The sequence below is a fragment of the Blastococcus sp. SYSU D01042 genome (assembly GCF_054050515.1).
The window spans coordinates 1-115,343 of record NZ_JBJGZM010000006.1; the positions used below are offsets into that span (position 1 = coordinate 1).

The 115,343-nt window shown below is 75.1% G+C and carries 97 protein-coding genes and 3 tRNA genes (1 of these 100 running past the window's edge); 41 read left to right on the top strand and 59 right to left on the bottom strand.

The window, feature by feature from the left end; all coding sequences use genetic code 11:
- Positions 1-566: 566 nt before the first annotated feature.
- Positions 567-1,385 (bottom strand): hypothetical protein, encoded by an 819-nt coding sequence (locus tag ACI79H_RS12240; RefSeq protein WP_456554670.1) that lies wholly within the window; start codon positions 1,383-1,385, stop codon positions 567-569.
- A gap of 335 nt (positions 1,386-1,720) precedes the next feature.
- On the opposite strand from ACI79H_RS12240, the gene ACI79H_RS12245 reads away from it, so the two are divergent.
- Both ACI79H_RS12245 and ACI79H_RS12250 read left to right on the top strand, forming a co-directional pair.
- The gene (locus ACI79H_RS12245; protein ID WP_456554671.1) at positions 1,721-3,106 is read left to right on the top strand and encodes an APC family permease; all 1,386 of its coding nucleotides are present in this window, start codon (positions 1,721-1,723) and stop codon (positions 3,104-3,106) included.
- Positions 3,107-3,137: 31 nt separating this feature from the next.
- The gene (locus ACI79H_RS12250; RefSeq protein WP_456554672.1) at positions 3,138-4,088 is read left to right on the top strand and encodes a nucleoside hydrolase; all 951 of its coding nucleotides are present in this window, start codon (positions 3,138-3,140) and stop codon (positions 4,086-4,088) included.
- Here ACI79H_RS12250 and ACI79H_RS12255 read toward each other — a convergent pair.
- Entirely contained in the window at positions 4,085-4,771 is a 687-nt protein-coding gene (locus tag ACI79H_RS12255) for a GAF and ANTAR domain-containing protein (RefSeq protein ID WP_456554673.1), read from the bottom strand. The genes ACI79H_RS12250 and ACI79H_RS12255 overlap by 4 nt on opposite strands.
- Before the next feature lie 126 nt (positions 4,772-4,897).
- Here ACI79H_RS12255 and ACI79H_RS12260 point away from each other — a divergent pair, with 126 nt between their 5' ends.
- Positions 4,898-5,410, top strand: coding sequence for an ATP-binding protein (locus tag ACI79H_RS12260; protein ID WP_456554674.1), 513 nt, complete (start codon positions 4,898-4,900; stop codon positions 5,408-5,410).
- A gap of 109 nt (positions 5,411-5,519) precedes the next feature.
- On the opposite strand, the gene ACI79H_RS12265 is transcribed toward ACI79H_RS12260, so the two are convergent.
- The 4 genes from ACI79H_RS12265 to ACI79H_RS12280 form a co-directional block, all read right to left on the bottom strand.
- On the bottom strand, positions 5,520-6,158 hold the full coding sequence (locus ACI79H_RS12265) for a PilZ domain-containing protein (RefSeq protein WP_456554675.1): 639 nt from the start codon (positions 6,156-6,158) through the stop codon (positions 5,520-5,522).
- A 100-nt stretch (positions 6,159-6,258) separates the two neighbouring features.
- Complete coding sequence (locus ACI79H_RS12270) at positions 6,259-6,969, bottom strand: NYN domain-containing protein (RefSeq protein WP_456554676.1); 711 nt, start codon at positions 6,967-6,969, stop codon at positions 6,259-6,261.
- Between the two features lie 110 nt (positions 6,970-7,079).
- Entirely contained in the window at positions 7,080-9,188 is a 2,109-nt protein-coding gene (locus ACI79H_RS12275) for a putative bifunctional diguanylate cyclase/phosphodiesterase (protein WP_456554677.1), read from the bottom strand.
- A gap of 124 nt (positions 9,189-9,312) precedes the next feature.
- A complete protein-coding gene (locus ACI79H_RS12280; protein WP_456554678.1) occupies positions 9,313-10,944 on the bottom strand; it encodes an acyl-CoA dehydrogenase family protein in 1,632 nt (543 codons plus the stop codon).
- 210 nt (positions 10,945-11,154) lie between these two features.
- Here ACI79H_RS12280 and ACI79H_RS12285 point away from each other — a divergent pair, with 210 nt between their 5' ends.
- The 3 genes from ACI79H_RS12285 to ACI79H_RS12295 all read left to right on the top strand — a co-directional run bounded on the left by ACI79H_RS12285 (position 11,155) and on the right by ACI79H_RS12295 (position 14,939).
- Complete coding sequence (locus ACI79H_RS12285) at positions 11,155-12,297, top strand: hypothetical protein (RefSeq protein WP_456554679.1); 1,143 nt, start codon at positions 11,155-11,157, stop codon at positions 12,295-12,297.
- Positions 12,298-12,480: 183 nt separating this feature from the next.
- A complete protein-coding gene (locus ACI79H_RS12290; RefSeq protein WP_456554680.1) occupies positions 12,481-13,881 on the top strand; it encodes a hypothetical protein in 1,401 nt (466 codons plus the stop codon).
- A 179-nt stretch (positions 13,882-14,060) separates the two neighbouring features.
- Positions 14,061-14,939: a class E sortase gene (locus ACI79H_RS12295; protein ID WP_456554681.1), complete on the top strand. Its 879-nt coding sequence runs from the start codon at positions 14,061-14,063 to the stop codon at positions 14,937-14,939.
- A 7-nt stretch (positions 14,940-14,946) separates the two neighbouring features.
- On the opposite strand, the gene ACI79H_RS12300 is transcribed toward ACI79H_RS12295, so the two are convergent.
- On the bottom strand, positions 14,947-16,230 hold the full coding sequence (locus ACI79H_RS12300) for a competence/damage-inducible protein A (protein WP_456554682.1): 1,284 nt from the start codon (positions 16,228-16,230) through the stop codon (positions 14,947-14,949).
- A gap of 118 nt (positions 16,231-16,348) precedes the next feature.
- Here ACI79H_RS12300 and ACI79H_RS12305 point away from each other — a divergent pair, with 118 nt between their 5' ends.
- Complete coding sequence (locus ACI79H_RS12305) at positions 16,349-17,074, top strand: hypothetical protein (RefSeq protein WP_456554683.1); 726 nt, start codon at positions 16,349-16,351, stop codon at positions 17,072-17,074.
- A 12-nt stretch (positions 17,075-17,086) separates the two neighbouring features.
- Here the strand turns inward: ACI79H_RS12305 and ACI79H_RS12310 are convergent, their stop codons facing one another.
- Positions 17,087-18,595, bottom strand: coding sequence for a serine/threonine-protein kinase (locus ACI79H_RS12310; RefSeq protein WP_456554684.1), 1,509 nt, complete (start codon positions 18,593-18,595; stop codon positions 17,087-17,089).
- Positions 18,596-18,659: 64 nt separating this feature from the next.
- The gene (locus ACI79H_RS12315; protein ID WP_456554685.1) at positions 18,660-20,300 is read right to left on the bottom strand and encodes a protein kinase domain-containing protein; all 1,641 of its coding nucleotides are present in this window, start codon (positions 20,298-20,300) and stop codon (positions 18,660-18,662) included.
- A 318-nt stretch (positions 20,301-20,618) separates the two neighbouring features.
- Here ACI79H_RS12315 and ACI79H_RS12320 point away from each other — a divergent pair, with 318 nt between their 5' ends.
- On the top strand, positions 20,619-21,413 hold the full coding sequence (locus ACI79H_RS12320) for an enoyl-CoA hydratase-related protein (protein ID WP_456554686.1): 795 nt from the start codon (positions 20,619-20,621) through the stop codon (positions 21,411-21,413).
- A 115-nt stretch (positions 21,414-21,528) separates the two neighbouring features.
- A complete protein-coding gene (locus ACI79H_RS12325; RefSeq protein WP_456554687.1) occupies positions 21,529-22,155 on the top strand; it encodes a hypothetical protein in 627 nt (208 codons plus the stop codon).
- On the opposite strand, the gene ACI79H_RS12330 is transcribed toward ACI79H_RS12325, so the two are convergent.
- From ACI79H_RS12330 to ACI79H_RS12340, 3 genes are all read right to left on the bottom strand, one after another.
- Positions 22,108-23,610: a dynamin family protein gene (locus ACI79H_RS12330; RefSeq protein WP_456554688.1), complete on the bottom strand. Its 1,503-nt coding sequence runs from the start codon at positions 23,608-23,610 to the stop codon at positions 22,108-22,110. The two genes, ACI79H_RS12325 and ACI79H_RS12330, sit on opposite strands and share 48 nt — an antisense overlap.
- The gene (locus ACI79H_RS12335) at positions 23,607-25,511 is read right to left on the bottom strand and encodes a dynamin family protein (protein ID WP_456554689.1); all 1,905 of its coding nucleotides are present in this window, start codon (positions 25,509-25,511) and stop codon (positions 23,607-23,609) included. The genes ACI79H_RS12330 and ACI79H_RS12335 overlap by 4 nt, the downstream gene beginning before the upstream one ends.
- A 110-nt stretch (positions 25,512-25,621) precedes the next feature.
- Entirely contained in the window at positions 25,622-27,034 is a 1,413-nt protein-coding gene (locus tag ACI79H_RS12340; RefSeq protein ID WP_456554690.1) for an IniB N-terminal domain-containing protein, read from the bottom strand.
- 291 nt (positions 27,035-27,325) lie between these two features.
- Here ACI79H_RS12340 and ACI79H_RS12345 point away from each other — a divergent pair, with 291 nt between their 5' ends.
- Together ACI79H_RS12345 and ACI79H_RS12350 are read left to right on the top strand one after the other, a co-directional pair.
- Positions 27,326-29,281, top strand: a complete 1,956-nt coding sequence (locus ACI79H_RS12345) for an Hsp70 family protein (protein WP_456554691.1) — start codon at positions 27,326-27,328, stop codon at positions 29,279-29,281.
- Complete coding sequence (locus ACI79H_RS12350) at positions 29,278-31,800, top strand: LuxR C-terminal-related transcriptional regulator (protein WP_456554692.1); 2,523 nt, start codon at positions 29,278-29,280, stop codon at positions 31,798-31,800. Before ACI79H_RS12345 ends, ACI79H_RS12350 begins: the two co-directional genes overlap by 4 nt.
- 13 nt (positions 31,801-31,813) lie before the next feature.
- On the opposite strand, the gene ACI79H_RS12355 is transcribed toward ACI79H_RS12350, so the two are convergent.
- Positions 31,814-32,029 carry a hypothetical protein gene (locus tag ACI79H_RS12355; RefSeq protein WP_456554693.1) on the bottom strand — a complete coding sequence of 72 codons (216 nt, stop codon included), beginning with the start codon at positions 32,027-32,029 and terminating at the stop codon, positions 31,814-31,816.
- A 118-nt stretch (positions 32,030-32,147) separates the two neighbouring features.
- On the opposite strand from ACI79H_RS12355, the gene ACI79H_RS12360 reads away from it, so the two are divergent.
- Positions 32,148-32,786, top strand: a complete 639-nt coding sequence (locus tag ACI79H_RS12360) for an MBL fold metallo-hydrolase (RefSeq protein ID WP_456554694.1) — start codon at positions 32,148-32,150, stop codon at positions 32,784-32,786.
- 27 nt (positions 32,787-32,813) lie between these two features.
- On the opposite strand, the gene ACI79H_RS12365 is transcribed toward ACI79H_RS12360, so the two are convergent.
- From ACI79H_RS12365 to ACI79H_RS12375, 3 genes are all read right to left on the bottom strand, one after another.
- A complete protein-coding gene (locus ACI79H_RS12365; RefSeq protein WP_456554695.1) occupies positions 32,814-33,080 on the bottom strand; it encodes a GlsB/YeaQ/YmgE family stress response membrane protein in 267 nt (88 codons plus the stop codon).
- A gap of 135 nt (positions 33,081-33,215) precedes the next feature.
- Positions 33,216-33,488, bottom strand: coding sequence for a GlsB/YeaQ/YmgE family stress response membrane protein (locus ACI79H_RS12370; RefSeq protein WP_456554696.1), 273 nt, complete (start codon positions 33,486-33,488; stop codon positions 33,216-33,218).
- A gap of 136 nt (positions 33,489-33,624) precedes the next feature.
- A complete protein-coding gene (locus ACI79H_RS12375; RefSeq protein WP_456554697.1) occupies positions 33,625-34,080 on the bottom strand; it encodes an SRPBCC family protein in 456 nt (151 codons plus the stop codon).
- 81 nt (positions 34,081-34,161) lie between these two features.
- Here ACI79H_RS12375 and ACI79H_RS12380 point away from each other — a divergent pair, with 81 nt between their 5' ends.
- Positions 34,162-34,737, top strand: a complete 576-nt coding sequence (locus ACI79H_RS12380; protein ID WP_456554698.1) for a TetR family transcriptional regulator — start codon at positions 34,162-34,164, stop codon at positions 34,735-34,737.
- A 6-nt stretch (positions 34,738-34,743) separates the two neighbouring features.
- On the opposite strand, the gene ACI79H_RS12385 is transcribed toward ACI79H_RS12380, so the two are convergent.
- The gene (locus ACI79H_RS12385) at positions 34,744-35,937 is read right to left on the bottom strand and encodes a metallophosphoesterase (protein WP_456554699.1); all 1,194 of its coding nucleotides are present in this window, start codon (positions 35,935-35,937) and stop codon (positions 34,744-34,746) included.
- A 7-nt stretch (positions 35,938-35,944) separates the two neighbouring features.
- Positions 35,945-37,543, bottom strand: a complete 1,599-nt coding sequence (locus ACI79H_RS12390; RefSeq protein ID WP_456554700.1) for a CYTH and CHAD domain-containing protein — start codon at positions 37,541-37,543, stop codon at positions 35,945-35,947.
- 144 nt (positions 37,544-37,687) lie between these two features.
- On the opposite strand from ACI79H_RS12390, the gene ACI79H_RS12395 reads away from it, so the two are divergent.
- Entirely contained in the window at positions 37,688-38,551 is an 864-nt protein-coding gene (locus ACI79H_RS12395) for a DUF2382 domain-containing protein (RefSeq protein WP_456554701.1), read from the top strand.
- Between the two features lie 3 nt (positions 38,552-38,554).
- Here ACI79H_RS12395 and nhaA read toward each other — a convergent pair whose 3' ends face one another.
- The 7 genes from nhaA to ACI79H_RS12430 are packed head-to-tail and all read right to left on the bottom strand — an operon-like array spanning position 38,555 to position 46,548.
- A complete protein-coding gene (gene nhaA, locus ACI79H_RS12400; protein ID WP_456554702.1) occupies positions 38,555-41,191 on the bottom strand; it encodes a Na+/H+ antiporter NhaA in 2,637 nt (878 codons plus the stop codon).
- A 56-nt stretch (positions 41,192-41,247) separates the two neighbouring features.
- Complete coding sequence (locus ACI79H_RS12405) at positions 41,248-42,009, bottom strand: nitrilase-related carbon-nitrogen hydrolase (RefSeq protein WP_456554703.1); 762 nt, start codon at positions 42,007-42,009, stop codon at positions 41,248-41,250.
- 10 nt (positions 42,010-42,019) lie between these two features.
- Positions 42,020-43,207 carry a pyridoxal phosphate-dependent aminotransferase gene (locus ACI79H_RS12410; protein ID WP_456554704.1) on the bottom strand — a complete coding sequence of 396 codons (1,188 nt, stop codon included), beginning with the start codon at positions 43,205-43,207 and terminating at the stop codon, positions 42,020-42,022.
- Positions 43,204-44,640: an RNB domain-containing ribonuclease gene (locus ACI79H_RS12415; protein WP_456554705.1), complete on the bottom strand. Its 1,437-nt coding sequence runs from the start codon at positions 44,638-44,640 to the stop codon at positions 43,204-43,206. Before ACI79H_RS12415 ends, ACI79H_RS12410 begins: the two co-directional genes overlap by 4 nt.
- Before the next feature lie 42 nt (positions 44,641-44,682).
- Complete coding sequence (locus tag ACI79H_RS12420; protein WP_456554706.1) at positions 44,683-44,898, bottom strand: RNA-binding S4 domain-containing protein; 216 nt, start codon at positions 44,896-44,898, stop codon at positions 44,683-44,685.
- Positions 44,899-44,903: 5 nt separating this feature from the next.
- Positions 44,904-45,629: an MOSC domain-containing protein gene (locus tag ACI79H_RS12425; protein WP_456554707.1), complete on the bottom strand. Its 726-nt coding sequence runs from the start codon at positions 45,627-45,629 to the stop codon at positions 44,904-44,906.
- A 1-nt stretch (position 45,630) separates the two neighbouring features.
- On the bottom strand, positions 45,631-46,548 hold the full coding sequence (locus tag ACI79H_RS12430) for an aldose epimerase family protein (protein WP_456554708.1): 918 nt from the start codon (positions 46,546-46,548) through the stop codon (positions 45,631-45,633).
- Positions 46,549-46,704: 156 nt separating this feature from the next.
- Here ACI79H_RS12430 and ACI79H_RS12435 point away from each other — a divergent pair, with 156 nt between their 5' ends.
- The gene (locus tag ACI79H_RS12435) at positions 46,705-48,531 is read left to right on the top strand and encodes a flavin-containing monooxygenase (protein WP_456554709.1); all 1,827 of its coding nucleotides are present in this window, start codon (positions 46,705-46,707) and stop codon (positions 48,529-48,531) included.
- Positions 48,528-49,730, top strand: coding sequence for a cytochrome P450 (locus ACI79H_RS12440; RefSeq protein ID WP_456554710.1), 1,203 nt, complete (start codon positions 48,528-48,530; stop codon positions 49,728-49,730). The genes ACI79H_RS12435 and ACI79H_RS12440 overlap by 4 nt, the downstream gene beginning before the upstream one ends.
- 65 nt (positions 49,731-49,795) lie before the next feature.
- Here ACI79H_RS12440 and ACI79H_RS12445 read toward each other — a convergent pair whose 3' ends face one another.
- On the bottom strand, positions 49,796-50,254 hold the full coding sequence (locus ACI79H_RS12445; RefSeq protein ID WP_456554711.1) for a GNAT family N-acetyltransferase: 459 nt from the start codon (positions 50,252-50,254) through the stop codon (positions 49,796-49,798).
- 72 nt (positions 50,255-50,326) lie between these two features.
- Between ACI79H_RS12445 and ACI79H_RS12450 the strand changes: the two genes are divergently transcribed.
- The 3 genes from ACI79H_RS12450 to ACI79H_RS12460 all read left to right on the top strand — a co-directional run bounded on the left by ACI79H_RS12450 (position 50,327) and on the right by ACI79H_RS12460 (position 54,095).
- Positions 50,327-51,490 carry an acyl-CoA dehydrogenase family protein gene (locus ACI79H_RS12450; protein WP_456554712.1) on the top strand — a complete coding sequence of 388 codons (1,164 nt, stop codon included), beginning with the start codon at positions 50,327-50,329 and terminating at the stop codon, positions 51,488-51,490.
- An 89-nt stretch (positions 51,491-51,579) separates the two neighbouring features.
- On the top strand, positions 51,580-52,032 hold the full coding sequence (locus tag ACI79H_RS12455; RefSeq protein WP_456554713.1) for a DUF1707 SHOCT-like domain-containing protein: 453 nt from the start codon (positions 51,580-51,582) through the stop codon (positions 52,030-52,032).
- 74 nt (positions 52,033-52,106) lie between these two features.
- Complete coding sequence (locus ACI79H_RS12460) at positions 52,107-54,095, top strand: acetoacetate--CoA ligase (RefSeq protein WP_456554714.1); 1,989 nt, start codon at positions 52,107-52,109, stop codon at positions 54,093-54,095.
- Between the two features lie 152 nt (positions 54,096-54,247).
- Here the strand turns inward: ACI79H_RS12460 and ACI79H_RS12465 are convergent, their stop codons facing one another.
- Positions 54,248-54,751, bottom strand: coding sequence for a MarR family winged helix-turn-helix transcriptional regulator (locus ACI79H_RS12465; protein WP_456554715.1), 504 nt, complete (start codon positions 54,749-54,751; stop codon positions 54,248-54,250).
- Positions 54,752-54,807: 56 nt separating this feature from the next.
- On the opposite strand from ACI79H_RS12465, the gene ACI79H_RS12470 reads away from it, so the two are divergent.
- Both ACI79H_RS12470 and ACI79H_RS12475 read left to right on the top strand, forming a co-directional pair.
- Positions 54,808-55,791, top strand: coding sequence for an ABC transporter ATP-binding protein (locus ACI79H_RS12470; RefSeq protein WP_456554716.1), 984 nt, complete (start codon positions 54,808-54,810; stop codon positions 55,789-55,791).
- Positions 55,788-56,639 (top strand): hypothetical protein, encoded by an 852-nt coding sequence (locus ACI79H_RS12475; protein WP_456554717.1) that lies wholly within the window; start codon positions 55,788-55,790, stop codon positions 56,637-56,639. Before ACI79H_RS12470 ends, ACI79H_RS12475 begins: the two co-directional genes overlap by 4 nt.
- 197 nt (positions 56,640-56,836) lie before the next feature.
- Here ACI79H_RS12475 and ACI79H_RS12480 read toward each other — a convergent pair whose 3' ends face one another.
- The gene (locus tag ACI79H_RS12480; protein WP_456554718.1) at positions 56,837-58,489 is read right to left on the bottom strand and encodes a methyl-accepting chemotaxis protein; all 1,653 of its coding nucleotides are present in this window, start codon (positions 58,487-58,489) and stop codon (positions 56,837-56,839) included.
- 534 nt (positions 58,490-59,023) lie between these two features.
- On the opposite strand from ACI79H_RS12480, the gene ACI79H_RS12485 reads away from it, so the two are divergent.
- Positions 59,024-61,900 carry an EAL domain-containing protein gene (locus tag ACI79H_RS12485; protein WP_456554719.1) on the top strand — a complete coding sequence of 959 codons (2,877 nt, stop codon included), beginning with the start codon at positions 59,024-59,026 and terminating at the stop codon, positions 61,898-61,900.
- 61 nt (positions 61,901-61,961) lie between these two features.
- Here ACI79H_RS12485 and ACI79H_RS12490 read toward each other — a convergent pair.
- A tRNA-Leu gene (locus ACI79H_RS12490) sits at positions 61,962-62,044 on the bottom strand.
- Positions 62,045-62,216: 172 nt separating this feature from the next.
- Between ACI79H_RS12490 and ACI79H_RS12495 the strand changes: the two genes are divergently transcribed.
- From ACI79H_RS12495 to pknB, 7 genes are all read left to right on the top strand, one after another.
- Positions 62,217-63,026: an FhaA domain-containing protein gene (locus tag ACI79H_RS12495; RefSeq protein ID WP_456554720.1), complete on the top strand. Its 810-nt coding sequence runs from the start codon at positions 62,217-62,219 to the stop codon at positions 63,024-63,026.
- A 76-nt stretch (positions 63,027-63,102) separates the two neighbouring features.
- Positions 63,103-63,564, top strand: coding sequence for an FHA domain-containing protein FhaB/FipA (locus ACI79H_RS12500; protein WP_456554721.1), 462 nt, complete (start codon positions 63,103-63,105; stop codon positions 63,562-63,564).
- Complete coding sequence (locus ACI79H_RS12505; protein ID WP_456554722.1) at positions 63,561-65,012, top strand: PP2C family protein-serine/threonine phosphatase; 1,452 nt, start codon at positions 63,561-63,563, stop codon at positions 65,010-65,012. Before ACI79H_RS12500 ends, ACI79H_RS12505 begins: the two co-directional genes overlap by 4 nt.
- Positions 65,012-66,412, top strand: coding sequence for an FtsW/RodA/SpoVE family cell cycle protein (locus ACI79H_RS12510; protein WP_456554723.1), 1,401 nt, complete (start codon positions 65,012-65,014; stop codon positions 66,410-66,412). The genes ACI79H_RS12505 and ACI79H_RS12510 overlap by 1 nt, the downstream gene beginning before the upstream one ends.
- The gene (locus ACI79H_RS12515) at positions 66,409-67,848 is read left to right on the top strand and encodes a peptidoglycan D,D-transpeptidase FtsI family protein (protein WP_456554724.1); all 1,440 of its coding nucleotides are present in this window, start codon (positions 66,409-66,411) and stop codon (positions 67,846-67,848) included. Before ACI79H_RS12510 ends, ACI79H_RS12515 begins: the two co-directional genes overlap by 4 nt.
- Positions 67,848-69,590, top strand: coding sequence for a serine/threonine protein kinase (locus ACI79H_RS12520; RefSeq protein ID WP_456554725.1), 1,743 nt, complete (start codon positions 67,848-67,850; stop codon positions 69,588-69,590). Before ACI79H_RS12515 ends, ACI79H_RS12520 begins: the two co-directional genes overlap by 1 nt.
- Before the next feature lie 148 nt (positions 69,591-69,738).
- Positions 69,739-71,658, top strand: coding sequence for a Stk1 family PASTA domain-containing Ser/Thr kinase (pknB, locus tag ACI79H_RS12525; RefSeq protein ID WP_456554726.1), 1,920 nt, complete (start codon positions 69,739-69,741; stop codon positions 71,656-71,658).
- Positions 71,659-71,768: 110 nt separating this feature from the next.
- Here pknB and ACI79H_RS12530 read toward each other — a convergent pair whose 3' ends face one another.
- A complete protein-coding gene (locus ACI79H_RS12530; RefSeq protein ID WP_456554727.1) occupies positions 71,769-72,452 on the bottom strand; it encodes an aminodeoxychorismate/anthranilate synthase component II in 684 nt (227 codons plus the stop codon).
- Between the two features lie 31 nt (positions 72,453-72,483).
- Entirely contained in the window at positions 72,484-73,212 is a 729-nt protein-coding gene (locus ACI79H_RS12535; protein WP_456554728.1) for a DUF881 domain-containing protein, read from the bottom strand.
- Between the two features lie 148 nt (positions 73,213-73,360).
- Between ACI79H_RS12535 and crgA the strand changes: the two genes are divergently transcribed.
- A complete protein-coding gene (crgA, locus tag ACI79H_RS12540; RefSeq protein ID WP_456554729.1) occupies positions 73,361-73,636 on the top strand; it encodes a cell division protein CrgA in 276 nt (91 codons plus the stop codon).
- Positions 73,637-74,060: 424 nt separating this feature from the next.
- Here the strand turns inward: crgA and ACI79H_RS12545 are convergent, their stop codons facing one another.
- Positions 74,061-75,221: a thiolase family protein gene (locus ACI79H_RS12545; protein WP_456554730.1), complete on the bottom strand. Its 1,161-nt coding sequence runs from the start codon at positions 75,219-75,221 to the stop codon at positions 74,061-74,063.
- 91 nt (positions 75,222-75,312) lie between these two features.
- Between ACI79H_RS12545 and ACI79H_RS12550 the strand changes: the two genes are divergently transcribed.
- On the top strand, positions 75,313-75,726 hold the full coding sequence (locus tag ACI79H_RS12550; protein WP_456554731.1) for a PH domain-containing protein: 414 nt from the start codon (positions 75,313-75,315) through the stop codon (positions 75,724-75,726).
- Here the strand turns inward: ACI79H_RS12550 and ACI79H_RS12555 are convergent.
- The 11 genes from ACI79H_RS12555 to ACI79H_RS12605 all read right to left on the bottom strand — a co-directional run bounded on the left by ACI79H_RS12555 (position 75,723) and on the right by ACI79H_RS12605 (position 86,777).
- Positions 75,723-76,484: a rhomboid family intramembrane serine protease gene (locus ACI79H_RS12555; protein ID WP_456554732.1), complete on the bottom strand. Its 762-nt coding sequence runs from the start codon at positions 76,482-76,484 to the stop codon at positions 75,723-75,725. The two genes, ACI79H_RS12550 and ACI79H_RS12555, sit on opposite strands and share 4 nt — an antisense overlap.
- A gap of 134 nt (positions 76,485-76,618) precedes the next feature.
- On the bottom strand, positions 76,619-77,152 hold the full coding sequence (locus ACI79H_RS12560) for a peptidylprolyl isomerase (protein ID WP_456554733.1): 534 nt from the start codon (positions 77,150-77,152) through the stop codon (positions 76,619-76,621).
- Positions 77,153-77,203: 51 nt separating this feature from the next.
- On the bottom strand, positions 77,204-77,698 hold the full coding sequence (locus ACI79H_RS12565) for a DUF1059 domain-containing protein (RefSeq protein ID WP_456554734.1): 495 nt from the start codon (positions 77,696-77,698) through the stop codon (positions 77,204-77,206).
- 133 nt (positions 77,699-77,831) lie between these two features.
- Positions 77,832-79,073, bottom strand: a complete 1,242-nt coding sequence (locus ACI79H_RS12570) for a S49 family peptidase (RefSeq protein ID WP_456554735.1) — start codon at positions 79,071-79,073, stop codon at positions 77,832-77,834.
- Positions 79,074-79,157: 84 nt separating this feature from the next.
- Positions 79,158-79,230, bottom strand: a tRNA-Ala gene (locus tag ACI79H_RS12575).
- A 25-nt stretch (positions 79,231-79,255) separates the two neighbouring features.
- Positions 79,256-79,465 carry a DLW-39 family protein gene (locus ACI79H_RS12580; RefSeq protein ID WP_456554736.1) on the bottom strand — a complete coding sequence of 70 codons (210 nt, stop codon included), beginning with the start codon at positions 79,463-79,465 and terminating at the stop codon, positions 79,256-79,258.
- Between the two features lie 5 nt (positions 79,466-79,470).
- Positions 79,471-79,544 (bottom strand) — tRNA-Ile (locus tag ACI79H_RS12585).
- 58 nt (positions 79,545-79,602) lie between these two features.
- On the bottom strand, positions 79,603-80,394 hold the full coding sequence (locus ACI79H_RS12590) for a DUF3566 domain-containing protein (protein ID WP_456554737.1): 792 nt from the start codon (positions 80,392-80,394) through the stop codon (positions 79,603-79,605).
- Between the two features lie 104 nt (positions 80,395-80,498).
- The gene (gyrA, locus tag ACI79H_RS12595; RefSeq protein WP_456554738.1) at positions 80,499-82,967 is read right to left on the bottom strand and encodes a DNA gyrase subunit A; all 2,469 of its coding nucleotides are present in this window, start codon (positions 82,965-82,967) and stop codon (positions 80,499-80,501) included.
- Between the two features lie 68 nt (positions 82,968-83,035).
- Positions 83,036-85,066, bottom strand: a complete 2,031-nt coding sequence (gene gyrB / locus ACI79H_RS12600) for a DNA topoisomerase (ATP-hydrolyzing) subunit B (protein WP_456554739.1) — start codon at positions 85,064-85,066, stop codon at positions 83,036-83,038.
- A gap of 289 nt (positions 85,067-85,355) precedes the next feature.
- Positions 85,356-86,777 (bottom strand): APC family permease, encoded by a 1,422-nt coding sequence (locus ACI79H_RS12605; RefSeq protein ID WP_456554740.1) that lies wholly within the window; start codon positions 86,775-86,777, stop codon positions 85,356-85,358.
- A gap of 112 nt (positions 86,778-86,889) precedes the next feature.
- On the opposite strand from ACI79H_RS12605, the gene ACI79H_RS12610 reads away from it, so the two are divergent.
- Positions 86,890-87,366 carry a DUF2867 domain-containing protein gene (locus ACI79H_RS12610; RefSeq protein ID WP_456554741.1) on the top strand — a complete coding sequence of 159 codons (477 nt, stop codon included), beginning with the start codon at positions 86,890-86,892 and terminating at the stop codon, positions 87,364-87,366.
- A 26-nt stretch (positions 87,367-87,392) separates the two neighbouring features.
- On the opposite strand, the gene ACI79H_RS12615 is transcribed toward ACI79H_RS12610, so the two are convergent.
- The 7 genes from ACI79H_RS12615 to dnaA all read right to left on the bottom strand — a co-directional run bounded on the left by ACI79H_RS12615 (position 87,393) and on the right by dnaA (position 96,623).
- A complete protein-coding gene (locus ACI79H_RS12615; RefSeq protein WP_456554928.1) occupies positions 87,393-89,096 on the bottom strand; it encodes an ABC transporter ATP-binding protein in 1,704 nt (567 codons plus the stop codon).
- Between the two features lie 106 nt (positions 89,097-89,202).
- Positions 89,203-90,153: a hypothetical protein gene (locus ACI79H_RS12620; protein ID WP_456554742.1), complete on the bottom strand. Its 951-nt coding sequence runs from the start codon at positions 90,151-90,153 to the stop codon at positions 89,203-89,205.
- Between the two features lie 25 nt (positions 90,154-90,178).
- A complete protein-coding gene (locus tag ACI79H_RS12625; protein WP_456554743.1) occupies positions 90,179-90,679 on the bottom strand; it encodes a DUF721 domain-containing protein in 501 nt (166 codons plus the stop codon).
- Positions 90,676-91,836: a DNA replication/repair protein RecF gene (recF, locus tag ACI79H_RS12630; protein ID WP_456554744.1), complete on the bottom strand. Its 1,161-nt coding sequence runs from the start codon at positions 91,834-91,836 to the stop codon at positions 90,676-90,678. The genes ACI79H_RS12625 and recF overlap by 4 nt, the downstream gene beginning before the upstream one ends.
- 9 nt (positions 91,837-91,845) lie before the next feature.
- Positions 91,846-92,781, bottom strand: coding sequence for a phosphogluconate dehydrogenase (NAD(+)-dependent, decarboxylating) (gnd, locus tag ACI79H_RS12635; RefSeq protein WP_456554745.1), 936 nt, complete (start codon positions 92,779-92,781; stop codon positions 91,846-91,848).
- Positions 92,782-92,834: 53 nt separating this feature from the next.
- Positions 92,835-93,998 (bottom strand): DNA polymerase III subunit beta, encoded by a 1,164-nt coding sequence (gene dnaN / locus ACI79H_RS12640; protein WP_456554746.1) that lies wholly within the window; start codon positions 93,996-93,998, stop codon positions 92,835-92,837.
- 873 nt (positions 93,999-94,871) lie between these two features.
- Positions 94,872-96,623, bottom strand: coding sequence for a chromosomal replication initiator protein DnaA (dnaA, locus tag ACI79H_RS12645; protein WP_456554747.1), 1,752 nt, complete (start codon positions 96,621-96,623; stop codon positions 94,872-94,874).
- A gap of 666 nt (positions 96,624-97,289) precedes the next feature.
- On the opposite strand from dnaA, the gene rpmH reads away from it, so the two are divergent.
- The 8 genes from rpmH (at position 97,290) to ACI79H_RS12685 (ending at position 102,858) form a co-directional block, all read left to right on the top strand.
- Positions 97,290-97,427 carry a 50S ribosomal protein L34 gene (rpmH, locus tag ACI79H_RS12650; RefSeq protein ID WP_040338882.1) on the top strand — a complete coding sequence of 46 codons (138 nt, stop codon included), beginning with the start codon at positions 97,290-97,292 and terminating at the stop codon, positions 97,425-97,427.
- A 1-nt stretch (position 97,428) separates the two neighbouring features.
- A complete protein-coding gene (rnpA, locus tag ACI79H_RS12655; protein WP_456554748.1) occupies positions 97,429-97,824 on the top strand; it encodes a ribonuclease P protein component in 396 nt (131 codons plus the stop codon).
- Positions 97,821-98,174 (top strand): membrane protein insertion efficiency factor YidD, encoded by a 354-nt coding sequence (gene yidD / locus ACI79H_RS12660; protein ID WP_456554749.1) that lies wholly within the window; start codon positions 97,821-97,823, stop codon positions 98,172-98,174. The genes rnpA and yidD overlap by 4 nt, the downstream gene beginning before the upstream one ends.
- On the top strand, positions 98,167-99,237 hold the full coding sequence (gene yidC / locus ACI79H_RS12665) for a membrane protein insertase YidC (RefSeq protein WP_456554750.1): 1,071 nt from the start codon (positions 98,167-98,169) through the stop codon (positions 99,235-99,237). Before yidD ends, yidC begins: the two co-directional genes overlap by 8 nt.
- 79 nt (positions 99,238-99,316) lie before the next feature.
- Positions 99,317-99,922: a Jag family protein gene (locus tag ACI79H_RS12670; RefSeq protein WP_456554751.1), complete on the top strand. Its 606-nt coding sequence runs from the start codon at positions 99,317-99,319 to the stop codon at positions 99,920-99,922.
- Positions 99,919-100,593 carry a 16S rRNA (guanine(527)-N(7))-methyltransferase RsmG gene (gene rsmG, locus ACI79H_RS12675; RefSeq protein ID WP_456554752.1) on the top strand — a complete coding sequence of 225 codons (675 nt, stop codon included), beginning with the start codon at positions 99,919-99,921 and terminating at the stop codon, positions 100,591-100,593. The genes ACI79H_RS12670 and rsmG overlap by 4 nt, the downstream gene beginning before the upstream one ends.
- Positions 100,594-100,702: 109 nt before the next feature.
- On the top strand, positions 100,703-101,767 hold the full coding sequence (locus ACI79H_RS12680) for a ParA family protein (RefSeq protein WP_456554753.1): 1,065 nt from the start codon (positions 100,703-100,705) through the stop codon (positions 101,765-101,767).
- Complete coding sequence (locus tag ACI79H_RS12685) at positions 101,764-102,858, top strand: ParB/RepB/Spo0J family partition protein (protein ID WP_456554754.1); 1,095 nt, start codon at positions 101,764-101,766, stop codon at positions 102,856-102,858. The genes ACI79H_RS12680 and ACI79H_RS12685 overlap by 4 nt, the downstream gene beginning before the upstream one ends.
- Before the next feature lie 70 nt (positions 102,859-102,928).
- On the opposite strand, the gene ACI79H_RS12690 is transcribed toward ACI79H_RS12685, so the two are convergent.
- From ACI79H_RS12690 to ACI79H_RS12730, 9 genes are all read right to left on the bottom strand, one after another.
- Positions 102,929-103,924, bottom strand: coding sequence for a D-alanine--D-alanine ligase family protein (locus ACI79H_RS12690; protein ID WP_456554755.1), 996 nt, complete (start codon positions 103,922-103,924; stop codon positions 102,929-102,931).
- Complete coding sequence (locus tag ACI79H_RS12695) at positions 103,921-105,345, bottom strand: aminotransferase-like domain-containing protein (RefSeq protein ID WP_456554756.1); 1,425 nt, start codon at positions 105,343-105,345, stop codon at positions 103,921-103,923. Before ACI79H_RS12695 ends, ACI79H_RS12690 begins: the two co-directional genes overlap by 4 nt.
- Before the next feature lie 103 nt (positions 105,346-105,448).
- A complete protein-coding gene (locus ACI79H_RS12700) occupies positions 105,449-106,633 on the bottom strand; it encodes an N-acetylmuramoyl-L-alanine amidase (protein ID WP_456554929.1) in 1,185 nt (394 codons plus the stop codon).
- A gap of 136 nt (positions 106,634-106,769) precedes the next feature.
- The gene (gene trxA / locus ACI79H_RS12705) at positions 106,770-107,096 is read right to left on the bottom strand and encodes a thioredoxin (RefSeq protein WP_089338036.1); all 327 of its coding nucleotides are present in this window, start codon (positions 107,094-107,096) and stop codon (positions 106,770-106,772) included.
- Positions 107,097-107,181: 85 nt separating this feature from the next.
- Positions 107,182-108,162, bottom strand: a complete 981-nt coding sequence (gene trxB, locus ACI79H_RS12710; protein ID WP_456554757.1) for a thioredoxin-disulfide reductase — start codon at positions 108,160-108,162, stop codon at positions 107,182-107,184.
- Between the two features lie 82 nt (positions 108,163-108,244).
- Positions 108,245-109,951 (bottom strand): hypothetical protein, encoded by a 1,707-nt coding sequence (locus ACI79H_RS12715; RefSeq protein WP_456554758.1) that lies wholly within the window; start codon positions 109,949-109,951, stop codon positions 108,245-108,247.
- 80 nt (positions 109,952-110,031) lie between these two features.
- On the bottom strand, positions 110,032-112,008 hold the full coding sequence (murJ, locus tag ACI79H_RS12720) for a murein biosynthesis integral membrane protein MurJ (RefSeq protein WP_456554759.1): 1,977 nt from the start codon (positions 112,006-112,008) through the stop codon (positions 110,032-110,034).
- Entirely contained in the window at positions 112,005-114,422 is a 2,418-nt protein-coding gene (locus ACI79H_RS12725; protein WP_456554760.1) for a hypothetical protein, read from the bottom strand. Before ACI79H_RS12725 ends, murJ begins: the two co-directional genes overlap by 4 nt.
- Complete coding sequence (locus ACI79H_RS12730; protein WP_456554761.1) at positions 114,419-114,895, bottom strand: NUDIX hydrolase; 477 nt, start codon at positions 114,893-114,895, stop codon at positions 114,419-114,421. Before ACI79H_RS12730 ends, ACI79H_RS12725 begins: the two co-directional genes overlap by 4 nt.
- A gap of 105 nt (positions 114,896-115,000) precedes the next feature.
- On the opposite strand from ACI79H_RS12730, the gene ACI79H_RS12735 reads away from it, so the two are divergent.
- Positions 115,001-115,343, top strand: the beginning of a protein-coding gene (locus ACI79H_RS12735) for a CCA tRNA nucleotidyltransferase (RefSeq protein WP_456554762.1). Its footprint extends 1,106 nt past the window's final position; 343 of the gene's 1,449 nt are visible here — the first part of the coding sequence; the start codon lies at positions 115,001-115,003; its stop codon lies off the right edge, out of view.

Sequence of the window (115,343 nt, forward strand, 5' to 3'; positions counted from 1 at the left end):
CGCCGCGTCGCGCACCCCCTCGAAGGCCCCCGCCCCCCCCCCCCCCCCCCCCCCCACCCCCCCCCCCGCCGGCGCCCCCCCCCCCCCCCCCCCCCCCCCCCCTCGGCGGGTCGTGCGGTGGTGCGTCGTCCTCGGCGCCCGGGCCGGGCCGCTGCCGGGATCGTGCCGGTCGTGGTGCGTCGTCGTCCCGGGACTGCAGCGGCGCCGGCCGGCCAGGTGCTGACGGTCAGAGACCCGGTGGGGAGCACGGGGGGGGGCGTGTCCCACGGGGTACCGGCAGGGCCTGTTGTTCTCACCTCGGCGGTTCCGGGTCCGGCAGCCGGCCGGCCGTCGGGCTCGCTCCCCGGGAGGGTCCGCGCGCTGCTCGGGGCAGTCGGCGGGAGGGTGGGGCGAGCGCGTACGGCGGAGCAGGCGGCCGGTGCCCGGAGGGGCACCGTCGGGGTGGGCCAGGTGGCGCCGAGGTCGGCCCGGGAGGGTCGCACTCGGACGACCGAGGCACGGTCCCGGTCCCCGGCATGAGGGGGATCGGTCACGGCGTGCTCGGGAGGAGCGGAGGACTGCGTGCCTCAGGCCTGCAGGGCGGGGACCACGAGCGGGTCCCCCCGGGCGCGGGCCGGCCCGGCGCGGGCGGCGGTGGACGGCGACCGGGCGGCCGGCACGGTCCGTCCCGGGCGGGACGGCATCGGTGCCGCTGCCGGAGCCCGGACCGCGGGCGGGGCCGGCTGCCGGACGAGCACCGGGGGCTGCGGCCAGCCGGGAGGCGGGGGTGCCCACCTCGTGCCGGCCGGCGTGACCCGGACGGGCGGTGCCACCTGCGCGACGACCGGTCCCGTACCGGGGGCTCGGCGCGTCGGAGCAGGAATCAGCGCCACGGCGGGGGAAGACGCCGCGGGCCGGATCGTGGGGGTGCTCGGCAGCTCCCGCAGGACGACCGGGGGGTCGACCTGCCGCGGCGCCGGGGTGGGGGCGGGCCGCCCCCATGCCAGGTGCTCGCCGCGCGGACCGGCACCCCAGAGGGCGATCCGGCGGGTGAGGCCCCGCAGCCGCGGACGCAGCGGCGCACGCGGCGCCGGCTCCGGGGTGGACCAGGCCAGGTACTCGCCCTGCGGACCGGCACCCCACAGCGCCACCCGGCGGGTGAGGTCCCGCAGCCCGGTGATCGGCCGGCGCACCGGCTCGGGGACGACGGTGACGGTCGGGGTGCGAGTCGCCGCCGGGCGCGGAGCGGCGGTACGGGCGGCGGGCGCCGGCAGCACCGGCCGCAGCGGCGCGCGACGGGCCGAGGCCGGGGCGGCGGACACGTGCACGGGCCGGACACGGGCGGCGGGCACGGCGGAGGAGGCGGTGCCGCGCAGGGGCGCCAGGGTCGCCTCGTTGCTGCTCATGTCGCCTCCCGGGTCGTCGTCCGCGACCGGGGAAGGTGTCGCGGACAAGGAGAAAGCTAGGCAATCGGGACGCGCGCCCCGGCCATTCCCGGCATCTCCTGGAGTGCGCGTGACCGAACCGTTGCGCGACCATTCCGGAGCGGTCGGTGACCCGTTCCTCCGCCCGTCCGCTTGTCGACAATCCGCGCATTCCGAGCGTGGAAATGGTCCGTCGCGCGTCGGTGACCCGGGGACCGGGGGCGGCGTGCCCGCGTGTCGGCGCGCACCGGGTGGCGCGTCCCCCGATCGTGCGCCGCCGAATTGCCGCGTTCGCCGACCGCTCCGACACTCTGCGGGTGCAGGAGAACCCGCGGGACACGACCGACACCGCCACCCGGGACGACGGCGACGGCGGCACCCGCCTGAAGCGGTCGGTGACGGGGAAGCTGCTCTTCCTCTTCATCCTGGGCGACGTCCTCGGCGCCGGCGTCTACGCCCTCGTCGGCGAGATCGCCGGTGAGGTGGGCGGCGCGGTCTGGCTGCCGATGCTGGTCGCGCTCGTGCTGGCCATGCTCACCGCCGCGTCCTTCGCCGAGCTGGTGACCAAGTACCCGCGGGCGGGCGGCTCGGCGGTGTTCGCCCAGCGCGCGTTCCGCAGCCCGCTGGTCTCCTTCCTCGTGGGCTACTGCATGCTCGCCGCCGGCGTCACCAGCGCCGCCGGGTTGTCGCTGGCGTTCGGCGGCGACTACCTGGGCGTCTTCCTCGACGTGCCGGCCGTCCCCGCCGCGGTGGTGTTCCTGGTCCTCGTGGCGCTGCTCAACGCCCGCGGGATCAAGGAGTCGGTGCGGGCCAACGTGGTCATGACCGTCATCGAGGTGTCCGGCCTGGTGCTGGTGGTCATCCTCGGCGCGCTCGTCCTCGGCCGTGGCGACGGCGACGTGGGCCGGGTGACCGAGTTCCCCGAGGGCGTGACGGTGACCTCCGGCGTCCTCGCCGCCGCACTGCTCGCGTACTACTCCTTCGTCGGGTTCGAGGTGTCCGCGAACGTCGCCGAGGAGGTCCGGGACGTGCGGCGGGTCTACCCGCGGGCGCTGTTCGGTGCACTGCTCGTCGCCGGCGTGGTCTACGTGCTGGTCGGCCTGGCCGCCTCCGTCGTCCTGGCGCCCGACGATCTCGCCGCCTCGTCCGGGCCGCTGCTGGAGGTCGTGCGCGCCGCCGACGTCGGCGTGCCGGACGAGCTGTTCAGCGCCGTGGCCCTGATCGCCGTCGCGAACGGCGCGCTGCTCACCATGATCATGGCCAGCCGGCTGGTGTTCGGCATGGCCGAGCAGGGGCTGCTCCCCCGCCCGCTGGCCACCGTGCTGCCCAACCGCCGCACCCCCTGGGTCGCGATCGTGGTCACCACGCTCGTCGCGATCGCCCTCACGCTCACCGGCGACCTGGGCGAGCTCGCCAACACCGTCGTCCTCCTGCTGCTGTTCGTCTTCCTGAGCACGAACACCGCCGTCCTCGTGCTGCGCAGGGACGAGGTGCAGGCCGACCACTTCCGCGTGTGGGCGATCGTGCCGGTGCTGGCCATCGCGTCGTGCGTGCTGCTGCTCTGGCAGCAGGAGGCCGGCATCTGGCTGCGGGCCGGCATCCTGCTGGCCGTCGGTGTCGGCCTGTACCTGCTGGCACAGCTGCCGTGGTGGCGGAACACCTCCGAGCCCCTGGCCGAGGAGCGGGTGCCGACCGCCTCCTGAGCGCGGTCGCGGCCGCTGCGAGGATGCTGCGGTGACCGCCCGCATCCCGCTCGTGATCGACACCGACCCCGGCATCGACGACGCCCTCGCGATCCTGCTCGCGCTCGCCAGCCCCGAGGTCGACCTGCGGCTGGTCACCACGGTGCACGGCAACGTCGACCTGGCGCTGACGACGGAGAACGCGCTGCGGGTGCTGCACCTGGCCGGCCGCTCCGACGTGCCGGTCGCCGCCGGCGCGCAGGCCTCGCTGATCCACCCGCAGCCCGAGCGCGCCGGTCACGTGCACGGCGCGGAGGGGCTCGGCGGCGTGCAGCTGCCGCCGTCGCCCGCGCGGACCGACCCGCGACCGGCCGTCCTCGCGCTGGCCGAGCTGCTCACCACCTCGCCGGAGCCGGTCACCGTCGCGGCGATCGGCCCGCTGACGAACATCGCCCTGCTGCTCGCCGTGCACCCCGAGGCCGCCGAGCGCATCGACCGGCTCGTGGTCATGGGGGGCTCTGCCGGGTTCGGCGGCAACGTCACCGCCGCGGCGGAGTTCAACATCTGGTCCGACCCCGAGGCGGCGGCCGCCGTGTTCGGCTCCTCGATCCCGACGGTCATGGTCGGCCTCGACGTCACCATCCCGACCGTGCTCACCGAGAAGGGCATCGCCCGCTTCGCCGCGGCGGGCCCGGTGGGGGCCACGGCCGCGGCGATCCTGCAGCAGTACCTCGACCACGCCCGCGACGCCTACGGCACCGCCGGCGTCGTGGTGCACGACGCCCTGGCGCTGACCGAGGCCATCGCGCCCGGCACGCTCGGCACGGTCCGCCGGGACGTGGTCGTGGACACCACGCTGGGCTACGGCCGCGGGCAGACGCTGGTGGACCGGCGCGCGGTGTCGACGTCGCGGACGGCGGTCGACGTGGCCGAGACCGTCGACAGCACGGCGGCCGTCGAGTTCCTCGTGCAGCGGCTGGCGCAGCTCGACGGGACGGCCTAGGCGGGGCGGGTGGAGTCCACGATCCCGACGGCGATGTCCCTCAGCTTGCGGTTGTAGCGCTGCGAGGCGTCGCGGAGGATCTCGAAGGCCGCGTCCGCGTCGACCCGGCGCTGGGCCATCAGCACGCCCTTCGCCTGCTCGATGACCGCGCGGGTCTCCATCGCGAGCTTCAGGTTGCGCGCCTGCTCGCCGACCCGGTGGTGGGCGTCGGCGTTGACGACGGCGACCGCGATCGCCTCGGCGACCTCCTGGCCCGCCGCCAGGGACTCGGGGGAGACGAACGCCTCCGGCTGCGAGGAGTACATGTTCAGCGCCCCGATGACGCTGCCCTGGAAGGGCAGCGGCAGCGACAACGAGCTGCGCACCCCCTTGTCGCGGACGCGCGCGACGTAGGTCGGCCACCGCGTCTCGGTGCCCATGTCGTCGATCCGCAGGACGACCCCGCCGCGGCCGGCGTCCATGCAGGGGCCGTAGCCCTCGTCGTACTGGAGCTCGTCGGCCATCAGCGCCATCTCGCCCGAGTAGGCCGCGGTGAACGGCTTGTCGCCGCGCAGCAGGGTGGTGGACACCGACTCCGCGCCGGGTACCGCCCGCGCCGCGATGGTGGTGATGTCGGAGAGGACGTCGTCGAGCGCGCGGTCGGCGAACACCACCCGGCTCAGGTCCCGCAGCAGATCGTCCACGGGCGCATTGTGCCCTGCCGGACCGCCCCCGGGCCGCCCGCCTTCGCGCACGCAGGCCGCATCGGTCAGGATGGACCCGGCCGGGGGACCCCCCGCCCGCTTGCGGAGCAGACGCGAGGAGATGCGATGGCCGACGAGCCGGCCCGGGACGCGTGGCCCGCCGCGCCCGTCCCCTCCGTGCCCGGCGACGTCTGGCACTGGCAGCTCGAGGCGATGCACGTGGTCTCCCGCGTGCGCTCGGACCTGCGGGCCCGGATAGCACACCCCTCGGTGGCCTCGGCGTCCACGGAGGACGCCAGGGACGGGCTCCTGCTGGTCTTCGAGGAGCTGGCCTCCAACGCGCTGCGGCACGGCGGCGGGGACGTCCGCGCGCTCGTCGTCGCCGGCCCGGAGGGCTGGCTGCTGGACCTCAGCGACGAGGCGCCCGACCGGCCGCCCGTGCCCGCCGTCGACCGGGACCCCGCCCTGGGCGGCATGGGGCTGCACCTGGTGACGCAGCTGTCGAGCAGCTACGGCTGGGAGGAGCGGCCCGGGCGCAAGCACGTCTGGGCCCGGCTGCCCTCCGGCCGCGGCGAGTCGACCGAGCAGCAGCGCGACCGGCTGCCCGAGCCCCGCTCCGGGGACCACCGCCGCGACTAGGACCCCGCGGTCCTCCGGACCGCACCGCGGCCAGGAGCCGTCCCCCGGCTGCGCCGAGCGCGCCGGTCGATCGATCGGCGACCCCTCCGGGAGCCACCTCCTCACGACGTCATTCAATCGAACGGGCGCGCTCCTCGCGCAGGGCCTGGAACACCCGCCGGCGCACCCGGTCCTGCTCCTTCTCCTGGATGCCGACGAAGCGGATCGACATCGTCCAGCGCGCGCCGCGGGCGTGGGCCCGCACCACCACGGCCTTGGTCCGCAGCTCGCCGTCCTCGAGCGCGAGGTGCAGGTCCAGCGTGGCACCGGGCTCCGGCAGCGAGCCGAAACCCTCGAACTGGGCCCGGATGCCGTTCTCGCTGATGTCGACGCTCTCGCCGGTGAGCTCCACCGTGCCGTGGCCGGCCACCACCGGCACGGTGAGGCGCCCGCGCACGGCCGTGCGGCGCTGGCTGTCCTCGGCCGGACCGGTCGTCCGCAGGCGCCAGCGCACCACCGCCCCGGTCTCCACCTCCACGACCTCGGCCGGCAGCGCGCGCCGGGTGACCGCGGACTTCCAGTAGACCTTCACGCGGTCGCCGGGGACGACGACGGACTGCTCGACGTACTCCCCGGCCGAGGGCCGCACCGTGAGGACGCCGTCCCCCACGAACTCCACCCGCGCGTTGATCGAGATGCCGTGGGACGGGAGGGTCACGTCGGCCTCGCTCTGCTCCTCGGGGACGTCGACACCGGGAACGCCGGCCATGTTGATCTCCGTTCTGCAGCCACGTCCGTACGGATCGCAACCGTGGACCGGACCGTTCGAGGACGGGAAACGGTAACCGCCGGCCCGCCGCCGGGCGGGCTCAGGTGCGGCGCGCCGCGTACGAGCTGACGAAGTCCCGCAGGCTGCGGGTCGGCCGCAGCCAGGCGCCGTCCGCGGGCAGCGCGTCCAGGCGCACCCGGTCGAGCGGCTCGACGAACGCCCCGGGCACGTCCTCGATGTCGATGAACTCCAGGACCTCGGAGCTGATCGCGTAGCCGGCCACCTCGCTGAAGGCGACGACGACGACCTGCGTGCCCCGCCGGGCCAGCTGCTCGAGCGGCTCGGCGAAGTTCCGCCCGTCGCCGGAGAAGACGATCAGCCGGCGCAGCTGGTGGCTGTGCTCGCGGACCGCGATGTGGTCGAGCATGTCCTGGTCGATGTCGTCGTTCGGCTGCAGCTTCGGCCGGGCGAACACCGCGTACCCGAACCCGCGCAGCGCCTCGACGAACCCGCGCAGCGAGCCCGGCTGCGGCGGGATGTTGGCGAAGACGCACGCCTCCACCTCCGGCACCGGCCCCGCGCCCGCGTCCTCGGCCCCCGACACGAACCACGCGGCGATCGCGTCGAACCTCGGCCGGGAGTCCTTCGTGGGTCGCGCGCCGATGACCGTCGACAGGGTCATGTCGATGTTCGGGGCGTCCCAGATCAGCAGGTCCAGCGGCGGCCGCGCGCGGCCGCCGTCGGCGCCGGCGGCGGGCAGCGGGTCGACGGCGGCGTCGACCGGGGCGGGGGCGGTGGGGGCGTCCGGCACGGGAGCAGTCTGCCCCGCGGGGGGGACCTGCGCCGCCGGCGGCCCGGCCGGGGACGTCGCCCGCCGCGAGATCCGGCGTGCCCGGCCCGGGCGGGAGGTGCCCGGTGCGCTCACGACGCGGTGGGCACCGGTGCGGCGGCCGAGGCGATGGCGCAGACGTCGCCGCCGGCCTCCTGCATCCCGCGGACCCAGCCCGGGACGGCGTCCCCCGGCATGGGGTGGCCGAGCAGCCAGCCCTGCACCAGGTCGCAGCCGGCCTCGCGCACCATCCGGAGGTGCTCCGCGGTCTCCACGCCCTCGGCGACCGACCGGATGCCCAGCGTGCGGGTGAGCGCCACGATCGCGGCCAGCACGGCGCCGCCCTCGCCGCCGGTGACCCGCTCGGCGGCGACCAGCAGCGAGCGGTCGATCTTCAGCGTGCCGATGGGCAGGGAGAACAGCTGGGCCAGCGACGACCAGCCGGTGCCGAAGTCGTCGATCGCCACCCGCACCCCGGCCCTCCGCAGGACGGTGAGCTGGTCCTCGGCGCGCGTCGGGTCCTCGGCGATGCTGGTCTCGGTCAGCTCGAGCACCAGCTGGTCGGGCGCCAGCCCCGACTCGCGCAGCGCCAGCCGGACGTCGCGTACCAGCGTCTCGGCCGAGAAGTGCCGGGCGCTGATGTTCACCGACATCCGCAGCGGCAGGCCCTGGGCCGCCCACTGGGCCGCCCGCCGGGTGGTCTCGCGCAGCAGCCAGCGGGTGATCGGGATGATCTGGCCGGTCTCCTCGGCGACGGCGAGGAAGGTGTCCGGCGAGAGCAGCCCGCGCTCGGGGTGCTGCCACCGCACCAGCGCTTCCACCCCCTCCACCTCACCGGTGTCGAGCCGGACGACGGGCTGGTAGTGGACCACCAGCTGGTCGATCGCCTCGTCGCGGAGCCGGGTGGCCACCTCCAGCCGCCAGCGGGCCGCCTCGCGCAGCCCCGGCGAGAACAGCCGCACACGGTCCCGGCCCATGCTCTTGGCGGCGAACATGGCGGCGTCGGCGTCGCTGAGCAGCTGGTGCGGGTCCCGGGCGTCGGGCTGCGCCACCGCCACGCCCACGCTGGCCGAGAGCGGCACCGAGATCCCCGAGGCGGGGAAGGGCCGGGTGAAGGTGCCCTGCAGCCGGAAGGCCAGGTCGGCGGCGTCGGACGTGTGGCACCCGGTGGCCAGCACGACGAACTGGTCGCTGCCGAGGCGGCCCACCGCGTCGCCCGGCCGCAGCGCGCCGGCCAGCCGGTGGCCCACCTGCCGGAGGAGCTGGTCGCCGATCCCGTGGCCCAGCGAGTCGTTGATCGTCTTGAAGCCGTCGAGGTCGAGCACGATGAGCGCCGCGGCGGTGCCGTCGTCGGCCGGCCCGGCGGCCAGCGCCTCGGCGGTGAGGTCCAGCAGCGTGCTGCGGTTCGGCAGCCCGGTGAGGTCGTCGTGCCGCGCCCGCCAGGCCAGCGCCTGCTCGCCCCGCACCCGCTCGGTGACATCGGTGTGGGTCACGACGACCCGGGTGGAGAGCTCCACCCGGGAGGCCTGCATGCGGTACCAGCCGGTGGTCGTCGGCGTGGACCTCGGGTACTCGTGCTCGAAGCCGGCGGGCTGGGCGCCGGCCGGGGCCTCGAGCAGCCGTCGGATGCCGCCGGCGATGGCCTCGGCATCGGCCGGCGCCAGGCCCGGCTGGATCGCCGCGAGGTAGTCGCTCCCGGCGACGCCGATGCCCTCGGCGGGCCGGGCGCGGCTGGTCATCCAGGCCCGGTTCCCGGTCAGGATCCGCCGGTCCTCGTCGAGGAGGACCGTCGCCGACGGCAGGGCCTCGAGCACCGAGGTGAGCCGGCGCAGCTCGGCCTCCCGCTCCGCCTCCGCGCGGTGCCGGGCGTCGACGTCGCGGAAGAAGACCGAGATCCCGGGTGGGTCGGGGAAGACGCGGATCTCGTACCAGCGGTCGTGCGGCTCGTAGAAGTAGTCGAACTCGCGCGGTAGCCCGTCGGCCAGCGTCTCCTGGTAGCGCTGCTGCGCGATGGAGTTCACCGCGGCGGGGAAGCACTCCCCCGCGATCCGGCCCAGCAGCTCGTCGGCGCGGTGGTCCAGGAGCGCCTCGGCGGCCGGGTTCACGTAGGTGAAGCGGCCCTCGGGGTCCAACCGGAAGACGGCGTCCGGCGCCGCGGACAGGTCCGGCCGGACCGGTCGCGACCCGTCGTCTGAAGCCACGCTCCCCGCACTCCGTCCCGCTGGCATCCGGTGGTCCGCGTACGCGGAGATCATGGCCTGGGCCGTCCCCCGGTGGTGGGGGGAACCGGCCGGCCGGTTCCCCGAGACTACTGCTCCGGAGCCCTCATCCGGTGGGCCGGACCGCCGCCCTCCTGACCAGCGACGCGACGTCCGTGGCGGCGGGGAGGGTGCCGAGCACGGCACCCCAGTCGCCACCGAGGCGCGACGCGCAGAAGGCGTCCGAGACGGCTGCAGGGGCGTACCGGAGGAGCAGGGACCCCTGCAGGCAGAGGGCGAGCAGCCCGGCGATCCGCCGGGCCCGCAGCGGGAGCCGGTCGGGGTCGGCCAGCTCGGCGGAGAGCCGCTGCGCCGCGTCGTCGAACCGGGGATCGACGCCCCGGGCGAGGTCGATCTCGGCGGTCACCGCCGCCAGGGACTCCGAGGAGCGCCCCATCGCCCGGAGAACGTCGAGGGCGATGACGTTGCCCGAGCCCTCCCAGATCGAGTTGAGCGGCGACTGCCGGTAGAGCCGCGGGAGGCCGGAGTCCTCGACGTAACCGTTGCCGCCGAGCACCTCCATCGCCTCGGCGACCACGCCCGGGGCGCGCTTGCAGACCCAGAACTTCGCCGCCGCCCCCGCCAGCCGCAGGAACGCCTGCTCCCCGGCGTCCACCGCCGCCGCCAGCCGGATGCCCAGCGCGGTGGCGGCCTCGCTCTCGACGGCCAGGTCGGCGAGCACGTTCTGCATGAGCGGCTGGTCGGCCAGGAGCGCGCCGAAGGCCGAGCGGTGGCGGGCGTGGTGGCTCGCCTGGGTGAGGGCGGCGCGGACGGTGGCGGCAGAGCCGAGGACGCAGTCCAGCCGCGTCATGTTCACCATCTCGATGATGGCCGGGACGCCGCGGCCCGGCTCGCCCACGAGCCAGCCCGTCGTCCCGTCGAACTCCACCTCGCTGGAGGCGTTGGACCGGTCGCCGAGCTTGTCCTTGAGACGTTGCACGTGGAACACGTTGCGGCTGCCGCCGGGGAGCACCCGCGGCACGAGGAAGCACGACACCCCCTCGTCGAGCTGGGCCAGCACGAGGAACAGGTCGCTCATCGGCGCCGAGGTGAACCACTTGTGCCCGGTCAGCCGGTAGGTCCCGTCCGGCTGGAGGACGGCGCGGGTGGTGTTCGCCCGGACGTCGGAGCCGCCCTGCTTCTCGGTCATGCCCATGCCGGCGACGAGGCCACGCTTGCCGGTGGGCTCGGCGAGCCCGAACTCGTAGGCCGCGGCCGTCAGCCCGGGCTCGTAGCGGGCGGCGAGCTCCGGGGCTCGGCGCAGCGCCGGCACCACCGCGTAGGTCATGGTCGTGGGGCAGCCGTGGCCCATCTCGACCTGGGTCCACCCGAGGTAGCCCACGGCCCGCCGGACGTGGGCGTGGGCGTCGCCCCCGGCGGCGGCCCGCCACGGGACGCCGGCCAGCCCGTGCTCGACGGCGGTCCGCATCAGCTCGTGCCAGGCCGGGTGGAACTCCACCTCGTCGATCCGGTGGCCGTAGCGGTCGTGGGTGCGCAGCCGGGGCGGGTGCTCGTTCGCCAGCCGCCCCCACTCCTGGGCCTGCTCGCTCCCGGCCAGCCTGCCGAGGTCGGCCAGCGAGTCCAGCGTCGCCCGGTCGGCGTGCCGGACGCAGGCCTCGGCGAGGGCCGCATCCCCGGCGATCGGGTCGTGCCCGATCAGCGGCGGGACCTGGTTGGTCACCTCGTGGGTGGCGCGCATACGCGCACCGTACGACCCGTGGCCACCACCTGTGCACCTGCCGAGATGAGCCGCAGGTAGCGGCACGGACACGGAGAGCGGCCTTGTTGCGCGTTCTCATAACGGATCGTGACCACCCGATCGGGTGTGAGGCGTGACACTCCGGACCAACGAAACGGCCGGGTACCGAGCGCTAGCGGCGCGCCCGGGCCCGTTCCTACGGTCCGCCGCATGACGGGGATGACCGGAGTCGGTGACGGACGGGTCCTGCCCGCCGTGCGCCGGTCCCGCGTCCGCCGCCTCCTCCTGACCGGCGTCCTGGGCGCCGGCGTGTACGCCGGGCTCACCCTGGCCGCCGACGTCGCCCGCGCCGAGGAGCCGGCCCCGAGCGCCCCGGTCGAGCAGACCGCCCCCGGCGCCGAGCCCGGCGCCCAGCAGACCGGCACCGCACCCGGCGGCGACCCGACGGAGCCGGCCCCGGCGGGATCGGTGACGACGGTGCAGACGACCACCGTGAGCACGGTCGAGCACTCCTCCGGCGGGACGCCGGACGGCGCGACCCGACCGGACGAGGGCACGACGGCCACCACGGCCACCGCGACGACCACGACCACCACGACCACGACGACCACCACGCCCGAGGGCAGCACGACGGTGACCGTCTCGAGGGAGTCGGCGCAGGTCCCCGAGCAGGATCCGGCGCCGGAGGCCGAGCAGCCCGCGACGGCCGGCCCCTCCTGCGCCTCCGCGACCGGTGCGACCGCCGCGACCGCCGTGGAGCAGCCCGCCGGGGACGCGGTGGCGCCGCCGGACGCCGCAGTCGACGACCAGCCGTGCACCACCGGCACCCCGGCTCCGGCACCCGCCGTCGAGGCGCCTGCGGCCCTCGCGGCCCCCGTGGTCGCCGTGACCCCGGTCGCCCCGCCCGCTCCCGCCGCCGAGCCCGCTCCCGCCGCCGAGCCCGCGCCCGCCGTCCCGGCCCTGGACGCCGAGCCGGCGGCCGAGGAGCCCGCACCGACCCGCAGCGCCGCGCCGGTGCGCTCCGCACCTGCTGCCGCTCCCGCCGCGCCCGCCGCTCCGGTCGTCGCCCCCCAGCCGGTGGACCCGGCACCCGTCCCCGCGGCACCGTCCGCGCCGACGACGCCCTTCCCGCTCCCGGCGCCGGCTCCCGCCGCGCCGGTCACCTCCGGCGCGCCCGCCGGGTGCGGTGCCCAGAGCGCCGGCCAGGGCGGCTCGTCCCTCGGCGGCTTCTGCACCGCCGTCCTGCCGACCACCCCGGTCGACCTCGTCCTGGCCCTGAGCGCCGGGCGCAGCGCCCCTCTCGAGGGCTCCATCGGCGGCCCGGTCGCCGACACCGGGTCACGGCCCGACTGAGGCCGGCCGCCTGAGCGGCCGCCCCTCGATCCCGGTGTGCCACGGGGGGCGCATCACGACCCTGTGCGGCCGCCCCGCTCGTTCCACCCACCCGCAAGAAGCCGCGTGCCCATCCATGGCTCTGTGGCACGCGGAGCACCTCCTCACCCACGCACCATCCACCCATCACGAGGAACGGACACGATGAGACGATCAGTGCGCAATGGCCTGGCCATTGCCGGTATGGCCGGGGGGATCTTCTTCCTCGGCGACGCAGTGGCAGGGGCGTCGACCGACGCGACCGCCACGGGCGACATCACCTCGACGACGGCGGGCCAGTCCGGTGACGCGGACAGCACCAACGTCCAGGACGTGAGCGCCAGCAACGACGTCGAGAACGACGCCGAGACCGGTGACATCGACGCCAGCGGCGGCAGCCCCGCCGTCGGTGTCGTCGCGGGCAACGGCAACAGCGTCGAGGCCGGCAGCGTCAAGGGCGACGTCTCGGCGTCGCAGAACGTGACGACCGTCGTCAACATCGCGGTCGAGGCGAACGGCGGCACGGTCAGCGACAGCAACAACGCCGCGGCCGGCAACGGTGCGACCAACACCGCGAACGCCAACGGCAGCATCGACTCGACCACGGCCGGCGGCGGCAAGCACGGCGACGCCGACAGCACCAACGTCCAGGACGTCGACGCCAGCAACGACGTCGAGAACGAGGCCGAGACCGGTGACATCGACGCCGGCGGCGGCAGCCCCGCCGTGGGCGTGCTCGCCGGCAACGGCAACGACCTGGGCGCCGGCTCCTACAAGGGCGACGTCGAGGCCGACCAGGACATCGACACCGAGGTCAACATCGAGGTCGAGGCCAACGGTGGCCACGTCAGCGGCAGCAACAACGCCGCGGCCGGCAACGGTGCGGACAACGAGGCCAACGCCGACGGCACCATCGACTCGGTGACCGCGGGGGGCTCCGGCAAGCACGGTGACGCCGACAGCTACAACGACCAGGACGTCGACGCCCGCAACGACGTCGACAACGAGGCCGAGACCGGCGACATCGACGCCGGTGGCGGCAGCCCCGTCATCGACGTGGTGGCCGGCAACGGCAACACGCTGTACTGCTCGTCGGTGAAGGGTGACGTGATCTGCAACCAGAACATCAACGTCATCATCAACATCATCGCCGAGGCCAACGGCGGCACGGTGACCTGCTCGAACAACGCGGCCGCCGGCAACGCGGCCGAGTGGGTCTGCAAGCTGCCGGAGAGCAAGCCCGCTCCGGCTCCCGCCCCGGCTCCGGCCCCGGCCCCGGCTCCGGCCCCGGCCCCGGCCCCGGCCGCTCCGGTGAAGCACTACGAGCACCACCACGACGCCGACTGCCCGGAGCACCACGCTGCCCCGGTCGCGAAGCCGGCTGCGCACCACTCCGCGGTGCGCTACGCGGCCCCCGTCAAGGCCGTGAGCAGTGCCCAGCCCACGTCGCAGCTGGCCTACACCGGCTCTGACGTCTCGCTCCCGCTGACGGTGGGTCTGCTGACCCTCACCGCCGGCCTGGGCCTGGGTGTCGCCTCCCGTCGCCGCGAGGCGCAGGAGGCCTGACAAGGCGCCGGCCCGCCGCTCCGGTCACTCGGAGCGGCGGGCCGGACTCCACCCTGGGACGTCGTCTGCCGGTAGCCGCCGGCAGGCGGCGTCCCGCCTCGTTCCACCCGTTTCCACCCATCGGGTTCCCCGCGCTGCTACCCGCGCCGGGGCCCGCCGACACCGGACAGAGGACCAGAGTGCACGGGACAGCGGAGCGCGACACGCCCGGTGCGGCGGCGCCGGACCCCACCGTCCCCGCCCGTCGCAGCGGCACCGCCCGGCTGCGCACGGTCGGCCGCGGGATCAGCCAGACGCTGATCACCGTCGGCCTCGTCGTCCTGCTCTTCGTCGTCTACCAGCTCTGGGTGACCGACCTGCTGGCCGCCCGCGCCCAGGACCAGCTCGCCGAGACCATCCAGGAGCAGTGGGCGGACTCGCCCACCGTCGCGCCGCCGCCCGGCGATGCCCCCGTCGTCGAGGCCCCGCCCGGTGCGGCCCCCGCGCCGGCCGAGCAGCCGCCCGCTGCTGCCCCGGAGGCGATCCGGGCCGACGTCGGCGACCCCTTCGCGATCCTGCACATCCCGCGCCTGGACGAGGACTACTCCCGCGTCGTCGTCGAGGGCGCCTCGGAGGTCCAGCTCGAGCAGGGCCCCGGCCACTACGTCGGCACCGCCATGCCCGGCCAGCAGGGCAACTTCGCCGTCGCCGGCCACCGGGTGGGCCGGGGCTCGCCGTTCCTGGACCTCGACCGGATGCGTCCCGGTGACCCGATCGTCGTCGAGACCGACGACTCGTGGTTCGTCTACCGCGTGCTCGGCGACGCGGCGTCGGGCGACTTCGGCACCGACCCCAGCGGCATCCCGGGTCGGCAGATCGTCCGCCCCTCGCAGGTCGAGGTCATCTCGCCCACCCCGGGCGGGCCGGCCCGCGGCGAGGCCTCCGGCGCCTACCTGACGCTGACCACCTGCCACCCCAAGTACTCCGCCGAGCAGCGGCTGATCATCCACGCCCGGCTGGACGGTGCGCCGCTGAGCAAGGCCTCCGCGCCCGACGGGCCCCCGGTTCTCGGCGGCTGACCGGCGATCAGGCCGGCGGGCCGCCGAGGAGCAGCTCGCGCAGCAGGTGCAGCGCCATCGTGACGGACCGGTCCCGGACCGCGGTCCGGGACCCGCGCAGCCGCAGCGCCCGGGTCAGCCGCGCGTCGGGGCCGACGACGCACAGGTGCACGGTGCCGACCGGCTTGTCCTCGGTGCCACCGCCCGGGCCGGCGATCCCGGTGATGCCGATGCCGACGTCCGCGGCGAACCGCGCGCGGGCGCCGTCGGCCAGCGCGGCCGCGACCTCGGCGCTCACGGCGCCGTGCTCGGCGATCAGCGCGGCCGGGACGCCGACCAGCTCCTCCTTGGCGCTGTTCGCGTAGGCCGCGACCCCGCCGAGCAGGTAGGCCGACGACCCGGCCCGGGCGCTGAGCCGGCCGGCCAGCAGCCCGCCGGTGCAGGACTCCGCCGTCGCGACGGTCAGCCCCCGGTCGGTCAGCGCCGTGGCCACCAGCTCGTCCAGGTCCGGGCCGGTGGAGAACACCGTGTCCCTGTGCCGCTCGGTGAGCGCCGCCAGCAGCCGGTCGTAGGCGGGCTGGGCGTCCGGGGCGAACCGGGTGACGATCTCCAGCTCCCCCTCGCGCAGGCAGGTGGTGATCTCCAGCCCCCGGAGCCCGTCCTCCGCGTCGCGCAGGGTGGCGGCCAGCTGCGCCTCGAGGGTGCCCCACATGCGCACGGTCTCCTGGCGGAGCTCCGGCGCACCGGTGAGCAGCGCTGCGACCGGCCCGGCGGCCAGCGCGGCCGGCCACATGCCGCGCAGCTCCCCCGGCGGGCCGGGGAGCACGACGACGACCGGGCCCGTGCGCCCCTCGGCCGGCGGGACGACGAGCCCCGGCGCCGTGCCGACGGGCGCGAGGACGACGGCGCCCTCGGGCACCCGTGCCTGCTTGCGGACACCGGCCGCCGTGGACGCGGCGTCGGCCCGCCAGCCCCGCCAGGCCATGAGCCGCTCGACGATCGCGCCGATGCGCTGCTCGAGTTCCGTGTCCACCGCCGAGGAGCGCCCCTGGAACGCGCCGACCACCTCGGCGGTGAGGTCGTCGGCGGTGGGCCCCAGCCCCCCGGTGGTGAGCACCAGCGGTACGCCGGTGCGGGCGAGGAAGCCGAGTGCTGCGTCCAGGTCGTCGGGCCGGTCGCCGACCACCACCACGTGGCCGACGTCGACGCCGAGCTCCCGCAGGCGCTCCGCGAGCCAGGGCCCGTTGGCGTCGGCGACGCGGCCGGTGAGGACTTCGGTACCGGTGACGACGATGCCGGCGCGGATGCTCACCCGCCCGACCCTAGGACGGCGCCCGTCGGTGCGCCCGGCCTGCCCGCCGGCCCACCCCCGTTACCGTGCGGAGGACGATCCGGCCTCGACGGCCGACCGACCCGCGCGAGGAGGACCCGTGAGTTCGCCGACCGATCCCCAGCCGACCGACGGTGCCGCCGTCCGCACGTCGCCCCCCACGCAGGAGATCCCCGTGGTCGCGCCGGCGACGGCCGCACCGCAGCTGCCTCCGCACCCCGCAGCCACGACGCCGGCTCCCGTGCAGACCGTCCAGCCGACCGGGCCGGTCGGCGTCGTGCCCGGCCTGCCGGGCCCCCTCCCGCCTCCGCCGGCGCCTGCGTCGCCCGCCTCCGGGTCCTCCGCCGTCGGAGCGACGGCGTCCTCGGCCGAGAGCACCGCGGTGCTGCCCGACGCGTCCGCGACCGGCCCGGTGCCGCCGGTCGACGGGGGACCCGCCGCGGAGCAGCCGCGCACGCCGGCCCGCCGTGACCGGACCGCGCTCGTCGCGCTCGGCCTGGTCGGGGCGGCCCTCGTGCTGCTGGAGCTCGGCCTGGCCCTGCGCTTCGGCGGGGAGTCGTTCTGGTCCGACATCCCGCTGTGGTCGGCCTTCGCCACGCTCTGCACGCTGCTCGGCCTGGCCGCCGCGGCGGCCGTGCTGCCCGGCGGCGGACGGCTGGACGCGGCGACCGGCTGGCGGGTCGCAGCCGGCGGCCTCACCGGGCTCGCCGTCTTCTGGCTGCTGGTCGCGCTGCCGGTCGTCGCGAGCGACCGCGGGTTCCTGCTCACCGCCGCCCTCGGCTGCCTCGGCGGCGCGCTCTGGCTGGGGTCCGGCCGCTCCCGCTGAGCGCCGGCGCGGTCAGCCCTTCCCGCGGCCGCCGTTCCCCTTGCCGTTACCGTTCCCGTTCCCGTTGTTGTTGCCGGGCCCGGTGGGCGGTGTCCCGGCTCCGCCGCCGGGACCGGCCGGCGCCGCTCCGGACGGTTCGTCGGCCGGGCCCGGCGGGTCGGCCGGGAGGACCGGCACCTGCTCCGGCGCGGGCGCCGGTGCGGGCGCAGGCCCGGGGGCCGGTGCGACCGGGGCCGGTACCGGGACGTCGCCTGCGCCGACGTCGGTGACCGCCGTCGTCGGGTCGGCGGCGGCTGTCCCGACGGCGTAGGTCAGCGTCACCAGGGTGCCGCGGTCCAGCGTCCCGGTCGGGCTCACGCCGGTGACGGAGTCGGCGGCCGCGGCGGCAGCCGGGTCGGCGACGCGCTCCACCCGCAGCCCCAGGCGGCCCAGCTCCGCCTCGACCTCGGCGACCGGCCGGCCCAGGTGGTCGGCGGCGGCGAGCAGCACCGGGGCCGGCGCCTCCGCAGCGGCGGCCGCGGGTGGGGCCGCGTCCCCGGTGAGCTGCAGGACGCCGAGGCCCGCGCCGGCCGCGCCCACGAGCAGCGCCGTCAGCGGCGCGAGGACGCGGGACCGCCGCGGGGCGCGACCACCCGGCGCTCCGACCGGCAGCGGGCTGGTGCCCGGGGGCAAGGGAGGCAGCGGCCGGCCGGCGAGCACGTCGTCGACCGCGTCCCGGAAGGCGGCGCCGTCGGGCAGCCGCCGGGCCGGGTCCTTCGCCATGGCGTGCGCCAGCAGCTCGCGCACCGGCCCGGGGACGTCGTCGGGCAGCGGGTCGGGGGTGTCGCGCAGCTGGCTGAGGGCGATCTGCACGGAGTTCTCGCCGTCGAACGCCCGCCGGCCGGCCAGGCACTCGTAGCCGACCAGGCCGAGGGCGTAGACGTCGCTGGCCGCGCTGGCCCGCGCGCCGGCCGCCTGCTCCGGGGACAGGTAGTGGGCGGTGCCCACCACCTGGCCGGTGCCGGTGAGCGGCACGCTGGACGCCGATACCGCGATCCCGAAGTCGGTGATCTTCACCGTCCCGTCCGGCGCGACGAGCACGTTCCCCGGCTTGACGTCGCGGTGCACCAGGCCGGCCGCGTGCGCGGCGGCGAGGGCGTCGGCGGCCTGGCGCAGCAGCTCCAGCACGCGGGGCGCGGGCAGCCGCGGCTCGCGGGCGAGCAGCCCGGCGAGCGACTCGCCCTCCACCAGCTCCATGACGAGGAAGGCCAGGCGCTCGCCGGTCAGGCCGTCCTCGAGCTCGCCGTAGTCGTAGAGCGTCGCGATGCCGGGATGGGCGACCAGCGCGGCGTGCTGGGCCTCCGCGCGGAACCGGGCCAGGAAGGTGGGGTCGCCGGTGAACTCGCTGCGCAGCACCTTCACCGCGACCGCGCGCGAGAGCACGGTGTCGCGGGCGCGCCACACCTGGCCCTGGCCGCCGGTCGCCAGCAGGGTGCCCAGCTCGTAGCGGCCGCCCAGCAGCCGCCGTCCGGGCTCCGCCACCGACCTCACCCTCCTCCGTCGTCCCCTGTCGTACCCGGCCGGGGCCGGTCCCGCGACCGCGGTCCTACGGAGGTGTGACGGGGCTGCTCGCCGTGGTCGTCGTCGGGGTGGCCGGCGCGGACGACGACGGCGGGGTCGACGGCGGGCTGGGGGGCGTGGACGGCGACGACGGCGACGACGGCGGCGTCGTCGTCGGGGTGCCCGGCGTCGTCGGGGGCGTGGTCGGCGTGGTCGGCGTCGTCGGCTTCGCGGGCGTGGACGGCGCGGGCTGGCCGGCCTCGAGGGTCGGCTCGGTCGCCACCGGCACCTCGCTCGCGCTCTCCTCCGGCGGGGCGACCGGCTCGGGGACCACCTCGACGACCTCGGCGGACGGCGAGCCCGACCCGCCCCCGGTGCTCTGCCCGGTCCGGGGGACCGGGACGGCGTACCGGACGAGGACGACGTCGCCGGCGCGCAGCTGGCGGCCCGTGGGCGAGATGCCGGTGACCAGGTCCCGGGGCACCTCGGCGGTGGGCTCGGCCCGCAGCTCCACGACCAGGCCCAGGGCGGTGAGCCGGTCGGCGACCTCGTCCACCGGCTCCCCGACGTGGTCGGCGGCCGTCAGCAGGATGCTGGTGCTGTCGCGCTGCTCGGCGGCCACGGCCGTGGACTGCGGGGGGCCGTCGGAGACCGCCTGGAGCACGCCCGCGGCGATGCCCGCCCCGGCGAGCAGCGCCACCAGGGGCAGCAGGGCCACCGCGAGCCGCCGGCCGCGGCGGCGGACCGGAGGCCCGGTCACCGTCGCGCCGGACGCGGGACCGAGGGCGGGCGGCGGCAGCACGGCGACGTCCTGCGTCGGGGGTGCCGGGGGCGGCGCCGCGAGCTCCCGGCCGGCGAGGACGTCGTCGACGGCGGCGCCGAACGCCGCCCCGTCCGGGAGGCGGCCGGCCGGGTCCTTGACCAGCGCCCGCGTGATCAGCGTGCGGAGACCCGGCGGGAGCTCGCCCGGAAGCGGCTCGGGCTCCTGGCGGACCTGCTTGAGCGCGATGGTGACGGCGTTGTCGCCGTCGAAGGCGGGGTGGCCGGTGAGGCACTCGTAGCCGATGAGGCCCAGCGCGTAGACGTCGCTGGCCGGGGACGCGAGCTTGCCCTCCGCCTGCTCCGGCGAGAGGTACTGGGGGGTGCCGATGACCTGGCCGGTGCGGGTCAGCGGGACGCTGCGCGCGGACCAGGCGATGCCGAAGTCGGTGATCTTCACGCTGCCGTCGGCCCGCACCAGGATGTTGCCGGGCTTGACGTCCCGGTGGACCAGCCCCATGCGGTGCGCCTCGGCGAGGGCGAAGGCGGTCTGCTGCAGCAGCCGGAGGGTGGTCTCCGGGCCGAGCGCGCCCTCGCGGGCCAGCAGCGCGGACAGCGGCTCGCCCTCGACCAGCTCCATGATCAGGTAGGCCAGCGTCTCGCCGGTCCCGTCCTGGGCGGTCTCCTCGCCGTAGTCGAAGACGGCGGCCACGTTCGGGTGGCTCAGCGACGCCGCGTGCTGGGCCTCGGCCCGGAAGCGGGCCAGGAAGCTCGGGTCGCCGGTGTACTCGCTGCGCAGTACCTTCACCGCGACCGACCGGTGCAGGGCGACGTCGACACCCCGCCAGACCTGGCCCATGCCACCGGCCGCGATGAGGGAGTGCAGCTCGTAGCGGTCGCCCAGGCACCGTCGTCCTGGTTCGACCACGGTGGCCACTCCTCGTCAGCATCCGGCCGGCTGGTGCACGGGGACGACGGTGCGCGCCCCCGCCCCCACGGTGTCCAGACCCGGCCGGGTCTACACATGGGAGGGCCGGTCCCCATCGTCGCCCGGCGATCCGGCGGCACCGCCGGCAGCGGGGGGTGACCCGGGCGACTCCGCGGCGTGCCCGGCGCGTCGGCTGCGCAGCGTGCACGGAGGGCCACGGTGGTCCGCGCCCGCGCGCAGGGCTCCGCGCGCGCAGCCGGCCGTGGCAGGGTGGCTGCGGGGCGGCCGCCCCGACGACCACCCGGAAGGCGGACGACGATGCCCGAGACCGTGACCAGGGAGGACTCCGCCGGGGTCGCCACCCTCACCATGCTGCGGCCCGGGCTGTCCACCGCCTCGCGCCGCGAGCTGCTCGCGCACGTCCGCGACGTGGCGGCCGACGACGCGGTGCGCGCGGTGCTGCTCACCGGCACCGGGCGTGCGTTCTGCGTCGGCCAGGACCTCAACGAGTCCCGGGCGCGGCGGGAGGGCGCGGTGGACCTGCCGGAGGACCCCGACGCCCCGTTGCCCGTCCTCGTCGAGGAGTACAACCCGCTGATCCTGGCCCTCTCCCGGCTGCCGGTGCCGCTCGTCGTCGGCATCAACGGCGCCTGCGCCGGCGCCGGGATGGGCGTGGCCCTCACCGGCGACCTGCGGGTGGCCGCGGCCGGCGCGAAGTTCACCACCGCGTTCGCCGGGGTGGGGCTGTCCAGCGACTCGGCGGTGGCCTCCCGGCTGGTGCACTGCGTGGGCGGGGCGCGCGCGACCGAGCTGCTGCTGCTCCCCGAGCCCTTCCTCGCCGAGACCGCGGCGCAGTGGGGCCTCGTGCACCGGGTGGTCGCCCCCGAGCAGGTGCACGCGGAGGCGTTCGCGCTCGCCGCGCGGCTGGCCGCCGGCCCGACGGTCGCCTACCGGGCGATCAAGGCGGTGCTGGCGACGGCGGCGACGGACTCCCTCGAGGAGACCCTGGACCTGGAGGCCCGGCTGCAGGTGGTGGCGGGGCGCACGGCGGACCACCGGGAGGCCGTCGACGCCTTCCTCACCAAGCGGGAGCCGGTCTTCACCGGTCACTGACCGGAGGCGGACCCGGGCCGCCCGCGACCGACACGGGTCCGGGGCGTCGCACGGGGGTGCTCCCGGCGGCTCCCGGTGCCAGGCTGCGCCACGTCGGCACCGACGGAGGAGGACCGTGGCAGAACCGGGCAACGAGACGCCCCCCTCCCCCGCCCGCCCGCCGGCCGGGCTGCGGCCCCGGGTCCCGGAGCACCGCCCGGCGCCGGCCGCGGGCCCACCGCCCCGGCCGGGCGTGGGCACCCGGCTCCCGCCCCCCGAGCGCGCGGCGGCCCCGCGCCGGCCGCGGGCGCTGCGGCTGTCGGTCCTGGGCTGGGTCCTCGCGGCGGTCGCCGGTGGCACCGGCGTGGCGGCCGCGCTCGCCGACGGCGACGCGCTGCGCCGGAAGCTCACCGCCGAGGCGACCGAGGCCGACCCCCAGCTCTCGGCGGACGCCGTCAGCGACGGGGTGTCCGCCACCACCGCGCTCGTGCTGGGCTCCGTCGGGCTGCTGAGCGTGCTGCTCCTCCTCTGGACCGCCGTGCTGCTCCGGCGGCGGCCGTGGGCCCGCTGGGCGCTGCTGGGAACCGGCGTCCTCGTCCTCGTCGCCGCCGACGTCGCGCAGAGCGTCGTCTCCGGCGGGTCCGACCTGGACCGGACCGCCTTCCTCGTGCAGGCCGCGCTCGTCGTGCTGGCCCCGCTCGGGCTGCTGTGGCGGTCAACCGGCCGCTGGCTGGGCGTCGGGCGCGGCCGATCCGACGGCTGACCCGGCCTCCAGCTCGGCCAGCAGCGCCTCCAGCTGCTCCACCACCGCGGCGACGGCGTCCCGCACCGCGCGGGGGGCGAGCGGGTCGGTCCCCCGCGCCTGCCACCGGTCCAGCGCCGCGCCGGCCACGGCCCGCAGGTCGTCGTCCGCCGGGTCCTCGCCCTCCAGCCCGAGCCGGGCGGCGGGAGCGGGGCCCACGGCGCCGAGCAGCCGCTCGCCCTCGGCCCGGAGGTCCTCGGGCAGAGCCGCGAGCACGCCGTCCGGGCGGCGCAGCGCGGTCAGCTCCACGGTGCCCCGCGCGCGCAGCCGCAGCCGCTCCAGCTCGGCCCACAGCTGCTCGTCGCCGTCGGCCGGGCAGGTCCGCAGCGCCCACTCGGCGACCGCCAGGGCGGAGTCCTCCTGCAGCTGCGCGCCCCGCGCGGTGAACTCGACGGCCATCCGCCGCTGCAGCTCCGCCAGGCCGCTGCGCCGGACCAGCTCCTCGGCGAGCACCTGAGCGCTGTCCACGCCGGCCCGGACCAGGGCGATCGACAGCCGCACCCCGAACAGCCCGAGCCGCTCGACCAGCGCGCGCCGGAGCTCCTGGGCCACCCCGCCGGGGACGTCGGGACGGCAGAACCGGTCGGCGGTCAGCAGCACCCGCTGCAGCTCGTCGGGCGGCGTGCCGGCCAGGCTGCGCAGCGCCACGAAGTCGCCGTGCCGCAGGGTCCGCCCGGCCATGCCCAGCAGGCCGGCCACCGGGAGCACCGACGGGCTCACCTCGGCCACGGCCGGGTCCGCGGCCATCCGCCGGGCGACCTCGCCGGCCTGCAGCAGCGCGTCCAGGCTGCCCGAGCCGATCTCGTCGGCCCGGGACAGCACGGTGATCGTCGTCGTCCCGCTGCCGGCGCGGGCCTGGACGCCGCGCAGCACCTCGACGTCCACGGCCTGCAGCTGCCGGGTGAGGAACAGGACGGCGTCGGCGCCGGGGAGGCCGTCGGCGGGCTCGAGGAAGCCGCGGGTGCGGGCGCTGAGGTCGGTGGACAGCGAGGCGATGCCGGGGGTGTCGACCAACGTCGCGGCGGCCAGGCCCGCCGTCGGCCAGTCCACGCGCAGGTGGTCCACGCCGTCGGCGTCCAGGTCGGCCAGGTCCAGCGCCAGCCCGCCGTCCACGCGGCGCACGGGGAGGTCGCGCTCCCCCTCGGGGGTGCGCGCCGCCACGCGGGGCCACTGCCCGTGCCGGTAGACGGTGACCAGGCGGGTGCACTCGCCGGCGTCGGTCGGCGCGATCCGCGCGCCGACCAGGGCGTTGAGCAGCGTGGACTTGCCCGCCTTGACCCGGCCGACCAGCGCGATCCGCACCGGCTCGTCCAGCCGCGCCCGGTGCTCGGCCAGCCGGGCGGCCACGGCCGGGTGCTCACGCCGCGCGTCCAGCGCGGCGTCCAGCAGCTCGCGCGCTCCCGCGGGGGCGGTCACCGCGCCGGCCCGCCGGTCGCGCTGAGCCGGCGCGGGGCGCCGGGCGGCGCCGGTGCGCCGCGCGAGGCCTCCGCCGCGCCGCGCCGTTCGGCCGCTGCGGGCGAGGCCGCGGGGCGGCGCACCTCCGCGGCCAGCGCGTCGATGCGCTCCAGCCGCGTGCGCAGGGTCCGCAGGCGGGTCGTCCGCTCCCCGGCCGCCTCCTTGGTCGAGCGCTGCGCGGCCCGGACCGCGTCGTTGAGCGAGGCCGTCATCTCCTCGACGGTGTCGCTCAGCAGGTCGCGCAGCGTCCGCTGCACGACCCGCAGCCGGTCCTTGAGGTGCTTGCTCACCTGGAAGACCACCTCGTCCACGTGCCGCCGCACCACGGACTTGGCCTCGGCCTGCCGCCGCTGGAGCCGCTGGGCCTTGTCGTCGTTGTAGGCCTTGCGGCCCAGCAGCACGCCGGCCGCCAGCGAGATCGGGTTGATCAGCGCCATGCCCGCGAGGCTGGTCGCCAGCCCGGTCATCAGGACGCCGGTGTACGAGCCGCGCACGCCGATGAGGAAGCGCTCGCGCAGCTGCAGGTACCCGTCGTCGATCTCGGGCAGGTCGATGACGCCGGCCAGCACGTCGGTGGCCTGGCCGATGGCCAGCTCAGGCACGATCGCCCCGCCGTCGCGGGCGAACTGCTCGACGACCTGGTCGGCGAGGTACTGGGAGCGCTGCTCGGCCCAGACGAAGCTGTCGGCGACGGCGATCTCGATCCGCTGCTGCAGCCAGCGGCTGAACTCCGGCCAGAGGGCACCCGGGTCGTCGGCGTCGATGGCCTCCTCGGCCTCCCGGGTGACCACGCGGGAGCGGTCCCGCAGGTCGTAGTCGATGTCGGCCATCAGGTCGGTCACGCCGTCGGCCAGCACCTGCTGCCAGCGCGAGGAGCGCCGGCGCAGCTGGTCCACCGAGGCGCGCGCCTCCTCGAGCTCACGCACCAGCGCCTCCTGCGCGGCGGGCTCCTCCAGCCCGGACAGCTCGGTGCGCGTCGCCAGCCGCAGGTGCTGGGTGACGGTGGCGACGTCGTGGGCCAGCGAGCGCGCGGCCAGGACCTCGGCCCGCGCCACGACCTGCTCGCGGAGGTGGCGCGCGAGCGCGCCCAGCCCCGACTCCGCCTGCAGCTCCGGGTCGTGGTGCTGGGCGGCGAGCAGCGCCAGGGCGGAGGACACCGGGAAGATCGGCGCGTCCAGGCCGTGGTCGGCCAGGTGCCGCCGGTCCAGCTCCGCGATCCGCCGCCACTCCGGGGCGACGTCGGTCTTGGTCAGCGCGCAGACGACGTTCGGGCACAGCGCAGCGGCCTGCTCCAGGAACGCCATCTCCGGAGCGGTGAACTCCTGGGTGGCGTCGGTGACCACCAGCACCGCGTCGGCGCCGGGCACCAGGTCCAGGGCGGTCAGCGAGGCGACCGCGCCCACGCCGCCGAGGCCGGGGGTGTCGACCAGCTCGAGGCCGCCCTCCAGGAGCTTCCGGGGGAGCGTCACCTCGATCCGCAGCGGGCGGTGCTCGTCGTCGGGGTCCGGCGGCCGAGAGGCCAGCGTGGACAGCGGCACGCGCTCGCGCGCCACGCCGTCCTCGGCCGGCGGCGCGGGGTCGGCCGGCGGGCGGACCAGCCAGGCGCGGGGCTCGGCGCCGCCCGCCACCACGGTGGGCACGACGGTCGTGACGTCGTCGCCGACCGCGCAGACCGGTGCGCCCACCAGGCCGTTGAGCAGCGAGCTCTTGCCCTTCTTGGGCTCCCCCACGACGAGCACCCGCACGCTCGGGCTCTGCACCCGCCGCCGGACCTCGGCCAGCCGGCGCTGCAGGTCGGTCCGCTCGCACTCCGCGGCCAGCGCGGCGGCCCGGTCGATCAGGTCGGTCCTCGGTTCGGCCATGTGCCCTCCTCGGGAGGTCGCCCCCGGTCTACCACCGGGTCCGCGGTCGGAACAGGGCACCGACCCCGGCCCCGGCACGGAGCCGGGACCGGGGTCGGTGGGGGTGCGGATCAGGCCGCGGGCAGCTCGGTCGTGTTGTCGGAGAGCAGCTCGTTGTCCGAGAGGATCTCGTTGTCGGACAGGAAGTCGCTCGACTGGTCGACGTCCTCGACGTCGTCGCCGGCGATGGCGACGTCGTTGCCGTTGAGCGAGTCGTTGACGACGACCGAGTCCTCGATCTCGTTGACGTCGTCACCGGCGACGTTGTTGCCGTTGAGGCTCTCCTCGATCACCAGCGAGTCCTCGTTGACGTCGTCGCCGGCGAAGTTGCTGTCGACGACCGACTCCTCGATGACGTCGTCGCCGGCCACGTTGTTGCCGTTGAACGAGTCCTCGATCTCGGGCGCGATGACGTCGTCGCCCGCGACGTTGTTGCCGTTGAACGAGTCCTCGACCTCGACGTCGACGTCGGTGATGTCGCCGCCGGCCAGCTGGTTGCCGTTGAGCGAGTCCTCGATCGTGACGTTCGTGGACTGGTCCACGTCGTCCCCGGCCACGGTGTTGCCGTTGAAGCTGTCGTTGACCACCGTGATGTCGTCGATCTCGACCTTCACGTCGTCGTCGCTGATGGTGCTGCCGCCGCTGGCGACGTTGCTGTCGACGACGTTGCCGCTGTTCACCGTGTTCCCGCTGTTCACGGTGTTCCCGCTGTTGACGTTCAGCGTGTCGTTGTCGTTGTACGTCGTGGTGTCGTTGTCCTCGTTGCCGCTGTTGATGATGTTGCCCTTGACGTCGTCACCGGCAGCGACGCCGCCCGGGCCGGCCACGACGTTGTCGTCGCCGGTGACCACCGTCGAGCCCGGCGCCGCCCAGATCGCGTTCTCGATGTCGATGTCGATGTTGTTCTCGATGTCGTACTCGACGTGCGAGTAGTTGTTCTCGACGTACCGGACGTTGTGGATGACCGCCGCCTCCTGGCCGTGGCCGGCGTAGTCGTGGCCCTTGTAGCCGTCGTGGCCCTTGTAGCCGCCGTGGTCGCGGTCGTGCCCGTAGCCCTTGTCGTCGTCGCAGTCGTCCTTGTCGTCGTGCCAGACCTTGTGCCAGTGGCCGTCGTCCTTGTCGCAGTCCTCGTCGCGCACCGGCTTGTGGCCGCCGTGGTGGCCGCCCCAGCCCTTGTCGTCGTCGTCGTCGTGCTTGCCCGGCCGGCCGTGGTGGCCCTTGTCGTCGTCGTCGTCGTGCTTGCCGGGGCGGCCGTGGTAGCCCTTGTCGTCGTCGTCGTGCCTGTCGCGCCCGCCGTAGCGGTAGGCCGTCGGCGACGAGTCGGCCATCACCGGCATCAGCGCGTGGACGGTGGCCGGGTCCACGTCGGGGAAGCCGGCGGAGGCCAGCGCGGCCTCCGGGTTCTCCTCGAAGGCCTTCGCCGCCTCCTCGTCGCGGAACAGCCCGAGGATGAAGTCGAGCAGGGTGCTCGCCACAGTGGTCATCGCGTGTCTCCTGGAGTTCGAGCCGTCCGCCGTCGGCCGGCTGGCGGAGGCAGTCAACGACCGGCGGGGCCCCGGGCTCATCGGGGGACGGTCCGGTGTCTGTGACCCGACGTTGGGGGATCCGCGGTCACCCATCGTTAGGGGCACCCGGGGTGTCGCCCCCCTCCACCGGCTGTTCGCCGGATCGGTGCGCCGGCGGGTGTCGGGCAGCGGGATCCGCGGGCTAGCTTCCGGCCCGGAGCCGACCCGCAACACCGCACGGGGGTGGCGGCCGCAACGCCAGGGGGTCTCATGGGCGAGGACGACTACGGACTGGGAGTGGACATCGGCGTCGCCGGTGTCACCGCGGTGGCCTGGTCGCAGGCGACGGACGAGCCCGAGCTCGTCCCGGTACCCGGAGGCGCCGGGCGCACGGCGCGGGTGATGGCCCGCGTGGGCAGCTCCGTCCCGCTGTACGAGGGCGGGCGGGGCCGTCCGGCCGCCGAGGTCGCCGCAGAGCTGGTGCTCGCCGCGCGGGACGCTGCCGAGGCGCTGCGGGGCCGCCCCCCGGCGCGGGTCGTCGTGACCGTCCCGCCGTCCTGGGGGTCCTACCGCAGCGAGCTGCTCGGCACCGCCCTCGCCGACGCCGTCGGCCCGGACGTCTCGCTGGTCTCGGGTGCCCTCGCGGCCACCTACGCCCACCTCCGCAGCGGCCGGCTGCCCCGCTCGGCCACCGTCGCCGTCCACGACCTGGGCGCCGGGACGCTGGACACCGCGGTGGTGCGCGCCACCCCCGGCGGCGAGGTCGAGCACGTGGGCACGCCCCCGGCCCCGCTCCCCTGGGGCGGCGCGGACGTCGACGACGCCCTGCTCGCGCACGTGCTGACGGCGCTGACCCCCACCGCCCCGCTCGACCGGGACGACGCGCAGGCCCTGCGGGACGCCGTGGTCGGCACCAAGGAGGCGCTGTCCTCCGACACGACGGCGGACCTCGTGCCGCCGCCCGCGGCCGGCGGGCCCGCCGACGGCCTCCGGCTCACCCGGGAGGAGCTCGACGAGCTGATCGCCCCGGGCGTCGAGCGGTCCGTCGAGGCGCTCGCCTCGACGGTGGACGGTGCCGGGCTGGCCCCCGCGGACCTGGACGCCGTCGTCCTGGTGGGCGGTGCAGCCCGGGTCCCCCTGGTGGGCGAGTGCCTGTCCGCGGCGCTGGGCCGGCCGCTCGTCGTCGACGCCGACCCCGAGCTCACCGCGGCGCGCGGAGCCGCCCGGCTGGCCCTCGCCCTGGCGGTCCCCGAGCAGGAGGCGGCCGCGCCGGTGCACCTCGTGCCCACCGGGACGAGCCGGGCCACCGCCCGCGGCGAGCTCGTCGCCCGGCCGCCGACGGCGCCGCGCCGCAGCCCGTCGCGTCGGCCGGCCGGCCGGCCCGGTCAGCGGACGACCGGGCGGGTCCTGCTCGTCGCCGCCCTGCTGCTCGGCCTGGTGCTGGTGGTGCCGACGCTGTCCGCCGCGCTGCTGTCCGGGGACGAGCCTGCCCTGGGCGCCCCGGTCGCCGCCGTGCCGGAGGCGGCCGCCGGGACCGCCGCTCCCGCCCCCGCCCCCCGGGCCGGCGGCTCGGGGAACCGCACGGGCACCGGCGGCGGCGAGGCGCTGCAGCCGGCCTCCGGTCGCCGTGACACCCGGTCGCCGGGATCGGCCGTCGCGCGGGTGGCCGGCTCGGCACGGGCCGCAGCCCAGCGGGTGGCCGCCGGCACGGCCGGCGCCGTCCGGGGCCTGCCCGCCGCCGGCAGCTCGTCGGCCCAGGCCGCCCGCTCGACCGCCGCTGCCCCGACCGGCACGACCCCCGGGGCCACGCCCCCGGCGGTGGCCTCCACGCCGGCCGCACCGGCACCGGGCACGGCGGCGGCCGCGCCCACGACCGCGGCTCCGGCGCCCACCACCCCGGCCGCGCCCACGACGCCGGCACCCCCCACGACCCCGGCGCCGGCGGTCACCCAGGCACCGCCGACCACCACCGCACCCCCGCCGCCGACCACCTCCGCACCTCCCCCGACGCAGGCGCCGTCCCCGGTCGTCCAGACCCCGCCGCCCACGACCGAGGCGCCGCCGACGACCCAGGCACCGCCTCCCCCGCCCCCGCCGGCACCCGAGCCCGAGCCCGAGCCCGAGCCACCGGCCCCCGAGCCGATCGCCGACCCCCCGGCGGCCGAGCCGGCCACGCCCGCGACCGCCGACCCGCCCGTGGCCACCGAGACCCCGGTGGCCCCGTGATCGCGGACCTGCACGCCTCGTCGGTCCTCGCGGCGGTGGGCGAGCGCCGGCCGGCGGGCGCTCCCGGCCACGTCGTCGTGGAGGGTCCGGGAGGCACCGGGAAGTCCGCCCTGCTGGCGAGCGTGGCCGAGTCCTACCGCGCCGCCGGGCTGCCGGTCGTGCACCTCGGCGCCGACCCCGCGCCCAACGTCGCCTCCGGCCGGTTCGCGGTGGTGGTCGACGACGCGCAGCGGCTCCCCGCGGCGGCGCTGCACCGGGTCCGCGCGCTGGCCGAGGACGCCGGGGCCCTGGTGGCCGTCGGCTTCCGGCCCTGGCCCCGCCCGCCGGCGCTCACCGAGCTGGTGCACGCGCTGGGCAGCGAGCGCCGGTTCGTCAGCCTCGGGCACGTCGACCGCGGCACCGTGCAGGGGTGGGCGCGGGACCGCTTCGGCGGGCCGCTGCCCCCGGACCTCCTGGACGCCGTCGTCGCCGCCACCGGTGGGCTGCCGGCGCTCGTCGAGCCGCTGCTCCGGTCGCTCGCGCACTCCCGCGGGGCGTCGTCCGGCGACGGCCGGCTGCTCGTGGACGACGCGGTGCTCGGCGTCGTCCGCGCCGCGCTGGGCACGGTCGACGACGGCACGCGGGCGCTCCTGCTGGCCGTGGCGACCGGCGCGCCGCTGGAGACCGAGGTCCTCGCCGACCTGGTGGCGGTGGCACCCGACCGCGTCGCGGAGCTGCTGCGGGGGGCGCGGGCCAGCGGCCTGCTGCTCGGCAGCGGCGCCCTCGTGCCCCTCGCGGCGCGGGTGCTCGGCGAGGCCACGCCGCCCGAGGTGCTGCGGGACCTGCGCCGACGGCTGCTGGACCTGCTCGTCGAGCGGGGCGACCAGCCGGTGGGCCTGGCCCGGCGGCTGGCGGCCGACCGCGTGCGCGACCCGCGGGCCGCGCAGCTGCTGGAGCGCCAGGCCGACCTCGCGCTCCGGTCGGACCCTGCCGCGGCACGTGAGCTGCTGGACGCCGCCGTCGCCTGCGGCTCCCCCGGTCCCTCCGTCGGCGCCCGCCGGGCGCAGGCGGCCGCGCTCGCCGGCGACTTCGACGCGGCGCTGCGGTGGGCCGACGCCGTGCTCTGCGACGAGACCGCAGCCGACCGTCCGCGGGCCGCGGGCGTGGCGGCCACCGTGCTGGCCCACCGCGGGCTCCCGGCGCACGGCGCGGAGCTCTTCCGGCTGGCCGGACCGCAGCGGGCGGGAGCCGTCGCGCTGGCGCTGCTCAGCAGCGGCGCCGCGACCGAGGCGCAGGCCGCCCTCGAGGCCCCGCGCGCGACCGCCGAGGTGCCCACCTTGCTCGCCGGGTGCGAGGAACTCATGGCCCGGGGCGTGCTGCAGTCGCTCCGCGCGGGCGAGGACGCCGACATCAGCGCCGCGCTCTCGACGCTCTCGCGGGCCGCCGCCCTGCTCGAGCCGGTCGGTCGCACCGCGCTGCTCCAGGAGACGCCGTCCGCGCTCGCGGCCCTGGTCGCCCTGCACTGCGGGGAGCTGGGCGTCGCGGAGTCCGTGCTCGAACGGGCCGTGGCCGCCGACACCGGTGGAGCGCCCAGCCGCGCCCGGCACCTGCTGCTGCTGGCCTGGGCGGCGATGCTGCGCGGCCGGCTCAACCGCGCCCGCGAGCACCTGCTCCGCGCGCAGGACCCCGAGCACTCGATGGAGCCGCGCGACGAGCTCTACCTGCAGGCCCTCGACGTCGGCCTCGCCCGCCGCAGCGGCGACGCCCCGGGTCTCGCGGCGGCCTGGAGCCGGGCCCGCGAGGCGCTGCTGCGGTACCCGATCGACCTGTTCAGCCTGCTGCCGCTGGGCGAGCTGATGATCGCCGGGGCCCGGCTGGGCGAGAGCGACCGGATCGCGCCGAACGTGGCCGACGCCCAGGCGCTGCTCGCCCGGCTGGGCTCCCCGGAGCTCTGGGCCACGCCGCTGCACTGGAGCGGCGCGCAGGCGGCCATCCTGGTCGACGACCCGGTGGCGCTGCGCCCGCACGCCACCGCGCTCGTCGCCGCCGCCCGGACCAGCCCGTACGCGGCGAACCTGGCGCGGGCGGGCCGGTGCTGGCTGCGGGTGCTCACGGGCGACATCGACGCCGCCGGCGTGGAGACCACGGCGCAGGACCTGGCCGCGGTGGGCCTGGCCTGGGACGGCTCCCGGCTGGCCGGGCAGGCGGCGGCGCGCACGCTGGACCCGCGGGCCCGCACGGCACTGCTGTCCTGCGCCCGGGCGCTCGCCGAGGCGCACGACCTCGAGGCGGCCGCGCCCGCCGCGGCCCCCGCGGGCAGCGGGCCCGCGCCGGCGGGCACGGGCCGGCTCAGCGAGCGGGAGCGGGAGGTGGCCCGCCTGGTGGTGGAGGGGCGCACCTACCGCGAGATCGGAGCCCAGCTGTTCATCTCGGCCAAGACCGTCGAGCACCACGTCTCGCGGATGCGGCACCGGCTCGGCGCCAGCAACCGCTCCGACCTGCTGGCCCGGCTGCGGCTCGAGGTCGCCCCGGGGCGCTGAGGGATGACCCGCGTCAGCGGGTGAGGACGGCGCACGCGGGGCACACGTCGGTGCCGGCGTGCGGCCAGGTGGCCTCGGGCACGACGCGGGCCAGCGCGCCGCAGACGGTGAGCTCGCAGGCGCCGTCCAGCTCGGCGACCGGGCGGTGCAGTTCCACGGCGTGCCAGAGCGCGGCGGTCGACCCGGTGGCCCGGCCCAGGGCCGGGGCGTGCGCGGTGGTCTGCAGCATCATGCGGATCGTGTCGGCACCCCGACCGGCCGGGCTGACGTCCCACCGTCGCCGTCCCACCCGCACGGGTGAGGACCTCCCGCACGCGGATGGGGCACCGCCGGGGCAGGATGCGGGCATGGAGCTGACCAAGCACGGCCACGCGTGCGTCGTCCTCACCGACGGCGACCGCCGGTTGGTGATCGACCCGGGCGCCTTCACCGACGCCGCCGCGCTCGAGGGCGCCACCGCCGTGCTGGTGACGCACGAGCACGCCGACCACTTCGTGCCCGACCGGCTGCGCGCGGCGCTGGAGGCCGACCCGGCACTGGAGATCTGGACGAACGGCTCGGTGGCGGCCGCGCTGGACGGCGCCGGGAACCGCGTGCACACGGTCGGCCACGGCGACGCCGTCACGGTGGCCGGGTTCGAGGTCCAGGTGCACGGCGAGCTGCACGCCGAGATCCACCCGGACGTCCCGCGCATCAAGAACGTGGGCTTCCTGGTCGACGGGGTGGTCTTCCACCCGGGGGACGCCCTCACCGTGCCCGACCAGCCGGTGGCGACGCTGCTGCTGCCCCTGCACGCCCCGTGGTCCCGGACGGCGGAGCTGATCGACTACGTGCGGGCCGTGGACGCCGACCAGGCGTACGCCGTCCACGACGGTCTGCTCAACGACACCGGGCTGGGCGTCGTCACCGGCCTGCTCGGGGAGCGCGGTCCGGGGACGCCCACGCCGCTGGCGCGGCTGGCGCCGGGGGACACGGTCGAGGTCTGAGCCCGACCGCGTTCCCTCGGCGCGAGGTCAGCGGACGGCGCCGCGCGACCGCTTCTGGGTGAGGCTCTCGGCCACGCCGATCAGCAGGACTGCGGCGATCACCGCGCAGACGAAGCCGATGACGTTGAGCTCCCAGATGTCACCGGTGCCGAAGAACTGCGCGATCAGGCCACCGATGAGCGAGCCTACGAGCCCGAGGGCGAGGGTGGCCAGGATCCCGAGGTTCTGCTTGCCCGGGACGATGAGCCGGGCGAGGGCGCCGATGATGAGTCCGGCGACGAGGAAGCCGATCACGTGTGGTGTCTCCTTGGTGTGGACGTGGGACCGGAGCCGCTCGGCGAGCGGCTCCGGAGCGCGCCGGTGAGGGCGCGCGGGACCCCCGGGGGCACGGTCGGGCCGGGGCCCGGCCGTGCCCCTGGGGGCCAGGGGTCAGCGGACGGCGCGGTTGTTGCGTCCGGTGAGGGTCGAGGCCGCCACCACCAGCACCGCGGCGACGATGATCGAGATGATCCAGCGGATCCAGTCGATGCCGTCGGTCGCGTCGACGCCGAGCGCCGCCGCGAGGTAGTAGCCGATGAGCACGCCTGCGATGCCGCAGAGGACGGTGAGCCACAGGGGCGTGTTGTCCCGTGCGCTCGGGGCGACGAACTTGCCCAGCAGGCCGATGATGACGCCCGCGACGATCAAGCCGATGATCTCCATGACCAACTCCCGAGTTCTGTCGACCGGCGCTCTCCCCCGGCACGGTGCCGGGTGCGCTTCCGGTGCACGACAGGAGCGGTACCCGGAAGTCGATCAGGAATGCACCGGTCGCCCGTTCGTGGGCCTTTCGTGATCTTCAGTCACTCCGGGTGAGCGCCGCGACGTGTGCGGGCACCTTGTCCAGCTCGGACTCGACCGTCCGCCGGACCATCGTGCGGGCGGCCCGGCCCAGCAGCCGGCGGGACAGCCGGCCACCGCCGCGGGGCTCGTGGGAGACCGTCATGGTCACGCGGGTGCCCCCGCCGGCGGTGTCCTCCAGTTCGATGCGCGTCGTCCACGTCTCGGGCGTCAGCTCCAGCTCGGTGGCGACCAGGCGGGAGGGCACCCACTCGAGGATCCGCCCCTCCGGCGCACCCGCGGGCGGCTCGCCGTCGAGTCGCCCGGACACCGCCACGAACGTCGTCCGCCGGCCGGTGCCCGTGACGACGTAGGAGACGTCGCAGACCGGGCAGTAGGGCCGGAGCACGGCCAGGGCCTGCCACACCTGCGCGCGCGGTTCGGGCACCTCGCGGGTGCCGGTCGCCGAGCTCATGGCGGCGAACGTACCCGGGGCCGGTGGGACGGCTGGGGGCGGCGGTTGGCCGATCGGGCGTCGGCATCGCAAGATGCCCCGGTGACCGAGACGCCGGGATGCCGGAACCGCCGCTGGGAGGCCACGCACCGGCGGATCTTCGCGGTCGCGCTGGACCTGTTCGAGGACCTCGGGTTCGACAAGGTCAGCGTCGGCCAGATCGCCGGGAGCGCCGGGGTGTCGGTGCCGACCTTCTACGCGCACTACCCCAGCAAGGAGCACGTCGTCATGGCGCTGCCGACGGCCGAGCAGGTCCGTGCGCTGCTCGCTTCCCAGCCGGCCGGCCTCCCGGCGGCCGAGCGCGTGCGGAGGATGGTCTCGGAGAACCTCGCGCACATGCCGCCCGAGGAGGAGGAGCACCTGCTCAGGCGGTGGCGGCTCATCGCCGGTCACCCGCTGCTGCGCATCCGCGCCGCGGAGTTCGAGCGCGCCACGGCGGGGCTGACCCTGGAGGCGCTGCCGTCGGTCACCGGCGCCGCAGCGACGCCCGCCGAGGTCGTCCAGGTCGGTGCCCAGCTGGCCGCCTACACCGCGGGGCTGCTCGCCTGGGCCGACAGCGACGGCGAGCGCACGCTGGACGAGACCCTCGACGAGGCCTTCCGCGCGCTGTCCGGCTGAGCGGCCTCAGGGCGAGCGCAGCTCCACGACCGTGACCTCCGGCCGGGCCCCGACGCGCATCGGCGGCCCCCAGTACCCGGCGCCCGGGGTCACGTAGAGCTGGGTGCCGCCGTGCCGCGACCAGCCCTGCACCGCGGGCTGGTCGAGCCGCACCGCGTAGTCGAAGGGCCACAGCTGCCCGCCGTGGGTGTGGCCGGACAGCTGCAGGTCCACACCGGCGGCCCGCGCCTGCTCGACCATCACCGGCTGGTGGGCGAGCAGCACCACAGGGGTGGCGTCGTCGCGGCCGTCCAGCGCGGCGTCGAGGTCGGCTCCGTGGCCCGGCACACCGGAGGACGCCGCCGTCCGGTCGTCGATGCCCGCGAGGTCGAACGTCGCACCGCCCCGGCCGATGGCCACGCGCTCGTTGCGCAGCACCTCGACCCCGAGCGTCGGCAGGTGCCGCAGCCAGGCGGTGGTGTCCACGAAGTACTCGTGGTTGCCCGTGACGAAGAAGACGCCCTGCCCGCTCACCAGGTCGGCCAGCGGCGCGACGTCCTCGCGCAGGTCGTCGACGTCGCCGTCCACGAGGTCGCCGACGATCGCGACGACGTCGGGTCGCTGGGCGTTGACGATCTCGACCAGGCGCTCGAACCGCCGGCCGCCGTAGGTCGCGGAGAGGTGCCCGTCGGAGAAGGTGACGATCCGCAGGCCGTCGAGCGCCGGGTCGAGGTCGGCGAGGGTGATCGGCACGCGGCGCACGACCGGGGCGGAGTGGGCGGCCCAGGCTCCGGCGCCCGCCGTCCCGAGGGCGACCGCGCCGGCGGTGGCCGCCAGCGACCGGGCGAGGAACACCCGCCGGGGGGCGGTGCCGGCCGCGGGTGCCGGGGCGGCAACCGGCGCGGCGGCCTCCCGGCGGCGCAGCAGGCGGCCGGCGACGGCGCGGACCGGCTCGAGCACCAGCAGGGTCAGCAGCAGGTAGAACGAGATCCCGAGCCAGGAGAAGGCGACCCACTCCAGCGGTGTCCCGATCCAGTGCGGGACGCGACCGCGCAGCAGCAGCGCGGCGACCGGCAGCGCGGCGAGGACGCCGAGCAGCACCGACAGCCGCCGGCGGACCCGCCCGGGTGCGGTGGTGTCCCGGACCAGCCGCACCCACAGGTACCGGGCCAGCGACCCGATGACGACGAGGACGACCGCGACGGCCACGAGGGCCCGCATCAGGCGCTCACCCGCCCAGCAGCTCCGCGAGGTCGGGCCAGCGCTCGAAGAACTCCCGCTCGGCGTCCCGGGCGCGCGCCTCCGCCCGGCCGAGCAGCAGGCCGTAGGTGAACCCGGGCTCGCCGGCGGCATGGGCGCTGATCGCCAGCCGGCGGCTGTGCTCGCCGACCACCACGAGGTCCTGCAGGGCGCCCAGCAGCCGCTGCGTGCGCTTCGCGCCCCGGGCCACCTCCTGCGCCCGCCCGCCCAGGACGGGCACCAGGACCCCCGCCGCGAACCGGGCGCGGCGGGCCACCCGCCGCAGCGCGTGCAGGGCCTCGGTCCGCCGGGCCCCGGACAGGGCCCGGGCGTCGGCGGCGGCCGCGCGGGTCCGCTTCGCCTCGCGGCGCAGGACGGCGGCCAGCACCGCGCCGGCCGGCTCCGCCGCCGTCGCGGTCAGCGGCGGATCGGTGAGCAGCGCGTGCAGGGCGTCGAGCAGGTCGAGGTACCGCCGCTCGTCCACCAGGGCCACCGCGGCGGCCCGGCCGCGCTCGGCCGCGGCCACCTCGCCGGAGCGCAGGCGGGCGGCCACGGGGCCGAGCACCAGCTCGACGGGGAGCTCCTCCACCGCGGCGCGCAGGCCGGCGTAGCCCACCTGCTCGTCGCGCGCCTCGGACAGCCGGGCGGCCACCCAGGCCAGCTCGGCGCGCACGCCGTCGGTCGCGTCCCGGTCGAGGACCGGCCGGAAGGCGGCCAGCAGCGCGCGCAGGTGGCGGCAGGCGATCCGCATCCGGCGCACGCCGTCCTCGGCCCCGAGGCGCAGGCCGACGTCGGCGAGCTGCAGCCCGGCCACCTCGGCGGCGAGCGCGGCGAGGACGACGTCCCCGGCCGCCCGCGCGGCGTCCGCGCAGAGGTCCTGCTTCCTCCTGCCCTTCGTGCCCTTCTTGTCCTTCTTGTCCTTCTTCTCTTTCCCGCGCGGCCGCGGCGGGTCCTCGGTCCGCGACTCCTCGGCGGGCTCGTCGAGCCCCAGCGCCCGCTGCAGCTTCGAGGCGCGCGAGGTGCGCTCGGCGCCGGCGGCGACCAGCCGGTCCCCCACCAGCGGCAGCAGCTCCGGGCCGCCCTCCAGCAGCTCGACCTCGACCTCGCGCCAGCTGCGCACCTCCGCCGTCCCGTCCGGACCGGAGAGGCGGGTGGCGCTGACCGTGTCGTCCGCGACCTCGGCGAGCGGGCGGCCGTCCGCGTCGCGCAGGACGGTGACCACGCGGCGGGTGCGCAGCTGGGCGACCGGGCCCGGCGTCGCGCCGCGGAGCACGCCGGCGAGCGGGGCGGCCACGGCCCTGGGCGGCTTGCGGGTCGCCCGGCCGAGCGGCGAGCGCAGCTCCCGGCGGGCGTCCCCGCCGGCCGGCAGCTTGACGTGCCAGCCGTCGTCGGCGCCGCCGGTGCGGCGCCGCAGCGTGATCCGCGCGCTCGCCAGCCGCAGGTCCGGGGTGTCGAGGTACTGCGCCTCGAGCCGGTGCTCGACCGGTGCGTCCACCGCCGCCACGCCCTCCACCCCGGTCAGCTCCGGTACGGCGTAGTCCAGCGGGACGTCGAACTTCGTCTCGATCTCGAGGTGGTCGGCGGGCACCCCCGAACCGTACGGCGGGGCCCGGACCGGCGGCGACCGCCCGCCCGGGCACCCGCCGGGATGTTCGCCGACGGCGCGCGATGGGCACGCTCACGGTGCTGGTGCCCCCGACGAGGGCGCCGCGCACCCGGAGGAGCAGGCCCCATGATCAGCGAACGAGACGTGTCAGCGGCGATCGGCAGCACGGCCTACGGCAGCGACGGCGCATCTGTCGGCACCGTCGAGACCTTCTACACCGACGACCGCACGGGTGCCACGACGTGGGTGGCGGTCTCCAGCGGGCTGCTGGGCACCCGGCGGGCGCTCGCGCCGGCCGAGGAGGCCACCTTCGCCGACGGGCGGCTGCAGCTGACCGTCCCGGCCGACGCGGTGTCCAGCGCGCCGCGGCTGGGCGGCCAGCACCTCTCCCCCGAGGACGAGGCGGCGCTGCGCGGCCACTACGCGGGTGCCGCGGCCGCCGGGCACGACGGCGTGACCGACGAGGTGACCGGGCACGACGTCGATCTCGGCACCGGCGGGCGGCACGCCGCCGACGACGAGGCGGAGCGGCCCGCCCACGGCGACGACCTCGAGCGTCGTCCGGGCGTGGACGACGGCAGCATGGTGCGCAGCGAGGAGCAGCTCCGCGTGGACACCGAGCGCGTCGTCGCCCGGCGCGTGCGGGTGGTCAAGTACGTGGTGACCGAGGAGGTGCAGGTCACCGTGCCCGTCCGCCGGGAGGAGATCCGCATCGAGGAGCTCTCCCTGGACGCGCCGGACGCGGAGGACCAGGTGCTGGTCACCGAGGGCGCGGCTCTGGGCGGCACGGGCACCACCGGCGCCGTGTCCTCCGGGCTGCCCGGGGAGATCGTGCTGCACGCCGAGCGCCCGGTCGTGACCGTCGAGGTGGTACCCGTCGAGCGGGTGCGGCTGCGGACCGAGGTCGTCACGGAGCAGGAGCAGGTCAGCGGCACCGTGCAGCGGGAGCAGGTCGTCGTCGACCAGGAGTCCGCGCTGCACCGCGGCTGACGCTCAGCGCGCGGGCGCCGTCCCCAGCCGCGCGAGGTCGTCGCCACCCGGGTCGACGAGCACCCGGCCGTCGGTCGCCAGGACCACCGGGACCTCCGCGGGCGTCTCCAGCTCCTCGAGCATGGTGCGCGCCGCGGGGTCCTCGGCCGGGTCCAGCCAGGTGTGGCCGATGCCGTGGTCGGCCAGCGTCTGCCGCAGCCGCTCGCTCGCCGGCCACCGGCGGTCCCCGAGCACCCGGACGCCGGTGGCGCGGCCGATGAGCATCGCCCGCCGGATGAGCAGCGCTCGTGTGATCACGTTGGACAGCTCGCGGTCGGCGGCGAGGGCGGCGCGCAGCCGGTCGACCGACAGCGTGAGCACCTCGCCCGGCCTGGCTGCGACCACCGACCGGACGGCGCGCTGACCGGCCAGCATGTTGAGCCCACCCAGGAACCGCTTGGGGCCCACGACGGAGATCACCCGCGCCTCGTCGTCCGGCCCGTCGGCGTCCTCCACCACGGCGACGGTGCCGGTCAGCACCACCACGAAGTCCCACTCGGCGTCACCGCCCCGCACCAGCACGTCGCCGGTCGCGGTGGGGCGTCGTCGTCCGAAGCGGTGCAGGACGGCGAGCTGCCGGTCGGTCAGGTGCGGCGAGGAGCCGTCGCTGTCCGGCGTCTCGGCCGCGCCGTCGAGACCGGCCAGCTCGGCGACCGTGTCCAGGCGGGCCCGGGGGGACACCGGCACGACCGCCGGGACGTCGCCGACGGCCTGGACCGCTTCCGGGAGCCGCTCGGCAGGGGCACCGCGCGGATCGGTGCGCTGCAGCGCCGCCGCGAGCGCATCGGTGGTGGTGGCGCCGTCGTGCCGGACGCCGTTGACGAAGAAGGTGGGCGTGCCGTGCACGCCGCTGGCCTCCGCGCTGGCCACGTCGTCCCGGACGCGGGCGGCGTGCGTCTCCTCGCCGAGCTCGCGGGTGAAGCGCTCCAGGTCCAGGCCGAGCGCGGCCGCGTGGTTGAGCAGGTCGGGGACGTCGAGCTCCTCCTGGTGGCTGAACAGCCGGTCGTGCATGGCCCAGAAGGCTCCCTGGGCGCCGGCGGCCTCGGTCGCCTCGGCGGCGAGCTCGGCGTGCGGGTGGACGTCGACCAGCGGCAGGTGGCGGAAGACGTAGCGCAGCTCGTCGCCGAACCGCCCGCGGAGCTCGCCGACGACGCCGGTGGCCTTGCCGCAGAACGGGCACTCGACGTCGCCGAACTCCACCAGGGTCAGCGGCGCGTCCACCGGTCCGCGCACGTGGTCGACGGCCGGGTCGACCGGGGGGTCCAGGCGCACCGGCCGCGACGCCGCGGCCGAGGCGCTGCGCTGGGTGAACAGCCGGAAGGCCAGCGCGCCGAGCAGCGTGGAGACGACGGCCGCGGCCAGGATGCCGACCGTCGCCTCGTCCCGCAGCGCCTCGTCCTCGAAGGCCAGGTCGGTGACGAACAGGGAGACGGTGAACCCGAGGCCGGTGAGCGCCGCGCCGGCCCAGACGCTGCCCAGGGTCACCCCGGGCGGCAGCGAGCCCAGCCGCAGCTTCACGGCCAGCACGGCGGCCAGCCCGACGCCGAGCAGCTTGCCGACGACGAGGCCGAGGAAGACGCCGAGGGTGACCGGGGAGCCGAGTGCGCGGTCCACCAGCTCGCCGTCGATCCGGACCCCGGCGTTGGCCAGGGCGAACACCGGGACGACGAGGTAGGTGCTCCACGGCACGAGGACCGCGCCGATCCGCTCGTTGGGCGAGACCGCCCGCTCCACGGAGAGCTTGGCCTGGCGGGCCAGGTCGACGTCGGGGGACTGCCGGAAGGCGCGGGTCAGCGACCCGGCCAGCTCCACCGCGTCCCGGCGCGGGGGGTAGGCGCTGACCAGCAGGCCGAGCACCACGCCGCCGATCGTGGCGTGCACGCCGGACTGGTACATCGCCACCCACATGACGACGCCGACGGCGAAGTAGGCCGGCCCGCGCCACACCTGCAGCTTGGACAGCCCGATGAAGACCAGCACGCACAGGCCGGCCACGGCCAGGGCCCCGAGGTCGATGTCGTCGGTGTAGAAGATCGCGATGACGCTCAGCGCGCCGATGTCGTCGACCACCGACAGCGAGAGCAGGAAGACCCGCAGCTGGATGGGGCAGTGCCGGCCGAAGACGGCGAGCGCGCCCAGCACGAACGCGGTGTCGGTGGCGATCGGGATGCCCCACGCGTGCGCGGCCGGCGTCCCGGCGTTGAACGCGTAGTAGATGAGGGCGGGCAGGGCCAGCCCGCCCACGGCCGCCAGGGCCGGGACGGTCAGGCGGCTGCGCTGGGCCAGCTCCCCCATCGAGAGCTCACGGCGCACCTCCATGCCGATGAGGAAGAAGAAGAACACCATGAGTCCGTCGTTGACCCAGTGCTGCAGGTCCTGGCTGATGCCCCGGTCGCCCAGCCGCACGGCGAACTCGGTGTGCCACAGCCGCTCGTAGGAGTCGCCCCAGGGGCTGTTCGCCCACAGCAGCGCCAGCGCGGTCGCCGCGACCAGCAGCGTCGCACCGGCCAGACCGGACCGGATCAGCCGGCGGACGGGCGCCGACAACTGGCCGCTGAGGTGCCGGGACCGGGGGCGGCTGGCCCCCTCGACGCTGCTCATGTCGCGCCCAGCGCCGTCGGGGGCCCGGCTTCTTCCCGCACGTCCCACCCTCCTCGTCAGCCGCGGCGGTCCGCCATGAACCGGAACCGGTCGCGGGTGGCTGCCACCTCGGCGGCGTCGACGTCGGCGAGGACGAGCGTCTCCACCCCCGCCGCGGTCGCGAGCAGCTCACCCGTCGGGCCGACGATGCGGCTGTCGCCGGCGTGCCCGGTGCCGTCGCCGGCGGTGCCGACCCGGTTGCAGCCGACGACGTAGGCCTGGTTCTCGATGGCGCGGGCCTGGAGCAGCGCCGTCCAGTGCAGCCGCCGGGCGGCCGGCCAGTTGGCGGTGACCAGGAAGACGTCGGTCCCCGGGCCGGCGCGCCAGAAGACGTCGGCGAAGCGCAGGTCGTAGCAGACGAACGGCGTGATCCGCAGGCCGCCGATGGTCACGGTGACCGGGCCGTCGCCGGCGCGGAAGCGCTCGTGCTCGCCGCCGTGGGTGAACGGGTGGAGCTTGCGGTAGCGGTGCACGGTCCCGTCCGGCCCGGCGAGGACGAAGGAGTTGTAGGGGAGCGGGCCGTCGTCGGCGATCTCGGGGCAGCTCCCGCCGACCCAGATCCCGTGCTCGGCGGCCCGCTCGGCGAGGAACCGCGCCGACGGGCCGCCCTCGGGCTCGCCGATGCCCGGCGTCATCGAGAAGCCGGTGGAGAACGTCTCGGCGAGCACCACCAGCTCGGCGCCGGCCGCCGCCGCCCGTGCCACCTGTGGCCCGAGCCGGTCGAAGTTCGCCGCCCGGTCCTCCCACACGATGTCGTGCTGCACCGCCGCGATCCTCATGCCGGCCTCCTCACGCCAGTCCCCTGAGCCGCTCGACGGCCTCGGCGAGCACGTCGTCGCCCTTGCAGAACGCGAACCGCACGAGGTGCCGTCCCAGGTGCGCGTGCTCGGGTGCGTAGAACACACCCGACGGGACGGCGACGACGCCGGCGCGCCCGGGCAGCGCGCGGCAGAAGGCCAGGCCGTCGCCGTCGGGCTGCACCGGCCGGACGTCGACGGTCGCGAAGTAGGTCGCCTCGGGGCTGATCACCGGCAGCCCGGCGTCCCGGAGCCCCTGCACGAGCACGTCGCGGCGGACCTGCAGGTCGCGGGCGACGGCGGCGAAGTACGCGTCGGGCAGCCGCAGGCCCACCGCGACCGCGGGCTGGAAGGGTCCGGCGTTCACGTAGGTCAGGAACTGCTTGGCCGTGCGGACGGCGGCGACCAGCGGCGCCGGCCCGCAGACCCAGCCGACCTTCCAGCCGGTCACGTTGAACGTCTTCCCGGCGCTGCTCACCACGAGGGTGCGCTCGCGCAGGCCCGGCAGGGTCGCGGGCGAGAGGTGCCGGGCGCCGTCGAAGACCAGGTGCTCGTACACCTCGTCGGTGAGCACCAGCAGGTCGTGCTCGACCGCGAGCCCGCCCAGGAACGCCAGCTCCCCGGCGGTGAGGACGGTGCCGGTCGGGTTGTGCGGGGTGTTGAGCAGCAGCAGCCGGGTGCGCGGCCCGATCGCCGCCCGCACGTCGGCCGGGTCGAAGCCCCACCGGCCGCCGTCCTCCGCGGGCGGGGTCAGGGGCACGGGGCGGACGACGCCCCCGGCCATCGCGATCGACGCCGCGTAGCTGTCGTAGATCGGCTCGAGGAGCACCACCTCGTCGCCCGGCTCGAGCAGCGCGAGCATGGCGGCGGCGATCGCCTCGGTGGCGCCCGCGGTGACCAGCACCTCGGTGTCCGGGTCGTAGGCCAGGCCCGAGAAGCGCTGCTGGTGCTCGGCGATCGCGGTGCGCAGCTCGGGGATGCCCGGTCCGGGCGGGTACTGGTCGGCGGCGGTGCCGATGGCGGCCCGCGCCACGTCGAGGACCTCCGGCGGGCCGGGGTAGCTGGGGAAGCCCTGGCCGAGGTTGATCGACCCGGTCGCCACGGCCAGCGCGCTCATCTCGGCGAAGACCGTCGTCCCGAAGCCCCGGAGTCGCCCGGCGAGGAGCGGCGCCGCCGTCATGCCGCGCCCCTCGAGGAGAAGCGCACCGCCCGGCCGGCGACGTCGGCCTGCTCGAGCCGGACGCGGATGCGGGTGCCCGCGCGCAGGCCCTCCCCCGTGCAGCGGCCGCGGACGGCCAGGTCGTCCAGGACGACGGTGCCGCGGTCGCCGTCCGCGTCGACGACGACCGCCGCGAACTCCTCGCCCTCCCGGCCCCGGAGCAGCCAGGCCTCGGTGGCGTCGACGACCGCGCGCTCGACCTCCCGCGTGCGCCGGTCGGAGGCGGCCATCAGCGCCGGCAGCTCGGGCAGGGCGGCGCGCAGCTCCGGCGCGGGCTGCTGCCCCGCTGCCAGGGCCAGGCAGACCTCCGTGCCGAAGCGGTCGACCAGCCGGCGCAGGGGCGCGGTCACGTGCGCGTAGGGCGCGCCGACGCCGCCGTGGCCCGGCTGCTCGGGCGGCGTCCCGTCGTCGAAGGCGGTGTAGGACGCCCCCCGCAGCAGGGTCACCGCCTCCTCCAGGAACGCGGCGTGCCGGGGGCGGGCGGGGTCCAGCGCGCCGATCACCGCGCCGGGCGCAGCGCCGGTGGGCCAGTCGACGCCCAGCGCGGGGGCCAGCCGCCGCAGCCGCTCGACGTCCGCGGCCGCCGGGGGCGGGAGGGTGCGCAGCAGGCCGACACCGCCGTCGAGCATCAGGGCCGCCGCGCACCGGCCGGTGAGCAGCGAGATCTCGGCGTTCCAGCCCTCCACGGGCAGGTCACCGCGCAGCACCAGGGTCCAGCCGCCGCCCGGTGCGGCCTCGACGGCCTGGTCGGGGGTGCCGAGCTCGACGGCGCCGCGCTCGGTCGCCCGGCGCCGGAGCAGCGCGCCGAGCGCCGGCAGCAGCGCCAGCGGCTCGGGCAGCGCGCCGGCGTCGGCCTGGGCCTGCACCGCCGGGTAGTCCAGCTGGGCGCGGCTGCGCACCCGGGCCCGGCGCAGGTCGACCCGCACCGGTTCGCCGTCGGCGTCGAGGTCGATCGTCCAGAGCGCGGCGGCGCGGAGCTCGCCGGGGAGCAGGCTGGCCGCGCCCTCGCTCAGCACCGGCGGGTGCAGCGGCGTCCGCCGGTCGGGGCTGTAGAGCGTCTGGCCGCGGCGGCGTGCCTCGGCGTCCAGCGGACCGCCGAGGTCGACCACCGCCCCGACGTCGGCGATCGCGTAGCTGACCCGGAACCCGTCCCCGAGCGCCGCCAGGTGGACGGCCTGGTCGAGGTCGCGGCTGCCGACGGGGTCGAGGGTCACCAGCGGGAGGTCGGTCGCGTCCAGCTCGGGCAGCCGGGGCTGCGCCGCGCGCCGCTCGGCTTCGGCGAGCACGGCGGCGGGGAACTCCTCCGGGACGTCGAACCCGGCGCGGATCGCGGCGAAGTCCGGGCCCGCAGGCGCCGCCGCCGGCCAGCGCGGGACGCGGAGCGGAGCAACCATGGCGTCAGCCTGGCAGAGGAACCGGTTCCACGTGGAACCCGATCAGCGGACGCGGACGTCCCCGAAGCCCCCGATGGAGACGACGTCGCCGGAGCGCAGCTGCCGGCCGCGCCGGTCCTCGGCCTCGCCGTTCACCCGGATGTCGGTGGTGGCCAGCACGTCCTTCACCTGGGCGCCGGTCGGGACGGCGTCGACCAGCTTGAGCAGCTGGCCCAGCCGGATGGTGTCCTCGCCGGGCCGCAGGTCGACGGTGCGCATGGCGCTCAGTCTGCCGCCGGCTCCAGCACGTCGCCGACCCGCACCGTCGCGGGCTCCAGGACGGCGGCGCGCACGGCGAGGAACCCGTCGCGCTCGCGGTGGATGGTCTTGAGCACGGAGGTGTCGCGCTCGATGCCGCCGGGCTGCGGCCGGGTGGTCATGACGCAGCGGGCGATGGGCGCGCCGACGCGCAGCGCGGCCGCGCCCAGGGTCGCGTCGCGGCCGCGGAGGGCGTCCTCGCCCGCGCCGTCCAGCAGCACGTTGGCCCGGAACCGCCGCCGGTCCCAGCCGCCCAGCGTGCCGGTCGAGACCAGGGAGAGGCGGATGCGCGGGCTGTCGTGGAACGGTCCGGTCGCGCCCTGCCACTGCGCCCACTCGGTGGGGCCGTCGGGGGTCTCGTCGCCCGGGTCCTCGTAGGTCGGGCCGTCGCCGGTGTTCTCCGTCGCGGCCCGCAGCTCCACCCGGCGGCCGAGCCAGTCGGACAGCACCGCCTCGTCGGCGGTCACCGTGCCGTCCGGCAGCACGACCTCCACCCCGCCCTCGGCCGTGACCCGGGCCGAGCCGAACAGCAGCTCGGGCACCCGCCGGGCGGTGAGCCCCATGCCGGTGTCCCGGTCGAACAGCGCCCAGCCGCGGTCGCGCGGGAGGCCCAGCGGCCCGACCCAGGCCTCGGTCAGCTGCTCGCCCTGCAGCGACTTGACCGGGTAGCGCCAGAGCTCCAGGACCCGCACCTCAGGCCGCCGGGGTCCAGGCCACCCACCAGCTGCCGGTCCAGGTCTCCCCCGGCTCGAGGACGACGACGTCCACGCCGTCGGCCAGCGCGTTGTTCGGGCAGCTCATCGGCTCGAGCGCGAGGCTGCGCCGCCGCTGGCCCTCGGGGAGCTGGTCGCCGCTGTAGACGAGCAGCCACGGCCACGCCTCGTCGAGGGCGAGCTCCAGCTCCCCCGCCGGGCCGCGCAGCCGGGTGCGGGCCCAGCCGTCGTCGTCCCGGGCGAGGTCGGTGATCGGGGTGTCGAAGGCCCGGTCGCCGATCCGGCCGACGGCGCCGTCGAAGGGGCGCCGTCCGCCCGTGGGCAGGCCGCCGTCGACCAGCAGCTCGGTGCGGCCGGGCAGCTCCACCTCGGCCTCGTCGATCCCGCCGTCGGCGGTGGCGCCGACCGCGAAGTAGGGGTGGAAGCCGGCGCCGAAGGGGGCGCGGCGGTCACCGTCGTTGCGCACCCGCAGCGTGACGGTCAGCCGGTCGGGCGCGAGCACGTGGTCGATCGCTGCCGCGAGCCGGAACGGGTAGCCCGGCCGCGGCAGGACCGTCGTCCCCAGCGTGGCGGTGTCCTCCGTCGCGGCGAGGACGGACCACGGCTGCCAGGTGACCAGGCCGTGCTGGGCGACCGGTGAGCCGGGCGAGGCCACCTCGAGCTGCAGCTCCTCGCCCTCCCACGTCCACCGGCCGTCGCGGATGCGGTTGGGCCAGGGCAGCAGCACCCCGCCCCGCCGGCCGGGCAGCGTGCCGCCGGCCGGGTAGCCGTCGAACACCTCCCAGGCACCGACGGTCAGCCGGCGCAGCGTCGCGCCGCGCAGGTCGATCGCGAGCGAGGCGTCGCCCGCGGTGAGCTCCACCTCGCGGGGCTCGGTCTCCGGCCAGATGTCGGGCATGCAGCCAGCTCACCACATCCCCGGCCGCGGCAGCAGGGCCGACGTCAAAAACCGAACCGGGTTCTCGGATTGTGGCCAGGACCGCCCCGCCGCCCGGCCTGCCTGTGAGAGTCTTCCGGCGACTGTGGCGCGCGGCACAGCCGAGGGGAGCGCGGGATGACGACGTCGACACGAGGGCCGGTGCGGCCGGACGGCACGCCCATCGACAAGGAGGCCGTCGCCCGCAAGTACCGCGAGGAGCGCGACAAGCGCCTGCGGGAGGACGGCAACGACCAGTACCTGCGGCTCACCGGCGAGCTGGCCGGCTACCTCACCGACCCCTACACGCCGCGGGTCGAGCGGGCGCCCAAGACCGATCACGTCACCGTCGCGTTCATCGGCGGCGGCTTCGCGGGGCTGGTCACCGGCGCCCGCCTCAAGGAGGCCGGCGTCGCCGACGTGCGCATCGTCGAGAAGGGCGGCGACTTCGGCGGCACCTGGTACTGGAACCGCTACCCCGGCGCCCAGTGCGACACGGCGTCGCTGATCTACATGCCGCTCCTCGAGGAGACCGGCCACATGCCGACCGAGAAGTACGCGCACGCGCCGGAGATCCTCGAGCACTGCCAGCGCATCGGGAAGCACTTCGGCCTGTACGACGACGCGCTGTTCCACACCGAGGTCACCGACGTCCGCTGGGACGCCGAGGGCTCGCGCTGGCTGGTCCGCACCGACCGCGGCGACGCCTTCACCGCGACCTTCCTCGCCATGGGCACCGGCCCGCTGCACGTGCCCAAGCTGCCGGGCATCCCCGGGATCACCACCTTCCGGGGGCACAGCTTCCACACCAGCCGCTGGGACTACGCCTACACCGGCGGCGACCCGTCGGGGGCCCCGCTGGACAAGCTCGCCGACAAGCGGGTGGCGATCATCGGCACGGGGGCCACCTCGGTGCAGGCGGTGCCGCACCTGGCCGGCGCCTGCGCGGAGCTGTACGTCTTCCAGCGCACGCCGTCCTCGGTCGACGTCCGCGCCAACGCCCCGCTGGACCCGGAGTGGTTCGCCTCCATCGCCACCCCGGGCTGGCAGCGGCGCTGGCTGGAGAACTTCACGGCCACCCAGACCGGCGCCGGCGACGGCGAGGACCTGGTCATGGACGGCTGGACCGACCTGGCCCGCCGCATGCGCGAGCGGGTGCTGTCGCTGCCGCCGGAGCAGCAGACCCTCGCCGGCATGCAGGCGGCGATGGAGGACGCGGACTTCGAGAAGATGGAGGAGATCCGCGCCCGGGTGGACGCCGTCGTCGCCGATCCGGAGACCGCCGAGGGGCTCAAGGCCTGGTACCGCCAGCTCTGCAAGCGGCCCTGCTTCCACGACGAGTACCTCGACGCCTACAACCGGCCGGGCACCCACCTCGTGCACACCGACGGCAAGGGCGTCGAGCGGATCACCGAGACCGGCGTGGTCGCCAACGGCCGGGAGCACGAGGTCGACTGCATCATCTACGCCTCCGGCTTCGAGGTGGGCACGGAGTACACCCGCCGGGCCGGCTACGACGTGACCGGGCGGGACGGCGTCAGGCTCTCCGAGCGCTGGGCGGACGGCATGCGCACGCTGCACGGCACCCACGTGCACGGCTTCCCGAACCTGTTCGTGGTCCAGCCGACCCAGGGCGCCAACCTGATCAGCAACGTCCCGCACAACCTCACCGAGAGCGGCCGCACCATCGCCGCGATCGTGCGGCACGCCCTGGACACGGGCTCGCGCGAGGTCGAGGTGACCGCCGAGGCGGAGCAGGCGTGGGTGGAGCTGCTGCTCACCCATCCCGGCCGCGGGGTCATCGGCTCCCCCGACTGCACCCCCGGCTACTACAACAACGAGGGCCAGGACGCGGGCCTCCGGGCCAAGCTCAACGTCGGCTACCCCGCGGGCGCCGCCGCGTACTTCACCTACCTGGAGGGCTGGCGCTCCTCCGGCGAGTTCGAGGGGCTGATGTTCCGGTGACCGCGCTCGAGGACCTCGTCCGCAACATCGACGTCGTCGACCCCTACCCGGTCTGGCAGCAGCTGCTCGACCGCGGCCCGATCCTCGCCCCCGACGGCTCCTTCGCCCTGCTCACGGCGCACGAGCACTGCGACGCCGTCCTCCGGTCGCCGCTGGTCAGCTCCGACCGGCACACCTCGACCCAGTGGCAGGAGGTCGCCGCGACGCTGCCGCCGGAGGAGCTCGCGCGGATGGACCGGCAGCGCAGCTTCCTGTTCCTCGACCCGCCGGACCACACCCGCCTGCGGCGGCTGGTCAGCAAGGCCTTCACCCCGCGGACGGTCAAGGAGCTGACGCCGTTCGTCGAGCAGCTGACCGAGGAGCTGCTGGACGCCGCGACGGCACGGGGGGACCTCGAGGTCGTCGGCGACCTGGCCTACCCGCTGCCGGTGACCGTCATCAGCCGGATGCTCGGCGTGCCCGAGGAGGACCACGTCCGGTTCTCGGCCTGGTCCGACGTGCTCGCCAAGAGCCTGGACGACGGCGTCACGGCGGAGGACACCGAGGAGCAGCGGCAGCGCAGGGCCGCCGCCGACGAGTTCCGCGCCTACTTCACCGAGCTGTGCGCGCAGCGCCGCGCCGAGCCGCGCGACGACCTGCTCAGCGCGCTGGTGCAGATCGAGCACGAGGGCGACCGGCTGAGCACCGACGAGCTGCTGAGCACCGCCCAGCTGCTGCTGGTCGCCGGGCACGAGACGACGGTCAACCTGATCGCGAACGGGACGCTGGCGCTGCTGCGCGACGACGACCTCCGCGCGCAGGTGGCGGACGACGACGCGTGCGCGGCCGGGTTCGTCGAGGAGGTGCTGCGCCTCGACCCCCCGGTGCAGATGACCGGGCGGACGGCGCGCGAGGACCTCGAGGTGCCCGGCGGGACGGTGCGGGCCGGCGGCCGCGTGGTGCTGCTCATCGCGGCGGCCGGGCGCGACCCGGTGCACCACCCCGACCCCCTGCGGATGGACCCCACGAGGACCAGCCCGCACCTCGCGTTCGGCATCGGCGCCCACTACTGCCTGGGCGCGCCGCTGGCCCGGCTGGAGGGCAGGGTCGCGCTGCAGGCCCTCGCCCGGCGGACGGCGGGCGCGCGGCTGGGCGAGCTGACCTACAAGCCCAACCGCATCCTGCGCGGCCCCGCGCGGCTCGAGGTGCTGCTGCCCTGACGTCCACGAGATCTGCACACTCGGGGCCTTCAGCCGCCTGAACACCCCGAGTGTGCAGATCTCGGTCAGGGAAGCGTGCGCTCGAAGTAGAGCGAGTGCAGCGCGTCCGGGTCGTCGACGTAGACCCCGAACGCGTCGATCGGGCGGTAGCCGGCCGAGCGGTAGAGCGCGACCGCCTCGGGCTGCCGCGGGCCGGTCTCGAGCCGCAGCGTCGACCAGCCGTGTGCCCGGGCGGCGTCCTCGAGCCCGGCCAGCACCGCCCGGCCCACCCCGCGCCCCCGCGCCGACTGGACGACGTACATCCGCTTCACCTCGGCCGCGCCGTCGCCGAGCGGGCGGAGGGCGCCGCAGCCCAGCGCCGTCCCGTCGTCGTCCCGCGCGACGAGGACGACGGCGACGTCGGCGGCCGACGGTGCCTGCCCGGGCTCCAGCTTCCCGCCGTAGCGGGCCCGGATCTCCGCCTGCTGGTCGTTGCTCAGCCGCTGGACGACGGGGTCGTCCCAGTCCGCTTCCTCGATCCGCACGCGTCCATCCTCCGCGACGGCACCCCGGGGCTCCGGCGGTACCGTCCGCGGGAAGCCATCCGAAGGAGCACCGTGCCCGTCGACCGCGAACTGCCCACCCGCGAGGCCGAGGACCTGCTGGCCCTCACCCGCGAGATCGCCGACGCGGAGCTCGCACCGCACGCGGCTTCCGCCGAGCGCGAGGAGCGGTTCCCTCGCCACGTGTTCCGCCTGCTGGGCGACGCCGGCCTCATGGGACTGCCGTTCGCCGAGGACGTCGGCGGCGGAGGGCAGCCCTACGAGGTGTACCTGCAGGTCGTCGAGGAGCTGGCCGCCCGCTGGGCCAGCGTGGCGCTGGGCGTCAGCGTGCACACGCTGTCCTGCTTCCCGGTCGACCGGTTCGGCACCGAGGCGCAGCGCCGCGACCTCCTGCCGGACATGGTCGGCGGGCAGCTGCTGGGCGCGTACTGCCTGTCCGAGGCGCACGCCGGCTCGGACCCGGCGGCGATGCGGGCCGGCGCCCGGGCCGCCGGCGACGGGTGGACGGCGTCCGGGGAGAAGGCCTGGGTCACCCACGGCGGGCAGGCCGACTTCTACTCGACGTTCCTCCGCACGCCCGACGACGGCGACCGGGCCATCTCCTGCTTCCACCTCACCCCCGACCTGGCCGGCCTGAGCGCCGCGCCGCCGGAGCAGAAGATGGGCCTGACCGGCTCGACCACGGCGGCGATCCGGCTGGACGACGTCCCGGTGCCCGCCGACCGGCTCGTCGGAGAGCGCGGCCGCGGCATGCAGATCGCGCTGGCCGCGCTCGACTCCGGGCGGCTGGGGGTCAGCGCCGTCGCCGTCGGGCTGGCGCAGTCCGCGCTCGACCTCGCCGTCGGCTACGCGGTGGAGCGCGAGGCCTTCGGCCGGCCGATCGCCCAGCACCAGGGGGTGCAGTTCCTGCTGGCCGACATGGCCGCCGCCGTCGAGTCGGCGCGGGCCACCTACCTGGTCGCCGCCCGCCGCAAGGACGCCGGCAAGCCGTACGCGCGCCAGGCCAGCATCGCCAAGCTGGTCGCCACGGACGCGGCCATGCAGGTGACCACCGACGCCGTCCAGGTGCTCGGCGGCGCCGGCTACACCCGTGACCACCCGGCCGAGCGCTACATGCGCGAGGCGAAGGTCATGCAGATCTTCGAGGGCACCAACCAGATCCAGCGGATGGTCATCGGCCGCTCCCTCACCTCGGCCGTCGTCCCGCCCACCGCGTAGCCCGTCGGTTCCACGTGGAACCCACCGAAGGGTGGATGACGGACCGGCCGCCGGCGGCGAGACTGGCACCCACCGCCCCAGGAGTTCCGATGCCCGAACCGCACCTGCGCGCAGCCGACGCCGACCGCGCCGCCGTCGCCACCGTGCTCGGCGAGCACATGGCCGCCGGCCGGCTCACCGTCGCCGAGTACGAGGAGCGGCTGGCCTCCGCCTACGCCGCGAAGACCTACGGCGAGCTCGACGCGCTGACCACCGACCTGCCCGGTGCGCTGCCCGCAGCCCCGCCCGCCGCCGCGCCGCAGCCGGCGCCCTACGAGGACGTCGCCGCGCACGGGTGGGCCGGCGACCCGCACTCCTGGCGCTCGTGGGCGAGCACCGCCGCGATCGTGGTCGCGATCTGGGCGGTCACCTCGCTGGCGAGCTGGGAGTTCCTCTACTTCTGGCCGATCTGGGTCATCGGCCCGTGGGGTGCGGTCCTCCTGGTGCAGTCCCTCGGCCGCCGGGGCGACGACGACGGGCCCCAGGCGCTGCCCGGTCGGTGAGTGCACCGCGTCACAGGCCGGCCGAGGGCCGGCGCTAGCGTGGGCCGATCCGATCCCCAGCCCGGGAGGCACGCGTGGCCGCAGGCACCGAACCCGTCCGAGAGCCCGGCGAGGTGCTCTGGGCGCCGTCCGCGGAGCGGGTGGAGGCCTCGCGGCTGACCGCGTTCGCCCGCCGGCTCGAAACCCGGTACGGCACGCGGTTCGAGGACTACGACGCGCTGTGGCGCTGGTCGGTCGAGCACCTCGACGAGTTCTGGGCCGAGGTGTGGGAGTTCTTCGACGTCGGACCGGGGACGACGTACGACGCGGTGCTGGTCGACCGGTCGATGCCCGGCGCCGTCTGGTTCCCCGGCGCCCGGCTGAACTACGCCGAGCACGTCCTGCGGCGCGGCGAGGGCCGCGGGACCGAGACGGCGCTGGTCGCCGTGGCCGAGGACGGCGCGGTCGCCGAGACGACGTGGGCCGAGCTCACCGAGCAGGTCGGCGCCGTGGCGACCGCGCTGCGCAGCCGGGGCATCGGCCCGGGCGACCGCGTCGTCGGCTACCTGCCCAACATCCCGCAGGCCGTCGTCGCCTTCCTCGCCGCCGCCAGCGTCGGGGCGATCTGGTCGGCGTGCGGGCCCGAGATCGGGCTGCAGAGCGCGATCGACCGCTTCGCGCAGCTCGAGCCGGCCCTGCTGATCGCCGTCGACGGCTACCGCTTCGGCGGCCGGGAGCACGACCGGCGCCAGCTGGTGGACGACCTCGCCGCCGCGCTGCCCACGCTCCGCGAGGTCGTGACCGTGCCGGTGCTCGGCACGCGGGAGGACGGCGACGGGTCCCGCTGGGCGGACCTGCTGACCGAGCCCGGCGAGCCCGAGCCCGTGCAGCTGCCCTTCGACCACCCGCTGTGGGTCGTCTACTCCTCCGGCACGACCGGGCTGCCCAAGGGCCTGGTGCACGGGCACGGCGGGATCCTGCTGATGGCGCTGGCGCAGAGCGGACTGCAGAACGACCCGCAGCCCGGCGACCGCGGCATGTCCTACACGTCCACCACCTGGATCATGTGGAACAGCATGGTCAGCGGGCTGCTGACCGGCAGCACCGCGGTGCTGTACGACGGCAACCCCATGTACCCCTCGGTCGACCGGCTCTGGCAGCTGGCCGAGGAGCACCGGCTCACCAGCCTCGGCGTGAGCCCCGGCTACCTGCAGGCGTGCGAGAAGGCCGGGCTGCACCCCGGGCGGGACCACGACCTCTCCGCGCTGCGCAGCCTGGGCGTCACGGGCTCCCCGCTTCCGGCCGGCTCGTTCCGCTGGGTCTACGACGAGCTCGGCCCCGACTTCGTCCTGCGCGTGTTCAGCGGGGGCACCGACTTCGCCGCGACGCTGGTCGGTGGTTCCCCCTGGCTCCCGGTGCACCTCGGCGAGATGTCCGGGCGGGCGCTGGGCGTCCACGTCGAGTCCTGGGACGCCGAGGGCCGGCCGCTGGTCGACGAGGTCGGCGAGCTGGTCATCCTGCAGCCGATGCCCTCGATGCCGCTGCGCATCTGGGGTGACGACGACGGGCAGCGGTACCACGACGCCTACTTCGACACCTATCCCGGCGTGTGGCGGCACGGCGACTGGCTGACCATCACCAGCCGCGGCACCTGCGTCATCTCCGGCCGCTCGGACTCCACGCTCAACCGGCACGGCGTCCGCATGGGCAGCTCGGACATCTACCAGGCCGTCGAGGCGCTGCCCGAGGTCGCCGAGGCCCTGGTCCTGGGCATCGAGCAGCCCGACGGCGGCTACTGGCTGCCGCTGTTCGTGCGCCTGGCCGAGGGCGCGGCGCTCGACGCCGAGCTCACCGACCGCATCCGCTCCGCCGTCCGCACGCAGGCCTCGCCCCGGCACGTGCCCGACGAGGTGCTCGAGGTGCCGGCGATCCCGCACACCACGACGGGCAAGAAGCTCGAGGTGCCGGTCAAGCGGATCATGCAGGGCGTCGCGATCGACAAGGCCTGCAACCTGGGCGCCGTCGACGACCCGGCCGCCGTCACCTGGTTCGCCGACCTCGCCCGGCAGCGCGCGGAGGCCTGACCGAGGGAGTGCGCCAGCAGGCCGGCGCGCTGCGCAGCCGCAGCTCCTTCACCTACCGGGACCTGGGAGGACGCAGGGCTCCCACCGTCCGGGGAGCCCTGCGCCGCCTCTCTGTCACGGGATGCTCGGCGGGCCGTCCGTCGACGAAGGCCTCATGACGGGGATCCGGCGTCGTGGCCGTCCTGGGTGGAGGCCGTGTCCTCTCCATCGGTGGCGGCATCCCGCGCTGCGTCGACGCACGCCCGCAGGAAGCGCTCGACGATCTCGGCCTCCTCGGGCCGCAGGCTGCCGACCACCTCGCGCAACCGGCCGCCCAGTGGACGGAAGACAGCAGCGGTCAGGTCGCGCGTCAGCTCGGGGAGCACCAGCACGCTGCTCCGCCGATCGTGCTCGGCGGGACGGCGAGCCACGTGGCCGGCACGCTCGAGGCGGCCGATGAGGGCGGAGGTCGCGGGCGCACTCAGGGCCAGCGCTGCAGCCAGTCGACCCGGGGTCAGCGGTTCGTGGCGCAGCTGCGCGCCCCAGAGGTGCCCGAGCGCCTCCAGGTCCGTGCGGTGGAGCGCATGCCGCCGGGCGACGACGTCGGCGAAACGGTCGCTGGCCAGGGTGAACTCGCGCAGCAGGGCGACCATCTCGCCCGCCCGTTGCGCGTCCACGTGGGGGATGCTACTACTTCCATCATGGAAGTAACTGCGCCGACGCGGTGTCCTCGGTGATCGAGGTGGACGGGCTGGTCAAGCACTACGGGGCCACCCGGGCGCTGGACGGGCTCTCCTTCACCGCCCGGCCGGGGACCGTGACCGGCTTCCTGGGTCCCAACGGTGCGGGCAAGTCCACCTCGCTGCGGATCCTGCTCGGCCTGGACCGGGCGGACGCCGGCACGGCGATGGTCGCCGGCCGCCGCTACGCGGACCTCCGCGCCCCGCTCCACCTGGTGGGCAGCCTCCTCGACGCCCGTGCGGTCGCGCCCCGGCTCAGCGCCCGGGCGCACCTGCTGGCCCTTGCCCGCAGCAACGGCATCGGCGCCGGCCGGGTCCGTGACGTCCTGTCCACCTGCGGGCTGGAGGAGGTGGCGCGCCGCCCCGTGGGGGGCTTCAGCCTCGGCATGAGCCAGCGCCTGGGCCTGGCCGGAGCGCTCCTCGGCGACCCTGCCGTCCTCGTCCTGGACGAGCCGGTCAACGGCCTGGACCCCCAGGGGATCATCTGGATCCGCGGGCTGCTGCAGGAGCTGGCCGCCGAGGGCCGCACCGTGCTGCTGTCCTCGCACCTGATGAGCGAGATGGCCATGACCGCCCACGACCTCGTCGTGATCGGCCGGGGGCGGCTCCTCGCCCAGACCACGGTCGCGGACGTCACCGCTCGCGCCGAGGGGTCCGGCGTGCGGGTGCGCACACCCGATCCGCGGGCCTTCGCCGATCTGCTCCGGGCCCGGGGTGTGGAGGTCGCGTCCGACCGACCGTCCCCCCTGGACGGCCGGGGTGCGCTGTGGGTGCGCGCCGGCAGTACTGACGAGATTGGCCGGATAGCCGCCGAGCACGGGGTGACGCTGCTCGAGCTCAGCGCACGCCGGGGGTCGCTCGAGGAGGCCTACCTGCAGCTCACGGCGGAGGCGTCGCAGTACCGTGGCCGGCCCCCCGCGGCCGACGTGCCCGGCGACCCACCAGGGGCCGTCGCCGGCCGACGGGCCGCCGCATGAGCGCCCCGGACGCCGGCACGGCGACCACGGGAGCCGCCGTCCTCGCCGATCGCGTGGCGCGGACGTCGCCGGGGCGACGTCGCCAGCTGCGCCGGGCCGCCTCCGCCGAGTGGATCAAGGCCCGGTCGCTCCCGTCCACGTGGACGGCGCTCGGCACCTTCCTGGGCATCATGATGAGCCTGGCGGTGGCCATCCCCCTGAGCCGCGACCCGGCATCGCTGCCACCGGCCGAGCGGGCCCGCATCGAGCCGGTGGCCGAGGCGCTCAGCGGCGTCTTCATGGGCCAGGTCGCTCTCTCACTCCTCGGCGCACTGCTCGTCACAGCCGAGTTCTCGTCCCGCGCCATCACCGTCTCGGGCCTCGCCGTCCCCCAGCGACGCGTGCTGCTGGCAGCCAAGGCGCTGCTCCTGCTGACCCTCACCGTGCCGGTCGCTCTCCTGGCCACCACCGTCGGCACCGCCGTCGGCCTGGGCATCCTCGACAGGCAGGGATCTTTCCCGGACCTCACCGATCCCGGCGTCCCTCGCGCGATCCTGGGAGCAGCGGCCTACCTGGTGCTCGTCGCGCTGCTCGGCCTCGGCATCGGCACCTTGCTGCGCTCGACCGCGGCGACCGTGGTCCTGCTCACCGGGGCGCTGTTCCTGCTCCCGGTGCTCGTGGGACTCCTGCCGGCCGGCATCGCGGACACGGTCGGACCGTGGCTCCCCAGCCAGGCCGGCCAGGCGGTCCTCCAGCTCCACGGTCCGCCCGGCTACCTGCCACCGGTCACGGGCGTCCTCGTCCTGGCCGCCTACACCGTCGTCGTGCTGACCGCCGCGGCTCGGGTGATCGGACGCCGCGACCTCTGACCGGGGCCGGGGACGCCCTGCCGGGGGGCTGCCGGCCGTCGCGGGTCCGCCCGGACGTCGAGGCCCCCGGACGACGATCCCACGACCGGGCCCTTCGCCGCTCCGTCGTCGTCGGCGCCCGGCGGGTCGTCCGCCGACGGCCCGCGCCGGCGGCCCTCCCCGCGGCCGGCCGGGACCGACCGCGGGGAGTCCTGTGCTCAGTAGGTGAAGCGGGACACCGAGGTGCGCAGCCCTGCGGCCATCCGGGAGAGCTCGTCGACGGCCACCCGCGTCTGGGTCAGCGCCTGGGTGGTGGAGTCGGCCGCCGTGGAGACGCCGGTGATGTTCTCCGCGATCTGCCCCGACCCCTGGGCGGCCTCCTGCACCGACCGAGTCATCTCGTTGGTGGTGGCGGTCTGCTCCTCCACCGCGCTGGCGATCGTGGTCTGCCGGTCGGAGATCTGGGCGACGATCTGGCTGATCTCGCCGATCGCGGCCACGGCGGCGGTGGTGTCGCCCTGGATGGCCTGCACCCGGCGGGCGATGTCCTCGGTCGCCTTGGCCGTCTCCTGCGCCAGCTCCTTCACCTCGTTGGCGACCACGGCGAAGCCCTTGCCTGCCTCACCGGCCCGGGCGGCCTCGATCGTGGCGTTGAGCGCCAGCAGGTTCGTCTGCTCCGCGATCGAGGTGATGACCTTGACGACGTTGCCGATCTCGGCCGAGGACTCACCGAGCTTGGCGACGGTGGCGGTGGTCGTCTCGGCGGCGGTCACGGCGCGGGCGGCGACGTCGGAGGCCTCGGCGGCGTTCGTGGCGATCTCCCGGATGGAGGCACCCATCTGCTCCGCACCGGCAGCCACGGTCTGCACGCTGCGCGAGACCTCCTCGGCCGCCGAGCTGACCACGCCGGACTGGGCCGAGGTCTCCTCGGCCGACGCCGAGATCTGGGCCGAGGACGCGCTCAGCTCCTCGGAGGAGGCGGCGACCGCGTCGGCGGAGGACGCGACTCCGGAGAGGACCTCGCGCATGTTGGCGACCGCGGTGTCCAGGGCCCGGCCCATCTGCCCGAGCTCGTCGCGGGTCTGCAGGCCGCTGCTCTGGGTCAGGTCCCCGGCTGCGAGCGCTTCGGCGACCCGCTGCACCCGCCGGACGCCGCCGGCGACCCCACGGGCCACCACGAGCCCGATGACGGCGGCGAGCGCGATACCGGCGAGGAGGACCGCGATGGACAGCGTGCGCTGGGACGTGTACTGGTCCTGCGCGGCTGCGGCGGCCGCCGAGGCGTCGGCGTCCTCCATCTCGCGGACCTGGGCGAGGTTCTCGTCGACCTGGACCGCCAGGGGCGCGACCTCGGTCGTGTTGGTGACCCACCATCCCTCGTAGTCCAGCGCGAGCGCCAAGGGGTTCAGGCGGCTCTCCGACGCCTGCACGTACTCGTCGAACGCGGCGACCGCCTCGTCGACCAGCGCCTGCTTCTCCGCCGTCGGGGCGGACTCGGCGTAGGCGTCGGCGGCGGTGCGGAACTCGTCGGCCAGGGCGGGGATCGTGACCTGCAGGATCTCGGCGGTGTCCGCCTCCTCGGGCGTGAGGAGCGCGTTCCGGGAGTCGATGCGGATCTGCAGCAGCACCTCCTTCATGTCCGCTGCTGCCTCGAGGCCGGCGATGTTGCTCTCGTACAGCTCCTGCGTCGTGTCGGCGGAGGTGCCCAGAGCAGTGATGCCCATGACGCCGATGCCCACGGCTACGGCGGCAGCCGTCCCCACGGCGGTGAGGGTCTTGGTGCTCACACCGCGGTCGCCCCACCAGGCGCGCGAGGGAGCCGCCTGTCCGGTCGGCCGGTCTCCGGTCTGTGCGGTGTCGTTGCTGGACATCGTGTGCTCCTACGGAGGTCCGCTGACGCGGACGGGTGGTGGTGGTGCCGGAGCCGTGGGCGCTGCTGCTCGGGCCGGATCTCCGGTGCGGCAGGACGTTAGGTGTTTCGAGAGCCGATCGCCCCATAAATGAGCGCGTGTCGAAATGGCTCGTACAACGATTCGGATGCAACGTCACCTTGTCGACAAAGAATGGCCGGTGAACCATTCTTCGATCACCCGACGGAATGGCATCGGCTTGTCGACTGACGAGGGTGGGCATCCTCGCCCCCGGCACGACACGTCTGGACGGACCGTTGGTCGTCGCTCCGCTGAGGCCGGACGCGCACGGGCGCCTGTGGCGGCGGCTCGCCCGTCCCGTATCCGCGCCCGGGCCGGTGTGATCGGCGGACGGCCCGCGGGCCGAGGCCCCCGTACGGGGGAGCCGGGCGCACGGCCGACCTCAACCCGAGACGAGATCGGCCGATACCAGCTGTGAAGGGCGAGTTCCCGGGGCCGGAATCGGCAGAGGGCCGGACAGGACGAGGAGGCACCGTGGACGCAGCGACAGCGCTGGCGGGGACATCCACGGTGACCACGCGGCTGCTGCTGCGCGTGGTGGCCGCACGGGGCGGCGAGGGCGCCGTCGAACGGGTCCTCGATCGCGCCGGACTGGCCGACCGGCGGACGATGCTGCAGAGCCTCCGGGGCCGGGTGTCGTACCCGGACAAGCTGCGCCTGTTCGACGCGGCCGCCGAGGAGCTCGGTGATCCGCGGATCGGGCTGGCACTGGGCAGAGCCGCCATGTCCGACCCCGCGGTCATGGCGCTGCGCCGCGTGCTCAGGACCTTCGGGAGCCCGGCGCGGCTGCTGCGCCAGGTCTCGCGGATCTCCACCCGCCTGGACACCTCTGCGGTGTTCCGCTGCGAGTCCGCCGCCGATGGGACGGCACGGCTGACCTGGCGGGTACTGCCGCCGCACTCCCCCGGCCGCGTGGACTGCGACTACAACATCGGGATGCTCCGCAACGCTCCGGTGCTGTTCGGACTCGAGCCGGCGGTGGTCGAGCACTGGGCCTGCCAGATCGACGGCGCCCCGGAGTGCGAATACACCGTCACCTGGCAGGAAGAGCATGCACGCTCTGGCCACCGCGGCCGCGGCCGGCGCCGCTCGGCGCCGCTCGGCACGGTCCAGGCGCCCGTCGCGGACGCGGAGGAGCGGCTCCGCGACCTGCAGGAGGCTGCCACCGACCTGTTCAGCGCGGACTCTCTCGAGGAGACCCTCGACCGCGTCGCCGAACGCGCCGACCGCGCGGTGCACGCCCCCGGCTACGTGCTCGATGTCCGGCTCCCCCATGGGAACCGGCACGTGCGCTCCCGCGGCCTGGGTTCCTCGGTGCTGGCCGCGCTCGGCGACCAACGGCTCGAGGTCGGCTGCCGGGACGTCGGCGGCACCTCCGTGCTCGCCGTGCCGGTGACCTCCGCGACACGGGACTACGGCGTCCTGGCCGTCGTCGCCTGGCCCGGCCAGGCGTCCTTTCCCGGCGACGTCGAGCTGCTCACCGCCTACGCCCGGCACGCTGCGGCCGCCATCGAGATGACGGCCGCCCTCGCGGAGGCACGCGAGCAGGAGGAGACCGCGCGCCTGCTGCTCACCGTCGCGCGGTCACTCGCCGGCCGCCGGGAGGCGCAGCAGATCGCCCAGGTCGTCTCCGACGCCGTGCCCGGCCTCTGTGGCGCCGACCGCGCCGCCGTCGCGCTGTGGGACGCCGAGGCCCAGTCCGTCTGGATCGCCGGCCTCAGCGGCTGGCCGCCGGACCTGGGCGAACGGGCAGACGGCTACGTCACGAGCACGGCAGACAGTCCCGAGCTGTGCGAGCTGATCGCCGTGGGCGCCCCGATGCTGGTCGACCGGTCGAGCTCGGCCTGGGCGGACGCGGTGCTGCGCGAGTTCGACGTGACCGCGATGGGCGGAGTGCCGATCACGGTCGACGACCGGCTCGTGGGCATCGTCCTCGCCTACTGGGCGCACAGCGCACCGCCGGCCGCGCTCGGCGAGGGGACCACCGAGCGGATGTGGGGCCTGGCCGGCCTGGCCGGTGTGGCGCTGGACAACAGCCAGCTCCTCGACGAGATCCGCCACCGGGCGGCACACGATCCGCTCACCGGCCTGCCGAACCGAGCGCTCCTGCACTCCCGGATCGTGACCGCGCTGCGCAGAGCCGATGGTCCCGCCGGCCGCACGGGACTGCTCTACTGCGACGTCAGCCGGCTCAAGCGCATCAACGACAGCCTCGGGCACGGGGCGGGCGACGAGGTGCTCGCGGAGGTCGCCCGTCGGCTGCGGTCGGTGGTCCGCGAGCAGGACACCGTCGCCCGGTTCAGCGGTGACGAGTTCGCCGTCCTGCTGCCCGGCACGTCCGAGCCCGGCGCCCGGGAGGTGGCCGACCGGATCCACCGGTCCCTGGCCGCCCCGGTACGGACCGGGGACGACGAGGTCTTCGTCGACCTGGCCATCGGGATCGCCGTCGCCGGGGCGGCTGGCAACGTGTCCGACACCGCCCGGGACCTGCTCGTGCGCGCCGAGGAAGACCTGCACCGCCGCAAGTCCGGGTCCCCGGGGTCGCCGGAGCAGCGGGTCCGGGCGGACCTGCGCCTGGAGACCGAGCTGCACGGCGCGGTCGACCGCGGGGAGATCGTCGTGCACCTGCAGCCGCAGGTCGACCTGGTCAGCGGCCGCGTCGTCGCCGTCGAGGCGCTCGCGCGCTGGCAGCACCCCACGCTCGGGCCCGTCCCGCCCGACGTCTTCATCCCCCTCGCCGAGGCCAGCGGCCAGATCAGGGACATCGGTGACCACGTACTCCGGGAAGCGTGCCGGACCCTCGCCGCCTGGCGAGCGGACGGACCGGACCTCGAGGTGGCCGTCAACGTCTCCGCCGTCCAGCTCACCGATCCCGACTTCGCCGGCTCCGTGGCTCGCGTGCTGGCCGAGACCGGCCTGCCGGCCCGGTCGCTGACCCTGGAGGTGACGGAGAGCCAGGTGCTCACGGAGGTGGCGACCCGCCACGGACACCTCGAGCACCTCCGGACCCTCGGGGTCGGCATCTCCGTGGACGACTTCGGGACCGGCTACTCCTCGCTGGCCCAACTCCAGCGGCTTCCGGTCACCGAGCTCAAGATCGACCGGTCCTTCACCTCGCAGCTCTCCGGATCTGCACCGTCCTCGCCACTCATCGCCGGGATCATCGGCCTCGCCCACGGCCTCGGCCTCCGCGTCGTGGCGGAGGGTGTGGAGACGGAGGCCCAGTCCCGGGCGCTTCGGGGTTGGGCGTGCGACCGGGCTCAGGGCTACCTGCTCGGCCGCCCCGCCGCGCCCGCTGCGGTCCGCGAGCTCCTCCTGACGAGCGCCAGCAGGTCGCGGACGCCTTGCTGACCCACTCGGCCCGGTACGACAGCGGCCCCCGGGGGTGTCCCGGGGGCCGCTGTCACTGCTGTGGGCAAGGGGGGAGTTGAACCCCCACGTCCTTTCGGACACACGGACCTGAACCGTGCGCGTCTGCCATTCCGCCACTTGCCCTGGCGAGCGACGACACTAGCAGCCCGCGCGCGCAACCCGGGGAGGGGGGCCGTCGTTCACCTGAGGCCGGACCAAACGCGTCCGGCGTCGCGCGTTGGCCCGTCCGGCGTGCGGCACCCGGCTACGATCACCGGGAGCACACGTGGGCCCGACCGAGCGCGAAGGAGCGACTGTGGGTGTACTGCAGCGCTTCGAGCGGCGGCTCGAAGGCATGGTCGGACTGGCGTTCGCCCGGCTCTTCAAGGGCAAGGTGCACCCGGCCGAGATCGCCAAGGCCCTGCAGCGCGAGGCCGACGAGCAGCGCTCCGTCGTCGGCGAGGGCCGCATCCTCGCCCCGAACGTCTACGTGGTCCGCCTGGGCGACACCGACTACGAGCACCTGGGCCAGTGGTCCGACCAGCTCGCCGGCGAGCTCGCCGACATGGTCGCCGAGCACATCGACGACGAGGGCTACTCGATCTTCGACGCCGTCCGCGTCCACCTGGAGCTCGACAGCGACCTGCCGACGGGCGTGTTCGAGGTGTCCTCGGAGGTCGCCGACCCCTCGGCGCCGCACGCGCGCGGCGACTTCACCCCCGCCGGGGCCCCGCCGGTCCCCGGCCACCCCCCGCTGCCCCCGCTCCCGCCGCTGCGCGGGCACGTCGGCGACACCGGCCGGGTGGCTCCGGGCGCCGGCCGGCCGGGACGCGTCGCGGTGCAGCACGCCCTGGTCGTCGACGGCCCGGGCACGCGGCACGAGCTGTCGAAGGGGCGCAACGTCATCGGCCGCGGCACGGAGGCCGACATCCGCCTGCCCGACACCGGGGTGAGCCGCAAGCACGTCGACGTCGTCCTCGAGGGGGACGTCGCCACCGCCGAGGACCTCGGGTCCACCAACGGCACGCTGGTCAACGGCCGGCGGATCACCCGGCAGCCCCTGTCGGACGGCGACGTCATCCGGATCGGCCACTCGGTGCTGGTGTACCGGCGGGACGGCGCGTGACGAGGTCGTCGGGATCACGCATGGCCACGGCGGTACCGGGCACGCACCCGCAGGTGGAGAGCGAGGTGACCGGCTGATGGCGGAGATCGTGCTGCAGGGCTTCCGCTTCGGGTTCCTGCTGCTCCTCTGGCTGTTCATCTTCGCCGCGTTCCGCGTGGTGCGGGCCGACCTGCTCGGCGGCCGCGTCGGCCGGGTGGCCTCGGTGCCCCCGCGCGCCGCCGCCCCGGCCAGGAAGCGCGGCGGCAAGGGCCCGCGCACGCTGGTCGTCACCGCCGGCCCGCTCACCGGCACGAAGATCACCCTCGGCGAGCAGCCCATCCTCATCGGCCGGGCCGACGACTCCACCCTCGTCCTCACCGACGACTTCGCCAGCTCCCGGCACGCGCGGCTGACCAACCGCGGCGGCCAGTGGTACGTCGAGGACCTCGGCTCCACCAACGGCACCTATCTCGACCAGCAGCGGGTCCAGGGCCCGCTGCTCATCAGCCCCGGCCAGCCGATCCGGATCGGCCAGACCGCGCTGGAGCTGCGCTCATGAGCCTCGTCCTGCGCTACGCGGCGCGTTCCGACCGCGGCCTGATCCGCGGCAACAACCAGGACTCCGTCTACGCCGGTCCGCGGCTGCTCGCCGTCGCCGACGGCATGGGCGGCCACGCGGCGGGCGACGTCGCCAGCAAGGTGGTGATCGCCGCCCTGCAGCACCTGGACGACGACACCCCGTCCGGCGACATGCTGCAGGCGCTGCGCCAGGGCGTCTTCGAGGGCAGCGAGCACCTGCGCGAGGTCATCCGCGACTCCCCCCAGCTCGAGGGCATGGGGACGACGCTGACCGCGATCCTCTTCGCCGGCGGCCGGCTGGCGCTGTGCCACGTCGGTGACTCGCGCGCCTACCTGCTGCGCGACGGCGAGTTCTCCCAGATCACGCACGACGACACGTTCGTGCAGACGCTGATCGACGACGGCCGGATCACCGCCGAGGAGGCCAACAGCCACCCGCAGCGCTCGCTGCTGCTGCGCGCGCTCAACGGCCAGGAGGTCGAGCCCGACCTCTCCATGCGCGAGGCACGGGCCGGCGACCGCTACCTGCTGTGCTCCGACGGGCTCTCGGGCGTGGTGAGCGAGGAGACCCTCGCCGACGCGCTCACCGATCCCGATCCGCAGAGCACCGCCGACCGGCTGGTCGAGCTGGCGCTGCGCAGCGGCGGGCCGGACAACATCACCGTGATCGTCGCCGACGTCGTCGACGACGACGGCCGGGGCGTGCTCATGGAGCCGGTCGTCGACGGCGCCGCCGGCGACTACATCGGCCAGCGGCAGGTCGACCCGACCTCCGCCGCCGGCCGGGCCGCGCTCGCCGACCCCTCCCCGCCGCCCTCGCCGCCACCCGCACCGCCGACGGGCGGTGGCCCCTCCGCCCGCCGCCGCCCGCTGCGACTTCTCCTCGGGGCGGGGATCCTGCTGGTGCTGCTGGTGGCCGGGGCCATCGGCACCTACGTGTGGGCGCTGCAGCACTGGTTCGTCGGGGTCGACGAGGCCGACGGGCACCAGCAGGTGGCGGTCTTCCGCGGCCTGGACGTCTCGCTGCTCGGTCTGGACCTCTACCGGGTCGACCAGGACGCCGACCTGCCGGTCACCGACCTCACGCCGGCGGCCCGGAACCGCGTCCAGGGCGGCATCACCGCCGACGACGCGGCCGACGCCGACCGGATCGTGTCCGCGCTGCGCGACCAGCGCCTGCCGGCCTGCCGCACCGCCGAGGAGGAGGCCGCCGAGGAGGCGGCCCCCACGGAGACCGCCCCCTCCGCGACCACGCCTCCCGCCGACCCGGCCGCCCCGACCGACGGCGCGGCACCGCCGGTCCCCGGGACGACCCCGGCACCGGAGCCGACGCCGGCTCCCGCACCGGAGACCTCCGCCGACGCCGGCACGACGGCCGCGACGACGCCGTCGTCCCGGCCGGGGGTGGACTGCCGGGAGGCCGAGTGATGGCCGCCCCCACCACCGACCCGCGCGCCGCCGCGGCACCCGGCACCCCGGTGCCGACGCGCCGCGGCACCGAGGCGCTGCTGCTGGGCTTCGCCGTCGCGATCACCCTGGCCGCGCAGTGCATCGTCGACCTGACCGTCACCGGCTCGCTGCGCCCGGAGCTGGCCACCTTCGGCATCTGGTTCACGGCGCTGTGGACCGGCGCGCACCTCGTCGTCCGGAGGTTCGCGCCCTACGCCGACCCGCTGCTGCTGCCCTGCGTCGCCGTGCTGACCGGGCTCGGGCTGGTGATGATCCACCGGCTGGACATCGCCGACCCCGACGCCGGCGCCGACGCCCCCGTCCAGCTGCTGTGGGCCACCATCGGGCTGGCGCTGTTCGTCGCCGTGCTGCTGGTGGTGCGCGACCACCGGGTGCTGTCGCGCTACGCCTACATCCTCATGCTGCTCGGCCTGGTGCTGCTGGCCATCCCGGCCCTGCTGCCGGGCTCGATCTCCGAGGTCAACGGCGCCAAGATCTGGATCCGGGTCGCGGGGTTCTCCATCCAGCCCGGCGAGTTCGCCAAGATCTGCCTGGTCGTCTTCTTCGCCGCCTACCTGGTCGACAAACGCGACGTGCTGGCGCTGGCCAGCCGCAAGGTGATGGGGCTCGAGCTGCCCCGCGGCCGCGACCTGGGCCCGGTCCTCGTGGTCTGGATCGTCTCGATCCTCGTGCTGGTCTTCGAGCGCGACCTGGGCAGCTCGCTGCTGCTGTTCGGGATCTTCGTCGTGATGCTCTACGTCGCCACCGAGCGGGCCAGCTGGCTGGCCATCGGCCTGCTGCTGTTCGCCGGCGGCGCGACGATCGCCTACCAGGCGTTCGGCCACGTGCGGGCCCGCGTGGACACCTGGCTGGACCCCTTCGCCTACTACGACGGCTCGGGCTACCAGGTCGCGCAGTCGCTGTTCGGCCTGGGCACCGGCGGGCTGTTCGGCGCCGGGCTGGGCGGCGGCCGCCCCGACGAGGTGCCGATCGCCAAGAGCGACTTCATCGGCGCCGCGATCGGCGAGGAGCTCGGCCTCTTCGGCCTGGCCGCGGTGATCATGATCTACCTGGTGCTGGTCGAGCGCGGCCTGCGCACCTCGCTGATCGTGCGCGACCCGTTCGGCAAGCTGCTGGCCGCGGGCCTGTCCTTCGCCGTCGCCTGGCAGCTGTTCGTCGTCCTCGGCGGCGTCACCGGCCTGCTGCCGCTCACCGGGCTGACGACGCCGTTCCTGGCCTACGGCGGCTCGTCGCTGGTGGCCAACTTCGGCCTGGTGGCCCTGCTCGTGCGGATCAGCGACGCCGCCCGCCGGCCGACGACGCCGCACGCGGCGCCCCAGCGGCTCACCGACGCCCCGACCGAGGTGGTGCAGCCGTGAACGCACCGCTGCGCCGGGTCGCCATCAGCGTGCTGGTGCTCTTCACGCTTCTGATCCTGAACATCAACTACATCCAGGTGGTGCGCTCGGAGGAGCTGCGCGAGGACGGCCGCAACACCCGGGTGCTGGCCGACGAGTACTCGCGCGAGCGCGGCGCCATCGTCGTCGCCGGCGAGCCGATCGCGCTGTCCACGGAGACCGACGACCGGCTCAAGTACCTGCGCCAGTACCCGCAGGGCGGCCTGTACGCCGCCGTCACCGGCTACTACTCGGTCATCTACGGCGCCACCGGCATGGAGCGGGCGGAGAACCCGCTGCTGGCCGGCACCGACGACCGGCTCTTCGTGCGGCGCCTCTCCGACCTGTTCACCGGCCGCGACCCCTCGGGCGGCGACGTCGTCCTCACCCTGGACCCGGCCGTCCAGCAGGCCGCGATGGCCGGCCTGGAGGGTCAGGTGGGCGCCGTCGTGGCGCTGGACCCCTCGACCGGCGCCGTCCTCGGCCTGGCCAGCACCCCGACGTTCGACCCGAACCTGCTCTCCAGCCACGACCCCGCCGGCATCCGCGACGCCGCCGCCCAGCTGGAGGCCGCCGACCCGGACCCGCGGAGCAACCAGGCGATCAGCCAGCGCTACTCCCCCGGGTCGATCTTCAAGGTCATCGTCTCGGCCGCCGCGCTGGAGGACGGGTACACGCCCGAGACCGTCGTCCCGGCACCGCAGACGCTGCAGCTGCCGGGCACCAGCACCGACCTCACCAACTTCAACGGCTCGGCGTGCAGCGGCAGCGGCGAGCAGCCGCTCATCGACGCCCTCACCGTCTCCTGCAACACCGCCTTCGCCCAGCTCGGCATCGACCTCGGCGAGGACGCGGTGCGCGAGATGGCCGAGGCGTTCGGCATGACCGGGGAGCGCTTCGAGATGCCGCTGCGCGTCGAGGGGAGCACCGTCGGCGACATCGGGAACGACGCCGAGCTGGGCGTCGCCTCCATCGGGCAGCAGAACGTGCAGATGACGCCGATGCAAGCGGCGATGGTGGCCGCCGCCGTCGCCAACGACGGCACGCTGATGAAGCCGTACCTGGTCGACCAGCTGCTCGCCCCGGACCTCACCGTCATCGACGAGACCGACCCCGAGGAGATGTCGCAGCCGGTCTCCGAGCAGACGGCGAGCGCGCTCACGGAGATGATGAGCAGCGTGGTGGCCAACGGGTCCGGGCGGGCCGCGCGGATCAACGGCGTGCAGGTGGCCGGCAAGACCGGCACGGCGGAGAACGCCGGCCCCGACCACAACTGGTTCATCGGCTTCGCGCCCGCCGACGAGCCCCGGATCGCCGTCGCGGTGTTCGTGCGCAACGGTGGGGGGACGGGTGGCGACACGTCGGCGCCGATCGCCCGCCAGGTGATGCAGGCCTACCTCGACGGGCAGGAGGGCTGATGACCCTGGCCACCGGCAGCCTGCTCGCCGGCCGCTACGAGATCACCGCCCCGATCGCCGTGGGCGGCATGGGCGAGGTCTGGAAGGCCCGGGACCGGGTGCTCGACCGCATCGTCGCGGCCAAGGTGCTCAAGAGCGAGTACACCGACGACCCGAGCTTCCTCGCCCGGTTCCGCAACGAGGCGCGGCACACCGCGGCGCTCTCGCACCCCAACATCGCCTCGGTCTACGACTACGGCGAGACCGTCGACGACACCGGCACGAAGAAGCTGGCCTTCCTCGTCATGGAGTTCGTCGAGGGCCAGCCGCTGGTGCAGATCCTGCACGACGAGGGCCGCCTCCCGGTCGACTGGACGCTGCACGTGCTCGAGCAGTCCGCCGAGGGGCTCTCGGCCGCGCACCGCGCCGGCGTCGTCCACCGCGACATCAAGCCCGGCAACCTCATGGTGCGCCCCGACGGCGTGGTGAAGCTGACCGACTTCGGCATCGCCCAGGCCCGGGACGCCACCCCGCTCACCCGCACCGGCATGGTCGTGGGCACCGCGCAGTACCTCTCCCCCGAGCAGGCGCAGGGCCTGGAGGTGAACGCCGCCTCCGACGTCTACTCGCTGGGCGTGGTCGCCTACGAGTGCCTCACCGGCGGGCGGCCGTTCGACGGCACCTCGCAGGTGGCGATCGCGCTGGCGCACATCAACCGGCCCCCGCCGCCGCTGCCGGCCGGGGTGCCCCCGGCGGTCCGGCTGCTGGTCGAGCGCGCCCTGGCCAAGGACCCGGCCGACCGCTTCCCGGACGGCGGCGCCTTCGCCGAGGCGATCCGCCGGGTGGCCGCCGGCGGGGGCGTGGCACCCGTGCCGCCGCTGGGCCCCTCGACCACCCCGACGCAGATCGTCGACCCGGGACTGGCCGACGGCCGGACCACGGTGCTCGCGGCGCAGACCGGCGCGCTGACCGGCACCCGCGCGCTCTCGCCCGCGACCGGTCCGGCCGCCCCGATGCCCCCGTTGCACGGCCCGGCCGACGACGACAGCGCGTGGGCGGCCGACGACGAGGCGCCGCCCGCCCGGCGCCGGCGCTGGGGCTGGCTGGTGGCGGCGCTGCTCGTGCTGCTGCTGCTCGGCGGCGGCGTCGGCTACCTGCTCACCCGCGGGGACGGCGACGACGCCGACCGCACCGCGGAACCCAGCCCCACGACGACCGGCTCCAGCGCGCCGGCGTCCGGCGTGGTCCTCCAGGCGGCCGGCGCCTATGTGGGCCGCGACGCCGACGACGTGACCGAGGAGCTCGAGGGCCTGGGACTGGTCGTGGTCGAGGAGGAGGCGACCGACGCGCTGCTCGCCGAGCTCGGCCTGGACCTCGACGAGAACGCCGTCGCCGCGATCGTCCCGTCGGGCAGGACCGTCGCCGCCCAGTCGTCCGTCACGCTCACGGTCGCCGAGGACGGCTGGACCGTCGAGGACGAGCCGGAGCAGGAGGAGGAGCCGGCTCCCGAGCCGGAGCCGGAGCCGACGCCCCAGCAGCCGACGAGCGTGCCGACGACGTCCCGGGCGCCGTCGCCCTCGCCCAGCAGCACCCCGACCACGAGTGCGCCGAGCACCACGTCTTCGACGTCACCGCAGCCCGGCACGCCCGCGCCCGACGACACGGCGACGAACTCCCCGCCGGCACCCGGCGGTGGCACCGGGGCGCCCGCACCGGGCGGGGGGACCGTTCCTGAGGCCGCTGCTGCGGATGTGACCGGGTGACCCGGTCGACCCCGTGCGGCAGCCCGGCCTCCCGCCGGACCGCCGATAGGCTCGCCGACGGCATCCCGCCCGCAGCCCGCCCCGGCGGCTGCCCGCATGCCGCGGTCCGTGCCCGGACGACGCGCGCTCCCGTTCGAGAGGACCTCCGATGACCACGCCGCAGGTGCTCGGCGAGCGCTACGAGATCGGGGAGGTGCTCGGCCGCGGCGGCATGGCCGAGGTGCACCACGGCCGCGATCTCCGGCTCGGCCGCGAGGTCGCCGTCAAGGTGCTGCGCAACGACCTGGCCCGCGACCCCTCCTTCCAGGTGCGCTTCCGCCGCGAGGCGCAGGCATCGGCGTCGCTGAACCACCCGGCGATCGTCGCGGTGTACGACACCGGCGAGGACCGCACGGCGTTGGGCGCCACCCCGTACATCGTCATGGAGTACGTCGAGGGCGAGACGCTGCGCGACGTGCTGCGCCGCGAGGGCCGGCTGCCCGCCGAGCGCGCCATGACCCTGGCCGCGGACATCTGCGGCGCGCTGGACTTCAGCCACCGCAACGGCATCGTGCACCGCGACGTCAAGCCCGGGAACGTGATGATCACGCCCCAGGGCACCGTCAAGGTGATGGACTTCGGCATCGCCCGCGCGGTGTCCGACTCGGCCGCGACGATGACGTCCACCGCGGCGGTCATAGGGACCGCCCAGTACCTCTCCCCGGAGCAGGCGCGCGGCGAGAGCGTGGACGCCCGCTCCGACGTCTACTCGCTGGGCTGCCTGCTCTACGAGCTGGTGACCGGCGCCCCGCCCTTCACCGGCGACTCGCCGGTGTCGGTGGCCTACCAGCACGTCCGCGAGGACCCGCGGCTGCCGTCGTCGATCAACCCCGAGATCCCGGCCGACCTCGACGCGATCCTGCTCAAGGCGATGAGCAAGAACCCGGCCAACCGGTACCAGTCGGCCGCGGAGATGCGCAACGACCTGCTCCGCTCGCTGGCCGGCCAGCGCGTCGAGGCGACCCCGGTCATGGGCGACGCAGAGAAGACCGCGATCATCGGCGCCGCCCCTGCCGGGTACGGCGGCTACGACGAGTGGGACGACGAGGACGAGCAGGCGCGGCGGAAGAAGCGCCGGACGATCATCGCCGTCGTCGCGGTGCTCGCCGTCCTGCTCCTCGGCGGCGCCGTCGCCGCCGCGCTGTCCATGGGCGGCGACGACCCGGAGACCCCGGTCGCCACGCAGGTGCAGGTGCCACCGCTGCAGAACGTGCCCGAGGCCGAGGCCCGCACCGCGATCACCGAGGCCGGTCTGGTCGTCGGTGAGGTCACCGGCCGGGTGGTCACCGACGACACGCAGGTCGGCGTCGTGCTGGAGAGCACCCCGGGCAGCGGCGCCCAGGTCGAGGAGGGCAGCGAGGTCGACCTCGTCGTCGGCACCGCGCCGGACACCGTGCTGGTGCCCAACATCGTCGGTCTGGACGAGGAGCGCGCCCGGGCGGCGCTCGAGCGGGCCGGCTTCGACGGCACGATCACGACCGAGGACGAGGAGTCGCTGGAGGAAGCCGGCACCGTCGCCACCGTCACCCCCGCGGAGGGCCAGGCGGTCGCGCCGGACGGCACGGTCACGCTCGGCCTCTCGACCGGCAACGTGCGGCTGCCCGACGTGCTCGGCCGCACCGAGGCCGACGCCCGCGGTGTGCTCACCGCCGCCGGCTTCACCGAGGCGCAGATCGCCACCGAGCAGGTCGACTCACCCCGCCCGCCGGGCACCGTCGTCGCCACGACGCCGGGCGGCGGCAGCCAGGCCGCGGCGGACACCCGCATCGTCCTGCAGGTCTCGGCCGGTGCAGGTGACCTGGTGGTGCTGAACGTCGCCGGGCAGTCCCCCTCGGCCGCGGCCGCGAACCTCCAGGCGGCCGGCTTCACCACGATCCTCCAGGAGACGGTGGAGAACGACGGGTCGGTGGCCGAGGGCCAGGTCCTCTCCACGGACCCGCCCCCGGGGACCACGCTGCCCTCCACCGAGCCGATCATCCTGCTCGTGGCCGGGCCGGAGCCGACCACCGGCGGCACCGGCACGAACTGACCGGCCCAGGAACGACCGAAGGGCTCCTCCCGCTCACGGGAGGAGCCCTTCGGTCGTTCCTGGGCCCTGCCGGGATCAGGGGACCTGATCCCGGCGCGGGGTGCTTCGGGTCAGGCGGTGGCGAGGTTGAGGCGCTCAGCGGCCGCTGAGGCCTTCTCCAGGGCCTCGGGGTCCGGCGCCAGGCCGCAGGTGGCCAGCCAGGTCGCCAGCATGCGGTGCCCGCCCTCGGTCAGCACCGACTCCGGGTGGAACTGGACGCCCTCGATCGGCAGCTCGCGGTGCCTCAGCGCCATGACGATGCCCGACGGGGTGCGCCCGGTGACCTCGAGCTCCGCGGGCACGGAACCGGCGTCGACGGCGAGCGAGTGGTACCGCGTCGCGGTGAACGGCGAGGGCAGCCCCTCCAGGACGCCGACGCCGTCGTGCACGACCTGGCTGGTCTTCCCGTGCAGCAGCTCGGGCGCGCGGACGACGTCGCCCCCGAAGGCCTCGGCGATCGCCTGGTGGCCCAGGCACACGCCGAGCACCGGCACGCCCTGCGCAGCCGCGGCGTGCACCATCGGCACCGTGACGCCGGCGCCGGCGGGTGTCCCGGGACCGGGGGACAGCAGCACGCCGGCGACGTCGAGGTCGGCCAGCTCGTCGACGTCCACGGCGTCGTTGCGCCGCACGATGCACTGCACGCCCAGCTGGCCCAGGTACTGGACCAGGTTGTAGACGAAGCTGTCGAAGTTGTCGACGACGAGGACGGGACGCCCGGCGGCGGTCCCGGTCGTGCGGCTCTCGGCGGGCACAGGTCTCCCGGGTGCGATCGGGTGCCGCGGGTCAGCCCGCGGCGGCGTACTGCAGGGTGAGTGCGCCATCGTAGGCGGGCAGCTCGACCGAGGGCCGGTCCCGCACCTCGTAGGTGAGCCCGAAGGCGTCCACGACCTGCTCGAAGACGGCGATCTGCGGGGAGGCGGCCAGCTGCTCGCGCACGGCGGCGGCGTCCACGACGGCGGACACCACGAACGGCGGCGAGTAGGTGCGGCCCTGCAGCAGCAGGGTGTTGCCCACGCAGCGGACGGCGCTGGTGGCGATCAGCCGCTGGTCCATGACCGAGACCCCCGTGGCGCCGGCGGCCCACATGGCGTTGACGACCGCCTGCACGTCGGACTGGTGGATGACCAGGTCGTCGGGCCGGGCGCCGGGCGGCAGGCTGCCGTCGGCCCGCCGGGGCGCGTCGTCCAGCGTCACGACCAGGCCGGCACCGCTGACCGGCGCCAGTCCCGCGGCGGGGACGCCCGCCTCGCCGGCGGTCCGGGCCTCGGCGACCGCGCCGTCCCGCGCCGCGGCCTGGGCGGTCAGCAGCTCGGCGCGCCGCTGCAGCTCCGCCAGCCGAGCCTCCTGCTCGGCGATGGCGTCGTCCCGCTCGCGGATCAGGCCGGAGAGCTCGGTGACCTCGCCGGCGCGCAGGTCGGTGCCCTGCGCCGTGCGCCCGGAGGTGGCGAAGAGCAGGCCCGCGGCCAGCGCCACGACAGGGACCAGCGCCCCCCAGGCCGACAGTCGGGCCACCGGCACCTCCTGCGCCATCCGCGGCGGACGACGACGGTTCTCGCGGGGCCCGCCACCGTGGCGGCGTCGTCGTGCTCCGCCCACAGCTTAGGCTGGATCCCGACACGGCCGGTGAGGACGCACCCGGCCACCCGGAGGGAGCAGGCACGTGCCCAAGTCGAAGGTGCGCAAGAAGTCCGTCTACACCCCGCCCGAGGGCGTGCTGCAGGCGCGCTCGGCGGCCCAGGCCCGCCTGGCCCAGCCCAGCCCGCGCTGGTACGTCGCGCTCATGGTGGCGCTGATGCTGGTCGGCCTGCTGTGGATCGTCGTCTACTACGTGGCCGGCGACGAGATCCCGTTCATGGTGTCGCTGAACGCCTGGAACTTCGCCATCGGCTTCGGCCTGATGATCGGCGGCCTGATCATGTCGATGCGCTGGCGCTGAAGAACCTCGGCCGGAGGCCCTCGTCCCACCCGGGACGGGGGCCTTCGTCGTTCCCCGGTTCTTGTGCACAGCCGGCCACCGCCGTCCACAGGTCGACATGGCGCCCTGCCCCCAGGGTTATCCACCGGATGTGGAGGGACGGGACCGCCCCGTAACAGCCTGACCTGCGCGGATGCCGGGGATGGGACGCGTGTGACGGATCGTCCATCGGCGTAACTACACCTGTGTGAGTCTGTCCCCAGCTGTGCATGCAGCTGTGGACGAGTCGACTTGTCCGCCGGTGCGCAACGGTGACCCCAGGCCCGCCATACCCCGCTTGACCTGCGACGACACCTCCGAAGGCAGCTGGGGACGACGCAGCCCCCGGCGCCGCGCGGGCGCCGGGGGCTGCGGGGCCGCGGTCAGCGCGACCGCGGGGAGCGGATCAGGCGTCGATCAGCTCGAGGATGGTGGCGTTGGCCATGCCGCCGCCCTCGCACATCGTCTGCAGGCCGTAGCGGGTACCGGTGTTGCGCATCCGGTGGATCATCGTGGTCATCAGACGGGCACCGGAGCCACCGAGGGGGTGGCCCAGGGCGATCGCGCCGCCGTGCGGGTTGAGCTTGTCCGCGTCGGCGCCGATGTCGGCCAGCCAGGCCATCGGCACCGGGGCGAAGGCTTCGTTGACCTCGTAGACGCCGATGTCGTCGATCGACAGGCCCGAGCGCTCGAGCACCTTCTTCGTGGCCGGGATCGGCGCGGTCAGCATGATGACCGGGTCGTCGCCGGCCATGACCGTGGTGTGGATGCGCACCAGCGGGGTGAGGCCGAGCTCGCGGGCCTTCTCGCTGGTGGTGATCAGCAGGGCCGCCGAGCCGTCGGAGATCTGGCTGGCGTTGCCGGCGCTGATGACGCCGCCCTCCTTGAAGGGGGTCTTCAGCGAGCCGAGCTTCTCCAGCGTCCCGCCGGGGCGGATGCCCTCGTCGGCGCTGACGACGCCCTCCGGGGTGGTGACGGGGGCGATCTCCTCCTCGAAGGCACCGTCGGCCTGCGCCTTGGCGGCCTTCTCGTGCGAGGCGAGGGAGAACTCGTCGAGCTGCGTGCGGGAGAAGCCCCAGCGCTCGGCGATCATCTCCGCACCCAGGCCCTGGTTGATCGGCACGCCCTTGTAGCGCTCGCCGAAGCGCGGGCCCATCGGACGGCCGGCGCCGGTGGCCGGGTTGCTGGCCGAGCCCATGGGGACGCGGCTCATCATCTCCACGCCGCCGGCGACGACGACGTCGGCCTGGCCGCTGATGACCGTGGCCGCGCCGAACGCGACCGCCTGCTGCGACGAGCCGCACTGGCGGTCGACGGTGGTGCCGGGGACCTGCTCGGGCCAGCCGGCGGCCAGCGCAGCGCTGCGGGCGATGTTGAAGGTCTGCTCGCCGACCTGGCTGACGCACCCCCAGATGACGTCCTCGATGACGGCCGGGTCGATGCCGGCGCGCTCGACCAGGTTCTCGAGCACGTGGGCGGAGAGGTCGACGGCGTGCACGCCCGACAGCCCTCCGCCCCGCTTGCCCACCGGCGTGCGTACGGCGGCACAGATGACGGCATCCCGCATGGAACTGCTCCTCAACGACGGTTCGGCGCGGCCGAACGGTCCGCCCTGACCGTCATCGTATGACCTGGGCCTCTCCTGACAAGGTCTCCCCGTGACCTGGACCACCCGGACGACCGAAACCGCGGCCGCGGCGGTGCTCGGCGCGCTGCTGGCTGCGGGCGCCGTCGCCGTCGACGACGCCCCCGGCCGGCTGCTGCTGGCCATCGCGGCGGTGATGCTGTTGGGCGTGGCCGCGCGCGACGTGCTGCAGCGCCCGCGGCTGTCCGCCGGCCCCGACGGCGTGCGGGTGCGCCGGCTCGCCGGCGGGCTGCACCTGCCGTGGCGCCGGCTGCACGTGGGGGTCCGCGAGACCCCCCGGCTGGGCCTGCGCAGCGTCACCCTGGAGCTCGACACCGCCGCCGACCCGGACGACGAGGGGGTGCTCGTCGTCCTGGGCCGCCGCGACCTGGGCGCCGATCCGCGGGCCGTGGCCCGGCAGCTGCGGGAGCTGGACCCGAGCGGCTAGAGGTCCACGACGGTCAGCGTCGGCACCGTCAGCGACACGACGAGCAGCACGAGGGCCAGCAGGACGAGGGCTGGGACCTGCACCGAGCGGCGGCGCCGGGTCAGCACGAGCACGCCGCCGGCCAGCGCACCGGCCAGCAGCCCGCCGAGGTGGCCGAGCAGCGAGATGCCGGGCAGGAAGCTGATGAAGACGTTGATCGCCAGCAGCGTGAGCAGGCCACGGACGTCCTGGCGGGCGGACAGCATCAGCACGCCGAGCGCGCCGAGCAGCCCGTAGATCGCGGCCGAGGCACCGGCGACGACGACCCGCGGGTCGCCGAGCAGCTGGATGGCGACCGCCCCCCCGAGCGCGGAGGCCAGGTAGACGGCCAGGTAGCGCGCCCGGCCCAGCTGCCGCTCCAGCTCCGAGCCGAACAGCAGCAGAGCGAGCATGTTGAAGGCCAGGTGCACCGGGCCGATGTGCAGGAAGGCCGCGGTGAGCACCCGCCACCACTCGTCGAGGACGTGCACACCGGCGGGCCACTGGGCCAGGTCGACGAAGACCGGCGACCGGTGGTTGTCGGCCGGGCTATTGCCGACCGAGAACGCCGAGAACGCGGTGACCACGAACATCGCGACGTTGAGGGCGATCAGCCCCAGGGTGACGAACCCCCAGCGGCGACCGGCGGCCTTCAGCCCGCCCGAGCGCACCGTGCGGACCGACGCGTTCCCGGCCGCGACGCACTCGGGGCACTGGAAACCGACGGAGGCCGGGATCATGCACTCCGGGCAGATCGGCCGCCCGCACCGCGTGCAGGAGATGCCGGTGGGCCGGTCCGGGTGCCGGTAGCACGTGGCGGGCGGGGGCGCCGGCTGGTCGACCGAGCCGGCGCCCCCGTCGTCCGGGGTGGTGCTCAGCTGCGCTGCACCTCGACGGACTGGATGACGACGTCGTCCACCGGCTTGTCACCGCGGGCGGTGGGGACGGCGGCGATCGCGTCCACGACGTCACGGCTGGCCTGGTCGGCCACCTCGCCGAAGATCGTGTGCTTGCGGTTCAGGTGCGGCGTCGGGCCGACGGTGATGAAGAACTGGGACCCGTTGGTGCCCGGGCCCGCGTTGGCCATCGCCAGCAGGTAGGGGCGGTCGAAGGCGAGCTCCGGGTGGAACTCGTCGCCGAACTGGTAGCCGGGGCCGCCGAAGCCCTGCCCGAGCGGGTCGCCACCCTGGATCATGAAGCCGGAGATGACCCGGTGGAAGATCGTGCCGTCGTAGAGCTTGTCGGTGGTCTTCTGGCGGGTCTCGGGGTGCGTCCACTCGCGGGCGCCCTCGGCCAGGTCGGCGAAGTTCGCGACCGTCTTCGGAGCGTGGTCGGGGAACAGGTCCACGGTGATGTCGCCGTGGTTGGTGTGCAGGACCGCGCGGCGGGCGGAAGTCGATTCAGTCACCCCTCCACTCTCCCACCGCGCGGCCCGGTGCGGCCCGCCGGGGCGGGGTGCTCACATCCGCAGCACCATGGCGACGTCGAGGTTGCGGAACCCCGCCTCGCCCTCGGTGACCTCCTGCATCTGCTTGGCGAAGTCGGTCGTGACGGGGTGCTCGGAGTTGCGCATCGCGGAGGCGTGGTCCGGGAAGGCGACCACCTCGACGTAGGTGTTCGGGCGGTCCCGGTCGGCGGCGACGATGCCCCACTGCGCGGTCGTCTCCGCCCCCATGCGCTCGCGCCACAGCTCGGTGAGCTGGCGGAAGCCGCCGAGGTCGGCGGCGTGGAACTCGATGAGCTGCAGGAACGCGCCGTCGTCCACCCCGAGGGGGTTCTCGTCCCGCATCGCCTCGCGCAACCCGCTGCGCAGCTCGTCCCCGTCGGTGTGCCCGTGCACGGCGACGGCGTGGGCCGCCGCCAGCTCGAGCACCTCGTGCTCCTCACCGCTGATCGTCACCGTGCAGTCGATCTCGCTCGGTATCGACCGGCAGTCGATCGTCTTCCGTGCCACAGCTCCTCCTCGGTGCCGGGCCGACCCACCGGCGCGCGGGCCGGTCGCTGCCGACCGTGGCCCCGGCGGGCTCCGGCGTCCAGGGACCGAGGACCCGCCGTTCCACGTGGAACCGGGCGCGCGGTGCCGGTGATCAGCTCCCGGAACAGGCGGCCTGCAGCCCACCGTGGTGCGCCAGGACCAGCGGCGCACCGGTGCACACCGTGCTGCGCCCGGGCTCCAGGGCCGACGCGGCGCCGCCCTCGGCCGGCGACCGCGCGGCGAGCAGCGCCTCGAGCAGGCCGGGACCGGAGACGCGGTCCACCCGGGTGTCGTCCGGGTCGAGATCGTTCAGCGTGGCGGCGTAGCGGTAGGCCTCCTCGCGGCCCATGACGTCGTCGACGAGGCCGAGCTGGACCGCCGTCCGGCCGTCGAAGAGGTAGGCGCCCAGCTGGTCGACGACGGTCTCCGCCGGGATGCCGCGCGCCTCGGACACCCACGCCACGAACTCCGCGTACTCGCTGTCCAGCCCGGCGCCCAGGACGGCGCGCTCCTCGTCGGTCATGTCGCGGTAGGGGTTGCCCAGGTCCTTGCCGCGACCGCGCGAGAGGTACTCCTCCGTGATGCCGCCCTCGGTCTCGACGCCCGGCTCCAGCAGCGAGCCCGGGATCCCGGTGACGTCACGGAACCGCTGGAACGGGCCCATGATGACGCCGATGCTGCCGACCATGCTGCCGTGGTCGGCGACGATCTGGTCCGCACCGGCCATGGCGTAGACGCCGCCCGAGGCGGAGAGGCCCTGCACGTGGGCGAGCACCTGGTGGCCGGTCCGCTCCTGGTAGCGCTGGACGGCGTCGGCGATGGCGCGGGAGCCGTAGATCGTCCCGCCGGGGGTGTTCAGCTCGAGGACGAGGCCGTCGGCGTCCTCGGCGTCCAGGCCGTCGATGACGTCGGCCACCTCGTAGCCGTAGGTGGCGCCGCCGAAGGTCGCACCGTCGCTCTCGTCGCCCAGGATCACGCCGGTGATCGGCACGGAGAGCAGCCGCGCGCCGGCGGTCGTCTCGCCCCACACGGTCTCGGTCACCGGCTCGCTGTCGCCCGTCCCGCCGCCACCGGACACCAGGCCGGCGAGGAGGGCCACCAGGACGACGATCGAACCGATGCCGACCACGGACAGACCGATCCCAGCGCCCAGGCTGGCCCCGAGGCCCAGGCCGAAACCGCGCTTGAAGAACCCGGGCTGCCGCACGGGCGGGACGGGGAACGGCTGCCAGCCGGGCGGCGGCGCCGTCGGGTACGGCGGTGGGCCGGCAGGCCGGGACGGCCGGACGCCCGGGGGCTGCGGTCCGGCGGCCGACTGCGGCGGTCCGGCGGGGGGCTGCTGCTCGGTGCTCACGTCGGGTCCTCCGGGGTCGCGGTACGAGGCGCGACGGTACTGCCCGGATCACCGGTGGAACGGCGCCGCACCGGTGGCGAGGAGTGGAGACGAGGGGAATCGAACCCCTAACCCCCGCCTTGCAAAGGCGGTGCTCTGCCAATTGAGCTACGTCCCCGACGGGGCCGGGGCCCCGGGGTGGATCAGCGTGCGGTGGGGGTGCTGACGGCCTGGGGGCCGCTGGTGGCCTCGCGCCAGAGATCGGCCTCGACCTTGCCGTTCGAGCGCTTCCGCACGGCGGCCACCGCACCGACGGCCGCGGCGACCAGCGCCAGCTTCTTCAGCACGCTGTCGTCCCCCTCGGGCGCTCGGTGCACCGACTCGATGCCGACGGCGCCCGGAGGCGCCGGCACACGGGTGGGCCTGGGAGGACTTGAACCTCCGGCCTCATCCTTATCAGGGATGCGCTCTAACCGCCTGAGCTACAGGCCCGTGAACCTCGACCAGCGTACCTGTCCCCACGGACGGCCTGACGACTGGGGTCCTGTCGTCAATCCCGCTCGGACAGGGTGAGCTCCAGGCCACCGACGAGGTCGGAGCACATGTTGTAGATGAACGTCCCCACGGTGCACAGCGCGGTGAGCAGCACGATGTTGATCGCGCCGATGATCGCCGCGCCGCCGAAGACGACGCCGGGGGTGAGCACCTCGCTCGCCTCCTCGGCACCGTTCTCCGAGCCGAGCTGGCCGAAGAGCTCGTTGAGGGTGTCGAAGACGCCGAGGCCGTTGAGCACCCCGTAGAGCACGCCGACGGCGACCATCCAGATGAAGAACAGCGCGATCGACAGGACCAGCGAGATCTTCAGCGCCGACCAGGTGTCGATGTGCCGCAGCTGGAGCCGGGCCCGGCGCGGGCCCCGGCCCGCGGTGCGCCCGCGGCCCTTGGCGGCGACGGTGGGCCCGCCCGACGGTGCGGCGGCCGGCGTCGAACCGGTCGCCGGCGGGACGGGGGGCGCGACGGTCCGCTGCGTGCCGGTCGTCGGGATCGCCTGGGTGCCGGTCGCCGGCGCCTGAGCAGGTGCCTGGGCGGGCGCTTGGGCGGCGGCGGTGCCGGTGGTGGGGATCGCCTGCGTGCCCGTGGTCGGGATCGCCTGCGTGCCCGTGGTCGGGATGGCCTGCGTGCCCGTGGACGGCACCGCCTGACCCTGCGGGGTGGCGGTGGCGCCCTGCCCCCCGACGGCGCTCGCGCCGTCAGGGGTTGCGCCGGTGGCGCCGTCGGCGGGAGCCTCACCTGCAGCCGGAGCGGCCCCGGTGCGGACCGAACCCTGCGGCCGGTCGCTCATGCCAGTCTCCCGTTCGCCAGCGGCACGGACCGCTCCTCCGCGATGGTCCCCGGGACGGGCCCGTGCACGCCCGGGGACCGATCAGCTCGTCAGTTCCCGCCAGCCTAGGCCGACGGCTCGTCGTTGTCCGTCGTACGGGCGATCGCCACGATCGACACGTCCTCCGGCAAGTTCATGAGCTTGACGCCCATGGTCGCCCGGTCCTTGTTGTGCCGCACGCCGTTGACCGGCGTCCGGATGACGCCGCCGCCGGAGGTGATGGCGTAGAGCTCGTCGCCCAGGGTCACGGCCAGGGCGCCGACCAGCGCACCCTTGCGCGCCTTCGGGTCGGCGGTGAGCACGCCCTTCCCGCCGCGGCCCTGGTTCGGGTAGTTCTCGATGCCGGTGCGCTTGGCGTAGCCGCGCTCGGTGGCCACGAGGACGTCGACGCCCTCCTGCACCACGATCATGGACAGCAGCCGGTCGTCCGCGGACAGTGAGATGCCCCGCACGCCCTCGGTCGCCCGGCCCATGGGGCGCAGCGCGGCGTCGTCGGCCGTGAACCGGATCGACATCGCCTTGCGGGTGACCAGCAGCAGGTCGGAGTCGTCGTCGATGAGCGAGGCGCCGACCAGCTCGTCGCCCTCGCGCAGGTTGATGGCGATGACGCCGCCCTGGCGGGGGGAGTCGAAGTCGGTCAGCCGGGTCTTCTTCACCTGGCCGCGGGCCGTCGACAGGACCAGGTACGGCGCGACCGTGTAGTCCTTGATCTGCATGACCTGGGCGATCTTCTCGTCCGGCTGGAAGGCCAGGATGTTCGCCACGTGCTGCCCGCGGGCGGTGCGGTTGGCCTCCGGCAGCTCGTAGGCCTTGGACCGGTAGACCCGGCCCTTGTTCGTGAAGAACAGGATCCAGTCGTGGGTGGAGCCCACGAAGAAGTGGTCGACGATGTCGTCCTGCTTGAGCTGGGCCCCCATCACGCCCTTGCCGCCGCGGCGCTGCGAGCGGTAGAGGTCGCTCTTGGTCCGCTTGGCGTACCCGGTGCGGGTGATGGTGACGACGACCTCCTCCTCCGCGATGAGGTCCTCCATCGACACGTCGCCCTCGTTCGCGACGAACTGCGTGCGGCGGTCGTCGCCGTACTTCGCCACGATCTCGGCGAGCTCGTCGCGGACGATCTGCCGCTGGCGCTCCGGGGAGTCGAGGATCGCCTGCAGGTCGGCGATGCGGGCCTCGATCTCGGCCAGCTCGTCCATGATCCGCTGGCGCTCGAGGGCGGCCAGCCGGCGCAGCTGCAGGTCCAGGATCGCGACGGCCTGGACCTCGTCGACGTCGAGCAGCTCCATCAGGCCCGAGCGCGCCTCGTCGGCCGAGGGGCTGCGGCGGATGAGGGCGATGACCTCGTCGAGCTGGTCGAGGGCCTTGGCGTAGCCGCGCAGGATGTGCGCGCGCTCCTCGGCCTTGCGCAGCCGGTACCGGGTGCGCCGCTGGATGACCTCGATCTGGTGGTTGACCCAGTTGCGCACCAGCTCGTCCAGCCGCAGCGTGCGCGGCACGCCGTCGACGATGGAGAGCATGTTGCAGCCGAACGACGTCTGCAGCTGCGTGTGCTTGTAGAGGTTGTTCAGCACCACCTTGGCCACGGCGTCGCGGCGCAGCGTGATGACCAGCCGGCGGCCGACGCGGTCGCTGGACTCGTCGGCGATCTCGCTGATGCCCTGGAGGCGACCCTCCTTGACCAGCTCGGCGATGTTCTCGGCCAGGTTGTCCGGGTTGACCTGGTAGGGCAGCTCGGTGACGACGAGCTGCACGCGGCCGCGCGAGTCCTCCTCGACGGTGACGACGGCGCGCATGCGCACCGAGCCGCGGCCGGTGCGGTAGGCGTCCTCGATGCCCTCGCGGCCGACGATGAGGCCGTGGGTCGGGAAGTCCGGGCCCTTGATCCGCTCCATGCAGGCGGTCAGGGCCTCCTCGGCCTCCGCCGTCGGGTGGTCGAGCATCCAGAAGACGGCCTCGGCCACCTCGCGCAGGTTGTGCGGCGGCATGTTGGTGGCCATGCCGACGGCGATCCCGGCGGAGCCGTTGATCAGCAGGTTCGGGATGCGCGCGGGCAGGACCACGGGCTCCTGCGTGCGGCCGTCGTAGTTGCCCTGGAAGTCGACGGTCTCCTCGTCGATCCCGGCGAGCATCTCCATGGCCAGCGGCGTGAGCCGGCACTCGGTGTACCGCATGGCCGCGGCCGGGTCGTTGCCCGGCGACCCGAAGTTGCCCTGGCCGTCGATCAGCGGGTAGCGCATCGACCACGGCTGGGCGAGGCGCACGAGGGCGTCGTAGATCGCCGAGTCGCCGTGGGGGTGGTAGTTGCCCATCACCTCCGCGACCGGGCGGGCGCACTTCACGTACCCGCGGTCGGGGCGGAAGCCCTGGTCGTACATGGCGAACAGCACGCGGCGGTGCACCGGCTTGAGGCCGTCGCGGACCTCCGGCAGGGCGCGGCCCACGATGACGCTCATCGCGTAGTCGATGTAGCTGCGCTGCATCTCCTGCTGGAGATCGACCGCTTCGACGCGGTCGCGGCTCGGGGTTTCCGTCACGGTTCAGTTCCTCGGTGCTCGGTACAGCGGTGGGGATGTCCGCGGATGGCCGCGGGCGGGGGCGGCCCTCAGACGTCGAGGAAGCGGACGTCCTTGGCGTTGCGGGTGATGAAGCTGCGGCGGGCCTCGACGTCCTCGCCCATGAGGATGCTGAAGATCTCGTCGGCCGCGGCGGCGTCCTCGAGGGTGACCTGCCGCAGGATGCGGGTCTCCGGGTTCATCGTGGTCTCCCACAGCTCGCTGGCGTTCATCTCGCCGAGACCCTTGAACCGCTGGATCATCTCGTCCTTGATCTTGCGGCCGCTCTCGACGCCGGCCTTGACGACGGCGTCGCGCTCGCGGTCGCTGTAGGCGTACTCGTCGCCGACCTTGCCACCCCACTTGATCTTGTACAGCGGGGGCTTGGCCAGGTACACGTACTGCCCCTCGACCAGCGGCCGCATGAAGCGGAACAGCAGCGTGAGCAGCAGCGTGCTGATGTGCTGGCCGTCGACGTCGGCGTCCGCCATCAGGACGATCTTGTGGTAGCGGAGCTTGGTGATGTCGAACTCGTCGTGGATGCCCGTGCCGAAGGCGGTGATCATCGACTGGACCTCGGTGTTCTTGAGGACCCGGTCGATGCGCGCCTTCTCGACGTTGATGATCTTGCCGCGGATGGGCAGGATCGCCTGGTACATCGAGTCGCGGCCGGACTTGGCCGAACCACCGGCCGAGTCGCCCTCGACGATGTAGACCTCGGAGTTGCGCGGGTCGGTGGAGCGGCAGTCGGCCAGCTTGCCGGGCAGGCCGCTGACCGAGAGCAGGCTCTTCCGGGCCAGCTTGCGGGCGTCCTGCGCCGCGCGCCGGGCGCGGGCGGCCGAGGCCGCCTTGGTGATGATGGTCTTGGCCTCGGTCGGGTTGGACTCGAACCAGTGCCCGATCTGCTCGTTGCAGATCTTCTGCACGAAGCCCTTGACCTCGGTGTTGCCCAGCTTGGTCTTGGTCTGGCCCTCGAACTGCGGGTCACCGAGCTTGACCGAGACGATCGCGGCCAGGCCCTCGCGGATGTCGTCGCCGGTGAGCTTCTCGTCCTTCTCCTTGAGCAGCTTCTTCTCGACGGCGTACCGGTTGACGATCGAGGTCAGCGCCGCGCGGAAGCCCTCCTCGTGGGTGCCGCCCTCGTGGGTGTTGATCACGTTGGCGAAGGTGTGCACCGACTCGGAGTAGGCGTCGGACCACTGCATCGCGATGTCGACCGACATGGCCATGTCGTTCTTGCCGGTGCCCTCGGCGGAGAACCCGATGACCGACTTGTGGATCGGCGTCCGCCGCTTGTTGATGTGGCCGACGTAGTCGACCAGGCCGCCGTCGTACCGGTAGGTGACCTCGGTGGGCTCGAACGCGGCCTCCTCGGCCTCGACCGGCGCCGCGGCCTCGGCCAGCGACTCCTCGCCCACGCCGGTCTCGACCTTGGTGTGCCCGGGGCGCTCGTCGCGCAGCACGATCGTCAGCCCGGCGTTGAGGAAGGCCATCTCCTGCAGCCGGCGGTTGATCGTGTCGAAGGAGTAGGTCGTCGTCTCGAAGATGCCGCCGTCGGCCCAGAAGGTGATCTGGCTGCCGCGCTTGTCGGTCGGGCCGACCTCGACCAGGGGACCGGGCTTGGCCTCGGTGTACTCCTGGTGCCACTCCTTGCCGTGCGTCCAGACCCGGACGTCGAGCCGGGTGGACAACGCGTTGACGACGGTGACGCCGACGCCGTGCAGACCGCCGGAGACGCCGTAGCTCTTGCCGTCGAACTTCCCGCCCGCGTGCAGGACGGTCATGATCACCTCGACGGTGGGCCGCTTCTCCACCGGGTGCATGTCGACCGGGATGCCACGGCCGTTGTCCTCGACGCGGACGCCGCCGTCGGCCAGCAGGGTGACGCGGACGGTGTCGCAGTAGCCGGCCAGCGCCTCGTCGACGGCGTTGTCCACGACCTCCCACACCATGTGGTGCAGGCCGCGCTCGCCGGTGGAACCGATGTACATACCGGGGCGCTTCCGGACCGCCTCGAGGCCTTCGAGGACGGTGATGGAGCTGCCGGAGTAGGCGTTCTCGGTCTGCGGTGCTGCGACCACGGGGGGCCTTTCGTTCGCGCGACCGGCACGCGGCTCCCCCGGTGCTGGCGGGGAGGACGCGCAGAACGGCACTGGCCCCTCAGGGGCGCAGGACGACGCTGAGCCGGTTGCTGGCGGTTTCTCCCTCCGAGGATACCGGGTCCACCGACAGGAATGCCGTCGTCCACGCCCTGACGTCGTGTCTGCCGCCCTCGCGACGCCCGCACCACCACCGGTGCTGCCCCTGCTATCGACACGGCGTCCTCGGGCGGCTCACGGGCGGCCGCTGCCGGGACGCCCGCCGCCGCGCTCAGTTCCGGGGCCCGGAAGGGCGCTCGCCGGTGAGGTTCCGCGGGTCCAACGAGGGCGTCGTCCCGCCCGTCCGGCGGTTCACCAGCACCGTGACCAGCCACAGGACGACGCCGATCGCCAGCAGGATCCCGGCGATCCGGTACTGCTCCGCCGGCCGCCCCGCCCACGGCGTGGCCAGGAACCCGCAGGCCAGCGCACCGACGACCGGCAGCACGGTCGGCGTCCGGAAGTGGTCGGCGTCCACCGGGTCCCGCCGGAGGACCAGCACGGCCACGTTGACCACGGTGAACACCACGAGCAGGAGCAGTGCGGTCGTGCCGCCCAGCGCGGGCACCGCGCCGACGAAGGTGATGAGGCCGAAGGCCAGCGCGGTGGTGAACAGGATCGCCGTCGTCGGCGTGCGGCGGCGCGGGTGCACCCGGCCGAGCAGCGGCGGCAGCACGCGCTCGCGGCTCAGGCCGTAGACCAGCCGGCTGGCCATCAGCATGTTGATCAGCGCGGAGTTGGCGACGGCGAACATGGTGATGACGCCGAACAGGCCGAGCGGGAAGCCCGGGGCACCGGCCTCGACCACCTGCAGCAGCGGGGTGTCGCCCTCGCTGAGCCGGTCCGCCGGCACGAGCGCGATCGCCGAGATGGACACCAGGACGTAGATGACGCCGGTGGCCACCAGCCCGGCGAGCAGCACCCGCGGGAAGATCCGCCGCGGCTCCTTGCACTCCTCGGCCATGTTCACCGAGTCCTCGAAGCCCACCATCGCGAAGAAGGCCAGGCCGGTCGCGGCGATGACCCCGCCGATCACCGAGCGCTCGCCGGTGTCGAACTCCGTCACGCGGGAGAAGTCGCCGTCGCCGCCGCCGAGGGCCCAGACGCCGACGCCGATGACGATGAGCAGGCCGGTGAGCTCGACGCAGGTGAGGACGACGTTGGCCTTGACGCTCTCGCCGACGCCGCGGTGGTTGACCAGCGCCACGAGCGACATGAAGCCCAGCCCGATCAGCGTGATGCCCACGCCGTCGCCCAGGTCGAGCTCGAAGGTGCTGGCGAAGTTGGCGCTGAAGGCGCGCGCCGCGGTCGACGCCGAGGTGATGCCCGAGCTCATCACCGCGAACGCGACGACGAACGTCAGGAAGTGCACGCCGAAGGCCTTGTGCGTGTACAGCGCGGCGCCCGCGGCCTGCGGGTACTTCGTCACCAGCTCCAGGTAGCTGAAGGCGGTGACCAGGGCGACGAGGAAGGCGACCAGGAACGGCAGCCAGACCACGCCGCCCACCTCCGCGGCGACCTGCCCGGTGAGCGCGTAGATCCCGGTGCCCAGGACGTCGCCGACGATGAACAGCAGCAGCAGGCCCGGGCCCATGACCCGCTTGAGCGCCGGCTGGCCCCCGGGGCGTTCCTCGGTCTCGGTCGCGTCGGACATCCCGTGCCTCCCCGGCGTCGCCGGACCGCGCGGCCGGCTTCCGGTGATCATGCGGCCGGGGCGGTGCGCTGTCGAACCGGCGGCGGACGGGGGTCGGCCGGACACTCGGGGGGTGCCGACCACCGACCAGCACGTGGACGAACGGACCCGCACCACCACCGCCGCGCCGGCGGCCGTGTGGCGGGTGGTGGAGGGGATCGGCGGCGAGCGCGGCTGGCACTCCGCGACGCCGGCCTGGCAGGCGCGCGGCCTGCTCGACCGCGCGGTGGGTGGGGAGGGCATGCGCCGCGGCCGCCGGGACCCCGACCGGCTCCGCGCCGGCGACCCGGTGGACTTCTGGCGGGTGGAGGCGGTCGAGCCCGACCGGTCGCTGCGGCTGCGCGCCGAGATGCGGATGCCCGGCACGGCCCGGCTCGAGTTCCACGTGGAACACGACGGCGACGGCGGGGCTGTGCTGCGCCAGCGGGTCACGTTCACCCCGCGCGGGCGGATCGGGACCGCCTACTGGTGGGCGTCGACGGCCTGCGGCCACGGCCTCGTCTTCCGCGCGATGGCCGACGGCATCGTCCGGGCCGCCGAGCGCGGTTGACGCCGTCCTCGCTCACCGCAGCGGGATCACACCAGCAGCTGGGCGGTGGCGAGCTCCCGGTAGAGCGGGCTGCTGTCGACCAGCTCGGCGTGGGTCCCGCGGGCGACCACCCGGCCCTGGTCGAGCACCACGATCTGGTCGCTGTCGAGCACCGTGGACAGCCGGTGGGCGACGACGAGCAGCGCCCGGTCCGACGCGGCGGCTGCCAGGGTCTCGCGGAGCAGGCCCTCGTTGCGGGCGTCGAGGCTGGCGGTCGGCTCGTCGAGGAGCAGCAGGTCGGGGCGGGCCAGCAGGGACCGCGCGATGGCCAGCCGCTGCCGCTCGCCACCGGAGAGCAGCACGCCCTCGTCGCCCACGAGGACGTCCAGGCCGCGCGGTGAGCGGCGGACGACGTCGGTCAGCCCGACGTCGGCCAGCACCGCCCACAGCTCCGGATCGGTCACGTCCGGCCGGGTGAGCAGGAGGTTCTCGCGCACCGTCCCGGCCAGCACCGGGGCCTCCTGCTCGACGTAGCCCAGGCGGGCGCGCAGCGCGGCGCGCGGCAGCTCGCGGACGTCGGTGCCGGCCCAGCGCAGCGTGCCGCCGCCGAGCGGGTAGAAGCCCTCGATCAGGGCCAGGATCGTGGACTTGCCCGCCCCCGAGGGCCCCACCAGCGCCACCCGGCTGCCGGCGGCCACCTCGAAGGAGACGCCGTGCAGGACCGGCGTCCCGTCGGGGTAGCCGAAGGAGACGTCCTCGAGCGCCAGCAGCGGTGCGCCGGCGCGGGCGGCGCCCGTGCCGGCCCGCTCCGGGCGCTCGTCCTCCTCGGGCGAAAGCGCCAGGATCTCCTGGATCCGCGCCAGGGCGCCCAGGCCGGTCTGCAGCTGGGTCCACGCCGCGATCGCGTGCCCCAGGGGCATGACCAGCAGGAACAGGTAGAGGATGAACGCGACCAGCGAGGCGACGCTGATCGAGCCGTTGGCGACGCGGTAGCCACCGACGCCGAGCACCGCCAGGAACGCGCCCTGGACGGCGATCGACCCGGCCGGGGCGACCATCGACTCCAGCCGGGCCACCCGCACCCCGGCCTCGAACGCCCGCCGGGCGCTGCCGCCCACCGCCGCCACCTCGCGGCCGGTCGCGCCGCTGGCGCGGATGGTGCGCACGGCCGAGAGCGCCCGCTCGACGGCCGCGGTCATCGCCCCGACCTGCTCCTGCGCCTCGCGGGACAGCCGGCGCACGCCGCGCGAGGCGAGCACCGCCACGGTGATGCCGACGCCGACCGCGACCAGGGTGACCAGCAGCAGCCAGACGTCCACGAGCGCCATCGCCACCACCGCGCCGACGCCCAGGACCGCCGAACCCGCGACGTCGACGACGCCGGAGGTGACCGTCGCGCGCAGCAGCGTGGTGTCCGCGCCCACCCGGGACATGAGGTCGCCGGTCCGCCGCCGGTCGTACTCGGCCACCGGCAGCCGCAGCAGCCGGTCGGCCAGCAGCTCCCGGGTGGTCAGGACGACGCCCTCGGCGGTGCGCTGGAGCAGGTACTGCTGGAACGCGCCCAGCGCGGCGGCCGCCAGCAGCACGACCACGAGCACCGAGACCGCCGGCAGCAGCGGTTCGCCCGACCCGACGACGTCGATGACCCGGGCGACCAGCGCGGGCTGCGCGAGCGCGCCGCCCGCTGCGACCAGCGACAGCCCGGCCGCCGCGGCCAGCGCGCGGCGGTGCGGCTTCAGCAGCGGCAGCAGGTCGCGCGGGCCGGCCGCGGGCGGAGCGGGGACCGGGGTCGTCGTGGGAGCCGGGGTCGTGGGAGCCGGGTCGGGCCGGCCGGACGCGCTCAGCGGAGGGGCCCGGTCAGTACCCGGCGGCGAGCGCGCCGACGAGCGCGGTGAGCAGCCGGGTGTGGTGCTCGATGAGCTCCGGCCGGTGGCCGTCCGGACGGATCGCCGCCAGCCAGCCGCCGGTGGTCCAGAACTCGTCGCCGTCGTCGCTGCCGAGCAGCAGCCGCCGCACCTCGGCGTCGGCCGCCAGCCGGCGGACCTGCGGGCCGTCCTCGGCGGCCAGCAGCTGCCAGCGGCGGTCGAAGTCGGGGTCCTCCGACGGGATCTGCACCATCCCGCCGATGCCGTGCTTCCACAGCCGGGCCGGCGACAGCCGCAGCGCCGGCGGCGTGCCGAGCAGAGGGGCCGCGGTGATCGCGTACTCGGGCACCAGGTAGCGGCCCGAGGCGTAGACGGCGTCGAGCGCCACCAGGTCCAGGGTGCCCGCGCGGCCCCGCAGCACGCTGCCGGGCCGGTGGTCCTTGGACATCCGGACCGGCGCGGAGCTCACCAGCTCCTGCAGGGCGGCGTCCTCGGGGGCGGTGCCGTCGGAGATCGTCCACCCGCGCTGCAGCGCCCAGCCCTGGGCGCCCACCACGTCGCCCCGGTAGGTGAACGCGCGCTCCATCTCCGGGTCCTGCCGGCGGCGCCCGCCGAACAGGCCCCGGCGTTCGGGAACCGGCGGTGCCTGCGCCGGCGCCGGCTGGGGCGGCGCCCACGACGGGTCGACACCGGAGCCGCCCCGCGCCGGGTCCGGCCCGGGCCGGTCGGGGGCGGGCCGGTCGGGCTCGGCGGCCGGCAGGTCCCAGCCCGCCGGGCGCCAGGTCTCCGGGTCGCTGGTGTGGTCGCTGTCGCGCGGCCGGCTGCGGCGGTCGGCGATGTTCGGCTCGTCCGGCGCCGGCTGGTCCTCACCGAGGTGGGCCGGCTCCTGCCAGCCGCGGCCGGTGCCGTCGTCGTCGCCGTCGCGGCCCTGAGGCGTGCTCATCGCTGCCCTTCCATCGTGGTGCGGTCTATCCGTAGGTGTCCCGCGGCCCCCGACCGCGCACCGAGCGCGGGCCCTTCTTCCAGCTGGGGGCCGTCGGCCCTATAACGCGCAACCGGGTCACGACGTCCCCGCCGACGCCGGCGCGCAGCTTGCCGAGGATGGTCGAGGCCATCAACGTCAGCTGGGTGGCCCAGGCGGTGGACTCCGCCACGATGAGCAGCTCGCCCTCGGTGAGCGTCCGGGGCTCGCAGTGCGCGGCGATGTCGGGGCCGACCAGGGCCTCCCACCGGCCGAAGACGGCGCCGGTCCGCGTGCGCTCGGACCAGTCCTGCTGGCTGACCAGCGAGTCGACCAGCCGGCCCAGCGGCTGCGGGTCGTCGGCACCGGGTCCCGGGCCGCTCCAGCTGCGCTTCGGCCCGGCGATCCGCCGCCGGGTCGGCCGCGGCCGGGCGGCGGACGCGGCGCGCGCTGCCTCCAGCGCGGCCCGGGCGATGTCGCTCGGCCGGGCGGGTCGCTCGTCGCTCACGCCACCTCCCCGGGATCCAGCACGCGCACGGTGCCGGCGCCGACCTCGACCCGTCCGCCGCGCAGCTCGGCGGGCACGTCCTCCAGCACCGCGGCGGTGATCAGGGTCTGCTCGGCCGAGCGTGCCACCTCGGCGAGGGCCGCACGGCGCTCGGCGTCCAGGGTCGCGAAGACGTCGTCGAGGACCAGGATCGGGTCCTCGCCGTCGGCGCGCAGCAGCGCGAAGGTGGCGAGCTTCAGGCCGAGCGCCAGCGACCAGGACTCGCCGTGGCTGGCGAACCCCTTGGCCGGCGCAGGGCCCAGGTGGATGACCAGGTCGTCGCGGTGCGGCCCGACCAGCGTCATGCCGCGGTCGAGCTCGTCGCCCCGGCGCTCGGCGACCCGCTCACGCATGGCCGCGGTCAGCTCGTCGGCCGTCGGCAGGACCGCACCCGGGAGCAGCGCGGCGCCGTCGCCGGCCAGCGGGACGGTCGAGGAGTAGCCCAGCCCTGCGGCGAGCGCGCCGCCGCCGGCCACCCGCGCGTAGGCCTCGGCCAGCTGCGGCGCGAGGTCGGCGGCCAGGCCGAGGCGGGCGGCCAGGAGCTGGCCGCCGAGGTCGGTCAGGTGCCCGTCCCAGACGTCGAGGGTCTCGATCGCGCGACCGCGGGCCATCCGCGCCGTCTTCAGCAGCGCGTTGCGCTGCTTGAGCACGCGGTCGTAGTCGGCGCGGACGCCGGCCAGCCGGGGGGTGCGGCTGACCAGCAGCTCGTCGAGGAACCGCCGCCGCTCGGTCGGGTCGCCGCGCACCAGAGCGAGGTCCTCCGGCGCGAACAGCACGGTGCGCACCATCCCCAGCAGGTCCCGGGGCCGCTGCAGCGGCGCCCGGTTCACCCGCACCCGGTTGGCCCGGCCCGGGTTGATCTCGATCTCGACCAGCAGCTCGCGATCGCCGCGGCGCAGCGCCGCGCGCACGACCGCCTGGCCGTCGCCGTGCCGGACCAGCGGGGTGTCGCTGGAGACGCGGTGGCTGCTCATCGTGGCCAGGTAGCCGACGGCCTCCACGAGGTTGGTCTTGCCCTCGCCGTTGCGCCCGACCAGCACGGTCGGGCCGGGGGCCAGCGGCAGGTCCACGCGTTCCCAGCTCCGGAAGGAGCCGACCTGGAGGTGCCGGACGTACATGTCCTCAGCTCAGGCGGGGCGCTCGGCCTCGGACTGCTGCACCGCGCGGACGGCGTGGCCACCGAACTGGTTGCGCAGCGCGGCGACCGCCTTCATGGTCGGCGAGTCGTCCTGGCGCGAGGAGAAGCGGGCGAACAGCGAGGCGGCGATCGTCGGCATGGGGACGGCGTTCTCGATCGCCTGCTCGACGGTCCAGCGGCCCTCGCCGGAGTCCTCGGCGTAGCCGCGCACCCGCTCCAGCGACGGGTCCTCCTCCAGCGCCCGCACCAGCAGGTCGAGCAGCCAGGAGCGGATGACCGTGCCCTGCGTCCAGGACTTGATGACGCCGGGGACGTCCTCGATGAGGTCGACCGCCTCGAGCAGCTCGTAGCCCTCGCCGTAGGCCTGCATCAGGGCGTACTCGATGCCGTTGTGGACCATCTTGCTGAAGTGCCCGGCACCCACCGGCCCGGCGTGCACGAAGCCGGCGTCGCCGGGCAGCGGTTGGCCGGACTCGTCCGTGGGCGCCGGCGGCTTGAGCGCGTCGAAGACCGGCTGGACCTTGGCGACGTCCTCGGGGGTGCCGCCGACCATCAGCGCGTAGCCGTTCTCCAGCCCCCACACCCCGCCGGAGACGCCGGCGTCGACGTAGCCGATGCCCTTCTCGCGGCACAGCACGTCGTGCACCTGGTCGTCGGTGTACTTGGAGTTGCCGCCGTCGACGATGACGTCGCCCGGCTCGAGCAGCTCGGCGAGCTCCTTGACCGTTCCGCGGGTCGGCTCGCCCGAGGGCACCATCACCCACACCACGCGGGGTGCGGACAGCGCCTCGACCAGGGCCGGGAGGCTGTCGACGTCGCGCTTGCCCGGTGACCGGTCGTACCCGACGACCTCGTGGCCGGCGCGGCGGATGCGCTCCGCCATGTTGCCGCCCATCTTGCCCAGCCCGATCAGCCCCAGCTGCACGACGGCCCCTCTTCCCTAGCTGTGTGGTGGTTCCCCATCGTGCCCGACGGGCGCTATCCGGGCAGGCGGACCGGCATGATCAGGTACCGGTAGCTGCCCGGTCGGGGCGCGGGGGCGTCGTCGCCCTCGGCCGGCTCGTGGACGCCGGACAGCACGGCGGGCTTGAGCGGGCTGGTGAAGTCCATCCGCGCCCGCTCGGTGTGCACCGCGGCCAGCCCGTCGAGCAGGAACGTCGGGTTGAAGCCGATGGTCAGCGGCTCGCCGTCGAACTCGACGTCGCAACGCTCCTCGGCCTGGCCTTCGTCGTCGGTCCCGCCGGCGCGCAGCGTGACCTGCCCGGGGGTGAACTCGCAGCGCAGCGGCGTCCCGCGCTCGGCGACCAGTGCGACGCGCTTGGCGGCGTCGGTGAACAGGCCGACCGGCAGCGTGGCGCTGGCGGCGGACTCGCTGGGCATGATCGCGCGGTACTTGACGAACTCGGCGTCGAGCAGCCGGGTGGTGGTCTGCCGGTCCTTGCCCGAGAGACCGAGGATGCCCTCGCCGGAGCTGCCCGAGGACAGGGACACGGTGATCTCCGGCCCGCTGGTCAGGGTCTTGGCGGCGTCGGCCAGCGTGCGGGCCGGCACCAGGACGGCGGCGGACTGCCCGGAGCTGTCGGGGCGCCAGGCGAACTCCCGCACCGCCAGCCGGTAGCGGTCGGTCGCGGCGAGGGTGATCTGGTCGCCCTCGATCTCCAGCCGGACGCCGGTGAGCATCGGCAGGGTGTCGTCGCGGCCGGCGGCCACGGCCACCTGGCTGACCGCCTCGGCGAAGACGTCGCTGTCCACCACACCGGCCGACGACGGCATCGACGGCAGCGAGGGGTAGTCCTCGACCGGCAGCGTCGGCAGGCTGAAACGGGCGTTGCCGCAGGTGATGGCCAGACGCGGGCCGTCGGCGGTGATGTCCACCGGGTGCGGCGGGAGGGCCCGGGTGATCTCGGCGAGCAGCCGGCCCGGGACGAGGACGCGGCCGCTCTCGGTCGCCTGCACGTCGGCCTCGGCGCGCGCGGACACCTCGTAGTCGAAGCCGGACACGGACAACTGGCTGCCGTCGACCTCGAGCAGGATGCCGGCGAGCACGGGCACCGACGGTCGCGGCGGCAGGCTGCGCGCCGTCCACGCGACGGTGTCGGCGAGCACCTCTCGTGCCACCCGGAACTTCATCTGTCGACCCACCCGATCTGTTTCGCGGTCACGGTGCCCCGCGCGCCGGGGGCGGGCCCCTGCGCCGGTGCGGTGCTCATCGTGCCTGCTGGGGTGCCTCCGGGGGAAACCCTGTCCCCTCACGGGTGCTCGACCTGCTGCTCTGCTGCTGCTGGAAGAGCTCCGCGAGGGCCTGCCCAGCGGAGCGTCCCCACCCTGAATGTGGTTCGAGAAATTCTGGGTAGAAGTCCCTCATCCTCGTCATCACACGTGTGGAAGCTGGGGATCGGGCCCCTTTCAGCAGGTCAGCGGCCGGATGGGGCTGTTGGCGCGATGTGGGTGGTCACCGTCCCGCTGTTGTCGACACGTGGACAACTCGACCGCCGTGCACAGCGACCGCCCTCCGTCCACGACCACTCCCCTGCCCGTCCCCTGCCCGTCCCCATGCCGTGTGCACGACGGCCGGCAGGCTCCCGCCACTACCGAGCGCCTGAATCGGGTCGTGTGATGGAACAGCAGGTCAGCGGCCTGTGCCCGCCTGATCGTGCGCCGCGGCGGCGCGGGCGGCTGGTCGTCGCGGACCGGCTCCGGCACGGATCTCCCCAACCTGTGCACATGTCTGGGGACAACTTCTCGACGTGTCGACGGGATGGACGGTGGATGACCGCGCTCTGACGCTCCCGACCAGGGATTCCGCTGTCCACCGGGTTCCGCACAGCTGTGGACAGCGACATGTCGACCCGCTCCCGGTGGTCACCTGACGACGGCGCAACCCGGCGCGCCGGACGACCTCGACCTCGCGGTGCGACAGTCCCCCTCGCCGTCGACCGCGCACCTCGCTGCACTCCCGTGAGGGTCGCCTGGGAACGGCACGTGGCCGCGGGGCGGTCCGGAGGACCGCAGACATCACTGCCGGGCGCGGCTCTTGATGCGCGCGGTCAGCTCGGTGACCTGGGTGTAGGTGGCCCGCCGCTCGCTCATCAGGTTGGTGATCTTCTTGACGGCGTGCATGACCGTGGTGTGGTCCTTGCCGCCGAACGAGGCACCGATGCGGGGCAGCGAGAGCTCGGTGAGCTCGCGGCAGAGGTACATCGCGATCTGCCGGGCGTTGACCAGCGTGCGGCTGCGGTTGGAGCCCTGCAGCTCCTCCATCGTCACGGAGAAGTACTCGGCGGTCGCGGCCATGATGATCGCGGCGGTGATCTGCGGGCCCTGCTCGTCGCTGATCAGGTCCTTGAGCACCAGCTCGGCCAGCGGCAGGTCCACCTGCTGCTTGTTGAGCGACGCGAACGCGGTGACCCGGATGAGGGCGCCCTCGAGCTCGCGGATGTTGGTCTGCACCTTGCTGGCGATGAACTCCAGCACCTGGTCGGGCACCTGGAGCCGCTCGCCCCACGCCTTCTTGCGCAGGATGGCGATGCGGGTCTCGAGGTCGGGCGCCTGGACGTCGGTGATGAGGCCCCACTCGAACCGGGTGCGCAGCCGGTCCTCCAGGGTCGTCAGCTTCTTCGGCGCGCGGTCGGAGGTGATGACGATCTGCTTGCTGGCGTTGTGCAGCGTGTTGAAGGTGTGGAAGAACTCCTCCTGCGTGCGCTCGGCCCGCTCGAGGAACTGGATGTCGTCGATCAGCAGGAAGTCGATGTCCCGGTAGCGACGGCGGAAGTCCTCGGCCCGGCCGGAGTGCACCAGGTTGATGAACTCGTTGGTGAACTCCTCGGTGCTCACGTAGCGCACCCGCACGTTGGGGAACATCCGGGCGGCGTAGTGGCCGATGGCGTGCAGCAGGTGGGTCTTGCCCAGCCCGGACTCCCCGTAGATGAACAGCGGGTTGTAGGCGCGGGCAGGCGCCTCGGCGACGGCGACGGCTGCGGCGTGGGCGAACCGGTTGCTGTTGCCGATGACGAAGCTGTCGAAGACGTACTTCGCGTTCAGGCCGGGGTCCAGCCCGGCGGGCCGGCTGGTCTCCGGGCGGCGGCCGCGGGCGGCCCCGCCGCGCGCGCTCCGCTGGTCGGCATCGGGTGCGGCGACGTCGAAGGGCAGGACGTCGGCCGAGGGTCCGTCCTCGGCCCCGCCCCAGTCGCGGGCACCGGGGCCGTTGTCGGCCGGGCCCCAGGGAGTGGTGCTCCAGTCCTCGGGGGCGCCGCGGTCGACCGGCGGCCGGTTGCCGTCGAGCGGGCGCAGCTCGCGCACCTCGGGCACCCGCCCGGCAGGCTCCTCGCCGGCGTCGCGGTCCCACGGCGCGGTGCCGACGACGTCGGCCCGCACGCCGAACGCGCTGCGGCCGTCGTCGGCGCGGTCGCGGGTCGCCTGGTCCTCGGCGGCCCGACGGGCCTCGAGCTCGGCCGACGACCACGGACGGCGGACGGGCTCGGGCTCGTCCGGCTCCTCGGCCTGCGCCGGGGCGTCCTCGAGCTGGATCGCCACCCGGATGTCGCGGCCGAACTGCTCGGACAGCGCCTCGGCCAGCACCCGGCGCATCCGCGACTCGAGCACGGTCTGGGTGAACTCGTTGGGGGCCGCGAGCACCGCGGTGTCCTCGACCAGGCCCAGGGGGCGGGTCAGGTTCAGCATGGCGTTCTGCTGCGGGGAGAGGCTGGTGGCCAGCCGCTCCCGGATCTGGTCCCAGACCGTCGCCAGGTCCAGCGTGGCGTCCGCCATGCCGTCGTCCTCCCCATGCCGTCGACCCCGAGCGGCCGGTTCCCTCGATCGCCGTGCCCCGCCGGCGGTGTGCCTGCCGGGTCCTGTGGTGCGTTCCCGGGCGGGCACGTGTGGACGCTCGTGTTCCACACGGGTGTCCACAGGCTGTGCACGACCGGTGACCATGCCACCGGAGCCGGCGACCGTCAGGAGTCTGCCCAGCGTCTCCGCTGGTCAGCGCCCCGTCGTCGGGGTTCACGGGCGCTTCGGGGTTCGGGTGACCGAGGGGTCGGCCCACGCGCCGTGACCCTGTCGTCCGGTGCGGGGCGACGGCGACGCTAACAGCCTCGTCCACAGCCCGGCAACGACGGCGACGCCGCTCCGGGCGCGTCGCGGCGGCGCGCCGTACCGGGGTACGGCCGGCGCCGGGAGATCATCGGTGGTCCGCCGTAACCCGGCGACCGTCGGCCGGGCATCACCGGTCGGCACATCTCGGCTATGCTGTCGGGAGTCCGTGACGGCTCCCGCCGCCATGCCCGCGTGCGCGGCGCTGGTGCGAGCGTTCCGCCGCGGAAGACCAGCTTCCGGGGTCCGGGGCGAGGACGGCACGCGCCGTCCGTGCCGGCACCCCCCGCGCGTCCGCCCACCGGTGGCGCGCACCGCCGAACGTGATTGTGGGAGTACATCGTGAGCAAGCGCACCTTCCAGCCGAACAACCGTCGCCGGTCCAAGACCCACGGCTTCCGGCTCCGGATGCGCACCCGCGCGGGCCGCGCGATCCTCGCCGGCCGTCGGCGCAAGGGTCGCGAGAAGCTCTCCGCCTGACGTGCTGCCCGCGCAGGCACGCCTGCGCCGGCGCCCGGAGTTCACCACCGTCGTCCGCTCCGGCCGACGAGCCGGGCGGCCGACCATGGTGCTCCACTTCCTCCCCGAACGGCCCGCGCACGCGGGCGGTGAGCCGGTGCGCGGCGCGCATCCGGCGGTGCCGTCCGGTGCACGGGCCGGTTTCGTGGTCGGCAAGGCCGTGGGGAACTCCGTCGTCCGCCACCGCGTCACCCGCCGGCTGCGGGCCGTCGTCCGGGCGGAGCTCGACCGGCTCCCGGCCACCGCGGACCTCGTGGTGCGCGCCCGGCCCGAGGCGGCGACCGCCGGCTCGGACGTGCTGCGCCGCGACCTGAGCAGGGGTCTGGACCGGCTGCTCCACGACCGGGAGCGCCGGTGAGCCGGCGGTCACCGGTGCGGCGGGCGCTGCTCGCCGTCATCGGCTTCTACTCCCGGGCGATCAGCCCGGCGCTGCCGCCGCGCTGCCGCTTCCACCCGACCTGCAGCGCGTACGCCGCCGAGGCGATCGAGCGGCACGGCGCGGCGCGCGGGAGCTGGCTGGCGCTGCGGCGGATCCTGAAGTGCGCCCCCTGGCACCCCGGCGGCGTCGACCTGGTGCCCGCTGCTCCCGGAACCCGCGAGACCGCCCACGCGTCGAGCACTGCGGTGCCGGCTCCGGGGGCACCCGATCCCGCACGTGCCACCCCGCCGGCCTCGCGCCGGGCGAACGAGGAGACCTCCGTTGCTTGACTGGCTGTACACCGCGATCGCCTGGGTGATGGCCCGGTGGCACGACCTCCTCTCCACCTTCCTCGACCCGGCGGGCGGGCTGACCTGGGCGCTGTCGATCGCGCTGCTCGTCGTCACCGTCCGGCTGATCCTGTTCCCGCTGTTCGTCAAGCAGGTGAAGTCGCAGCGGGCGATGCAGGAGCTGCAGCCCGAGATCGCGAAGCTGCGCAAGCAGTACGGCAGTGACCGCCAGGGCATGAGCCAGGCGATCATGGCGCTGCAGAAGGAGCGCGGGGTCAACCCGCTGGCCGGCTGCCTGCCGATCCTGCCGCAGATCCCGATCTTCATCTCGCTCTTCCACGTCCTGCGCCGGCTGGCCCCCGACAAGGAGGGCCTGTACAGCTGGACCGACGAGATGACCGACCAGGCGGCCCGCGCCGACCTGTTCGGGGCGCCGATCTCCTCGTCGTTCAACATGGACGGCGCCAAGGAGCAGGCGATCCTGGCCCTGGACGGGGTCACCTACGGCAGCATCCGCACCGTCGCGCTCGTGCTCATCCCGCTGATGTGCCTGACCACCTTCTTCACGCAGAAGCAGGTCATGAAGCGCTCCGGCCCGGTCGAGGGCCAGGCCGCCACGGTGCAGAAGCTGCTGCTCTACGGCATGCCGCTGAGCCTCTTCGTCACCGGCTTCTTCTTCCCCATCGGCGTCCTCATCTACTGGGTCGTCAACAACGCCTGGACCTTCGGGCAGCAGTTCTTCATCCTGCGCAAGATGCCGCCGCCCGGGTCCGCCGCCGCCAAGGCGAAGGCCGACGCCGGCAAGCCCGTCGTCGACCCCAAGACCCTCGCCCCCAAGCCCGGAGCCAAGCCGGTCCGCCCCAAGCAGGGCAAGGCCGCCACGGTGGCCCCGGAGAGCACCGTGGACCTGCCGGACGGCGCCACGGCCACCGGCGCGACGGCCGCCGGCGCCGACGGCCGCCCCGCAGCACCGTCCGGGAACGGCGCCGGCAACGGCCCGCGCGGCGGTGCCGGCCGGGCCGGGCAGGGCCCCGCCAACCGGGGCAAGCGCAAGCGCCGCTGACGGCGCACCTCCGGACCGCGGTCCGGACCACGACCACCGGGCGAGTCCCGGATGCCCGAACCGACACTGGAGGACCTCCGTGAGTGCCCCGCAGCAGCACACCACCGACAGCGCCCCGGCGCTCCCGGACGCCGACGCGGCCAGCGACGACGCGCTCGTCGAGGCCGCCGACCTGGACACCGGCGGGGCGGGTGGGGCCCGGGGGGCCGGCGCGCCGCGTGGGGAGGCCCTGCTGGTGCAGGAGGGCGACGTCGCCGGTGACTACCTCGAGCGCCTGCTCGACATCCTCGACGTGGACGGCGACATCGACCTCGACGTCGAGGGCGACCGCGCGTCGGTGGCCATCGTCGGTGGGCGGCTCGACGACCTCATCGGCCAGGACGGCGCGACCCTCGAGGCGCTGCAGGAGCTCACCCGGCTCGCCGTCGCCCAGTCCACCGGCGTGCGCAGCCGGCTGATGCTCGACGTCGGTGGCTTCCGCGCCAAGCGCCGGGCCGACCTCACCGCGCTCGCCGGTGAGACCGCCCGCCGCGTCGCCGGCAGCGGCCAGCCCGAGCGGCTCAGCCCGATGAACCCCTTCGAGCGCAAGGTCGTCCACGACGTCATCGCCGGCGTGACGGGCGTGCACAGCGAGTCGGAGGGCGAGGAGCCCAACCGCCGCGTCGTGGTCCTCCCCGACAAGTGACCGGACCGGTCGACAGCACGCCGGCCGCCCCGCCACCGCCCGCGGTGGCCGGGGAGGTCTTCGGCGACGCCCTGCCGGCCGCCGAGGCGTTCGTCGCCAAGCTCGCCTCCGACGGGGTGACCCGCGGCCTCATCGGCCCGCGCGAGGTGCCCCGCCTGTGGGAGCGGCACGTGCTCAACAGCGCCGCGGTGGCCGAGGCCGTGCCCCCCGGCGCCCGCGTGGTCGACGTCGGCAGCGGTGCGGGCCTGCCGGGCATCCCGCTGGGGCTCGCCCGCCCCGACGTCGCGCTCACCCTGGTGGAACCGATGGCCCGGCGCGTGGAGTTCCTGCAGGAAGCGGTCACGGAGCTGGCCGACGGGCGTCGCGCGCCCTGGCGGGTCGTGCGCGGCCGCGCCGAGGAGCGGTCCGTCGCCGGCGCCGTCGGTGCCGTCGATGTGGTGACGGCGCGGGCTGTCGCGCCGCTCCCCCGGTTGGTCGGCTGGTGCCGGGGGCTGCTGCGGCCGGGCACCCAGCTGGTCGCCCTGGTCGGCGCCCGGGCGCTCGACGAGCTCCCGGGGCTGGTGCCCGAGCTCGAGGCGGCGGGCATGCGCGACATCCACCCGCGGGCGGTCGGTGCGGAACTGGGCGCCGCTGCCACTACCGTGGTGGTCATGACACGCGGAGCACGGTGACGGCACTCCTCCGCGCCACCGCGGGGTGCCGTTCCACGCTCCTGTTCCACGTGGAACGAGGGAGCGTGTCCGATCCGTTCCACGTGAAACGCCAGCAGGAGGGACTTCGATGACCGACCCGGGCGAGCGGCTGCGCAGCAGTCTCGCGGCCGACCAGTCGTCCTCCGGGGGCGGGGCGGACTTCGACAGCCCGATCGCGATGGAGGCCCTCCGGGCCACCCGCGTCCTGCACGCCGCCGACCAGGATCCCTTCCCGGCGCCGGCGCGGATCCGCGTGATCACCATCGCCAACCAGAAGGGCGGCGTCGGCAAGACGACGTCCACGGTGAACCTCGGTGTCGCGCTGGCCCTCTACGGGCTGCGCACCCTGGTCATCGACCTGGACCCGCAGGGCAACGCGAGCACCGCCCTCGGCGTCGAGCACACCGTCGGGACGCCGTCGATCTACGACGCCCTGGTCGGGGACAGCACGCTGACCGAGGTCGTCCACAAGACGACGGCGAGCCCGCACCTGCTCTGCGTGCCGGCCACGATCGACCTGGCGGGCGCGGAGATCGAGCTCGTCTCGGTCGTCGCCCGCGAGCACCGGCTGCGCCGGGCGATCGAGGGGTACGTCGCCGCGCTCCCGCCGGAGAAGCGCCCGCACTACGTGCTCATCGACTGCCCGCCGTCGCTGGGGCTGCTCACGCTGAACGCGCTGGTCGCCGGTGACGAGGTGCTCATCCCCATCCAGTGCGAGTACTACGCGCTGGAGGGGCTCGGGCAGCTGCTCAACAACATCGACCTGGTGCGGCAGCACCTGAACCCGGGCATCGCCGTCCGCACCATCCTGCTGACCATGTACGACGGGCGGACCAAGCTCGCCGACCAGGTCGCCGACGAGGTGCGCAACCACTTCGGCGACGTCGTGCTGGACGCGGTGATCCCCCGCAACGTGCGGGTGTCCGAGGCCCCCGGCTACGGGCAGTCGGTGCTCACCTACGACCCCGGGTCGCGCGGCTCGACCAGCTACGTCGAGGCCGCCCGGGAGCTCGCGCACCGCGGGGTCGACCTGCCGCCGCTCGAGCGTGCGAGCACGCCGAGTTCGGCGACGGCGTTCGCCGTCGCGGAGTCCCCGGCACCTGGTACGCACCGACCGTCGGTGACCGCCGACGTGAGCGAGGAGCAGCGATGAGCAAGCGCGGTGGACTGGGTCGCGGACTGGCCGCCCTGATCCCGACCGGCCCTCCCCCGTCGGCTCCCGTCGCGGCCGCTCCCCCGCAGCCGGCTGCCCCGGCGACCGAACCGGCTCCGCCCGAGGAGAGCCCGGCGTCGCCGGTCTCCCTGGTCCCCCCGCCGGCCGAGCCGACCCCGGCCGACCGGACCGAGGACGCCGCCGCGCCGGCCGCCGCCGTGCCCGCTCCGGCTGCCGACGCGGGCGGTGCCCTGGGCGTCCCCGGCGCGCAGCTCCGCGAGGTCGCGGTCGACGACGTCGTCCCGAACCCGAAGCAGCCGCGGCAGGTCTTCGACGACGAGGCGCTGGAGGAGCTCAGCCACAGCGTCAAGGAGTTCGGCCTGCTCCAGCCGATCGTCGTCCGGGAGAACCCGGGTACCGACGGCGGGCCGGTCACCTACGAGCTCATCATGGGTGAGCGCCGGCTGCGCGCCGCCCGCACGGCGGGCCTGGAGGTCGTGCCGGCGATCGTCCGCGACACCACCGACGACGCGATGCTGCGCGACGCCCTGCTGGAGAACATCCACCGCGTCCAGCTCAACCCGCTCGAGGAGGCCGCCGCCTACCAGCAGCTGCTGGAGGAGTTCGGCGCCACCCACGAGGAGCTCGCCAGCAAGATCGGGCGGAGCCGCTCGCAGGTCACCAACACCATCCGGCTGATGAAGCTGCCGGTGAAGGTGCAGACCCGCGTCGCCGCCGGGGTCATCTCCGCGGGGCACGCGCGGGCGCTGCTCGGCCTGGCCGACGCCGAGGCCCAGGACGCCCTGGCCACCCGCATCGTGGCCGAGGGCATGTCGGTGCGGGCCACCGAGGAGGCGGTCGCCATGGCGGCGGCCGAGCGGCCCACCGCCAAGCGCCGGGCCCGGAACATCTCCGCCCCCGGGGTCGAGGAGCTCGGCTCGCGACTCTCCGACCGCTTCGAGACCAAGGTCAAGATCCAGATCGGCCGGTCCAAGGGCAAGATCGTCGTCGAGTTCGGCTCGGTCGACGACCTCCAGCGGATCATCGGGGTGATGGCCCCGGAGATCACCGGGCGCCGCACGGAGCCCTGACCAGCGCCTGCCACGAGAAGGGCCCCATTGCGTCACCGACGCAATGGGGCCCTTCTGGTAGGACGCGGGCTCAGCGCGGGGTGGATGCCCGGGAGGCGAGCAGCCGGGCGATGACGTCGCCGAGCTCGTAGCCGGCGGCTTCGATCGCCATCGGGAACATGGACGTCTCGGTGAGCCCCGGGGAGACGTTCACCTCGAGGAAGTGCACCTCGCCGTCCGGGGTGATGATCGCGTCGGTGCGGGACAGGTCGGCGAGGCCGAGGACCTCGTGCACCCGCACGGCGACGGCGGCCGCCCTCGCGGCGACGTCGTCGTCGATCCGGGCGGGCGCGTGGTACTCGGTGAGCCCGGGGGTGTACCGAGCCGTGTAGTCGAAGACGCCGGACTCCGGTGCGATCTCGACGGCCGGGAGCGCCTGCGGGCCGTCGCCCAGGTCGACGACCGCCAGCGCGACCTCGACGCCCTCGACGTACCGCTCGACCATCACGGTGTCGCCGTAGGCGAAGCAGCTGACCATCGCCGCCGGCAGGTCCTCGACGCGGTTGGTCCGCTGCACGCCCAGCGCCGAGCCGCCGGAGGCGGGCTTGACCATGAGCGGCAGGCCGAGCCGGGCGACCATCAGGTCCAGCACGGTGCCCGCGCCCAGCTCCCGGAAGGTGCTGTGCGGCAGGGCGACCCAGTCCGGCGTGGTCACGCCCGCGGAGCGCACGACGGACTTCGCCGCCGGCTTGTCCCACGCGAGGCGGCAGGCGGCCGCGGGCGAGCCGACGTAGGGCACGCCGGCCAGGTCGAGGACCGCGCGCAGGGCGCCGTCCTCGCCGGTCGCCCCGTGCAGCGCGATGAAGACGGCGTCGGCGGGCGCGGCGGCCAGGCCGGGCAGCAGCTCGGCGTCGGCGTCCCGCAGCTCGGCGTCCAGACCGGCGCGGGTCAGCTCCTCCACCACCTGGGTGCCCGAGGAGAGGGAGACCTCGCGCTCGAAGGTGAGCCCGCCGGCCAGGACGACGGCGCGCAAGGGGTGCGCCTCGTCCGCGGGTGCGGCTGCCGGTGCGGGTGCGGACTCGGTCATCGGCCGTCCTCGTAGGCGTTGCTGTTGGCGGGCCCCACGATCGTGCCGGAGCCGCTGAAGCCGGCGTCGGCGCCGGGCCGGACGGCCCGGAAGCTGCCGGTGTCGACGGCGTCGAAGGTGCTGTGCAGGTCCAGCTCGGCCTCGATGACGCGGGCCAGCCGGCGGACGCCCTCGCGGATCTGCTCGGGCTCGGGGTAGCAGTAGGACAGCCGCATGTACTCCTGGCCGCTGCCGTCGGCGTAGAAGCCGATGCCCGGCACGTAGGCCACCAGCGCGTTCACCGCGCGCGGCTGCATGAGCTTGGCGTCCAGCCCCTGGGGCAGCTTGAGCCAGACGTAGAAGCCCCCGGCCGGTCGCGTCCAGGTGGTGCCGGCCGGCATGAGCGCCTCGAGCGACTCGAGGCAGGCGTCGCGGCGCTCCCGGTAGAGCTCGGTGAACAGCTTGATCTGCTCCCGCCACGGCTGGGTGTCCAGGTACCGGGCGACGGCGTACTGGGTGAGCGAGGGCGGGCAGAGCACCTGCGCCTCGGTGGCCAGCACGAGCTTCTCGCGGACGGCGAGCGGCGCCAGCACCCAGCCGACCCGCAGGCCCGGGGAGAACGTCTTGGAGAACGAGCCGAGGTAGACGACCCGCTCGGAGTTGCGGGCCCGCAGCGCGCGCAGCGGCTCCTGCTCGAACCCCAGCAGCCCGTAGGGGTTGTCCTCGATGATCAGCAGGTCGTACTTCTCGGCCAGCGCCACGATCGCCTGGCGCCGGGGCTCGGTGAGCGTGACGCCGGCGGGGTTGTGGAAGTTCGGGACCGTGTAGAGGAATTTGACCCGGTCGCCGTTGGCGCGGCACTCGACCAGCGCCGCCTCGAGGGCCTCGGGGATCAGCCCGTCGTCGTCCATGGCGACGTGCCGGACGCGCGCCTGGGCGGACTGGAACACCCCGAGGGCGCCGACGTAGGACGGCGCCTCGGCCAGGATGACGTCACCGGGGTCGACGAAGACGCGGGTGACGAGGTCGAGGCCCTGCTGGGAGCCGACGGTGACGACGACCTCGCTGGGCGAGGCGTCGGTGATGCCCTCGAGCGCCATGACGTCGCAGATGCGCTCGCGCAGCCGCGGATCGCCCTGGCCCGAGCCGTACTGCAGGGTCTGGGCACCCATGCCGGAGACCAGGTCGCCGATCATCGAGCCGACGGCGTCCAGGGGGAGCGCGGTGACGGCGGGCATGCCGCCGGCCAGGGAGACCACCTCGGGCCGGCTCACCACGGAGAACAGCGCCCGGATCTCCGAGCTCTTCATCCCGTGGGTGCGTGCTGCGTACCGGTCGGCCAGCGGGTCCAGCCGCGGGTGCCGCGGGGAGGGGTGGGGCGCACCGCGGTGCGCGCCCTGCTGTCCGGGACCGGCCGACGAGCCGGGCGGGAGAGTGGCCACCGGTGAAGTCTAGGCCCGGGGGGAATCGGAATCCGGGACGCGGAGGGGACCGACCCGTCACACCGTCCTCCCTCACCGCCGAGCGGGGGCGGGGGGCGGGTGGTCAGCCCACGGGCAGGACGAAGGTGCCCGTGGGCGGGTCGGCCTCGGCGGGGAGGAACAACCGCTGCACCGCGGCGAGCACGCCCTGGGCGACCGAGCCGCGGAGCCGGGCGTCGAGCAGCAGCAGCCGGTCGACCGGGTGGGTGAGGTAGCCGCAGTCCAGGCGGACGGCGGGCATCCGGCTCATCCGCAGCAGGTCCCAGGTCTTGGCGTGCGAGCCGAGGTCGAGCATGCCGGTGCGGGCCACCACCTCGCGGCGGGCCAGGTTCGCGAACTGCTCGCCCACCGTGGAGGAGGCCCCCGAGCCGGTGCCGTAGTAGTAGCTGGCGACCCCGCGGGCGTGCTCGGAGCCGTGCGCGTCCACGTGCAGGGAGAGGAAGAGGTCCGCGCGGGCGTCGTTGGCGAACGCGGTCCGCTCGGCCGCGCTCGGGTTCTGGTCGCGGCCGCGGGTGAGGTAGACGGTGGCGCCCGCGGCGGCCAGCCGCCCCTCGATGCGGGAGGCGAGGTCGAACACCAGGTCGGCCTCGGTCGTCTCGCCGTGCACCAGGCCGGGGTCGCTGCCGCCGTGCCCGGGGTCGACGACGATCCGGCGGCTGATCAGGTGCGGCCCGCTGTCGACGAAGGAGGCGCTCTGCCGCAGCAGCTGGGGGCGGCCGCCGGTCACCTTGCGGCCCAGCTGGCGCAGCGCCCGCAGGGTGGCCGGCCCGCACGTGCCGTCGGAGGTGAGGCCGTAGTCGCGCTGGAAGGCCCGCAGCCCGCCCTCGGTGTCGACGCCGAAGACGCCGTCGACCGGGCCGGCGTCGTAGCCGAGCTCGTGCAGCCGCTCCTGCAGGTTGATGACGTCGTCGCCGCGGATGGGGCGCTCCGGGTCGAAGCGCAGCAGCCGGTCACCGAGGGACCAGCGCGCTTCGTTGAGCGCCCGGTAGGTCTCCTCGCCGACCCGGCCGTCCACCGACAGGCCGCGGTTCTGCTGGAAGTGCCGGACGGCGAGCTCGGTCGGCTCGTCGAACACCGCGGCGTCCAGGGCGACGTCGGGCAGGGTCGTCATGGCCTGCGGCGGGCGCGCCGCCGCCGTGCCGTCGCCGTCGGGCAGCAGCCCGAGGCTGCGGAGGGCGGTCTGCACGTCCGCGACCGCTGCTCCGCGGTCGCCGAGCCTCAGGATCTGCATTCCGGTGTTGGCTCCCATCGTGCCCACGATTGTCGTCCCCGGCGTCCGTCGCGGCCCAGCCGGGGTACCCCCGGACGGCGACGGGTCCACCTGCCCGGGTGGGGCAGGTGGACCCGTTGTCACGCTGCGTGCATCCCCTCGGGGACGGGCTCGCTCAGATGTAGTCGGCGAGGTCGCTCAGGATCGCGCCCTTGGGCTTGGCGCCGATGATGCTCTTCACCGGCTTGCCGCCCTGGAAGACCGTCATGGTGGGGATCGACATGACCTGGTAGTCACGGGCGATCTGCGGGTTCTCGTCGATGTTGAGCTTCGCGATCGTCAGCTTGTCGCCGTGCTCGGCGGCGATCTCCTCCAGCACGGGGGCGACCATCTTGCAGGGGCCGCACCACTCCGCCCAGAAGTCGACGAGCACGGGCTTGTCGCTCCCGAGCACGTCGCTGGCGAAGCTGGTGTCGGTGACCGTCACGGTGTTGCCTGCCATCGGTCGTTCTCCCTCTCGATCTCTTGCTCGAAGTCCTGCCCGGTCCAACCGGGCGGACGGTGGTTGTATGCCCGCGCTCAGCGGGTCAGCGCTCGTCGAAGGTGTCGGCGAGCCAGCGCTCGGCGTCGATGGCCGCGGCGGCGCCGGTGCCCGCCGAGGTGATCGCCTGCCGGTAGATGTGGTCCACGACGTCACCGCAGGCGAAGACGCCGTCGATGTTGGTCCGGGTCGAGGGGTGCTCGACCTGCACGTAGCCCTCGTCGTCCAGCTTGAGCTGGCCGACGAACATCTCGCTGCGCGGGTCGTGCCCGATCGCCACGAACAGGCCGCTGACCGGGAGGGTCTCGGTGGCGCCGGTGGTGCCGTCGGTCAGCTCGACCGCGGAGACCGTGCTGTCGCCCAGCACCTCGGTGACCTGCTTGCCCAGCGCCCAGCGGATCTTCTCGTTGTCCCGCGCGCGCTTCTGCATGATCTTGGAGGCGCGCAGCTCCTCCCGCCGGTGGACGACGGTGACGCTCTTCGCGAAGCGGGTCAGGAAGGTCGCCTCCTCCATCGCCGAGTCACCACCGCCCACGACGGCGATGTCCTGGTCGCGGAAGAAGAAGCCGTCGCAGGTGGCGCAGGCGGAGACGCCGCGGCCGAGCAGGCGCTGCTCGTTCTCCAGGCCCAGGTAGCGGTACTTGGAGCCGGTCGCGACGATGACCGCGTGCGCGCGGTGCACCTCGTCGCCGACCTTCACGATCTTCGGGGTCGCGGTGAGGTCGACCTCGGTGACGTCGCGCGGGACCAGCTCGGCGCCGAACTTCTCGGCCTGCGTGCGCATGTCGTCCATGAGCTGCGGGCCCTGGATGCCTGCGGGGAAGCCGGGGAAGTTCTCCACCTCGGTGGTGGTCATCAGCGCACCGCCGAACTGCGAGCCCTCGAACACCAGCGGGTGCAGGTTCGCGCGGGCGGCGTACGTGGCGGCGGTGTAGCCGGCCGGGCCGGAGCCGATGATGATCAGGTCGCGGATGCCGTCGTGCTCGGCCGGGGGGATGACCGGGTCGACGATCTCCTCCGTCGTCACGGCGGGACCGGGGGTGGGGGAGTCACTCACAGGCGGCACAACGACGATCGTAGGTGCGGCATTCCGCGGCCGCCCCGGGGCGTCAGCCCGCCGTCTGGACCGTGACCTCGCCGATCTGGGCGGTGAAGCCGTCGCCGCTCTCGACCAGACCGGTCACCCACAGCAGCACGTAGCGGGCCTCGACGGCGTCGTCGAACGCCAGCTCGCTGGTCTCCTCGAGGGTGCCCGACGCGGCGGGGTCGAAGCCCTCGAGGTCGCCGGCCGCGGCGTCGGCGGTCCGCACCTCGACGGTCGCGCCGGGGGCGGGGGTGGTGACGGTGACGCCGGCGAGGGACTGCGTCGAGCCGAGGTCGTAGAGGATGCCGACGCCGGACTTGAGGTTGCCGAAGGCGGCCGAGCCCCGGTAGGTCACGGTCGACCAGGCCGTGGCCGGGTCGCCGTCGTAGGTCAGCGGGACGTCGCCGTCGTTCTCCGGCTCGCCGTCGCCCTCGGGGTCGAAGATGTCGGCGTCCTGGATGGCGGCGCCGGGGCCGGCCGGTGCGGCGGCGCCGTCGTCGGGCTGCGCGCCGTCGGTGGGGACGGTGATCGAGGGGGTGGACTCCTCGTCGACCGAGCCCGCGACCGAGAGCAGGCTGGTGCCCACCCACCAGGCCAGCCCGATGACGACCAGCAGCGCCAGCAGGGGCAGCCCCACGACGAGCATCCGGTGTCGGCGGGCGCCGTCCTCGTCCTCGTAGTGCTCCGAGCCGGTCGGCGGCCCGGTGTACAGGTCGTCGGACAGCGGCGGCAGCGCGCTGCCACCACCGGCGTAGGCGCCCGAGGCCGGGGGGACCGACCGCGCGTCGACGGTGTCGCCGCCGTGGACCGCCGGCGCGATGACGGTGTCGCTCGCGCCGGCCGCGCGCACGGGCGGCACCGGCGGGAGGGTGTCGGGGTCGAGGCGGACCGGCTCGGCGGCGGGCTCCTCGGACCGGCGGTCCCGGAGCCGGCTCATCCAGCCGTTGGCCTCCTCGGCCCGCGAGGGCTCGGCGGCGGGCTCCTCGCCGCGCGGCGCCTCGGCGCGGGAACTGCCGCCGGTGGCCGGCCGGGAGCGGGGGCGCTCGGCGAGGATGGCGGCCATGGCGGCCACGCTGGACAGGGCCTGCCCGGGCTCGGTGGAGCGGGCCCGCCGGGCCAGCGCCACTAGGTCGGAGGGCCCGCGCAACGGGCGCGGCTCGGCCTCGCCGGGGCGCAGCCCGGTGAGGCAGGCGTCCAGCAGAGCGCCGAGCGCCGCGACGTCGCCGTCGATCGTGCCGTTCGCGGCGGGCACGCCGCGGAGGCCCACCAGGCCGTTGGGGCGCAGCACGACGTTCTCCGGCGTCAGCCCTCCGACGGCCAGCCCGACGCGGTGGGCCTCGGCGACCCCGTCGGCCAGCCGGCGCAGCACGGTCCGCACCTCGCGCTCGGGCAGCGGGCCCTCGGCCAGCCGCTGGGCCAGCGGCTCGCCGTCGATCCACTCGTTGACGACATAGGCGGCGCCCCCGGGGGCCTGCGGGTCGCCGCTGCCCTCCGAGGCGTCGTAGACCATGGCCAGCGCGGGGGTGGCCAGGCCGCCGGCGGTCAGCGCCCGGGTGATCCAGGCGTGCGCGGCCGGGCCGGCGGGGGTGTGCACGCGGACGGCGACGTCGCGGTTGAGCACCCTGTCCTTGGCCCGCCAGGTCTGGATGACGCCGGTCTCGGTGTGCTCGTCGGGCCCGACCTGGTCCAGTGGCCGGTAGCGCTCCGGGAGGCCGGTGACCGTGGACGTCATCGACACTGTCGACCTCCTGTCCTGCTCGGGCGCCCGGCACGTCTGCACCGGCGTCGGCGCCGCGTCCTCGTGGGGACCGGTCATCCGCGCCGGACGCGGGCCCTGACGGCTGCCAGGGGCTCGCGGATCTCCGGGACGCGGGCGACCACCAGTCCTGCGAGGGCGGCGGCGCCGATGACCACGGTACCGAGCAGCACCCGGGCGAGCGACCCTGCGGTGGACGATCCGAGCAGGTCATCGGTCACGATCAGGACAAGCCGGCCCAGCAGACCGGCGGCCAGCGACGCCGCGGCCACGCGGGCGACCTGACCCAGGGTGTCGCCGGTGCGCAGGGCCCCCAGCCGGCGGCGCAGCGCGAGGTCGCCCAGCACCCAACCCGCGAGGTAGGTGGCGCTGGTCGCCAGCATCAGCCCGGCCACCACGTGCTCCGGCTCCACGAGGGCCGGGACGAGCAGCAGCAGGGGCACGCGGACGGCGACCATGCCGAGCTGGATGAGCGTCGGGGTCCGGGCGTCCTTCATCGCGTAGAAGACCCGGAGCTGCAGCAGCGTCACCGCCATGGGGAGCAGGCCGAAGGCGCCGATCGCCAGGGCGGTGCCGATCGCGGCGGCGTCCTCGGTCGCGGTGTTGCCGCGGGCGAACGCGACGACGCCCAGCGAGGGGCCCAGGACGACGAGCGCGGCCGTGACCGGCAGCAGGCCGAGAGCCGAGAGACGGGTGCCCAGGGAGAGGTCGGAGACGACGCCGGGGACGTCGTGCCGCGAGGCGGCCCGGCTCATCCTCGGCACCAGCGCCGTCAGCAGGGCGACGCCGATGATCCCGTAGGGCATCTGGAACAGCAGGCTGGCGTTCGCGAAGCCGTAGGAGCCCAGGCCGCCCTCGCGCCCGGCGGCGTTGGCCACGCGGGTGGCGACGACGACGCCGATCTGGCTGATGCCGACGTACGCGATGACCCAGAGACCGAGCGTGCCGGCCTCCCGCAGCCCGGTGTCGCGCAGCCCCCAGCGCGGCCGCAGCGGGACGCCGGCCCGGCGCAGCAGCGGGAGCAGCACGAGCGCCTGGACGGCGATGCCCAGGGTCGTGCCGACGCCGAGCAGCCAGACCTGGCCGGAGGTGATGGTCACGGGGGTGAGCTCGCCCGGCCCGGTGGCGGCGATGAGCAGCGCGCCGGTGGCGATGACCACGACGTTGTTGAGCACCGGGGCCCAGGCGGGCGGGCCGAAGATCCCGCGCGAGTTCAGGATCGCCTGGGCCAGGGCGCCGATGCCGTAGAACACGATCTCGACCAGCAGGATCCGGGCCAGCCAGTTGGCCAGCCGGACCTGGCCGGGGTCGTCGGAGATGCCGTAGAGCGCGGTGAGCAGGGGTGCGGCGAGCACCGCGAGGGCGGTGACGAGGACCAGCCCCGCGGTGGCGATCGTCGCCAGCCGCTGGGCGTAGGCCGCGCCGCCGTCCCGGTCGCGCTCCTGGGCGTGCACCAGCAGCGGGACGACGACCGAGGTGAGCACCCCGCCGAGCAGCAGCTCGTAGACGATGTTGGGCAGCGTGTTGGCGGTGTTGTAGGCGTCGCCGACCAGCCCGATGCCGAGCGCCGCGGTGAGCACCATCGTCCGGGCCAGGCCGGTGATGCGGGAGACCAGCGTGGCCACGGCCATGGTGCCGGCGGCGCGGAGGATGCCGCCGCTGGCGCCGGGCGCGCCCTCGCGCTGCTCGACGTCGTCGTCGGTGTCGTGCTCGGTGCGCGGCACCGGCGGCAGCACCGGCATCGGGAAGACCTGGGTCTCGTCCGCCGCGGGCACCCAGCGGTGCCGCAGCGGGGGCAGCGGCGGGACCGGCGTCCCCTCGGACCGGCCGGCGCGCCCGCGCCCCAGCGGCGGCTCGCCGCGGCGCACCGGCGGCGGCACCGGGGGCAGCGGCAGCCGGCCGTCCTCGGGCGCGGCGAAGGCGGCGCCCTCGGGCGGGGTGGCCCGGTACGGCGGTGGGGGAAGGGGCCGGCCGCCGGACCGCTTCGCGCGCTCGGGGGCGATCCGCTGCTCGTCGTCGGGCGGGGTGCTCACACCGGGCTCCGCGTCGGGGGCGCCACCGGCGTGCCGTCGGGGCCGACCGGCGGACCGCCGTCGTCGATGCCGGTGGCCCGCGCGCGGCGGCGCAGCACGAAGTGCACCAGCCGGCGGAGGAACAGCAGACCCAGCAGCGACGCCGCACCGATGGTGATGATCAGCGAGATGGGCCCGTAGGCGGTGCTGCGCACCTGGAGCTGCACCCGCTCCCCCAGCGGGCTGCCGCCGGGCGTGGTGAGCGTCGCGGTGACCGCGAAGCCGCCGGACTGGCCGAGCGAGGTGGGCACCTGCAGCGTCGCCCGCTCGCCCGGGGCGAGCACCCGGGGCTCGATCCGGCCGATCGAGAGGGCGCGGTTGCCGCGGGCCCGCACCTCCGGCAGCACGCGGACGGCGAAGGGCAGGTCGTTGCGCACGGTCAGCACGAGCGGGGCGTCGCTGGAGGCGAGCGTGTACGTGCCGTCCGCGGGCGCCAGCAGGGTGACCCGGCTGCGCAGCTGCTGGAGCGTGGCGGCGACGTCGCCGGTCGCGGCCCGGAAACCGTCCGGGTCCTCCCGCCAGGCCACCGAGGTGCTCCGGGCCACCGCGGCGTCGAAGGACTGCAGCGCGGTGGCGGCGTCGCCCTCGACGGCCCCGGCCAGGTCGTCCCGGCCCGCGAGCACGTCGCCGACGGCGACCAGGCCGCCGGCCTCCAGGAGCACGGGGTCGGCCGGTTCCACGAGCTCGGCCGACCCGGGCAGCCCGGCGTCCAGCTCGTCGAGCGACGCGGGACGCAGCCACGGCGTCGAGGTGGTGTCGGCCATCATGGCGCCGGCTCCGTCGGGGCCGGCGTCGACCTCGCGCGGCGGGGCGACGAGCACCGTCTGCTCGGTGCCGGGGTCGGCCTGCTCGGTGAGGACGGCGAGCTCGGCCAGGTACCGCTGCGCCGCCAGCCGCGGCCCGCCGGGGAGCTGCTCACTGCCGGCCACCACCTCGGAGAGGCGCGCGTCGGCGACCAGCGCGTCCGCCCCCTCGCCCGTGGCCGTGACGACGTCGAGGGCCGCCGCGGCCGTGGGGTCGCCGAGGCCCACGGCGGACCCGCCGGTGCTGACGGCGTCCGGGCCCAGGACGACCTGCTCGACGCCCCCGGCGAGCAGCAGGGACAGCGTCCCGGAGCGCAGGGTGCCGCCGGGAGCCCAGGCCACGTCGGTGCGCGGCTCCACGTCCAGGGCGTCGGCCAGGATGCGCGCGCCCGCGCCGTCCTCGGGTGCGGGGGTGTCCCCGGCGGGGGCGCCGGTCCCGCCGGCCGGCGGGGTCGCCGACGGGAGCGGCACCTCGGCGGGGGCGCCGAGCGGGTCCTGGGCGGTGCCTGCCGGCGTGCCGGGGAGGCTGCGGGTGACGACGTCGCCCAGCCCGGCGGCGGCCAGGGAGTCCAGGTCCACGTCCCCGTAGGGCAGCGCGACGACCGGGTGGACGGCGGCGACCGCCTTCAGCCGGCCGAGGAAGTCCCCGGCGGCCTCGACCGCCGAGCCGTCGTCGCCGGGCACCTCGGCGCCGGCTTCGAGGTGCTGCAGCTCCTCGACGAGGGCCGGGTCGATCGCCAGGGTCACCGGCAGGGACGGGACCGGGGTGGTGGAGCCGGGCGGCGCTGTGGTGGGCAGCCGCTCGACGACCTCGAGCGCGCGGTCGAGCCGGCCCTCGTCGGACACCGACGTGAGCAGCTCGTCGTCGGCGAACGCCCCCGCGGCGGTGCGGGAGGTGCGCTGGGCGAGCGGCCAGATCCAGGCCACCGCGGTGCGCGCGGTGGGCTGCAGCGGCTGCTGGACGAGGTAGGTGGACACCTCGCCGACGCGGCGGGTGTCGTCGTCGACGCTGCCGTTCACGTTGAGCAGCACCGGGTAGGCGCCGTCGCCGTCGAGCCGGAGCTCGGCGGAGTCGATGTCGTAGACGAACGGCAGCGTGCCGCCCGGGGCGATGCTCCCCTCGACGGTCTGGAAGGGGGCGGCGACGGCGGCGGGCTCGTCCCCGTCGGTGCCGACCTGCACCAGGGCGTCCCGGCTGGTGAGCACCTCGCCGCGCTGCAGCCGCACGGTCAGGTCGGTGATCGCCTCCGGGCCGGTGTTCCTCAGCGTGCCGCGGACGATGACGCGGGAGCCGGGGCTGATCGTGCGCGGCTCGAAGATGTTGATGTCGACCTGCACCGGGCGGTCGGGGTCGCTGGCGTCGTCTTCGGCGTCGGCGGGCGCGGCGGCGGGCACCGGGACCAGCGCGGGTACCGGCGCGGCGGCGGCAGCCGACGGCGCCAGACCGGTGACCGTCGACAGGAGCACGGGCAGGAGGGCGGCACCCAGCGCCGCACCGCGCCGGCTGCAGATCCCGGCGGAGGGCGCGACGGCAGGGCGGCCACCGGCGCCAGCGGCGGCCGGACGCGTCACGCGGTATCGGCCAGCAGACCGGGCGCCCGCTCGACGAGGGCTCGTTCGTCGGCGTACGCGAGCCGGCCGCTGAGCTCGTCCAACGGCACCCAGGCGACCTCGGTCACCTCGACGTCGGCGTCGGAGAGCGCACCCCCGACGGCCCGGAGCAGGAAGTGGTGCACGGTCTTGTGCACGCGGCGCCCGTCGGCGACGAACCAGAAGTCGATGATCCCGAGCGGCGCCACGACCTCGCCGATGATGCCGGTCTCCTCGGCGACCTCGCGGACCGCGGTGTCCTCGGGGGTCTCGCCGGCCTCGATGTGCCCCTTGGGCAGCGACCACAGCAGCCGGCCCCGCCGGTCGGTGCGGCCGATGAGGGCGGCACGGGGCCCGGTCACGCCGTCGTCGGCGACCACCAGGCCCCCGGCGGAGGTCTCGTCGACCCGGCGCAAGCGGCGCCCGGGGCGCCCTCGTCCGCCGGTCCCAGCCATGCCAGGAGGGTAGCGCGACCGGCCGCACTACTCTGGTCGGTCGTGTCCGTCCCACCCGAGAGTCGTCCGAGCGGGACCGGTGGGAGCCGTCCCGTCGCCGCACCCGTGCCCCCCGCCGTCCAGCAGACCGTGCGGGACCTGGTCGACCTCTCCCCCGTGCTCGCCGAGGTGGGCGAGCGCTTCACCGCGGCCGGCTTCTCGGTGCACCTGGTCGGCGGATCGGTCCGGGACGCGCTGCTCGCCGCCGGTTCCGGGGCGGCGGGGGTGCCCGGCGACCTCGACCTGACCACCGACGCCCGCCCCGAGCAGACGCTCGAGGTGCTGCGCGGGTGGGCCGGTTCCACGTGGAACACCGGCATCGCCTTCGGCACGGTCGGCGCCGACGTCCGCGGGCACCGGCTCGAGATCACCACCTTCCGCGCCGACCGCTACGACCGGGAGTCGCGCA

Bases quoted from the DNA above. Each gene is read 5' to 3' on its own strand.
- ACI79H_RS12240 (WP_456554670.1), bottom strand. From the start codon at position 1,385: ATGAGCAGCAACGAGGCGACCCTGGCGCCCCTGCGCGGCACCGCCTCC.
- ACI79H_RS12260 (WP_456554674.1), top strand. From the start codon at position 4,898: ATGGCCGACGAGCCGGCCCGGGACGCGTGGCCCGCCGCGCCCGTCCCC.
- ACI79H_RS12265 (WP_456554675.1), bottom strand. From the start codon at position 6,158: ATGGCCGGCGTTCCCGGTGTCGACGTCCCCGAGGAGCAGAGCGAGGCC.
- ACI79H_RS12280 (WP_456554678.1), bottom strand. From the start codon at position 10,944: ATGCGCGCCACCCACGAGGTGACCAACCAGGTCCCGCCGCTGATCGGG.
- ACI79H_RS12285 (WP_456554679.1), top strand. From the start codon at position 11,155: ATGACGGGGATGACCGGAGTCGGTGACGGACGGGTCCTGCCCGCCGTG.
- ACI79H_RS12290 (WP_456554680.1), top strand. From the start codon at position 12,481: ATGAGACGATCAGTGCGCAATGGCCTGGCCATTGCCGGTATGGCCGGG.
- ACI79H_RS12320 (WP_456554686.1), top strand. From the start codon at position 20,619: ATGCCCGAGACCGTGACCAGGGAGGACTCCGCCGGGGTCGCCACCCTC.
- ACI79H_RS12335 (WP_456554689.1), bottom strand. From the start codon at position 25,511: ATGGCCGAACCGAGGACCGACCTGATCGACCGGGCCGCCGCGCTGGCC.
- ACI79H_RS12340 (WP_456554690.1), bottom strand. From the start codon at position 27,034: ATGACCACTGTGGCGAGCACCCTGCTCGACTTCATCCTCGGGCTGTTC.
- ACI79H_RS12345 (WP_456554691.1), top strand. From the start codon at position 27,326: ATGGGCGAGGACGACTACGGACTGGGAGTGGACATCGGCGTCGCCGGT.
- ACI79H_RS12355 (WP_456554693.1), bottom strand. From the start codon at position 32,029: ATGCTGCAGACCACCGCGCACGCCCCGGCCCTGGGCCGGGCCACCGGG.
- ACI79H_RS12360 (WP_456554694.1), top strand. From the start codon at position 32,148: ATGGAGCTGACCAAGCACGGCCACGCGTGCGTCGTCCTCACCGACGGC.
- ACI79H_RS12370 (WP_456554696.1), bottom strand. From the start codon at position 33,488: ATGGAGATCATCGGCTTGATCGTCGCGGGCGTCATCATCGGCCTGCTG.
- ACI79H_RS12375 (WP_456554697.1), bottom strand. From the start codon at position 34,080: ATGAGCTCGGCGACCGGCACCCGCGAGGTGCCCGAACCGCGCGCGCAG.
- ACI79H_RS12385 (WP_456554699.1), bottom strand. From the start codon at position 35,937: ATGCGGGCCCTCGTGGCCGTCGCGGTCGTCCTCGTCGTCATCGGGTCG.
- ACI79H_RS12395 (WP_456554701.1), top strand. From the start codon at position 37,688: ATGATCAGCGAACGAGACGTGTCAGCGGCGATCGGCAGCACGGCCTAC.
- nhaA (WP_456554702.1), bottom strand. From the start codon at position 41,191: ATGAGCAGCGTCGAGGGGGCCAGCCGCCCCCGGTCCCGGCACCTCAGC.
- ACI79H_RS12405 (WP_456554703.1), bottom strand. From the start codon at position 42,009: ATGAGGATCGCGGCGGTGCAGCACGACATCGTGTGGGAGGACCGGGCG.
- ACI79H_RS12410 (WP_456554704.1), bottom strand. From the start codon at position 43,207: ATGACGGCGGCGCCGCTCCTCGCCGGGCGACTCCGGGGCTTCGGGACG.
- ACI79H_RS12415 (WP_456554705.1), bottom strand. From the start codon at position 44,640: ATGGTTGCTCCGCTCCGCGTCCCGCGCTGGCCGGCGGCGGCGCCTGCG.
- ACI79H_RS12420 (WP_456554706.1), bottom strand. From the start codon at position 44,898: ATGCGCACCGTCGACCTGCGGCCCGGCGAGGACACCATCCGGCTGGGC.
- ACI79H_RS12430 (WP_456554708.1), bottom strand. From the start codon at position 46,548: ATGCCCGACATCTGGCCGGAGACCGAGCCCCGCGAGGTGGAGCTCACC.
- ACI79H_RS12435 (WP_456554709.1), top strand. From the start codon at position 46,705: ATGACGACGTCGACACGAGGGCCGGTGCGGCCGGACGGCACGCCCATC.
- ACI79H_RS12455 (WP_456554713.1), top strand. From the start codon at position 51,580: ATGCCCGAACCGCACCTGCGCGCAGCCGACGCCGACCGCGCCGCCGTC.
- ACI79H_RS12475 (WP_456554717.1), top strand. From the start codon at position 55,788: ATGAGCGCCCCGGACGCCGGCACGGCGACCACGGGAGCCGCCGTCCTC.
- ACI79H_RS12480 (WP_456554718.1), bottom strand. From the start codon at position 58,489: ATGTCCAGCAACGACACCGCACAGACCGGAGACCGGCCGACCGGACAG.
- ACI79H_RS12500 (WP_456554721.1), top strand. From the start codon at position 63,103: ATGGCGGAGATCGTGCTGCAGGGCTTCCGCTTCGGGTTCCTGCTGCTC.
- ACI79H_RS12505 (WP_456554722.1), top strand. From the start codon at position 63,561: ATGAGCCTCGTCCTGCGCTACGCGGCGCGTTCCGACCGCGGCCTGATC.
- ACI79H_RS12510 (WP_456554723.1), top strand. From the start codon at position 65,012: ATGGCCGCCCCCACCACCGACCCGCGCGCCGCCGCGGCACCCGGCACC.
- ACI79H_RS12520 (WP_456554725.1), top strand. From the start codon at position 67,848: ATGACCCTGGCCACCGGCAGCCTGCTCGCCGGCCGCTACGAGATCACC.
- pknB (WP_456554726.1), top strand. From the start codon at position 69,739: ATGACCACGCCGCAGGTGCTCGGCGAGCGCTACGAGATCGGGGAGGTG.
- ACI79H_RS12545 (WP_456554730.1), bottom strand. From the start codon at position 75,221: ATGCGGGATGCCGTCATCTGTGCCGCCGTACGCACGCCGGTGGGCAAG.
- ACI79H_RS12555 (WP_456554732.1), bottom strand. From the start codon at position 76,484: ATGATCCCGGCCTCCGTCGGTTTCCAGTGCCCCGAGTGCGTCGCGGCC.
- ACI79H_RS12590 (WP_456554737.1), bottom strand. From the start codon at position 80,394: ATGAGCGACCGGCCGCAGGGTTCGGTCCGCACCGGGGCCGCTCCGGCT.
- ACI79H_RS12605 (WP_456554740.1), bottom strand. From the start codon at position 86,777: ATGTCCGACGCGACCGAGACCGAGGAACGCCCCGGGGGCCAGCCGGCG.
- ACI79H_RS12620 (WP_456554742.1), bottom strand. From the start codon at position 90,153: ATGAGCACGCCTCAGGGCCGCGACGGCGACGACGACGGCACCGGCCGC.
- recF (WP_456554744.1), bottom strand. From the start codon at position 91,836: ATGTACGTCCGGCACCTCCAGGTCGGCTCCTTCCGGAGCTGGGAACGC.
- dnaA (WP_456554747.1), bottom strand. From the start codon at position 96,623: ATGGCGGACGCCACGCTGGACCTGGCGACGGTCTGGGACCAGATCCGG.
- ACI79H_RS12680 (WP_456554753.1), top strand. From the start codon at position 100,703: ATGACCGACCCGGGCGAGCGGCTGCGCAGCAGTCTCGCGGCCGACCAG.
- ACI79H_RS12685 (WP_456554754.1), top strand. From the start codon at position 101,764: ATGAGCAAGCGCGGTGGACTGGGTCGCGGACTGGCCGCCCTGATCCCG.
- ACI79H_RS12690 (WP_456554755.1), bottom strand. From the start codon at position 103,924: ATGACCGAGTCCGCACCCGCACCGGCAGCCGCACCCGCGGACGAGGCG.
- ACI79H_RS12700 (WP_456554929.1), bottom strand. From the start codon at position 106,633: ATGGGAGCCAACACCGGAATGCAGATCCTGAGGCTCGGCGACCGCGGA.
- trxA (WP_089338036.1), bottom strand. From the start codon at position 107,096: ATGGCAGGCAACACCGTGACGGTCACCGACACCAGCTTCGCCAGCGAC.
- ACI79H_RS12715 (WP_456554758.1), bottom strand. From the start codon at position 109,951: ATGACGTCCACGGTCACCGGCCTCCCGGAGCGCTACCGGCCACTGGAC.
- ACI79H_RS12730 (WP_456554761.1), bottom strand. From the start codon at position 114,895: ATGGCTGGGACCGGCGGACGAGGGCGCCCCGGGCGCCGCTTGCGCCGG.